This is a genomic window from Microbacterium terrae, assembly GCF_017831975.1.
In the GTDB taxonomy this organism is placed as follows: Bacteria; Actinomycetota; Actinomycetes; order Actinomycetales; family Microbacteriaceae; genus Microbacterium; species Microbacterium terrae.
In genome coordinates, this window is record NZ_JAFDSS010000001.1 from 339,570 (window position 1) to 454,912 (window position 115,343).

The window sequence follows — 115,343 nt, forward strand, 5'->3', positions numbered from 1 at the left end:
ACGTGGGCAGAGACCGTCCGCGGACTCGCTGAGCTGTCGGCCCTGCGCGGAGCGGAGTCCGGCAATGGTGTCTTCCGACCCGACCCGCTCACAGTCAACATGGCGAAGTACCACTTCGCCCACGGGTTCAGCGCCGCCACGTCTCACCTGATCGACCTCGCCGGCGGCCTGCTCATCACCGGGCCGGGAGCGGGAGACTGGGCGAAGCCCGAGGTGCGGGCAGTTCTCGAGAAGTACTACGCCGGCGCCGTTCCCGGCGAGGCCCGGCTGCGCATCGCAAACTTCGTGTCCGATCTCACTGCGCGCGGCTACGGCGGATATCAGCGCGTGCTCGCCACGCACGCCGAAGGCTCGTTCGAGGCCGAGAAGCTGCAGATCCTGCGGGCCTACGACTCCGAGCGTGCGGTCGACTACGTGCGGGGGCTGGCCCGCGTGCCGCGATGACGGAGTGCGTCAACGGCCTATTCTGTACGCTATGCCGGTCGTGAACTCCAGTGCCCAGAGCGATCCGGCCGCGGAGGCCGCCGTGGGATGGCGCGAGTACTCGCCCATCGACCTGCCGATCATCCTCGCGGTATCGCTGGAGCAGTTCATCGCGAAGGGGTATCACGCGACATCGGTGCGGGAGATCGCGCGCGCAGTCGGGGTGACGGTCCCTGCGATCTACTACCACTTCGAGAACAAGCAGGCGCTGCTGGTGTCGCTCCTCGAGAAGGCGCTGGAGGCGCTGACGTCGAAGATCGAGGGCGCCCTGGCAGAGGCCGACGACGACCCCGTGTCGCAGCTGTCTGCGCTGGTGCAGGGGATCGCCATGTACATGGCGCACTACAGCGAGATCGCGTTCCTCGACAACGAGCGACGCGCACTCACGCCCGAGAACCTCGCGTGGTACATCCACGCTCGCGACGACATCGAGACTCCCCTGCAGCGCGCGGTGGATGCCGGTGTCGAGAGCGGTCTGTTCCAGACGACCGAACCGCACGAGTGCTGTCGGGCGATCCTGGCGATGTGTCAGGGCATCGCGGGCTGGTACCGAATGGGCGGGCCGATCTCGCCGAGCGAGCTCGCCGAACGCTACTCCCACATCGCGCTCGCCGTGGTCGAGCACCGCACCGCCGACTGATTCGCGCGTCCGACACGACGAGAATCCGCGGGGGAGCACGTTGCTGCCCCGCGGATCCTCGTTGTGTGCGAAAGTGTCAGCTCGTCAGTGACCGGGCGATCACCAGGCGCTGGATCTGGTTGGTGCCCTCGAAGATCTGCATCACCTTCGCCTCGCGCATGTAGCGCTCGACGGGGAACTCCTTGGTGTATCCGGCACCGCCGAACACCTGGACGGAGTCCGTGGTCACCTTCATCGCGGCATCCGTCGCCACGAGCTTGGAAACCGAGGCGTGCCGCGTGAAGGGAAGTCCACGGTCGCGGCGACGCGCAGCATCCACGTATGTCGCTCGGGCAGTGTCGACAGCTGCCGCCATGTCGGCGAGCAGGAATCCGAGGCCCTGATGCGCGATGATCGGCTTGCCGAACGCCTCGCGCTCGGAGGAGTAGCCCACTGCAGCATCGAGGGCCGCCTGTGCCAGGCCGGTCGCGACGGCGGCGATTCCCAGGCGGCCGCTATCGAGAGCGCCGAGCGCGATCGGCAAGCCCTGACCTTCGACGCCCAGCCGCGCGGATGCCGGGATCGGCGCGTTGCTGAGGAAGGCCGAGGCCGTCGGGATCGCGGTCAGGCCCATCTTCTCGAGTGGGTTGCTGAAGGAGAGTCCTGGTACATCACCCGGAACCGCGAAGGCTGTCACGCCACCCTGCCCGAGACGGGTACGGGCGAAGGTGACATAGACGTCGGCTGCGCCGCCGTGGGTGATCCACGCCTTTTCGCCCGTGAGACGGTAGCCGCCGCTGTCGACGCTCTCGGCACGACAGGTGAGCGCTGAGACGTCCGAGCCCGCATGGGGCTCAGACAGGCTGTACGCCGCCACCCGTGTTCCTGCGATGAGCCGCGGAACCAATTCGGTTCGCAGGGTGTCGTCACCGTAGCGGATCACCGCGGCCGTCGCCATGGAGTGCACGCTGACCGCGACGGCGACCGACGCCCAGTGTCGAGCGACTTCCTCGAGCGCCTGCAGATAGACCTCGTACGGCTGCTCGGCACCACCCCAGCGCTCCTCGAACGGGAGCCCGAGCAGCCCCAGTTCACCGAGGCGCGCGAAGAGTCCCGTCGGATATCGACCCTCCCGTTCGTGTTCGTCCACGATCGGGGCGAGTTCCTTCGTGCAGAAATCGTGGATGAGGTCGAGGAGGTCGTGCGCCTCATCGGTCGGGAGAAGCCGTTCTATCCGTGGGGCTCGGCCTCGGGGGAGTGCAGGCGCGCTCACCGTCCTCTCCACACCGGATCGCGCTTCTCGGCGAAGGCCCGCGCTCCCTCGGCGGCGTCGTCGGTGTCGAAGACCGGCATGACAAGGCGATCCTGAGCGTCCCAGATATCGGCGTCCCATTCGGACGCGTAGCGCTCGCTCTCGCGGAGGAAGCCCTTGGTCGCCTGGACGGCCAGGGGAGCGTTGCGCGAGATCGTCCCGGCGAGGTCGAGTGCGGCATCCAGTACCTGGTCGTCCTCAACGACCTTGTTCACGAGACCGTGCTGCAGAGCGCGGTCGGCGCTCATCGGCGCACCCGTGAACAGGAGTTCGGATGCGACGCGGCGGGGCAGGATGCGCTGCAGGCGCACGACGCCGCCGGCAGCGGCGACCAGGCCACGAGCGACCTCGGGGAAGCCAATCCGAGTGGAGTCACCCGCGACCGCGATGTCGGCGGCCAGGGCGATCTCGGCGCCGCCGCCGAATGCGAAGCCGTTCACGGCGGCGATCACCGGCTTGTCGATCACGTGGCGCACGATCCCGGCGAACCCCCATTCGGGGTGCTCGGGGTGCTCGGCGTCCTCCCCGCGCGCGAACGCCTTGAGGTCGTAGCCGGCGCTGAAACCACGGCCCGCGCCCGTGATGACGATGCACCGAACACGGTCGTCGTCCGACGCCGACGCGATCGCGTCGCCGAGCGCGGTCGCCATCGCGGCATCGACGGCATTTAGGGCGTGGGGTCGATTGAGGGTGATGAGCGCGATCGCACCGCGCAATTCAGTGAGGACCGTTGGCGCGTCGACTGCTTCTTCCCGGCCCACGGTCAGATCCGCTCGATGATGGTCGCGTTCGCCATGCCGGCACCCTCGCACATGGTTTGCAGTCCGTAGCGCCCGCCGGTGTGCTCGAGGTGGTTCACGAGGGTGGCGAGCAGACGCGTGCCCGAGGCGCCCAGAGGGTGACCGAGAGCGATCGCCCCACCCCGCGGGTTGAGCTTGGCGAGGTCGGCACCCAGATCGGCCGCCCACGCGAGCGGCACCGGGGCGAACGCCTCGTTGACCTCGTAGGCGTCGATGTCGTCGATCGCAAGACCCGTGCGCTGCAGCACCTTTCGGGTTGCGGGGATCGGAGCGGTGAGCATCTCGATCGGGTCGGCACCGACTACCGCGAATCCGGTGAAGCGGGCACGGGGCGTCAGTCCCAATTCGGCCGCCTTCGCGGCCGAGCAGATGAGCGCCGCCGACGCGCCGTCGGTGTACGGCGAGGAGTTTCCGGCGGTGATCTTCCAGTCGATCTGCGGAAAGCGGTGGGCGTACTTCTCTTCGGCGAATGCGGGCTGAAGGCTCGAGAGCGCTTCCGCAGTCGTGGTGGGGCGCACCGTCTCATCGATGACGTGGTCGACGGATTCGCCGTCCGCGTTCCGCACACGCACCGGGATGATCTCCCGGTCGAAGAGTCCGCCGTCTGCCGCATCGGCAGCGAGCCGGTGGGAGCGCGCCGAGTACTCGTCGAGGTCGGCGCGGCTGAAGCCCCACTTGCTGGCGATGATCTCGGCCGAGATGCCCTGATGGACCAGACCCTCGGGGTAGCGGGCGCGCAGGCGCTCGCCGAGCGGGTCGCGACCGAGGGCGGACGACCCCATCGGCACGCGGCTCATCGACTCGACGCCGGCGGCGATCACGATGTCGTGTGTTCCCGACATGATCGCCTGCGCCGCGAACATCACCGCCTGCTGGCTCGATCCGCACTGGCGATCGATGGTCGTGCCGGGGACGTGCTCGGGGAGTCCCGCGGCCAGCAGACCGTGACGGGCGATGTTGAGCGACTGGTCGCCCACCTGATTGACGCAACCCGCGATCACATCGTCGACGAGTCCGGCGTCGATCCCCGTGCGGCCGACGAGGGATTCGAGCACGGTGGCAAGCAGGTCGACCGGATGTGTGCCGTGCAGCGCCCCGCCGGGCTTGCCGCGTCCTGAGGCGGTGCGGATGACATCGACGATGACGGCTTCGATCATGAGAGGACTCCTGAAGATGAGCGGACTGAAGTGGGATCATCGGCGGCGAGGTCGACGCCCAGCCAGTCCCGGAGGATCCCCGCGCGATCGGCGTCGGGGATCGGCGGCGGGGTGGGTGAGGGAAGGTCGAGGTGGAGAGAGAAGCGCGGGGCGGCGGACGCCTGGGCCGCGCCATCCTGCACTCGAATCGTGCCGCGTGCCTGAAGGTGGCGGTCTGCGGCGGCTTCGGCGAGGGTCAGCACCGGCGTCACGCAGGCGTCGGTGTCGCCGAAGGCCTCGGCCCATTCGTCGCGCGTGCGCGTGGCGAACCTCGCGGCGAGGACCTCTCGAAGTGCGGGCCAGTTGTCACGGTCATCGCGGTCGGGGACGTCCGCGGAGTCCAGTCCCAGCCCGTCCAGCATCGCCGCGTAGAACGGCTCTTCAAGCGCGCCGACAGCGACATGCCCTCCGTCGGCGCAGGCATAGGTGTCGTAGAACGGGGCGCCACCATCGAGGAGGTTGCTGCCGCGGCGGTCGACCCACGCTCCGGCTGCGAGCATCGACCGGGTCATCTGGAGGAGCAGGCTCGCGCCGTCGACCATCGCCGCGTCGACCGTCTGTCCGAGCCCGGTGCGTCCGCGCTCCCAGAGCGCCGCGAGGATGCCGACCAGCAGCAGCATCGATCCTCCGCCGTAGTCGGCGACGAGATTGAGCGGCGGCACGGGGCGATCGTCGCTGCGGCCGATGGCGTGAAGACCTCCGGTCAGCGCGAGGTAGTTGATGTCATGACCCGCCGTGCGGGCACGAGGCCCGGTCTGACCCCAGCCGGTGATCCGGCCGTAGACCAGCCGCGGATTTCGCGCGCGAACGTCGTCGGGACCGAGCCCGAGTCGCTCCACGACCCCGGGCCGGTAGCCCTCGATGAGCACATCGGCCTTCTCGCACAGCTGCAGAAGAAGCTCGCGCTGGTCCGGATCCTTGAGATCGGCCGCGAGGGAGCGACGCCCGCGCACCAGCCAATCGGAGGAGCCTGCCGTGAGGTCGAGTCCAGGGGTGGGCCGGTCGACGCGCACCACGTCGGCACCCAGGTCGGCGAGCACCATCGCCGCGTGGGGACCCGGGCCGATTCCGGCGAGTTCGATCACGCGGATGCCGGAGAGGGGGCCGGCGCTCATCGGTGACGCCGTTCGATCTCGCGTCCGATGATCTCCTTCATGATCTCGGTCGTCCCGCCGTAGATGGACTGCACGCGGGAGTCGCGGAACGCCCGGCCGATCGGGAACTCCTCGGTGAAGCCGTATCCGCCGAACAGCTGGAGTCCGCGTGTGACGATGCGTTCCTGAAGCTCGGTCGTCCACCACTTCGCCTTCGAGGCGTCGCCGGTGGTGAGCGAGCCCTCATTCTGGGCGAGCACGGCCGCGTGGACGTAGGCGCGCGTGACGTCGAGCTCGGTCTCCATCTCGGCCAGCATGAACCGGGTATTCTGGAAGTCGCCCACACGGGTGCCGAATGCGGTGCGCTGGAACACGTAGTCCTCGGTCCAGCGCAGCGCCGCCGCCGATCCTGCCAGCGCGGCGACCGCGATCGACAGTCGCTCGCGTGGGAGCCCGGCCATGAGGTATCCGAACGCCGCGCCGACTTCGCCGAGGACGTTCTCGGCCGGGACGCGCACCTGGTCGAAGAAGAGCTCGGCGGTGTCCTGCGCGTGCAGCCCGATCTTGTCGATCTTGCGCCCGCGCTCGAAGCCCGGCGCCTCGCGTTCCACGACGAAGAGCGTGTGACGCGGTCCTGACCCGGTGTCGGTGCGGGCGACGACGATCACGAGGTCGGCATGGATGCCGTTCGTGATGAACGTCTTCTGTCCCGACAGCACCCAGTCCGAGCCATCCCGCACCGCCGATGTGGTGATGCCGCGCAGATCGCTGCCGGTGCCGGGCTCCGTCATCGCGATCGCCGAGATCGTCTCACCCGACACGAGCGAGGGCATCCAGCGCTCGAGCTGATCCTTCGTGGCGTGTTCGAGCAGGTAGGGGATCACGATGTCGTCCTGGAGGGCGAACCCGGAGGCGAGCGAGGTGGCTCCGGCGAAGGCGAGCTCTTCGGCGATGACGCAGCGGAAGCGGTAGTCGTCGACGTCAGCGCCTCCGAACGCTTCCTGTGCGGCCATCCCGAGAAGCCCCGCCGCGCCCGCGTCCGTCCAGGCCGCACGGTCGATGAGGCGATCCGCTTCCCACTGGGGGTAGGACGGGGCGACTGAGTGGGCGATGTAGGTCGCGACGACCTCGCGGAACGCCTCGTGGTCGTCGTCGTAGAACGTCTGCCTCATCGCGCGGCTCCGGCGGGGACGGGGAGGATGCTGTCGGCCAGGCGTCCGCGGATGATGGCCTCGGCCTCGTCGACCATGCGGGAGAGGAGCTCCGCCACTGTGGGGATGTCCTCGATGAGTCCCTGGGTGGTGCCGACGGTCCAGATACCCGCCTCGACGTCGCCGGTCTCCCAGACCTGTCGGCCCCGCGCTCCCGCCACCAGTGCGCGCACGTCGGCGAACTCGCCGCCGCCCTGGAGGATCTGCACGACCTCCCGGCTGACGGCGTTCGATGCGACGCGCGAGGTGTTGCGAAGGGGACGCAGGATGAGCTCGGTGTCGAGTTCGGTGGATGCGACGATGTGTTCCTTCACTGAGCGGTGCACCGGCGCTTCCTCGGTCGCGACGAAGCGGGTGCCCATGTTCACGCCGTCGGCGCCCAGCGCGAGCGCGGCGACGAGTCCCCGCGCATCCGCGATGCCGCCCGAGGCGATCATGGGGATCTCGATCTCGCGGGCCGCGGCCGGGATCAGCACGAGTCCGGCGACGTCGTCCTCTCCCGGGTGACCCGCGCACTCGAATCCGTCGATCGAGATCACGTCGACCCCCAGCGACTGCGCCTTCACCGCGTGGCGGACGCTGGTGCACTTGTGGATCACGGTGATTCCCGCGTCGTGGAACGCGGGGAGATGCGGAGCGGGGTTCGAGCCCGCAGTCTCGACGATCTTCACGCCGGAATCGATGATCGCCTGGCGGTACTCCTCGTAGGGCGGCGGGGTGATCGACGGCAGGATCGTGAGGTTCACCGCGAACGGCTTGTCGGTGAGGTCGCGCGCACGGGCGATCTCTTCCCGCAGATCCTGCGGTGTCGGCTGGGTGAGGGCGGTGATCGTGCCGAGGCCGCCGGCATTCGAGACGGCGGCGGCCAGGCCCGCCCGACCGACGAACATCATGCCGCCCTGGACGATGGGGGCCTCGATGCCGAGCAGCTCGGTGAGGCGGGTGCGGATCGTCATGTGTGTGCTCGTTCCTCTGGGGCTCAGCGTGCGGTCATGCGGATCGCGCCGTCGACGCGGATCGTCTCGCCGTTGATCATGGGGTTGGACACGATGTGCGCGACGAGGGCGGCGTACTCGGCCGGGTTGCCCAGCCTGCTGGGGTGCGGCACCTGCTGGCCGAGAGACTGGCGGGCGGCCTCCGGCAGCGACGCGAGCAGCGGGGTGTCGAACAGGCCCGGCGCGATCGTGTTGACGCGGATCTGCGTCGAGGCGAGTTCACGGGCGACTGGGAGCGTGAGTCCGACGATGCCGCTCTTGGAAGCGGAGTAGGCGGCTTGACCGATCTGGCCGTCGTACGCGGCGACCGAGGCGGTGTTGATGATGACGCCGCGCTCCTCGCCCAGGAGCGGCTGCTGCTGCATGCGCTCGGCGGCGAGGCGGATGACGTTGAACGAGCCGACCAGATTGATGTCGATGACACGCTGGAAGTCGGCCAGGGGGTGGGGCCCGGTCTTCGAAACCACGCGGATGCCTGCTCCGGTGCCCGCGCAGTTGACGGCGACGCGGAGCGGACCGAGCTCCGCGGCGATGTCGAGGGCGGCCGAGACCTGCTCCTCTTTGCGCACGTCGGCGGGTGCGAAGCGGATGTTGGCGGGGTCCTCGTCCTCAAGGCGCTGACCGTCCGAACGGGGGAGATCGAGGATGACGACCTTGGCTCCCGCGGCGCGTAGCGCCTGTGTGGTCGCGAGGCCGAGCCCGGATGCCCCGCCCGTCACCACTGCGACCTGACCACTGAGCTCCATGACATTCCTCCATCGGGTTCTCGCGCGTCGATGCGCGATGAGTTAGCGCTCGATAAGCTACCTTCAACACGTCGAGCACGCAACCTTGCAAGGAGAGATCAGGATGCCGAAGTCACAGGATCCCCGACTGATCGTCGAGCGCAGCGACGGTGCGCTCACCGTCACGCTCGCCGCCGCCGAGCGACGCAACGCTGTCGACGAGCCGCTTCTGCGGGCACTCGGCGACCTCATCGCCGGGGCGGGGGAGCGCGTAGCGGACGGCGAACGGGTCATCGTGCTGCGCGGAGCCGGCGGGGCGTTCTCGTCCGGGGTCGACCTCGGGGCCGCCGAGGAACTCGCCCAGCCCGCGAACGCTGGACGGACCATCGATGCGGCGAACGATCTGGTGCGCGGGATCCTCGAGGCTCCCGTCCCGGTCGTGTCGGTGGTCGCAGGCCCCTGTGCGGGCGTCGGGGTCCCAATCGCGCTGGCGGCTGACGTCGTGCTGGCGACCAGCGCCGCGTACTTCCAGCTCGCCTTCACGCGGGTGGGACTCATGCCCGACGGCGGCGCGACCGCGTTGATCGCGGCATCCGTCGGTCGGACCGCCGCCATGCGCATGGCGCTTCTGGCCGAGCGCATCGGCGCGCCCGAGGCTGCTGTCCACGGCCTCGTGAGCCGCGTGGTCGATGCCGGAGACCTCGAATCGGCGCTCGATGGAATCGTCGGGACGTTCCGCTCCGGCCCGGCGGCGGCGATCGCACAGACCAAGGCTGCCGTCAACGCCGCGACCCTGGTGGAGCTGTCGGCCGCGTTCGCGCGCGAGCGCGCAGGCCAGGTCGGGCTTCTCACCGCTCACGACTTCGCCGAGGGCGCTCTCGCCTTCCGCGAGAAGCGCGCCCCGGCGTTCACGGATCTGCCGGGATAGGACGACCCTGAGCCGCCCCGGCCCGGTCTCAGACTGCGCTGCGGGCGGCTTCGACCGTGTAGCGCCTCACCAGGTCGGCCTTGACGAGCTTGCCGGTGGGGGTTCGCGGCATGTCCTGAGTGAACAGCACCTGCCGCGGGACCTTGAACCGGGCGAGGGTGCCGCGCAGGAACTCGGTGATCTCGTCGGCGAGCGCCGACCCCGGCTCGGCACCGGCGGCCGGCTGGATGACCGCGGTGACGCATTCGCCCCACTCGTCATCAGGCAGGCCGATCACCGCGGCATCGAGCACCGCCGGGTGCAGTGCGAGGGCGTTCTCGATCTCCTGCGGGTAGATGTTGACCCCGCCCGAGATGATCGTGAAGGCCTTCCGATCGGTCAGGAACAGGTAGCCCTGTTCGTCTACTCGCCCCACGTCGCCGGTCGTCGTCCAGAGCGGGTGGGCCGGATGCTGCGCGGCGGCCGTCTTGGCGGGGTCGTGGTGGTACTCGAACGGCAGGTGGTCGCGCTCGAAGAAGACGACCCCGGTCTCGCCGGCGGCGAGTTCGCGTCCGTCGTCATCGCACACGTGGATAACGCCGACGATGGCCTGGCCGACCGAACCGGCGTGCTCGCGCCAAACCTGCGGCGAGATCGCCGTGATGCCGTTCATCTCGGTCGACGAGTAGTACTCGTAGACCACGTCGCCCCACCAGTCGAGCATCCGGTTCTTCACCTCGACGGGGCATGCCGCCGCCGCGTGGATCGCGGTGCGGATGCTCGACGTGTCGTAGCGAGAGCGGACGTCGTCGGGAAGCTTGAGCATGCGGATGAACATGGTGGGCACGAACTGCCCGGCGGTGATGCGGTAGGTCTCGATGTCGCGCAGGGTCTGTTCTGCGTCGAATCGGGTGCGGATCACGGCGGTGCCGCCGAGCGCGGTCGCTGCTCCCACCCACCTCAGCGGTGCGGCGTGGTAGGCAGGCGCCGGGGAGTAGTACACCGTGTCGGCGGCGAAGCCGTACAGCGACGACGCCATCCCGGCGACGGTCTCGCCGGGCTCATCGACCGTTCTGGTGGGAAGCGGGGGCCGGATGCCCTTCGGTCGCCCGGTGGTACCCGATGAATAGAGCATCGTCGCCCCGCTGGGCTGGCTGTCGAGAGGTGATGCGTCGGCGCCGAGCGCGAGTGCGTCCTCGTAGGACTCCAAGTCGGAGGGAATGTCCGTCCCCCAGGCGAGCAAATGCTCGACACCGGGCGTCACCTCTCGCGCTGCACGCGCGAGGTCTGCTTTCGTGGAGGACGAGATGAGGATCTTGGCGCCGCTGTCACCCAAGATGAAGGCGATCTCCCCGGCGGTGAGGTGATGGTTGATGCCTGTGACGTACAGCCCCGAGCGCTGTGCCGCCCAGAACACCTCGAAGATCTCGATGGTGTTCTCGGAGAGGAACGCCACGGTGTCGCCCGCGGTCAATCCCGCATCGCGCAGGTACCGCGCCAGCGCATCCGAGCGATCGTCCAGGTCGCCGAAGAGCAGTTCGCGACCGCTGTCGGCGTGGATGATCGCCACCTTCTCGCGAGGATGTGCACCCGGGTAGGTCAAGGCGTCGGTCCTTTCGTGATCTGCATCGATCGTCGTGTCGCGATCTGCATCGATCGACTGCGAAAGTGAGCTTAGCGCTCGCTAACTCCCAGAAAGCCTGCCCTCGGGTGAGGAAGTTGTCAACCTGCGCCCCGATTTGACCGATCGCCGTTCTAGCGAACGTACGCTAAATGCCGTAAACTGCCACTCGTGAGCATCTCCCTCGCGAGTTCCCCGACGTCGGAACGCGTATCGCTCGATCAGCACGGGGCCGTGCTGATCATCCGCATGCTGCGTCATGACAAGCGCAACGCGATCGACGCGCAGATGACCGCAGCGCTCAGCGCCGCGTTCGATCGCCTCGATGACGATCCCACGCTGCGCTGCGGCATCCTGACCGGAGGTGAGACGGTCTTCTGCGCCGGGACCGACCTGTCGCAGGGCGCCGGTGAGCCCACGCAGCGCGGCGGCGCCTATGGACTGATCCATCGTCAAAGGGCCAAACCGTTGATCGCCGCCGTGGAAGGGCCGGCGCTGGGTGGAGGATTCGAACTCGTGCTCGCATGCGACCTCGTCGTCGCCGGTCAATCGGCGGCATTCGGGCTTCCGGAGGTCGGCCACGGCGTCATCCCGACTTGCGGAGGTCTGTTCCGAGGAAGTGCGTCGCTTCCGCTCGCTCTCATGAAGCGCATGGCGCTCACCGGGCTTCCGGTGCCCGCGGCCGCCCTGGAGCGCCACGGACTCATCGCCGAAGTCGTCGCCGACGGCACCGCGCTCGCAGCGGCACTCGCGCTCGCTCTCGAGATCTGCGCGAACTCGCCCCTCGCCGTCGCGGCGGTGCTCCGAGCGATGAACGACGTTGCGGGCGCCGACGACGAGGCCGGATGGGCGGCCACCGATGCTGCGCTTCAGTCCATCCTCGGATCACCGGATCATAGAGAAGGGATCACCGCGTTCCTCGAGAAGCGGCGCCCTCGATGGGACCGCCGTCCGGGATTGCCCGCACACGCCCCAGAAGGAAGGGAGACGCGATGACGGCGACTCTGCTGCAGAAGGTCATCAGCCCGACGATCGGCGACTACGACGCGATCGCCATCACTTCGGGGCCCCTCCCCGCCATCGGCAGCACCGATGTGCTCATCGAGGTGGCGGCAGCCGGAGTCAGCTTCGTCGACAGCCTCGTCGTGCGCGGTGGGTACCAGGTCAAGCCGGAACTGCCCTTCACCCCCGGAAACTGTCTCGTCGGTCGGGTGGTCGCCCGCGGTGAGGACGTCGACATCGACCTGGTCGGCGCGAGTGTCGCCGCAGTGCTCGACGGTGTCGGCGGTGCGTACAGCACCCACGTCGCCCTCCCCGCCGATTCGGTGGCCATCGTCCCGGACGCAGTCGACCCGGCGCGGGCGGCCGCGGCGATCGAGAGCTACCTGACCGTTCTGTTCGCGACCATACATCGCGCGCCGATCTCTGCCGGGGACGAGGTCGTCGTGCTCGGTGCCGGCGGCGGCATCGGCACGGCCGCGATCGACGTGGCGCGAGCCGCCGGCGCGCACGTGATCGCCGTCGCGTCCTCGGACGAGAAGCGCGCCGCAGCCCTCGCGAACGGTGCCGATGTCGCGATCTCGTACACCGAACTGAAGGCCGAGATCCGTCGCGCCAGCGGGGGAGGTGCCGACATCGTCTTCGATCCCGTGGGTGGCGCCGCCTCCGAGGAGTCGCTGCGAGCCCTCGCGCCCGGTGGGCGTCTGCTGATCGTCGGCTTCGCGGGCGGCGAGATCCCACGGCTCCCCACCAACCAGATGCTGTTGAGCAACCGCAGCGTGATCGGCGTCGACTGGGGCGACTGGTCGCGTCGGTCCGGCGGACAGGCCCGCAACGCCGCGTTGCTCACACGGCTGTTCACGATGATCGCCGACGGCGAGCTGAACCCACCCGCCCCGACCCGTGCTCCGCTCGAGGATGCCGGCCGCATCCTGAAGCTGATCGCGGACCGTGCGGCGGTCGGCAAGTACGTCCTGGTGCCGTCCGCACGCGCCCCGAAGGAACCGTCATGACCTCCCCCCGTCCCGCCACCGCTCCCGACCGCGCCGAAGCGGTAGGGCAGTTCGATCGCCTTCTCGCCGAGCGGTGGAGTTGCCGAGCCTTCCTCCCCGACGCCGTGCCGGCTGCGACCATCGACAGGATGCTGGAGCTCGCGCAGCGTACGCCGTCGTGGTGCAACACCCAGCCGTGGCACCTGTATCTGCTCTCGGGCGATGCCACCCGGAGGTTGTCTGATCGCCTCGTCACCGCAGCCCAGACCGTTCGCACGGTATCGGACTTTCCGCCGCCCGCGGAGTATCGCGGCGTCTTCCAGGAGCGTCGCCGAGAGGCCGGGTACGCCCTGTACGAGAGTGTCGGCATCGACCGAGCCGATCGCCGGGGGCGGGCCGAGCAGATGCTGCGGAACTTCCAGTTCTTCGGCGCCCCGCACGTCGTGATCATCACGAGCGATCGCGATCAGGGCGTCTACGGCGCGGTGGACTGCGGCGGCTACGTCGCCAACCTCGTGAACGCGGCGACCGCCCTCGGCGTCGCCACCATTGCGCAGGCGGCCATCGCCATGCACTCCGACATCGTGCGGCAAGAACTGGCGATCCCTGACGACCGCCAGATCGTGTGCGCGGTGTCGTTCGGGTACGCCGATCTCGAGCATCCGATCAACGGATTCCGTACCTCGCGCGCCGCACTCGACGCAGCCGTCACCCGCGTCGTCGGGTGACGGCGGGTCGGGTGCGCGTCTGCTGCTGGGCACGTGGCACTGCAGATCATGAGCCGACGAGGTGCACCTCGAAGGGTGGAGGCACGTCCACGCTGATCACCGGAACCTCGGGGAGCAGTGCGGACAGCCAGGTCGCGAGCGGCCCGCTCGCGGGGTTCTCCAGTGCTCGGTGCGAGGTCACGACGAGGTTCCGTGGGATGCCCAGGGTCTGCGCATCCCGGAAGTATTCGTAGGCATCCCACTCGCGGATCTCGCCGGTGAGCACCACATCGTTCACGCGAATCGCGTCCAGGCATCCCGCCAGTGAATGATCTCCGAAGCCGACCGTCGAGACCGGTGCGTCCGGGTCTCCCACTGTGCGGACGGCTTCTTCGCCGACGCTGTCGGCGACGTGGGAGGCGAGGTCTCTCACGGTCATCGTGCCCACGTCGATCTGTGACGCGAACGAGGTGCCCACCGTCCGATCGCGCCACGCGAGATCGTCGATGAGGGCCTCCATCACAGGATCGGCGTCGAACATCGAGTGGTGATGATCGTGGAAGCGCATGACGGTCATGCCGCGAGCACGCAGCCACGCCGTCTTGCTCTCGTACAGCGCCGATTCCGCGCCCGTGGGTATCTCGTCGAGGTGGTGCCAGAATGTCGGCTCGTGCGACATGACGAGATTGCACCCGTGCGATGCCGCCGACTCCAGCGCAGGCATCGTCGCCATCCAGGTCGTGGCGATCCCGGTGACCAGACTGTCAGAGTCGCCCCAGACGATGCGATCGACGGTGGGTGACACCCACGGATATCCGCGTCGGCGAGCGTCCGCTTCGATGCGCGCAACCACCTCGCCCGCTGTCAGCGTGAGCTGCGTGTCGGCGTCCATGAGGCGTCCTCCAATGCGTAAGTGGTGACGGTGTCGATCCCGAGCGTCGCGCGCACGCGGTCGGCGACGAGCGGGTTCACCGTCTGCTCGCTGATCGCGTTGCCGACGGTGGCGAGGCCGACCCGGCGTCCCAGGGCGTTCGTGTCCTGCAAGAACGGTCCGCCCTCCCATTCGACGACTTCGCCGCAGACGATCAGGTCGACGAGCGACACCTCGAGGATCCGCGCGATGTCGGTCGGAGAGGCTACGCCCGGGTGCAACGCGATCGTTCCGACCGCGTCGGGCGGGTTCCCCATGAGGAGCGCGCGGCTGGCGCCCCAGCGCGGCAGGAGGAGGTCGAGGATGCCGCTGGCCCCGACACCCGGTACGTCGGCGATCGCGATGCCGTGCTCCACGAGGGGTTCCAGGCCTGCGGCCCCGGCGAACGCACAGCCCGCTGCGTCGGGACCGACGTCCCAGAGATGAGGAGCCCAGACGATTGCGCTGCTCGCGTCGCGCAGGAGCGCGCGCTTGCGTACGAGCACCTCGTCGCCGATGGAGCGGAACGCCCAGGTCGCGGCGGCCGCGGGGCCCAGCATGGCGCCTGGCGTCCGCCAGTGGGTGGGGGAGGCGAAGAATGGGTGCGCTCGGCACACGAACAGCGTCCCGGGCGCGGCCTCACCCAGCATTGCGGCGGTCGTGGCCCACGTCACCACGGCGCGACTGACGGGAACGTCGTCTGCGCCCCACACCGATGACGCAGCGACGTCCAGTGCGGAAAGGGGCAGGCCCCGAATGCCGCGCGAGGCGGCGTTCGGGGCCTGCATGTCGGTCGAGCTCACGAGGCCGGCGAGAACCCGAAGATCGACGGGTAGGCGCCGCTCACCCACGTGCTGGCGTCGTAGTCGGTCTCGGCGTCGGTGGTGTAGTTCCCGTTGACGCGGTAGAACGGCGCGAACCAAGCTTCCTCGACGAGGTAGGCCTTGAGGTCGGTCATGGAGGCGTCGGCCTCATCGGTCGCGTTCTGGATCTCGTAGAGCCAATCGTCGACCTGGTCCTGCTGCGTGCGGAACGGGTTGAATACGGCAGCCGGAGACACCATGTAGCCGATGGCGTCCCAGTCGCCGATGCCCGCCATGTTCATCCAGGCTGCCGGATGCTTCGGGGTGAGGATCGAGGCGATGTACTGGCCCTGGCCGGGGTCGACGTACTCGACAGTGATCCCCACATCGGCGAGCTGCTGCTTGAGCAGATCGAGTGACGTCTGGAACGCGGCGATGAGGGGCATCGTCATGGTGAACCCGTCGGGGTATCCCGCCTCCGTGAGGAGCTCCTTCGCTCCCTCGGGGTCGTAGGCGTACATCTTGTCGAGCTCCGGGTCGTAGGTGCTCGTGTTCGGCATGAAGATCTGCGTCGTGACCGTGCCGTGGCCGCCCTGGACCGCTTCAAGCAGCGACTCGCGATCGAATGCCATGTTGATGGCCTGGCGTACGCGCACGTCGGCGAGCGCGGGCGCCATCGCCCCATCACGGTCGTACAGCATGAGACCTTCCCAGGCACCTTCACTCTCGGTGAAGTCCCACCCGGCACCCTCGATCTCTTCGAGAGCGTTGTTGTCGGCGACGGCCCCGTTGGTCTCGCCGGCGAGGATGGCGTTGAGGGTCGCCGTCGGGTCGGCGATCGTGTTGATCGTCAGGTGGTCATACCTGATCGACTCGGGGTCCCAGTAGTCAGGATTGGCCGTGTAGTTGTACGTCGTGCCGATGACTGTCGACTCGGTGTCGAGGATGAAGGGCCCTGACCCGACCGGGTTGGTGTCGACATCGTCGTTGTCGAACGAACTGGGTGCGGCGATCAGACCGCTCGTCACTGCGAGCGAGCCGAGGTAGGACGGATTCGGGGCGGGGAGCGTGATCTTGACTGTGTAGTCGTCGACGGCCTCATAGGTCTGCCCGACCGCTGCTCCCGCGGCCTGCGAGCTGCCGTCGCGGGTGTGCTCCAGCGAGGCGACCACTGCTGCGGCATCGAGAGCAGTGCCGTCGCTGAAGGTCACATCCTCGCGCAGGGTCAGCGTCAACTCCGTGAGCGTGTCGTCATACGACCAGTCGGTGGCCAGCCGGGGCGAGATCTCGCCTGCGGAGTCCGCCCGCAGCAGAGTGTCGAAGACGGCTTCGAAGAACTGACTGCGGGTGCCGGCCTCGGCACCCACACCCAGGTCGTAGTTCGTCGGGGAAGAGATCGAGATCAGCGTGAGTCGGTCCCCGCGGGCCGCCTCATCATCGGTCGGTTCGGGGTTTCCTCCTGCTGAGCACGAGGCGAGCACGAGGGCTGTGGCTGCCGCTGTGACGGCGATCAGGCTTCTGCGGAACATCTTTGTCCTCCGGAAGGGGTATCAACGCCGACGACCATAGCACCGCTAGTGAGTGATCGTTAAGTAGTTTCCGCCACGGCTGCGAGGCGGCTTCGGGAGCGATGAGGTCTCCAGAAAATGAATTAGCGCTCGATCAGTTTGTCGAACTACACTGGGCACGATTTCGGGCATGGATGTCCCGGACCGGACGAGGAGGACGCGATGGCGCCTATCGCAACCGGCCGCGTCGTCGGTGGACGTGAGGAGTCACGATGACGAGCGCTCAGCGCCCTGATCGCCGTCACTTCCCGTTCGCCGGCCGCCTGCGGATCCCCGCCATCGTCGCCCCGATGCTGGGCGTGTCGACGCCTGAACTCGTCGAGGCCGCCTGCCGCCACGGGGTTGTCGGAGCCTTCCCGACAGCGAACGCGCGATCGACGGAACAGCTGGATGCCTGGCTTCGCAGGTGGAGCGACAAGCGCCGGGCGGCGCTCGATTCGGGGAGCAGGGACTGGGCCCCCTGGTGCCCGAACCTCATCATCCGGCAGCCGAGGTTGGCCGAGGATCTCGAGGTGCTCACCCGGCGCGAGGTCGAGATGGTCATCACGAGCGTCGGGTCGCCGGCGGCCGTGATCCCGCAGCTGCATGACGCGGGAGTCCAGGTGTGGGCCGACGTGGCGTCGCTGCGGCACGCCGAGCGCGCGATCGCCGCCGGCGTCGACGGACTCGTGCTTCTCTCCGCCGGGGCGGGCGGTCAGACCGGGTGGATGAATCCGTTCGCGTTCGTGCGCGAGATCCGCCGCCACTACGACGGCACCGTCGTGCTGGCGGGCGGCGTGTCCGACGGGATCGCCCTCCGCGCTGCGACAACGCTCGGGGCCGACCTCGCCTACGTGGGGACGCGGTTCATCGCGACTTCCGAGAGCGGCGCGGACCCGCGCTACAAAGCGATGCTCGTCGACAGCACCATGGACGACATCGTGCTGACGCGCGCTTTCACCGGACTGCCGAGCAGCATGCTTCGCGCGTCGATCGAAGCCGCAGGCCTGCACCCCGACCGGCTCGACGAGGCAGTGGATGTAGAGACCGCGTCCGCGCTCTACGGGTCGGGCGGCGAGGGGCCGCGGAGGTGGTCCGAGATCTGGAGTGCCGGACACTCGGTGTCGGGTGTACGCGGCATCCAGTCGGTCGAGCAGGTCGTCGACGAGTTCGCTGCCGCGTACGAGAGTGCGTAGCGCGAGCGCCGAACACGCAGAGGAACAAAGGGGTTCACAGACATGAAGCACCAAGCGACCACCGTCGGAGAGACGGCACTCGCTGCGTTGCGGCGCCATCCCGATCGCACCGCCTTCTCCTGGAGCGACGGCACAGGGCTTTCGAACACCGCGACCTACGCCCAGTGCCTCGATGCGATCGGACGCACGCAGGCGGTGTTCGCATCCGCAGGACTCGTTCGGGGAGACGGGATCGCGGTGCTCGCAGGCAACACCGTCGACACCTGGCTCAGCGCGATGGCGGCGTGGTGCAGCGGCTTGCGTCTCACATACCTGCATCCGCGCGGATCGCTGGCGGACCACCTCCATCAGCTCGGCGATGCGCGAGCGCGCGCGCTCGTCGTCGACGTCGCGGCATTTGCGGACCGCGCCGCGGAGATACGTGCAGCCACGGCGGTGGAGCACATGCTGGCTCTCGGCAACGCGGACCTCGACGGCCCGACCATCGACCTCAGAGCTGCCCGTAAGAGCGCCGGTGCTCACAGCGCGGCGGATCTCGGCCGGGTCGATGACGTGCTGTGGCTCAACTACACAGGCGGAACGACGGGACGGCCCAAGGGCGTCGCCTACCGTCATGCGAGCGTGCTCAACCAGACGCGGTCGATCCTCGCCGACTTCGAACTACCGGCGACCCCGCGCTACCTCGCGGTCGCGCCGATCACCCACGTCGCGGGGACCAAGATCCTCCCCGTCCTCCATCGCGGGGGAACGGTTCATCTGATGGATCGCTTCACGCCCGGTGGCGTCCTGAGTGCGATCGAACGCGAGCGGATCAACATGACGCTGCTGGTTCCGACGATGGTCTACGACCTCCTCGACAGCCCGGAACTGGAAGGCGCGGATCTGAGTTCGCTGGAGCTCGCGCTATATGGTGCGGCGCCGATGGCACCCCGCCGACTCGCAGAGGCTCACGAGCGGATCGGCCGCGTGTTCGCCCAACTCTACGGGCAGAGCGAGTGCTACCCGATCAGCTACCTGGCGCGAGCCGAGCACGTGGGGGAGGATCCGGACGTGCTCGCCTCGTGCGGCTTTCCCGTCCACGCCGCTCAGGTGCGGCTGCTCGACGAGTCCGGCGCTGACGTACCGGCCGATGAGCCGGGCGAGATCTGCGTCCGGTCCGCCTCGGTGATGTCGGAGTACTGGGAGCAGCCGGAGCAGACCGAGGCGGCCTTGGCAGGCGGATGGCTCCACACCGGCGACATCGGACGCGTCGACGACCGGGGGTTGATCCGGATCGTCGATCGGAAGAAGGACCTCGTCGTGACGGGCGGCTTCAACGTGTTCCCGCGGGAGGTTGAAGACGTGTTGGCGAGTCATCCCGATGTCGGCGCAGTGGCGGTCTACGGACTGCCCGATGAGCACTGGGGCGAGGCCGTCACCGCGACGGTCGTGCTGCGCGCGGGCGCCACCGCCACTGCGGACGACCTTCGCAGCTGGGTGCGAGGGCGCAAGGGCGGCCTCCACACGCCCAAGCAGGTGTTCGTGGTCGATGGACTGCCGATGACAGCTGTCGGAAAGATCGACAAGAAATCTCTGCGCGACGGGCCCGTCGATCGCGGTGCGTCGCGCGCCCGTCACCAGTTCTGACAAGGAGCACCACCATGCCATTCATCCACACCACCGTCGAACAGGGTGAGCTGCGCGGGATCAGCACCGCCGGCGTCGTGAGCTTCCTCGGGGTTCCCTACGGCGCGTCGACAGGCGGCGCGAATCGATTCCGTGCGCCCCAGCCCACTCCGCACTGGGAGGGCGTCCGGGATGCGCGCGAGTTCGGCCCTTCCGCCCCGCAACATGATCTGCGGGTCGCGCCCGCCGGGGCACTCGGCGACGTGCTCTCGATGCTCATGCCGCGAGGGGGGTCTCCGGTCGAGGCCGCGCCGACCGACGAGGACTGCCTGCGGGTCAACATCTGGGCACCCGAGGGGTGTGAGGGTGCGCAGCTGCCCGTGCTCGTCTGGTTGCACGGTGGCGGGTTCGCTGCAGGTTCGGGCAATGAGATGTCGTTCAACGGCGATGTGCTCGCGAAGGCAGGGGAGCTCGTCGTCGTCAGCGTGACGCATCGACTGGGGCTGCTCGGGTTCCTGGACCTTCGCGAGCTGGGTGAGCCCGAGTCGGCCAACGCGGGGATGCTCGACATCGTGGCTGCGCTCGAGTGGATCCGGCGCAACATCCACGCGTTCGGCGGAGACCCACGCCGCGTGACGATCTGCGGGCAGTCCGGCGGCAGCGGCAAGGTGGCGACGCTCAACGCGATGCCCAGCGCCAGGGCGCTCTTCGCCAGATCGATCATGATGAGCGGCCCATTCGGCCGCCCGCTGCCTGCCGAGGACGCCGCCGCGATGCGCGCCCAGGTTCTCGATGCGGTCGGGAACCCGTCGGTCGCCGATCTGCGGGAGGCGCCGCTCCCGAGACTTCTCGAGGTGCAGGCGGCGCTGCGCTCCGCCTCGTTCCTCCCGAAGCGCAACGAAAAGGGCCTCGCGATGACCCCGGGGTTCGGGCCGAGCATCGACGCCGTCCAGCTTCCTGAAGACGCCTTCGGGCAGGAGCCGACCGACGGAGTGCGGGGCAAGGAGCTGCTCATCGGCTGGACGACGCACGAGGCGACCTTCCTTCTCGCGGCGGAGGCGGACTTCTCGACGACGATGACTGCGCAGGATGCCGCGCAGCGCGTCGATGCGCTGAAGGATCTTGACGGCGTGGGGTACGCGGAGCTCGTCGAGCGTCACCCCGGGGAGGCACCGCATCTGCTGCTCGGCCGTCGCCTGAGCTGGCTCGCCTTCGAGGGGCCGTCGCGAGTGATCGCAGATCAGGCGAGCGAGAAGGCTGCAGGCGTATGGGCCTACGAGTTCCGCCAGCCCACTGAGGTCCTCGACGGGTTGCTGGGGGCGACGCATTCGCTCGAGCTCGCCTACGTCTTCGGCACGGTCGATCGGATTCCGCTGACGGGCCGCAGCCTCGATCGCATGGCGGTGTCGCGCGAGATGATGACCGCGTGGGCGCGCTTCGCTCATGGCGGCGACCCGGGCTGGGAACGCTGGGGCGAGGCTCGACACGTCCACGGGTTCGGCGCGAGCGACGCTGCGCTCCCGGGCTGGGTCGACCTGCGAGCGCCCCTCGCGCTCGGCGCTGCCGAGTAATCGTTCAGTTGCATTCACACGAAATGGAGGAGCACATGCTCGCATCCCCCGCGACTCTCGGCTCGTTGCCGCAGAAGGGGCACTACACGCCGCGCGCGTCAGCGCGCGTCGGGGTCGACGACTTCGACTACGTCGAGGAGGAGTGGCGCGTCACCGGCGTGACGGATGACGGCGACTATGAGACGGTCGCGCTGGTGCGGTTGCCGCGTGACAGGTCGAAGTTCTCGGGCACCGTGTTCGTCGAGCCGCTGCACATGCTCGGGTTCGCGCCGGTTTGGATCTACAGCGCGCCGTATTTCATGCGCGAGGGGCACGGGCACGTGACCGTCGCGAGCCAGCCCGAGACGCTGGACACGCACCTGCGCCCGCATGACGGCGAGAGATATGCGAGCCTCCACATCCCCGCACCCGACGTACCGCCGCTTCACGAGGCGGGGCTTCCGCCGGATGCGGAGGCGCTCGCGCTGGTGTGGGCGTCGATCGCGCGCCGCAATACGTGGTGCAGCACGGTGCTCGCGCAGGCGGGAGCAGCCATCCGTGCGAACGAGGGGCCCTTCGAGGGGGTCCGCCACGTGATCCTGGCAGGGCACTCCGAGACCGGTTTCGTGGTGACGACCTACATTCGCGAGGCACACGACACTCACCGGGCGCCGGACGGCTCTGCAGTGTACGACGGCTACTTCCCGTCGGGGTACCCCTCCTCGCCCTTCCGCGGGATCGACGTTCCGCTGGTTCAGACCATCAGCGACGCGGATGTCTCGCATCCCGTCATCACCTTCACGACGGGATACGACGATCGCGCGTACCGTCGCGACGACAGCGACGACGCGGGAGACCTCTTCCGGCTGTATGAGCTCGCGGGAGCTCCGCATTCCGGCACGCGCTACCTCCCGTACAACTCGAATGCGCTGTGGGGGGCAGCCACCAAGGGTGCGGTGACCGATACGACGCTCATGAGCACGTTCCCGCACAACGAGCTGTTCAACGCGACGCTCGAACACCTCGTCCGTTGGGTCGTCGACGGCGTCGCGCCGCCGCGTGCTCCCCGACTGGAGCTCGCCGAGGACGGCCGCGTCGCCCTCGATAGGCACGGCAACACCCGGGGAGGGGTGCGGTGCGCCCAGATGGACGTCCCGACCCGTCGCTACTTCGCGAGAGCGCCTCTGCCGAGTGAGGACTACTTCTCGGTCGGTATCGAGGTTCCGTTCGCCGCGGACGAGCTGCTGGCACTGTACGGCGACGAGTCCGGCTATCGCGATGCGTTCCTCGCTCGGATCGATCAGCAACAGGTCGACGGATGGCTGCTCGCGGACGACGTCGATCAAATGCTCACAGACCTGCACGTAGAGATGGGACGTCGATGATGAATGAAGCCGATGTGACGCCGTGGGCCGGTCAGGAAGTGATCGACTGCCACTTCCACGAGCGGGCCACGGACGAAGGGCTGATCGCCCACTTGGACGGTGCGGGGGTCTCCGGTGCGCTGGTGCTCGCGTTCGGTGACTTCACCGCACGCCATGCGAGCCTCGCGCAGACGCACCCCGGGCGCATTCTCGGCTGGGCGCGCGGCGCTAAAATCGTGCCCAGCGATGTGGATCCCGAAGGGGATGGCACGTCTGCGGCATTCGACATGACCAGCGAGACCACGCCCGATGCCGTCACGCAGCTGCGTCAGCTGAAGCTCGGCGGCTGGAAGGGGTTCGCCGAGACCGGTGGCCCACTGGAGGTCGACTCACCCGAGCTGCAGCGGGCCTACGCGCTCGCGGGCGAGCTCGACGTGCCCGTGATGATGCACTTCCAGGCGACAGCGGCGCCGGGTCAGCCGGCGTATGGGATCCGCGGTTTCAGCCGGATCGAAGACATGCTGAAGAAGTACCCGCGCACGCGGTTCGTCGCTCACGCTCCGGACTTCTGGGGCGGCATCGATGCGCGCTACCGTGACGGCGGAATGTATCTGTTGGATGCCGTCGTACCGGGCGGGCTCTCGGATCGATTGCTCGCCGACTACGACAACCTGTACGGAGACCTCGGCGCCCCCTCCGCGCTGCTCCAGCTGCGGCGCGACCTCGACTTCACCACGGCGTTCCTCGAGCGTCACCGCTCGAAGCTGATGTTCGGCAGCGACTGCGGGTGTGCGGACGGTCAGGGAACCCCGCCTGATGCGCCGGCGTGGCCCGTGGCAACCGGCGCCGCGCCGGCGGATGCCGGCGCCGGCCGCCCGGCCGCAGCCGGCTCGGCCGCAGGGGACGCGGATCGACCGGCCCCCGAGCCGAAGTTCGACGCCCAGATGGCGGCGGCGATGCAGACCGCGATGATGGCGCTCGGCGGTCTCGCCGGCAAGTGCATCGCTCGGGAGCTTCTCGACGTTGTGTGGCGTACCACCTCGCCAGAGACGTTCCACGACCTCGTGTCGGCCAACGCCCGCCGCGTCTACGCCCTCGACAGCTGACGTGTCATGGCCGCTGACCGCTCGATTGAGGCGGTCAGCGGCCGATGACCGCCTCGACGATCGAGGGGACCTGCTCGACGAGCTGGGCCAGAGGCGTGCGGAAAGCGAGCGCGCTCACGCTGACCGCCCCCGGCAGCAGAAGCCGGGAGTCCGTGGGCATCGCCACCGCGACGCAGTTCACCCCGGCTTCGTTCTCCTGGTCGTCGACGGCGAAGCCGCGCTCGCGCGCTTCCTCGAGTGCGCCCCAGAGTGCAGCGATGTCGGTGATCGTGTGCTCGGTACGGCGGGGCAGTGGCCCCGGCCCGAGCAGTTCCACCAGGTCGGCGCGGTTCGCGACGACGTTGCTGAGCAGAAGCTTGCCCACTGCCGTGCAGTATGCGGGGTTGCGGCCGCCGATCACCGAGGTGAGTCGAACTGCACCGCTGGGCGGGTCCGCCTTCGCCCGGTACACCACATCGGTGCCCTCGAGGATGGCGTAGTGGGTGGTCTCCCCGAACTGCTCGGCGAGGCGATCGAGAACCGGGCCGACGATTGCGGAGTCCGGACGCTCGGCGATGGTGTGCAGTGCCAGTCGAAGGAACTCGTCGCCCAGGATGTACCGTCCGCGGCTGACTTGCGTGGCGAATCCGGCCCGCCGCAACGAGCCCAGTGCGCGATGGATCGTCGGCTTCGGGCTGTCGAGGCTCGACGCGATCGCATCGAGCGTCAGTCCCTGCGGGTGCTCGCCGAGTTCGCGCAGTACGGCCAGCACCCGGTCCGAGCCGACGAGTCGGGTCGGGCTGTCGGAGGAGGAGTTGTTCACCGGTCTGTCCTTCCTGTACCGCGCATCGGCTGGCCGTCGCGCCCGGACACCGCTTCAGTAGGTGGCGCGTCCGCCGCTGATGTCGTACACCGCGCCCGTGGAGAACGACACCTTGTCGGAGGCGAGCCAGGCGACCAGCTCGGCGACTTCGGATGCTTCGCCCACCCGCTTCATAGGGATGAGGCTCGTGATGTGTGCGAGCACATCGGGTGCGGTCGAGTCGTTCATGGGTGTGGCGATCACGGCGGGCGCGATCGCATTCACGATAACGCCCGTGGTGGCCAACTCCTTGCCGGCCGACTTTGTCAGCGCGATGACAGCGGCCTTGGTGGCCGAGTAGATGCTGAGATTCGGATTGCCGTCCTTGCCGGCCATGCTGGCGAAATTCACGATGCGTCCCCAGCCGCGCTCGACCATCCCGGGGATGAAGGCACGCATCATGCCGACCGTGCCGACGACGTTGACCTCGAACGTGCGGCGCCACTGGTCGGAGTCGGTCTCGACGAGCGACACGTTGGGGCCGACGATGCCGGCGGAGTTGATGACGATGTCGACCGGACCGATTCGATCGGCGAGAGCGGCGATCGCGGACTCATCGGTGATGTCGAGCACCTCGTCTGCGGTATCGGAGAGATCGACGGTGATGACCTCGATGCCTTCGGAACGCAGGCGAGCGGCGGTCGCCGCTCCCAGGCCGCTGGCTCCGCCTGTCACGATCGCGCGACGCATGTAGTCCTCCTGTGCTCGGGGTCCGGTGCGACCCGCTGGTGGTTCGAGTGCGGAGAAGACTGCGCTTCAGGCATCCTCCGTCTGCGCTAGGCTAACCGGTATTCCAATGATGTGAGTACTTTTCCGAAAGTTGGAAATTATGACTGAGTTGCGCAGCTCCGAGTGGTACGCGGGCGACGACCGCAATGCCTACATCCATCGGGCATGGATGCGCCGCGGCGTGCCGTCGAGCGCGTTCGAGGGGCGCCCGCAGATCGCGATCGCGAACACCGCGTCCGACCTCACCCCGTGCAACTCGCACCTCGACGAGGTTGCGGCCGCAGTGAAGAACGGGGTCTACGAGGCCGGCGGCATCCCGCTCGAGCTTCCCGTCGTCTCGCTGGGGGAGACGCAGGTGCGTCCGACGGCGATGCTGTGGCGCAACATGGCCGCGATGGCGACCGAGGAGATGCTTCGCGCCAACCCGATCGACGGCGTCGTGCTGCTGGGTGGCTGCGACAAGACGATCCCGTCGCTGCTGATGGCCGCGGCATCCGTCGACCTTCCCGCAGTCGTGGTTCCGGGCGGTCCGATGCTGACCGGTCACTTCCGGGGCGAGGCGCTCGGCTGCGGTACGGATGTGTGGCGGCTGTCCGAGGAGGTGCGTGCGGGCACGCTCAGCGAAGAGCAGTTCCTGAAGAGCGAGTCGTCGATGATCCGCTCCAAGGGTCACTGCAACACGATGGGTACCGCCTCGACGATGGCGCTCGTGGCTGAGGCCCTCGGCACGATCGTCCCCGGACTCGCCGGCACGCCTGCGCCCGACGCCCGCCTGCTCGAGGCCGCGCACGAGACCGGACGTCTCGCGGTGCAGCTCGTCGCCGACGACCGCCGCCCGTCGTCATTCCTCACGAAGGCGAACTTCCACAACGCGATTGTCGCGCTCGCCGCGATCGGGGGATCGACCAACGCCGTCGTGCACCTGCTCGCGATCGCGGGGCGCCTGGGGATCGACCTCTCGATCGACGACTTCGACCGCATCGGCGCGCAGGTGCCGCTGCTGGTGAACCTGCAGCCCGCCGGACGCTACCTCATGGACGACCTGTACCGGGCGGGCGGGTTCCTCGCGGTGATGCGCGAGGTGCGCGACCTCCTCGACCCGGAGGCGCTGACAGTCACCGGCAAGCCGTTCGTCGACTATCTGGAGGACGCGAAGATCTGGGACGCCGACGTCATCACCCTGCGCGGCAACCCGCTGCAGCCGGCCGCGGGCATCACGGTGCTGCGGGGGTCGCTCGCGCCCGGTGGGGCGATCATCAAGCCCGCGGCCGCGTCGCCGCACCTGCTGAAGCACCGCGGCCAGGCGGTCGTGTTCGACTCGATCGAGGACTTCCATGCCCGCATCGACGACCCCGACCTCGACATCGACGCCGACAGCGTGATGGTGCTGCGCGGCTGCGGTCCGAAGGGCTACCCGGGCATGCCGGAGGTGTCGAACATGCCGCTGCCGCAGAAGCTGCTCGCCCAGGGTGTGCGCGACATGGTGCGCATCTGCGACGGCCGAATGTCGGGCACCGCGTACGGCACCGTCGTTCTGCACGTCACCCCTGAATCGGCCGCGGGCGGCCCTCTGTCGATCGTGCAGACGGGCGACTGGATCGAACTCGATGTCCGCGCTGGGCGCCTCGACCTCGACGTGGCCGCCGACGAGCTGGCGGCGCGTAGGCCGAACCAGGCGACGCTCGAAGGGTACGCCGCACCGCGCCGCGGGTGGGAGCGCCTCTACGTCGACCACGTGCTGCAGGCCGACCAGGGCGCCGACCTCGACTTCCTCGTCGGGGCATCGGGTTCTCAGGTGTCACGTGAGTCGCACTGATCATCGAGATGTCGGCATCGCCGGCACCACCACGCTCGCCCCTGTCGACCCGGAGCTGGTCGCGGCGATCGAGGCCGTCGGCGCTGCAGTGGGCGTCCGGGCGACGGACCGGCTCGCAGGTGCTCACGACGCGTCGCACTACCTGCTGGCACCGCAGGTGGTCGTGACGCCCGTCGACGTCGATGAGGTCGCGCGGGTGATGGCGGCGGCGCGCGCGGGCGGCGCGCCCGTGACCTTCCGCTCCGGGGGCACGAGCCTCTCCGGACAGGCCGGCACCGACAGCGTGCTGATCGACACCCGCCATCACTTCCGTCGCATCGACGTCCTCGACGGGGGCGAGCGGGTGCGGGTGCAGCCGGGCGCCACCGTACGCGCCGTGAACACGAGGCTGGCACGTCACGGCCGCAAGCTCGGGCCCGATCCCGCGAGCGAGATCGCCTGCACGATCGGCGGGGTGATCGCCAACAACTCGTCGGGCATGTCGTGCGGCACCCATGCCAACGCGTACCGCACGCTCGAGTCGGCGGTGCTGGCGCTCGCCTCGGGCACGGTCATCGACACGGGCGCGCCCGATGCCGCCGATCGGCTGCGGCAGGAGGAGCCCGAGATCCACGCGGGGCTCGCCGCGCTGCGCGACCGCATCCGGAGCAATCCCGACTCGGTCGAGACGCTGCAGACGCTCCACGCGATCAAGAACACGATGGGCTACGGCCTCAACTCGTTCCTCGACCACACCGAGCCGCTCGACATCCTCGCCCACCTCGTCGTGGGATCGGAGGGCACCCTCGCGTTCGTGGCCGAGGCGACGTTCCGCACGGTCCGGGTGAAGCCGAGCCTTGCGACCGGGCTGCTGATCTTCGCGGATCTGGCCGACGCGACTTCTGCGCTTCCGGCGCTGGTCGCGGCCGGCTTCGCGACGATCGAACTGCTGGATGCGGCATCCCTGCGCGTCGCGCAGCACGATCCCGAGGCGACCGCCGATCTGACCGGCCTCGTCGTCGTCGACCACGCCGCCCTGCTGGTGGAGTTCCAGGAGGAATCGGCCGACGCTCTCGAGGTGCGCCAGGATGCAAGCGTCGCGGTGCTCGACGCGCTGCCGCTGGTGCAGCCCGCGGCTCTCACGACGGACGCCACGACCCGGGCTCAGCTCTGGCACATCCGCAAGGGCCTGTTCACCGCCGTGGCCGGCGCCCGCCCATCCGGGACGACCGCTCTGCTCGAAGACATCGCCGTGCCGGTGGAGCGTCTCGGCGAGACCTGCGAGCAGCTGATCGCGCTGTTCGACGAGCACGGGTACGAGGGGAGTGTGATCTTCGGTCACGCGAAGGACGGCAACATTCACTTCCTCGTGAATGAGCGCTTCGACGATCCGGCCCTGCTCGCACGCTACGAGTCGTTCACCGAAGACATGGTCGCCCTGGTGCTGCGCCAGGGAGGAACGCTCAAGGCCGAGCACGGCACGGGGCGCATCATGGCCCCGTTCGTGCACCGCCAGTACGGTGACGAACTCTACGAGGTGATGTGGGAGGTCAAGCACCTCATCGATCCCGGCATGACGCTCAACCCGGGGGTGCTTCTGACGGAGGACCCCCGTGCCCACACCCGGAATCTCAAGACGGCGCCGACGGTCGAGTCGGAGGTGGACCGCTGTGTGGAGTGCGGCTACTGCGAACCGGTGTGCCCATCTCGGGACGTCACACTCACGCCGCGGGAGCGGATCGTGCTCCGTCGCGAGATGCAGCGCGCCCGCGACGACGGAGACGAAGAACTGGCCCGCACCCTCGAGAAGGAGTACGGGTACGACGGTGTGCAGACCTGCGCGGTCGACGGCATGTGTCAGACAGCGTGCCCGGTGCTCATCAACACCGGTGACCTCGTGCGCCGCCTGCGCAACGAGAACCAGAACGCCGTCGCGCAGGCGGGCTGGAACCTCGCGGCGAAGCACTGGGATGCCGTCAGCGCGGGCGGCGGCGTGGCGCTGAGCGTCGCGGACGCGGTGCCCACAGTCCTTCCGGCGCTGGCGACGAGAGTCGGCCGGGGCCTCCTGGGAGAGGACACCGTGCCCCTCTACACCGACGATCTTCCCGGCGGCGGCAAGCGTCGTCGTGTGATCGACGCCGAGGAGCCCGTTGCCGTCTTCTTCTCGTCGTGCACGAACACGATGTTCGCCCCGGTCGGCGGCGACGGTGTGGCGGAGTCGTTCCTGCGGCTGTGCGAACGCGCCGGCGTGCAGGTGACGACCCCCGTCGATCTGCCGTCGCTGTGCTGCGGCACGCCGTGGAAGTCGAAGGGTCTCAGCGACGGGTACGCCACGATGACGGCGAAGGTCGCCGCGTCGCTCGCCCGCGCGACTGCCGGCGGACGCCTCCCCGTCGTGTGCGATGCGTCGTCGTGCACCGAGGGGCTGCAGGTGCTGCTCGCAGCGGCCGGTCAGGCAGACGTCCGGGTCGTCGATGCCGTGGCGTTCGTGGATGAGCACGTCCTCCCGAACCTGCCCGAAGGTCGCAAGGTCGCATCCGCCACCGTTCACCCCACGTGCTCGTCCACCCATCTGGGGCTGAACGCCGCCCTCGCCCGAGTGGCCGGAGCTGCCGCCGAGACCGTGGTCGTCCCGGACGAATGGGGGTGCTGCGGCTTCGCCGGAGACCGCGGGATGCTGCACCCCGAACTCACCCGGGCCGCGACGCGATCCGAGGCCGCCGCGGTCGCCGCTGCCGCGTCGGACGTCCGAGCATCACTCAACCGCACCTGCGAGCTCGGCATGAGCCGCGCCACAGGACAGCCGTACCGGCACATCCTGCAGGTGCTCGACGACACGCAGGCGGCAGCGAGGGGGACCGGGTGAACAATCGACGCGAGATCGCGGTCGAGGACTCGGATGACGAGCGCTCACTCGCGGTCCTCCTGGGCATCGCCTCCGCGAAGCTCGACATCGTGGAGCGGCTCGTTCGCGGACCCGCGACGATCTCTGAGCTGGCGGTCGCCTGCGGGTACACGCGTCACGGGGTCGAGCCCCACCTCGTCGCGCTCGAGAACATCGGGCTCGTTTCATCGGAGATCGTCCGAGTGCCGGGAGTGTGTCGTCCGACCCGTCGCTACGTGATCGACGCGACGAGGCTGGAGGAGATCCGTTGGGCGCTTCACGATGTGCTCGACTTCACCGATCAACATTCGCAAAGGCAGACAGCGTGAACGCACCAGACTCAGCTCGCTCCCTCGGAACACCGCGAGTCGCCACCGGGATCGCCCACTTCCTCGCGGAGGGGCCGGTCTGGGACCCGATCCGCGGCCGCATCCTGTGGGTCGACATCATGGCGGGCGCCGTGTACGCCGGTCGGTTCGCACACGGCGGTGCGATCGATGTCGAGGAGAAGGTGGACTTCCCCGACACGGCCGGAGCGGTCGCGGTGTCTGCCGAGGGGGAGTGGCTGGTCGCCGGCGCCCACCGCCTGTACACGCGCGACGTCGATGGCGCGATCATCGCTGGTCCCGCGCTGATCGACGGGGAGGACCGGCGGTTCAACGACGGAAAGCCGGATCCCGCCGGCCGCTTCGTCGTCGGCACCAAGGGGCCCGGCGATGAGCTCCTGCTGCAGGTCGGGGCCGACGGCGCCGTGGCCGTGCTCGACGACGACCTCACCCTCGCGAACGGCCTGGCCTGGACGGCGGACGGGCGCGTGCTGTACTCGGTCGACACCCTGAGCCGCCGCATCCATGTGCGTGACTACGATCCGGCGACCGGCGCGGTGGGGGAGCGGCGCGTGTTCCTCGAGATCACCCAGGGCTACCCCGACGGCATGACGCTCGACAGCGATGGCCACCTGTGGGTGGCGCTGTGGGGCGAGGGATGCGTCGTCCGCGTCTCGCCGGCAGGCGACATCGTCGGCCGTGTCGACGTGCCCGCTCCGCACACGTCGTGCCCGGTGTTCGCGGGCCCCGACCTAGACACGCTCGTCATCACCACCGCGACCGAAGGCATGACCGCGGAAGACCTGGCCGCGCATCCGCTGTCCGGCCGGCTGTTCACGGTCCGCACCGGGCACCGCGGCATCCACCCGAACCTGTGGGTCGGAACTCCCCGGCCCACCCCCACCCCATCTCTGGAGGAATCAGCATGAAGCTCCTGCGCATCGGCGCCCCCGGCGCCGAGAAGCCCGCCGCCCTCGTAGGCGACGCTCACTACGTCGACCTGTCCGACGTCGTCACCGACTTCGACGAGGCTTTCTTCGGCGGGGGTGGACTCGACCGCATCGCCCCGATCGTCGCCGAGCGCGCGGCATCCGACGCGCTGCCGATCGGCGACCAGCGTCTCGGCTCACCCATCGCGCGCCCGCACCAGATCATCTGCGTCGGCCTCAACTACTCGGACCACGCCGCCGAGACCGGGCAGGCCGTGCCGAGCGAGCCGATCCTGTTCACCAAGTCTCCCAATACCCTCGTCGGCCCGAACGACGACGTGCGCATCCCCCGCGGAGCCACCAAGCCCGATTGGGAGGTCGAGCTCGGCATCGTGATCGGAAAGCGCACCAGCTATCTGGACTCGGTCGAAGACGCCCGCGATCACATCGCCGGGTGGGTTCTCGTCAACGACGTCTCCGAGCGGGCCTTCCAGATGGAGCGCGGCGGCCAGTGGCTCAAGGGAAAGTCGGCTGAGACGTTCAACCCGGCCGGTCCGTGGCTGGTGACCCAGGACGAGGTCCCGAACGTCACCGACCTCGGCATGTGGCTCGACGTCAACGACGTGCGCCGCCAGACCGGGTCGACCTCGACGATGATCTTCGACCCGTACTTCATCGTCCACTACATCAGTCAGTTCATGGTTCTCGAGCCCGGCGACCTCATCAATACGGGGACCCCTCCCGGTGTCGGCATGGGCTTCTCGCCGCAGATCTGGCTCCAGGCCGGCGATGTCATGACGCTCGGCATCGACGAACTCGGTGCGCAGCGCCAGACGGTTCTCGCGCCCCGATGAAAGCCCTTGTCATCACCGGCCCGCACCAGGCCGAGGTGCAAGACGTCGAGGCGCCTGTCGCAGCCCCCGGCGAGGTCGTCGTCGACGTCAAGCGCGCGGGGATCTGCGGCACCGACATGGAGCTGTTCACCGGCGAGATGGCGTACTACGAAACACGCCACACCTCGTTCCCGGTGCGCATCGGGCACGAATGGATGGGAGTCGTCTCGCAGATCGGCGACGGGGTGGATGCCGCCTGGCTCGGCGCGCGCGTCACCGGCGACACCATGCTCGGCTGCGGCGAATGCCGCCGGTGTCTGCAGGGACTGCAGCACGTGTGCGAGTTCCGCGGTGAGCTCGGCATCCGCGACGGACGCCCCGGCGCCCTCGCCGAACAGGTCGCCGTTCCGGTGACGTCGCTGCATCGCCTGCCCGACACCGTCGACGACGCGACGGGCGCGATGGTCGAGCCGGGCGGCAACGCCTTTCGCTCGGTCGAGGCCGCGGGTCTGAAGCCGGGGGATCGGTGCCTCGTTCTCGGTCCGGGAACGATCGGCCTGCTGTGCGGTCTATTCGCGAAGGCCGCCGGCGCCGAGGTGCATCTCCTCGGTCGGAGCGAACGATCCCTCGCCTTCGCGCGCACGATCGGCTTCGAGCACGTGTGGACGGAGGAGACGCTCCCCGACCTGCCGTGGGACGCCGTGATCGAAGCGTCCAATGCTCAGCACCTCCCGGCGAAGGCCGTCGACCTCGTAGAGCCCGGCAAGCGCGTCGTCTACGTCGGCCTCGCAGGTACGCCGAGCCTCGTCGACACGCGTGACCTCGCGCTCAAGGACGTCAGCGCCGTCGGCATCCTCAGCGCATCGCCGGGCCTCGCCGGCACCATCACGTCATACGCGTCGGGCGCCGTCGACCCGCGGCCGCTCATCGCCGACACGCTGACGCTCGCCGACCTTCCCGCGATCCTCGCGGGTGAGCGCCCGGCAGGGTCGGGCGCCGGCCCCAAGTTCCACGTCTCGATCGGAGAATGATCCATGGATGAATTCGCTGGGCTCGTCGCCGTCGTCACTGGCGGTGCGAGTGGCATCGGTGCGGCGACCGCCGCAGAACTCGCCCGCCGAGGGGCGACGGTCGCCGTGATCGATCGAGTGCTTCCTTCTGAGGTCGCACGTGTGCATGGCGAGGTCGCCGACATCACCGACGACGTTCAAGTTCGTGCCGCGATCGCGGCAATCGGCGAGAGGCTCGGCGGAATCGACATCCTCGTCAACAACGCCGGTATCGGCGCGGCCGGCGATGTCTCCGCCAACGACGATGCAGAGTGGCATCGTGTCTACGACGTGAACGTCGTGGGCCCGACGCGGGTGACCCGCGCGGCGTTGCCGTGGCTGAAACGGTCAGATGCAGCATCCGTCGTCAACACCGCATCGATCGTGGCGCTCGCCGGATTGCCCAACCGTGCGCTCTACAGCGCCACCAAGGGTGCCGTCGTCGCTCTGACCTATGCCATGGCGGCGGATCACCTCGCCGATGGCATCCGCGTCAACGCGGTCGCGCCGGGTACTGCCGACACCCCGTGGGTGCAGCGGCTGCTCTCCGAGGCCGATGACCCTGCGGCGATGGCCGAGAACCTCCGCCGTCGTCAGCCCCTCGGCCGCCTCGTCACGGCCGACGAGATCGCGTTCGCGATTGCGAACCTCGCCTCGCCGCGGGCGGCGGCGACAACGGGAACGGTGGCCGTCGTCGACGGCGGGCTCACCTCGCTGCGGGTCTGACCCACGACGACAAGCGGCCGGTCTGTGCATACGCACCGACCGGCCTCTTGTCACGCACTGGCGCGGGCTGATCGCTCAAGGGCCGTTGGACATCCTCGCGCCCACCAACCCCACCTTGTGGTAACGCTGAGGCTCAGCGCACCGTGCGGATCATGAAGATCGGGATGGCCCCGAGGATCGCCAACGCTGCGGCCAGAGGGAAGATCCCGTGGTAGCCCACGAATCCGATTGCCGCGGCCGCGAGGATCGGACCCAGCACCTGACCACCGGTGTTCGCGAGGTTCAGGATGCCGAGGTCCTTCGCCGCGGTGTCGGGGTTCGGCAGCACCTCGATGTTGAGGGCCTGGTCGACAGAATTGAACGCCCCCATGCCGATGCCGGCGATCGCGCCGTAGACCAGGAGAGCCCACGGCTCCGCCGCGAAGAACGGGAACATCGCGCCAACCGCGATGAGCACCGCCGCGGTGATCACCGGCAGACGCCTGCGCTTCAGCTTGTCGGAGACCGGGCCCGCGATCGCACCCATGCCGAATGCGGTCAGCATCAGCAGGAGCGAGACCAGCGAAAGGACCTGGGCCGTCTGATCTTCGGCGAGCAGCATGTAGTCGGTGAGGATGTAGAGCATGTAGCCCGAGATCGCGAACTTCGCCGCCACAATCGTGAGCTTGCCGAACAGCGCGAGGTAGTAGTCCCGCGAACCCGTGGTCGGCAGCGTGAAGTTCTCGCGTACGGCCGACCAGGTGAAGGCGCGCGGCGGCATGTCCAGGCTCGACTGCTCGCGCATGAGCACGACGCACAGCGGACCCGCGATCGCCAAGAGGCCTGCCAGCGCGAAGAACCCGGTCGTGACATCTCCCAGGAACTGAGCGCCGAGGATCTGACCGCCGTAGATGCCGCCCGAGAAGCCGAGCGAGTAGATCGACGAGATCGTTCCACGATGGCGGGGCGCCACCCGGTCGGCGATCACGGCAATGATCGGAGCGATGGCGGAGTTGAGGAACAGCTGCATCACCGCCCAGACGACCATCAGCATCGGCAGCGATCCGACGAACGGGATCACGGCCAGCATCACTGCCGTGCCGATCGAGCCGACGATCATCCACGGCGACCGACGACCCCAGCGTGAGCGGGTGCCGTCCGACAGCGCGCCGACGACGATGTTGGCCAGCGTCGCGACGACCATCGACACGGTCGAGATCACCGCGAGCGCGGTGGCCTTTCCCTCAGGGTCGATCTCGGCGACGCGGGCGGGAAGCAGCACGGCGTTGACGCCCATGTACGGACCGGTCACGAGGAGGATGCCCAGCGCGACGGCCACTCCCACGCGCAGCGGCGGCTTGGGCTGGTCGACGTCGGTCGTCGACCCCGACCACGGGACGACCCTGGCCGTCGTGGTGTCGACCACGGTCACAGGACCACCTCCGCGCGAACCGCAGCGCTGTCACCCCAGTACGCGGACGCTTCGACGACGATCGGGCCTTCGGCGACGACGATGGTGCGGGATGCCGCATCCCACCGTCCGAGCGGCGTGAGGTCGAGCGCGACCGGCACATCCTGGACCTGGTGCGTCGAGAGGTGGGTCACCGTGAAGCCCAGCAGCTCGCGCTCGCCGGCGCGTTCACCGTCGACGCGCGAGCCGTAGACCTGCACGACATGGTGCACGTCACGCGCGCCGGTGTTGCGGACGGTCACGGTCGCCGCCGCCCTGCCCGACGCGGCGTCTACGGCATCCACCGCAAGCGCCTCGGTGTCGACGGTCGTATACGACAAGCCGAATCCGAGGGGGAACAGTGCGTCGACACCGCGTCGCTGCAGGAGGCGCTGGCCGTACCAGCGGTCGTAGGTGAAGGTCTTCGCGTCCTTGTCGAACGCGGGCAGGTCCTCGTCCGAGGCCGGGATGGCATAGGGGAGGCGGCCTGACGGAGTACGGGCGCCCAGCAGCACGTCGGCGAGGGCGTTTCCGCCCTCCGTGCCGGCGTACCAGCCGATGACGACCGAGGGGACGAGATCGATCCACTCGTGCATGAGCACGGCTCCGGCGCCGACGATGACGACGACCGTGCGCGGATTGGCGGCCGCCACCGCGCGGATGGTCTCGACGTCCTCCGGGCGGAGGTGCAGTTGACGCCGATCGCCGCCCTTGCCCTCGGTGCCGACGACACTGCGGCCCGCGCCGAGGTTGCGGATGACCACCTCCTGGTCGGCGCGTTCCTGATCGTCGCGAGGCTCGGGGTAGAGGGCCGTCAGTTCCTCGCGTGTGGCGAGCGAGCCGTCGATGAACTCCCCTTCGTCTTCGGCCGTGTAACCGACCACGACGATCGCGGCGTCGGCCATCTGCGCAGCCTCTGCCGCGCCGGAGGCCCCCGCTGCGGCGTCGGCGGTGACCACATCGGCGTCGGGGAGGGCCGCGCGCAGCCCCTGCAGCGGGGTCACGACGTACGGGGTGAGCACGGACGAGGAACCGCGGTCGCCGGTGACCTCGACATCGGCGAGGCGTCCGACGACCGCGAGGGTGCGCAGACCCGCACCGTCGAACGGCAGGACGGGCGCGGCATCGTCCGCGATGGTGTCGTTCTTCAACAGGACCATGGCGCGGGTGGCCGCTTCGCGCGCGAGGGCGGTGTGCTCCGGGCAGGCGAGCGTGCCGTGCGGCTCCTCGGCCAGGCGCCGGGCGTAGTGGGTGAGTTGCATGCCGATGATCCGCACGCCGGAGCGTTCGACGTCGTCCCACGACGACTCGCCCGATTCGAGCGAAGATTCCAAGGTGGACGCGCGCTGCTGGCGGTAGGGCGCTTCGACATCCAAACCTGCCGAGAGAGAAGCTGCGGCATCCCGCAGCCCCCACACGAAGTCGGTGATGACGGCGCCCTCGAAACCCCAGTCATCGCGCAGCACCTGGGTCAGCAGATACGGGTTCTGCCCGTTCCACTCGCCGTTGGAGGCGTTGTAGCTGCTCATCACCGACGCGACGCCGGCCTCGACGACGTGCTTGAAGTGCGGCAGGTACACCTCGTGGAGGGTTGCTTCGTCGACCTTCACGTCAACCTCGAATCGGGCGTTCTCCATCGAGTTGAGTGCGAAATGCTTCATGCACGCCATCACGTTGCGCTGCGCGCCACGGGTGACGGCGGCGCCCATCGCGCCCAGCAGCAGCGGCTGGTCGGAGTACACCTCTTGGACGCGACCCCATGCGGGGTGCCGTGGCAGATTGATGCAGACACCGCCGAAGTAGTTGGCGCCATGCTCCCGAGCCTCGGTTCCGATCGCCACGCCTACGCGCTCCTCGAGTTCGACATCCCACGTCGCCCCACGCGCCATCGCGACCGGGAACGCCGTGGATCCCTCGCGAACGGCCCCTCGTGGGCCGTCGGAGAAGCGGATGCCCGGAAGGCCGACGCGCTCGATAGCTCCCATGACATACGGGGTGTCGCGGTGGTAGCCGCCCGTTGCGAGCGAACGCATCCCCGGCCAGAAGTCGACGTCCCCGTCGAGCAGCCACAAGCGCTCCGCGGGGGTGAGCTCGAGCCAGAGATCCGCAGCCGCTGCGAGCGGGTGTTCCCCCTCGCGCACCCGATCGACGGCCGCATCGAACGCGCGTGCGGCAGAAGTTTCGGCAGCAATGGTGCCGGGGAAGTCGAACTGAGTCATCGCATTACCTCTCAACGGTGAGATCTTCTACGTACTGAATGCTTGTTAAGTAGTAAGTAGATCAAATCATCGCAGGGAACGGCAAGCTAGAGTGGGGCGCGATCCGAGGAGCAGTGCATGACGACTCACGTATCGGCGCAGCCGAAGCCGCGCCGCGTGCGAATGGCGACATCCGCACGCCGGGAGCAGATCATCGCGGTGGCCACCACACTCATCGCGGATCGGGGATTCTGGGGTGTCACGCTCCGGGAGGTCGCCATCGCGTGCGGCATCTCCGAACCCGGCATCCTCCACCACGTCGGTTCGAAGGATGGGCTGCTGGTTGCCGTGCTCGAACACCGGGACCACTGCGATCGCAAAGCACTCGCTGGTCGCCTCGGCGTTGCTGTGTCTGACCTCGATGCCGACCCCGCACCCTTCGGGCTGCGGGAGATGTGCACGGCCGCCGTGGAGCGGAACGCGACTCAGCCCGAGATCGTGCGGCTCTATACCGTCCTGCAGGCGGAGTCCCTGTCGGAGACGCACCCTGCATTCAGCTACTTCGGCCGCAGGGAACAGCTTGCGCTCGACCTCTTCTCGCGGGCGGCGCGCACGTCAGGCGTACCTGCGGCCAAGATCTCCGCGGTCGCGCGCGAGACGCTCTCGGCGATGAACGGGCTGCAACTCGCCTGGCTGCGCTCCGACCAGGAGTTCGACTTCGTCGACGCGTGGGAGGCGTTCGCTGATCGCTTCCTCCCCGCAGACTGAGTCAGGAGATCGCGGAGTTCTGCGGGTCTCGGGATGCGGCAAGCAGGTCGGTCACCGTGACCAGTGGAACGCGGGGTGCCGCGCGCCGTTGCGCGCCTCCTTCTCTTCGATCCTCATCCACCCCTCGAGCGTCACGAGATCCGGATTTCGCCGCCGCACAAGGTCTGCGAGTTCTGATTGGTGCGCCCTCGGCGAGGGCAGGCGCGACGACGAATGATCCTCGAGAATCGCGGATATGGTTTCGCTCGCGTCGATCCGATTCGTGCCGATCACGCCAGAAGGTCCTCGTTTGATCCAGCCGGCACAGTAGACGCCGACGAGCCAACGACCCGGCGATCCGCGAAGCACCCGGCCGTCGCGCTGCGGGATGGTGCCGCTTGCACCGTCGAACGGGAGGCCCGCGATGGGAGTTCCACGGAAGCCGATGGCGCGGATGACCAGCGAAGCATCGATGTGCTCCGTTGAGCCGTCTGCCCGCGCGAACAGCACGCCGTCGACATGCTCGGATCCCGAAATTACCGTCGGTGTGAGTCCGAACCTCAGCGTGATTCTCGTGCCGAGGGGCTCGCGCTTCGTGGCGTCCGCGACGATCTGCGCCCTCCGGGCTCTGTCTGCCATCGTCCGGGAGCTGCGGTCTTCGCTGCGCCTGGAGTGGTCGGCGCCGACCTCGGCGGCATGAGCGAGGAGTGACACTCCATCGAGCTGTGCAATGGACGCGAGCTCGGCGGTGCCGTATGCGGCAGCGTCGGGGCCCCGGCGGCCGACAACGGATTTCTCTTCGAAGCGACGAGTACGGAGAGCGTCGAGTGCGTCGTCCGCCATGTCGGTGCCGTGGAATGCCTCCACGGGGCGAGCCAGTACACGGGCGACATCGAGCGCGACGTTCCCATCGCCGATCACAACGGCGCGTCTGCCCTGAAGGTCGAAGCGCCGGTCTGCGAAGTCGGGATGGCCGTTGCACCACGCCACGAACTCATGCGCGCCGTGCGAGCCGGGGAGATCCTCGCCCGGAACGCTGAGCCTGCGGTCCTGCGATGCGCCCGACGTCACGAGCACTGCGTTGTGCGTTTGCAGGAGCTCCGCGAGTGCAATGTGTTTTCCGACCTCGGTGTTGAACCAACAGTGGACGTTTCGGCGCCGGAGCAGTCGTGCGAATGTGTGTGCGATCCGCTTCGTCTGCGGATGATCGGGAGCCACTCCCGCACGCACGAGGCCGTACGGCGTCGGCAGTCGTTCGAACACGTTGACTTCCACGCCCGGTAGCGCGCTCAGCTCTTCGGTCGCATACAGGCCCGCGGGCCCGGCGCCGATGACGGCTACGCGAAGTCCACCGTGGCGCCGTGGGTTGCGTCGTGGAATGGGCGACGGTCTCGGGTCACGGATCGGGCGTTCGGTGAAGTACTCCGAGTTGACGCCCGTGTGGTGATCCGCCGCCGGCGCCGACTCGTGGACGATGGCGTCTACGGGGCATGCGTCCGCGCAGGCCCCGCAGTCGATGCATACGGTCGGGTCGATGTACAACTGCTCGGTGGTGCCGAAGTCATCGTCCCCCGGGCGCGGGCGAATGCACTGAACGGGGCAGACAGCGATGCACGAAGTGTCGGCGCAACACGATCCGCGGGGCGCACTCTCGACGCATCGCAGGTCGCCGGGATCCCCGGCACGGACGGACCTCTCACGGCTGAACTCGTCTACGTCGGATACGGGACTGCGCCGGAATACGACGGGCGCGACGTGAGGGGCAAGCTGGTCCTCGTCGACTGGCACGAGGAGAGCTACTTCTACATGCCTGGCCTGGAGGCGCAGCACCGAGGCGCTGTCGGAGTGGTTCTCACCAAGCAGATCAACCCGGACATCGTGGCAGATCCGGACCGTCTCGGGACAACCGACGGGCGGTGGCGTTTGGACGGCATCCCCCTGTGACGATCTCGGTCAACAGCGGTCAATGGATCAAGAGCATGCTCGACGGCGATGAGCCGATCATCGCGACGATGACAAGCGACGTCGATATCGACATGCACGACTTCGAGAACGTAGAGTCCGGCGGCGTCGCCTTCAACGTGGTGGCTGAGATCCCGGGTACCGACCCCGACGCGCAGGCGATGCTGATAGCTGCCCACTACGACGCCTTCTACCGCTCGGCGCTGGACAACACGGGTGCTGCGGCGCAACTCATGACAATCGCCAAGGCGATGATGCGCAGCGGTACCCGCTTCGAGCGGTCCGTCATCTTCCTCGCCTCATGCGGGGAGGAATACGGCTACGCCGATACCGAGTACTCCTACCTCGCCGGCGCGTGGTGGGCAGCGACGGTCACGCACGCGAGCACCGCCGCGGATCCGCACGAGCGCTGGACCGGGCCGGACGGCCGTCTGGGGCTCTTCCTCAATCTGGAGGAGTCTCCGCAGATCGGAGCGCCGCTCACCGCGGCGGCCACTCCTGATCTGATGCCGTGGATAGTCTCGCTGGGACAGGAATGGGACGGTGCGCTGCTGCCGAACGGGTTCGTCAAGCACGAGCCGTACTCGGTCTGGCAGGACGGCGCGACGTTCACCTTCGCCGGGATCTCGACGGTCGTCACGGTCGCCGAGCAGGAGGACTATCAAGCGAATCAGAATCACACGACCGCCGATGACGTCGCGCTGATCGACTACGCGTACCTCGACAACCTGGTGAAGTTCTACGGACGCGTCTTGGTCTCGGCTTCCACTGGTATCGCTCCACACGACCTCTCACCAGGCCGAGCAGCTGGTCTCCCTCGTGCGCGATCTGCCGCTGGCAGAGCTCGGAGCCGACCCTTCGATCGTGACGATGCTGACGGATGCCTCGGATCGCTATCGGGAAGCGACAGCGGCGTACGCGCGGCGAAAGGCCGACATCCCCCAGGAGCGCTGGTCCGAGGTGAATCGCCAATTGAGCGCGATCCAGTCGCACTGGCATCGGAACCTCTCCGGGATCGATGCGTATGACGAGCATGTGACCGTTTCGTTCGAGCAGACGGCACGGGACGTCGCTCACCTTCGCGCCGCGATTGCGCATCTCGGGAGCGGAGACGCCACAGCGGCGGCTGGCGAGCTGTCGGAAGTCGGGCGCGCCGGTCTCGACATGTACTTCAGTCCCGAAGTGCATCGCTACAGTGCTCAGCGCTATCTGCAGGACCACCCGACGATCGGCTGGGGTGGTCAGATCGTCCAGCCGTGGAGGCTCGATATCACCCCACAGATTCGACAGCTCGAGGATGGCGAGCTCGTCGCCGCCGCCGACGGGTTGCGAGAAATCGCGGACAAGGTGATCCGTGGGGTGGACCTTCCGGGTGCACGCACGGAGACTCTCCACATCGACGGCCTGGATGAGCGCCTCGCCGATGCGGAACGAACGCTTCGTGAGCTGACCGCGATGGTCGGCCTTCTTCGATAGGCGTACCGCTTCGGCAGTGGTGACCCCGCCGCCGAGCCGCGTGTCAGCGGGTGATTCGAACGCTCGTCGAGAGAGCGGCCAGGGAGTCTCCGCCGACCCAGATGTCGAGGGTCGTGGCATCCAGCACCCAGTCGCGGGGGACCGCGCTCCAGTGACGGAGCTCGCGCGGGCTGAGGATGAACGTCACTCTCCGGGTCTCGCCGGGACGGAGCGCGATCCGCTCGAACCCTTTGAGCTCGCGCACCGGGCGGGTGGAGGTGCCGTGGCGCTGGTGGATGTAGAGCTGCGCGACCTCGTCCGCCGCCATCGTGCCGGTGTTCGTGACATCGGCAGACACGGTGATCGTCTCGCCCACAGTGGCGACGGGCGGGTGCGCGCTCAGATTCTCGTAAGAGAACGACGCGTACGACAGCCCGTAGCCGAACGGATAGAGCGGCGTCGAGGGTTCGTTCGCGTAGCGCTTGTCCTGCTCGTCGGGTTGGAATGTCCGGTTGTGGGCATAGACCATCGGCACCTGGCCTACGTGACGCGGCCAGCTGAACGGCAAGCGGCCGGCGGGCGACACATCGCCGAGGAGCGCGGCGACGACGGCATCGCCGCCGCGGGAGCCGGGGTACCAGGCCTGCATGATCGCGGGCACATTGGCGTCGGGCCATCGCAGGTCGAGCGGTCGTCCCGTCATCGCGATCAGCACCACGGAGGTGCCGGTGCCGACGATCCGCTGAAGCTGCTCCAGCTGTCGGCCGGGCAGCTCGAGGGTGGATCGCGAAGCCTTCTCACCGATGTGGTTCTGGCGCTCACCGACGACGACGATCGCGACGTCCGCTGATGCGGCGAGTGCGACAGCCCGCTCGATCTCGTCGTCGTCCTCGTGGTCGTCAGACGTGGTCTCCACCGTCGGATCCATGCGATCGAACGGACTGGGATGCAGTCGGTTAGGGATGCCGGCGCCCGGGGCGTGCTCGATCTGCACGGCATCACCGAGCCGGACGCGCAGAGCTTCGAGGATCGACACCGTATCAGCGGTGACGTGATCGAACACCCACGGCCCCAGGGTGTCCCGCTTGCTCGCCGCGAGCTGGCCGATCACGGCGACTGATCCCAACTCGTCCGCCCGCAGGGGCAACGCGGCGCCGGAATTCTTCAGCAGTACGATGGACTGCTCCGCCACCCACCGGGCCGTCTCGGAGTCGTCCTCGCGACCACCTACCCCGGGGGCGCCATCCGGATCGACGTACGGGCTCTCGAAGAGGCCGAGGCGGAACTTCGCGGTGAGCACACGGCGCACAGCCTCGTCGACAGCGGCCTCGGTGAGTCGCCCATCAGCGATAGCCTGCGGGATGCGGGCGTACGCGGGGTCGAACATCGCCATCTCCATGTCGAGCCCGGCGTCGACGGCCCGCGCGGCGGCGTCTGTGAGGTCTGCGGCGAAGTGCTGGATCTCCATCGACCGCACGGCGTTCGCGTCCGACACGGTGAAGCCGTCGAACCCGAGCTCCCCGCGGAGCAGGTCGGTGAGCAGCCATCGATTGCCTGAGGCGGGGACGCCGTTGAGGTCCATGTACGCACTCATCACGTTCGCCGCGCCCGCCTCGATCGCGGCGCGGAAAGGTGGCAGGTACACGTTGTGCAGCTCCGAGTCCGACACTTCCGCGTCGTCGTAGTCGCGCCCTCCGCGCGATGCGCCGTAACCGGCGAAGTGCTTCGGCCCCGAGATCACATTCCGTGCGCCGAGGTCGCCCTGGAATCCGCGCACCTGGGCGGCGGCGATCGCTGCGCCGAGGACAGGATCCTCGCCGGGGCCCTCGACGATGCGCCCCCAGCGTGGATCGCGTGCGATGTCGATCATCGGCGCGAACGTCCAGTTGATTCCCACCGCGCGCGCCTCCGACGCCGCGATCGCCTGCGCTGCTTCCACCGCTGCTGGGTTCCACGTCGCCGCTTGAGCGATCGGCACGGGGAAGATCGTTCGCAGGCCGTGGACCACGTCGTAGCCGACGAGAAGCGGGATTCCGTGCGGTCCTTCTTCGACGGCGATCTGCTGCAGCTCATTGATGAGCGCGGGGTCTTTGACGAACAGCACCGCGCCGGCAGTGCCCTGACGGATGGCGGCGCGGACCATGAGCGGTTGCTGCAGGAATGCGCGGTGTTCTTCGGGCACGGAGGTGATGTCGAAGTCCGCCGGGATGTTCATCGCGACGCCCATGTAGAAGTACTGGGTGAGCTGCCCGGCCTTCTGCTCGAGGTTGAGGAGGCCTAGAAGGTCGGCGACCCGATCGGTGACCGGGAGGCTCGCATCCTGGTAGGGGTGGGCGTGGGTGAGGTTTGCGCCGTTCATTGCTTCTCGTCGTTCGGGTCAGAACCGCTCGTCGCCGCGCAGGCGATCGGGAACGGTGAACGTGCTCGTGATGGTCTGGTGCCGCCCGGAGGCGCTGCTGGCGACCACACCGTCGAGCACGTCGATGATGTGGCAGGACAGCTCGGCCGATGCCCGGTGTGGACGGTCTTCGTGAATCGCCGCCGCCATCTCGGCGGCACCGAGACCCCGCGACTCGTCACGGTAGCCGTGATGTACGGGCAGGGTCTCCTCGGCGGCGGTAGCGCCGGCGAGCTGCCGCGGATGCGTCAGGCCGCGCACGACCTTCACCTCGCCGCCGAACTCGTTCGGATTCGGGAGGAGGATCAGCCCTTCGGTGCCCTGGATGCACAGGTAGTGGTGCTCCGGGAACACGGCGTCGCCGTTGAACATCACCGTTCCGAGCACGCCGCTCTCCAAGCGCAGCACAGCCGACATGATGTTCTCGTTGCGGATCTCGTACTCGGTCGGCGCTGTGTCTCCGCGATCCAGGATGCTGTGTCGAAGCGGCCGATTCGTCTGCACGAAGCCCGACACCTCGGCGACCGGACCGAGAATCGAGAGGACCGCCGTCAGCGCATAGACGCCGAAGTCGTACCCCATCCCTGCGCCCGGGCGCAGGAGGAAAGGCAGGAACTCGTAGAGCAGGTCCAGTCCCCGGTTGAGCATGACCGTGAACCCGGTCGGCTGCCCGATCAGACCCTCAGCGATCGCTTCCGCCGCGGTCTGGACACCCGCGCCGAGAAAGGTGTCGGGGGCGCAGCCGAGGCGCAATCCCCGTGCCTCGGCCAGATCGGCCAGTCGCCGTGCGGACGTGTGATCAGCGGTGAGGGTCTTCTCCGAGAACACGTGCTTGCCGGCGTGCAGTGCACGTTCGATCACTTCGGCGTGCGCCTCGACCGGGGTAAGGTTCAGAATGAGGTCGATCGAACGATCATCCAGCATCTGCTCCAGGGTGTGCCCTGCGATGCCGAACTGCGCCGCCTTGGCGGCGATGCGGTCAGCGTCACGCGCACTGACGGCCACCAGCTCGAGGTTGCTGAACAGGCCCTGCGTGTTCCGCAGAAACGTGTCACTGATCATGCCGGTGCCGACGACACCCACCCGCATCGGTTCCATGCGTCGTTCCCTCCGTGTGCTCACCGACCGTGGTCGAGTGAGCTCGTGTATCGGGCTTCGGCCACCGCGACCGCCCCGTCGAGCACTTCGATACCCCACACGCGGCCGGTGAACCCGCCCGCGACCTCGGTCGAGAGGTAGCGTCCGTCGACGTCGCCGAGGCTCACGAACGAGCCGTCGGCCGTCTTCACCGCGAAGCCGACGCGGTCGGGCTCGGGGTGCGCGCCCCAGGGTTGCGGCGGCGGCCGGCGGAAGACGCGGATCTGCACCGTGACCCGTCCGGCGCCATCCAGCGGCAGGCTGTTGGCCGTCGACTCGATGGGGCCGGCCGACAACTGCAGCTCGGCGAGGTCGGGGGTGAGCTTCAGGCCGTACCAGTGCGCGTCGTCATGGCGCAGGATCGCCCGCGCCGACCCCGCGCTCACGTCAAGGTCGAGCTCGGCTTCCCACTCGATGTCGCGTGCTCGTGTCGCAAGGATCGACGGAGAGAGTCGGGATGCCTCATACTCGAGAACCGCACCGTCGGTGCCGGTGCGCGCGAAGTTCGATGGTGAAGCGCCGGGAGAGATCCAGCGCGGGTGAAATGCAGCATCCTCGAATCTGTCAATGAAGGTGTGGTCGACGACCGGTGCGTCGAACCGCGTTTCGTCGACGCGCGGCCAGCCGTCCACCCAGTCGATGCCCGCAAGGAAGGTCTCGCGGCCGTTGACATGGAACGCGGGGGTCATACCCCGCGGTCGCACGCCGAGGTACACCATCGCCCATGAGCCGTCGGGGCATTGCACGAAGTCGCCGTGGCCGGTGTTCTGCACCTCGTGGTCGGTGCTGCGGTGCGACATGATCGGGTTCGACGGCGTGCCCTCGAAAGGTCCGTCGATGTCGCGTGAGCGCGCCACCGAGATCACGTGCCCACGCTCGGTACCGCCCTCGGCGACGAGAAGATACCACCAGTCGCCGATGCGGTATCGGTGCGCTCCCTCGGTATGGGGGAGGCCCGTGCCGGCCCACAGCAGCCTCGGCTCCGACAGTGCTCGCCCGGTGGTGAGATCGACGGCGATCCCCGCCACGCCGTTGAGATCGGGGTGGAAGGACTTCCAGCTGAGGTGGGCGACACCATCCTCGTCCCACACCAGGTCGGGGTCGATTCCGACGGCGGCCGGGACGAACACCGGCTCGGACCACGGGCCTTCCGCCGACTCGGCGTGGACGATCAGCTGGCCGTCGAACGGCCGAGAGGTGTCGGTGGTCGCCAGCCAGAACCTGCCGCCGTGATGGCGCAGCGTCGGGGCGTAGATGCCGCTGTCCTTCGCGCCGACCGATGGCCGCAGCTGCGAGTCGCGATCCAGTGCGTTGCCGATCAGCTCCCAGTGGAGGAGGTTGGTGCTGCGATGGATGGGCACGCCGGGCGAGTACTCGAAGCTCGACGTCGCCAGGTAGTAGGTGTCGCCGACGCGGCAGATCGACGGGTCGGGATGGAATCCCGAGAGGATCGGCTCGGTCACGCCGTCACCGCCACGGTCGCGTCCGCCGGCGCCAGGCCCTCGGCGCTCGCCGCGATGCGCACCGATCCCTCACCGGTGGGTCGGAGGACGGCGAGCAAGCGACCCTCGAACGTCGTGTGCCGGGTCTGGCCATATGTCTCGACGTTGTCCGGGCGTGCGCTCCCGTAGCCGACGAGCTCGGCGGGGCCCGAGATCTCGATCGACACGGGACGGTCGACGGAGGTGACGAGCGTGCCCGCGGTGTCCGTCAGCTCGATCGGCACATAGATGAGCGATCCTGTCGCCAGGCGTGCCGCCTGGCTCTCGGGCGTCACCGTCAGCGACGGCTCTCCCACGGCCGGGTGCAGCGTAAACCGACCCGCCTCGACGCCGTCGCGGTAGCTCACCGCCGTCAGGTCGGACGCCGCATACGCAACGTCGAACCTCGCGAGGTAGCCCGCGTCGACCCCCGCCTGCTGACGGCCGAGCGATGTGTCGCCCAGGAGCAGCTCGACCTCGTCGCCGTCGGCGTACACTTCGACAGTCATCGGAGAGCCGGGCTCGAGGTCCCACGCCCAGGATCCGACGGTGTCGCTCCACGACCAGGTGCCGGTGAGCTGGCGGAGGTGACGGTTCTGCGGGCGACGCACGGCGATGTACGGCTCGGCGCGAAGTCCGAACACGATCTCGCGGAAGAACGAAGCGGGGCGGCGGAAGCCGGTGATGTCGAGGTCGCCGGTCCACGCCGTCAGCCACGGGTACTCGGCCTCGAGGGCGAGATCCTCGCCCTCCCATCGCGGGCGACCGATCCCCACCTCGCCGAGGTAGTCCCAGCCCACCCACGTGAAATCGCCCAGAACGTGGGAGTGCTCGAGCACGAGCGGCCAGTTCGTCGCAATACGGCCCGGATAGGTCTCGCTGCCGACGATGATGCGGTTCGGGAAAAGGTCGGCATCCAACGCATAGCGCGCGTCCCCGTAGTTCAGGCCGGCGACATCGAGCGTCGCGAATGCCTCCTCGGTGCGGCGGGTGACGAGGTCCGAGCGGTTCAGCTGGTTCATTCCGTCGGCCGACGAGGCCATGACATCGTTGACGCCACCGGAGGGAGCGCTGTCCTCGCCACCGCCCATGACGCCCATCGCCATCATCTTGAGGACGTCGTCGAGCACCGAGACGAATCCGTTGACACCGTTGGTCGTGTAGCGGTGCGGGTCGAGTGCGCGGATCCTGTCGACCATCGCGCGGCTGATCCCGGCACCGTGGCGGTTGCCGGTCTCGGGGATCTCGTTGCCGATGGAATAGAGGATCACACTCGGATGGTTGCGGTCACGGCGCACCATCGCGTCGATGTCCTTCACCCATGATTCGGCGAAGCTGATCGTGCTGTCGAACGAGGACTTCTGCACAGTCCAGACGTCGTACACCTCGTCCATGACGAGCATGCCGACTTCATCACACGCGTCCAGCATCGCGGTGCTCATGATGTTGTGGGCGCTGCGGATCGCGTTGAACCCGGCTTCTTTGAGCTTGCGGATCTTGCGCAGCTCGGCATCGGCGTACACGGCCGTGCCGAGCACGCCGTTGTCGTGGTGGATGCACGCGCCTCGCAGTTTGACGCTCTCGCCGTTGATGCTCAGACCCCGCTTCGGGTCGAGCTGAAGCGCGCGGATGCCGAGGCTCACGCGCTCTTCGTCGAACGCGACCGCGTCGCCCTCGCGCAGTTCGATCGCGGCCGCGTACAGATACGGGTCGTCGACGCTCCAGAGGTTCGGGACGGCGACGTAGGCGCGCAGGCGGACGATAGCCTCACCGCCGGCCGGAATCGTGATCGGGGCATCGTCACTCGCGACGACCCCACCTGAGGCATCCCGGATCGTCAGCCGGGCGCGCACGGTGCGGGTCTCGTTGGTGCGGTTGGCGACGGGGGCAACCGCCTCGACGACGGCGCGCTCGGCGTCGATGTCCGGAGTTGTGACGTGGATCGCGCCCGGGACGATGTGCAGCAGTTCGCGCACGTCGAGCACGACGTCGCGGTAGATGCCGGCGCCGGCATACCATCGCGAGTCGTCGTGAGTGCGCGCTTCCACGCGAATCGAGTTGGACTGTCCGTAGACCAGGAATGGGGATGCCAGGACATCGAACGGTGCGTATCCGTTCGCCTGGTGCGCGGCGAAGCCGTCGTTGATGAACACCATCGCGTCGCGGTAGACGCCGTCGAAGCGCAACCACACCGACTTCGATCGCCATTCCTCGGGAACATCGAACGTCTTGTTGTATGCGTACCCTCCGCTGGGGAAGAACGCGCCCTTGCCGGGGTTGTCGGCGGAGCGGGGCTCAGAGATGAGAGCATCGTGCGGAAGTGTGATCTGCTTCGGCTTCGTGGTCTGCGTGAGCCGAGCGAACGGGCTCACCTGTGGGCCGACAGTCCAGTCGTGGTTGAAGTCGTACGAGGTCACGCGTTCTCCTTGGTGTGTGCGACCGAGGTCGCAGGCTCTGAGGTCGGGCTGGGGATCCGGAGGTGATGCCGCAGCGGAACGATGGTGATGAGGCTCAGCAGAACCAGGCCCGCCGCCGTGAAGTACATGGCGGCGTAGTCGCGGCCGAACACAGCAAGCACGCCCGCTGCCACGAACGGGCCGATTGCCTGCGGCAGCTGATTGGACAGCCCGAGGACGGCGAGGTAGCGGCCGTTGCGGCGCTCGCCGGGGATGACGTCGAACTGCAGGGCCTGGCCGACCGCGCTGTAGACGCCGATGGCGAACGAGTTGATGCCGTTGCCGACGAGATACTGCGGAACGCTGGACGCGGTGGCGATGACGACGAGCCCGAGGGCGAGCAGAACCGTGCTCGCGACGATGAAAGGCAGTCGGGACGAGCTCCGATCGGAGAGGGTGCCGCACGTCACGCCGCCGAGCGTCGAGACGGCGACGCCGATGACCCCGCCGAGTGACATCGTCGCGGCGATCTGCGCAGAGTCGAGCGCGATGTTCGTCGACAGGAAGTAGACCGAGTACAGCGTCATGAACGCCACGCCGAGGAAGAAGATCGCGCGATTCCACCAGACCCACGCGAATCGCGGGCTCCGTCGTGGGTGCACCCAGTAGCCCTCGAGCATCTCGACCACGCGAAGCGGGGTCGTCGAGGGCTCAACCGGCGGGTCGTGCATCACCAGAATGAGGACACCGCCGCCCAGGAGCGCCGCGATGCTCGGAATCGCGAACATGAGCGGGGGAGTCGTGGCGACCGCGCCCGCCAGGAGGACGCCGACGACCGGGCCGAGATAGATGACGGCGGTGCTGACGCCCAGCACTTTGCCTCGCTGGCGCTGCGGGAGCCGATCGCTGAGGTAGACCATCACCATGCTGTTGGCGGCGCCGTAGCCGATGGCGGCGATGCACCACCCGAGGACGAGTGCGACCGGCGACGGGATGCCGATCATGATGATGCTTCCGATGGATCCGGCGACCAGACCGGAGACGAGCCATGTCCGGCGGGGGCCGAGGCGCACAGTCGTTCGATCGCTGAGTGCGCCGATGAGCGGCCCGACGAGCAGCGACGCGACGCTCGACCCTCCGATCGCGGCGGCCAGGAGAGCATCGCGCGACGCCGACGCGGTGTCTTGCAGCCAGATGGCGAGCGAGTACGTGGTCGGCGTGATGAGGGCGACGGAGATCGTGAGCTGTGCGAGCAGCACCGCGAGGACCTGCAGGACCGGCATGCGCTCGCGGGTGGAGCGTGTCGACATGCCCTCCGCCACAGGTGCCGCGGGCACGCTCGGAGTCATCTGCATCGCATCTGGTTCCATCGCCGCCTCCGCGCGTCGTTCGTCCGCCGTTCGACAAACAGTACAGCGGTCTGTTTCTTCGAGCAAGCGGATGTCGCGATCTCGGCTGGTGGGTTCAGGCGGTGGGGTCCGGAGTCGGCTTCAGCCCGAGCTGCGCGAGGAAGTACTGCACCTCATCGACCATGTCGATCGACTCCGGGTCATACAGCCATTGGAGCTGGATGCCGTCGAGGAGCGCGACGAGCGCGGTCGCTGCGCGGGCCGGATCGACGGACTCCGGAAGTCGACCGTCCGCGCGGAACCCCTCGAGCACCTCCTGTGAGCGACGGCGAGCCCGCTCATACCGGTCGCGGAAGAAGGCGTGGGCCGAGTGCTCGGGGTCGCTCGCTTCAGCCGAGAAGCGGGTGTAGAGCTGCACGAGTCCTGGTACTGACGCGCTGATCCGGGGGAGATCGGCCAGTTGCGGCGCGCTGCCCTCGGTGACGCCGCTCTGCATCTGAGCCTCGTCTGATTGATCTCGTCGGCGGAGGATCTCGGCGAAGAGTTCCTCTTTCGAGCCGAAGTGATGCAGGAGGCCCGTCTTGCTGAGGCCGGCCGCCTCCGCAAGCTCACGTATGGTCGCGCGGTTGTAGCCCTTTTCGGCGACGACTCTCAGTGCAACGGTCAGGATCTCTTCGGTCTTCGCGATGCCCTTGGGGTATTTGGTCACGACCATCAGCGCATCGTAGCGCCAAGATCACGCTTGACAAGAAAACAGACCGGTGTACTGTTTGTGTGAATCGCCGCCGACTCACCGGTCAGGGGCTCCGTCGAGCAAAGGAATCCATGCCCAGCCTGCCTGTCATCCCGTCCCCCGCCGTCGTCGTCCTCGGGGAGGGTGCGCTGCGCATCTCAGACCTGACGACGATCACCGTGAGTGACGAGCGCGCGCTGACGCTCGCGACACGATTCCGGGAAGATCTCGCACGCTGGGGTGGCCCCATGCTCGGCGATGTCTCGGTGACGCGTGAGCGCGTGGGCGCCTCCGTGCGTTTCGTGCTGACGAGCACCGACACCGACCCCCGGTGGCCCGGGACCCCCGGTGTCGATGACGCGCACACCGTGGTGGTCGATGAACAGGGCGTCGTGGTCGAGTCGGCGCATCTCTCGGGGCTCGTCCGAGGTGCGGCGTCCGTCATCCAGCTTCTCGCGCGAAGCGAGGGCGACCTCGGGCTCGTGCGTTTCGAGGATCGCGCTCGCTGGAGCTGGCGCGGACTCTCCGTCGACGTCGTGCGGTGGTTCGTGCCCTATGAGCAGCTCAAGCGCATCGTGGACCTGCTGGCGCTCTACAAGTTCAACGTGCTGCATCTGCACCTGAGCGACAACGAGGGCTGGCGGCTCGAGATCCCGGGCTGGCCGATGCTCACCACCGGCGAGGGCGACACACGCGAGTACCTCACGCTCGACGAGTACGACGACCTCGTGGCGTACGCCGCCGATCGTTTCATCACGGTGGTTCCTGAGATCGACATGCCCGGCCATGTCGCTGCCGCGCTGCGCGCCTATCCCGAGCTCAACCCGATCGATGCCGCGGGGCTGGAAGGGCCGTTCCCCATCGCCAACCTTTCTCCGGACTCTGACGCCGCGTGGCGATTCCTCGACGACGTCTTGCGCACACTCGCTGCCCACACGCCCGGTCCTTTCATCCATGTCGGTGGTGACGAGGCGTTCGGAATGGACGCCGATGCTCACGCCGCCTTCGTCAATCGCGCCATCGCGACGGTGAAGCAGCTGGGGAAGCAGTCGATCGGCTGGCAGGAGACGAGCCGGGCCGACGTCGGTCCAGACCACATCGCGCAATACTGGGTCGACTTCAAGGTCGAGGGCGACAAGGCCCCCGAGTCGGGATCGAAGTCGCTCGACGACGTGTCGGAGTCGAGCATGGCGGCGCTGGCCGCCCACTTCGCCGAGGCGATGCTCGACGGCGAGCGGATCAACAGCAAGGGCTCTCGCCTGCTGGTGTCGCCATTGTCCCGGGCATATCTCGATCGACCCCACGGAGAGCGCTCCTGGAGCGACGCCCAGGAGGCCCTGCGGGCGCGCCTCGGGTTGCAGTACTACCCGGGGACCGCCGTGCGTGACTACCTCGAGTGGAATCCGGCCGAGATCCTCCCGGCGATCGACGAGAGCCGGATCGTCGGCGTCGAGACTGCGATCTGGTGTGAGAGCGTCAAGGACCTCGCCGACCTCGAGGCGCTCTTGCTGCCGCGTCTTCCTGCGATCGCCGAGGTGGGTTGGTCGGCGAAGCCGACGTCGTGGGATGAGTATCGTGAACGCCTCGCGCAGCACGCCCCGCTGTGGACCGCCCAGGACTGGCGCTGGTTCGAAGTCGAAACCGTCGACTGGATACGGCGGTGACCTTCGCCGGAAGGATCCCGCGTGTGACCGGAGGTGAGATCGCGGTCGGTCTCGATGTCGGAGGCACCAAGGTCTTCGGCGTCGCGATCGACGATGCCGGCGTGGTCGTCGCCAGCACGATGCTGGCGACGCAGCGAGGCGAGGCAGGCGTGCTCGCCGGTGTCTGTGAGGCGGTCGACGACCTCGTCGCACAAACCGGAGGCGCAGCGGTCGGGAGCATCGGCATCGGGATCCCCGGCGTCGTGGATGTCGACAGCGGCATGGTCGAGCATTCGATCAACCTGGGCCTCCACCACATGGCGCTCGCAGCTCGTGTCATGGAGACGCTCGGTGTCCCCACGGCCGTCGACAACGATGTGATCCTCGCCGCCGTCGGCGAAGCAGCTCGCCGGCCCGGCATCGGATCGCTCTCGCTGCTGAGCATCGGGACTGGCTTCGCCGCGGGATCCGTCATCGACGGAGAGCCGGTGCGCGGGTCGCGGGGGGTTGCCGGGGAGATCGGACACCTTCCGGTCGATCCACATGGGCCGGTGTGCGGGTGCGGGCAGCGAGGATGCCTCGAGCTGTTCGTGTCCGGATCGGGGATCGCGCGAATGTGGCCGGTCTCGGAGGGCCACGCGGCACTCGACCTGGCCTCTCGTGCTGCGGCGGGTGAGCCCGACGCCGTCACGGTGTTCGGTCTCGTGATCGATCGGCTCGCCTGGGCGATACAGCAGGTCGCGCTGAGCACCGACCCCGAGTGCATCGTCGTCGGCGGTGGAGTCGCCGCCCTCGGCGGCCTGGTGTTCGAACCGCTCGAAGAGCGTCTGCGCCGCGCCGAGGAGTGCTCGGCCTTTGTTGCTTCCCTGCAGCTGATCCGCAGGGTCGAGCCGGGCTCCGGCCCGGAGACAGCAGCCGCCGGAGCTGCCCGATACGGCCGCCGTGTCGCTGTCGGGCGGCGAGCGGCCGGACGAGTGACCGGGTGACCCAGAAATGTGTTACCCACTCGAAACAATAAAAATCTCGCTGTAACGAAAATTTGGATACAGTTCCAGGAACGCCTAGATAACGTTCTACGTATTCTGAGGCGGGCGGCGCGGCGAGATGCCAACCGATGCACCACCAAGGCACCAACAAAGGAGTTCACACCACGATGAATGCAATGACCAGAAGAGGAGCGCGGATCGCCGCACTCCTGACCGGCGCCGCGCTGGCCGTCTCGCTGACGGCGTGCGCGGCGGATGACTCCGTCACCGGCGAAGAGGGCTCCGAGACCCACGACCTCATCGTGGGCGCGATGGGCGGCCCCGCGAGTCTCGACCCGGCCATGCTCTACGAAGGGCAGTCGGCCTACGTGTGGAGCGCCGTGTACGACACGCTCCTGGCCAAGAACCCTGAGACCGGAGAGATCGAGGGGAACGCGGCTGAGAGCTGGGAGTACTCCGAGGACGGCCTCACCCTCACACTCAAGATCCGCGAGGGGATGACCTTCAGTTCGGGCGATCCGGTCGACGCGGAGGCCGTCGCCGCCTCGATGAACCGTACGCGCACCACACCCGGAACCCAGCAGTCGCGATTCGCGATGGTTTCGGACGTCGTGGCAGTCGACGACTCCACTGTCGAGGTGCAGTTCACGGAGTTCGACCCTGCCTTCCTGGAGACGCTCTTCAACGCGACCGGCGTCATCGGTGACCCGGCCACGGTCGAGGACGAGGCGACTGCGACTGACCCGGTCGGCTCCGGCCCGTACACGCTGAGCGACGAGACCGTCGCGGGCACGGCGTACGTGCTCGAGAAGCGCGACGAGTACTGGAACGCCGACGCGTTCCCGTTCGACACGATCACCGTCAAGGTCTTCGCCGACCCCACTGCGCAGATCAACGCGCTGCAGGCCGGCGAGATCTACGCGGCAACCGTGAACCCGCAGATGATCGCCCCGTTCGAGGCGGACGCCGAGACGTTCTCCTTCCAGACGGTGACAGGCGCCACGATCGCTGAGCTCGTCATCCTCGACCGCACCGGTGAGCGCATCCCCGCTCTGGGCGACGAACGCGTGCGCCAGGCCATCAACATGGCCATCGATCGCGAGGGCATGGTCTCCTCCTTGATGCCCGACACCGGCGCTGCCACGAACCAGCTGTTCGGCCCGACCGGCAACGCGTACATCGAGGAGCTCGACAGCTACTTCGATTACGACGTCGAGGCTGCCAAGGAGCTCATGGCAGACGCAGGGTACGCCGACGGCTTCACCCTGCCGATCCCGAGCACCTACCTTTCGACCCGCTTCGAGCCGCTCCTCTCCGACCAGCTGAGCGAGATCGGCATCACGGTCGAGTGGGTCCCGACACCTCCCAACGAGATGGACGGCATCAACTTCTCCGGCAAGTACGGCGCGACCATCGCGTTCGGCTCGTTCACCGGTGGTGACCCCGGCATTCTGGAGCAGAACTTCGGATCCGGGCAGAACAACCCGTCGGGCTACACCGACGATGTCATCGACGCTGCGATGGAGGAGATCCACGGCTCGATCGACCAGGACGCGGCTGCCGAGGCGTATCGGACCCTGAACCAGCACGTCGTGGAGATCGGGCTCACCGCACCGTTCGCCCGCATCGACACGATCTGGGTTCTGCGAGACGGCGTGGCCTACCTCGACAGCGGTGCAAGCACCATGAACGAGATTCGCGTGTTCGGACTCGCCGAGTCCGACTGATCCGGAGCGCGGCCGGGCGACATCAGCGCCCGGCCGCGCAACCCGAGGAGCTTCCCTTGATCGGCTACATCCTGCGACGCGTGGGCACGACGCTCATCCTCGTGCTCGTCGTCACCTTCATCACCTTCCTCCTGCTGAGCACTTCCTTCGAGAGCGTCGCGCAGCGTCTCCTGGGCGACTCTGCCAACCCCGAGACCACCGCGGCCATGATGGCCGAACTCGGCCTGGATCGTCCCGTACCGGTTCAGTACGGCGAATGGCTCGTCACTGCAGTCCAGGGCGATTTCGGCAACTCGATCTACAACGGACTCGACGTCGGAACCACGGTCTTCCAGCGGCTGGCTGTGACGCTGTCGCTCATCATTCCGGCACTCGTCATCACCGCACTGATCAGTGTGAGCCTCGGAGTCTGGGCGGCTTCGCGCGGGGGGTTCCCCGATCGGTTCGCCCAGGGGGTCTCACTCGTGGGGTACATCGTCCCCGGTCTGCTTCTGGCGATCGTGCTGGTGCTCGTGTTCGCGGTGAACCTGAAGTGGCTCCCCGCCACCGGCTACGTGCCGATCACGACGAATGTCGTCGGATGGGCGCGCAGCATCACCCTTCCCATCATCGTTCTCGTCGTCGCCAGCGTCGCCAGCCTCACGTCACAGGTGCGCGGCACCATGATCGACGAACTCCGCAAGGACTACGTCCGCACCCTCCGCACCCGCGGAGTCTCGACGGGCCGGATCATCTACAAACACGCGCTGCGCAATGCCGCCGGCCCCGCGTTGACGGTCCTCTCGCTCGAATTCGTCGCGATGTTCGGCGCTGCGCTCATCATCGAGAACGTGTTCGGGCTTCCCGGTATCGGATCGTTCAGCTTCGACGCAGCCCTCCAGGCTGACATTCCCATGCTCCTCGGTCTCACGGTGGTCTCGGTGCTGATGGTCGCGACCGTCAACCTCGTCACCGACCTCGTGAACACCTGGCTCAACCCGAAAGTGAAGCTGTCGTGACAGATAACAAGACTGCACCGCTTGCGATGCCGCCTACCACCGAGGCGATCGCGCTCGCGAGGACTGCCGCGCCCGAGAAGCGCATGGGGCCGTTCCGCCGCCTGATGCGCGATCCTCAAGCGATCATCACTGCGAGCATCCTCACAGTGATCGTCCTGGCCGGCATCCTCGCGCCGATCCTGGCGCCACATGGCCCCAACGACGCCGACGTCTATGCGGTGAACGCGCCGATCGGAACGCCCGGCCACCCCCTCGGCGGTGACGGTGAAGGCCGCGACATCCTCTCGCGTCTTCTCTACTCGATCAACACGAGCACGGTCTCGGCGATCATCGGGACCGGCGTCGCGGTGCTCGTGGGTGTGACGTTCGGTCTGGTCGGCGGCTATTTCGGCTCGCGCACTCGCGCGACCACCGAATGGATCTTCAACCTGCTGATGACGTTCCCCGGGATGCTGCTGCTGATCATGCTGATGCCCGTCACCGGTGGTGACTACCGCGTCACGATGCTGATCTTCGGTGTACTGCTCTCGCCCGGGATCTACCGCATCGTCCGCAACGCGGTGCTCGGAGTGAAAGAGGAACTCTACGTCGACGCGGCGCGAGTCTCCGGCCTCACGACATCTCGCATCCTGTTCCGCCACGTCCTGGTGGTCGTGCGCGGGCCGGTGATCATCGCGGCGGCCTTCATGGCCGGGGCGGCGATCGGCCTCCAGTCGGGCCTCGCCTTCCTCGGCGTGGGTTCGAAGGACATCCCGAGCTTCGGCGCGATGATCGCGTCGGGGTTCCAGAACCTCTATCTCGCCCCGATGCAGTTCGTCTGGCCCAGCATTCTGCTCGGACTCATGACCGCCTCGCTGGTGCTCCTGGGCAATTCCCTCCGCGATGCGTTCGAGGGTTCGCGTCCTGTCGCATCCAAGATGGGAGCGGGCCAGCGGGTCGCGACGACGACGACGCCGTCCGCGGTCGTCGGAGGCGACGGACCCGTGCTGCGCGTGAGCGATCTGGGCATCGCCTATCCCCAACCCGACGGCAGCGTCGTGGAGGTCGTCAAGGGCGTGACGTTCGACCTCGAGCGCGGGGAGACGCTCGGTCTTGTCGGTGAGTCCGGCTCGGGGAAGACTCAGACAGCTTTCGCGGTGCTGGGCGTCTTGCCCAACGAGGCGATCATCACCAGCGGATCGATCCTCTTCGAGGGTCGGGAACTGCTCGGCCTGGATGACAGGCAGATGTCGGCGTTGCGCGGGCGAGCGATCGCCTATGTGCCCCAGGAGCCGATGTCGAATCTCGATCCGTCCTACACGATCGGCTCTCAGCTCATCGAGAGCCTGCGGGCGACTCAGCGGGTGTCGCGGGCCGAGGCGAAGGAGCGCATACTCGCACTGCTCGATCGCTGCGGTATCGCCGACCCGCACCGTGCCTTCGGATCTTATCCGCACGAGATCTCGGGCGGCATGGCGCAGCGTGTGCTGATCGCCGGTGCCGTCGCGAGCCGTCCGAAACTGCTCATCGCGGACGAGCCGACAACGGCGCTCGATGTCACGGTGCAGGCCGAGATCCTCGACCTGCTCAGGGAGCTGCAGGGCGAGCTCGGCATGGCCGTGCTTCTGGTCACGCACAACTTCGGCGTTGTCGCCGACAGCTGCACAAGCCTGGCGGTGATGCGATCGGGAGAGATCGTCGAAACAGGCAAGACGATCGATGTCTTCCGGGCACCGACGCACGAGTACACGGTCGGGCTGCTCGACAGCATCCTCGATGAGGACAAGGTCCGAGAAGAACTGACGCCGACCGCGGAGGAGATGGTGCGATGACCCAGACGCTTCTCGAGGTCGACGACCTCCGCGTCAGCTTCCCTGGCAAAGGCTTCCGGGCGAAGCCTGTCGAGGTGGTCCACGGCGTCTCGCTGGAGATCGCACGGGGCGAAACGCTGGGCATCGTCGGAGAGTCGGGATCCGGCAAGACCACGATCGGTCGTGCTGTGCTCGGGCTCGTGCCGCCCAGCGCCGGGAGGATCTCATTCGACGGGCATGACATCACGCATGCAGGCAAGCGCACCCGCCGCGCCCTGGCGCGGGACATCCAGGTGATCTTCCAGGATCCGTACACGTCATTGAACCCTGCGATGACGGTCGGAGACATCCTGACCGAGCCGCTTGTCGCGCAGGGCAGAACGCAGCGCGACGCGAGGGAACGCGTGAAGTCGCTGCTCGACCACGTCGGCCTTCCCTTCAACGCCTCCGAGCGACTGCCACGCGAGTTCTCTGGAGGACAGCGTCAGCGTGTGGCCATCGCTCGCGCGCTCGCACCGGATCCGCGCCTCATCGTGTGCGATGAGCCGGTATCGGCGCTCGACCTGTCGACGCAGGCTCGCGTGCTCGACCTGCTCATCGATATCCAGCGGGAGACAGGGGTGGCTTACCTGTTCGTGTCGCATGATCTTGCCGTCGTGCGACACATCAGTCACCGGGTGGCTGTCGTCTATCGTGGCGACATCGTCGAGACCGGGCCGGCCGCAATGGTCACCCGCTCGCCTGAGCACACCTACACCCAGAGGCTGTTGCTTGCGGCGCCGATCGCCGACCCCGAGCGACAGGCCGAGCGTCGCGCCGAGCGCCGTGCGGCCCTGGATTCCGAACTCGTCTAAAGCTCCGTGGCACGCTGATGCGGGCGCGCGTGCACCGGCCTGCTGTGCTCGACGTGCGGCGGCCGGTGCACGCGTGCGCATGTCACTCTTTCAGGGCGGGGATGTACTGGCTCAGATAGGCACCGAGCGCCACCGACGGGCGAGTAGTGGTGCGATCGTAGATGTGCTGAAGGTGAAGCCCGTCACTGAGCGCCATGAACGACCCGGCGAGCTCGGCGTCGGACATCGCCGCATCGACCTCGCCGCGAGCGCGGAGCTCGCCGAACACCGCGGCGAGGAAGCCGCGCCACTCGGTGTAATTGCTCATGTAGTGTTCGTGCGCGGGATGGCGAGGGTCGGTCGCCTCAGCTTGCAGCACCGTGCGCATCTCGACGAGATTCGGCGCTTCCTCCAGCGCTGCCTCCTGAGCCAGCACCGCGCGGAGCAACGTGATCGGATCGTCGCCGGTGATCGCATCGGATGACCGGTGTTCGTGTCGCTCGAGGACGGCGATCAGGAGGTCTTCGCGCGTCGGGAAATGATGCACGAGTCCTCGGTCGGTGATGCCCGCCAACTCTGCGATGTCCTTGATCGTGGTGGCGCGGAATCCGTTCGCTGCATACAGCACCTCGCACGCGTCGACGATCCGCTCTCGGGTTCGAGCCGTCTTCGCGTACGGGCCTCGGCGACGACCGTTCCCCGCGGATGCGACCGCCGAGTCATCCACTGTGGTCGCGTCTTCCATCGGCCCCCGTCGTCCTGTCACTGTGATTTCAGTCTACGTCCGAATATCTCGTTGAAATGGAGTATTCGGCCAACATTCTTCTACGCTGACACCATGCCATCTGTGCGCCCCTACCGAGTTGAAGACGCCGCCGACCTCGCCCGCATCTGCCTTGCCACCGCCGACAACGGCGGAGATGCGACCGGCCAGCTCGATGATGACGACATCCTCCCCGAGTTGTTCGTGCTCCCGTACGTCACCCGGCATCCCGACCTCGCGTTCATTCTGTGCTCCGACGACGACCGACCGATCGGTTATATCGTCGGCACGGATGACACGTCCGCGTTCGAAGCCTGGTTCGGCGCCGAGTGGTGGCCGCGTAACGCCCAGCGCTGGCCGATGCCGGCGTCGTTCACGACCCGAACTGCGGGGATGATCGCGTACGGCTACTCTCGCGGGCATGCGTCCGCGGCCGAGTTCGCGAAGTTCCCGGCCGAGCTGCACATCGATCTTCTGCCCGAAGGTCAGGGAGCGGGCTGGGGTCGGGTGCTGATCGGTCACCTCGCGGCCGCGCTGCGAGAGCGCGGCGTCGCCGGAGTTCGCGCCGGTGTGTCGAAGGAGAATCCGGGCGCCCTCGCGTTCTACCCCCGTGTGGGGTTCGAGAACATCGCGTCGGACGAGCGCAGTCAGACGTTCGGTCTGCCCCTCGACTGACTAGCCGGGAGGTGAGGGTCGAGCGGCAGCATCCAGCTCCGCGAACGCACGATCGAGGATCGTGCGCAGCGAATGGCTGTCGGTTCGGATCCAGCGTGCCCAACAGCGATCCAGCGCGGCGACGGCGGCCGTCGAGAGCACCTCGGCTGCGAAGGGTTCGGTTCCTCGCTCGGCTAGGACCTCGGCGAGCGCCTCGATCTGCGGTCCGCGTGCGCCCTGCAAGCGGGCGCCGACTGCGGGAATCGACTGGATGAGCCGCATCCGCTTGCGCTGGAGGTCGGGGGCGGCTTCGGCGGCGGTCACGGAGGGTTCGAAGGCCGCGCGCAGTTGTCGCCACGTCGATTCGCCCGAATCGCGTGGTGCGTCGCGCAGGGCATCGGCGAACTGCGCTGTGGGGCCGAGCATTACGGAGACGATCACGTCGTCCTTGGACCCGAGGTGACGGAAGAAGGACGCGCGAGAGATGCCCAGGCTTCGGGCGAGTTCGTCGGCGGTGAGGTCGTCGTATCCGTGCTCGAGGATCACGGCGAAAGCCGCCGCGAGAAGCTCCGTGCGCATCGCCTCGTGGGCGCGAGCTCTGATCTCGGTTCTCACGCGTGATAGCTTATCTGATACTGCGTCTCAAACTAGACACTTAGTCGCCACATATGGAGGTGCGCCATGGTCGAGTCCGTCGTCGACACCGTCTACAGCAGAACACGTCAGAACCTGGTGGTCGCAGTGCTCGCGTTCGCCGGGATGGGGGCGTCGTTCATGCAGACGATCCTGATCCCCATCCAGGGCAGACTGCCGGAGCTGCTCGACGCTCCTGCCGCAGACACAGCGTGGGTCATCACGGCAACCCTGCTCGCATCGGCGATCGCGGTGCCGATCGCCGGAAAGCTCGGCGACATGTTCGGCAAGCGTCGGATCGCGTTGGTCCTGCTGGCGATACTGACGGTCGGATCGATCGTTTGTGCACTGTCGCCCGACCTGATCTGGATGATCGTCGGGCGCGCGCTCCAGGGGATGGGCATGGGCGTCATCCCACTCGGGATCGCCCTCCTGCGTGATGTCGTGGACGCCTCCCGTCTCGGTACTTCGATCGCGCTGGTCAGCGCGACGCTCGGTGTCGGCGGAGCGCTCGGGCTGCCGATCAGCGCATTGGTGACGGATCGCTTCGACTGGCACGTCCTCTTCGTCTTCGCAGCGGTCATCGCCTCGATCTCCCTGATCCTCGTCGTCGTGGCGGTCCCCGTCGCCGGCACCCCGGTCGGAGGACGCGTCGACCTGATCGGCGCGTTCGGGTTGAGCGTCGGCCTCGTCGGGCTGCTGCTGGCCGTCTCGCAGGGCAATACGTGGGGTTGGCTGTCGACGCCGACCTTGCTGAGTGCCGGCATCGGCCTCCTCGCGCTGATGCTGCTGGTCTGGTACGAGCTGTCCACAGCCAATCCGCTCATCGATGTGCGCGTGAGCCTACGGCCCGCTGTGCTCACAACGAATATCTCGTCAGTCGCGATGGGGTTCGCACTGTTCTCATCGAGCATCGCCTTTCCGCAGTTGCTTCAGGTGCCTGAATCCGCCGGAGGCCTGGGTATGGAACTGCTCCCCGCGAGTCTGCTGCTCGTGCCGTCGGGACTCGCGATGCTCGCGATGTCGCCAATCGCGGGTCGCATCCAACGGATCGCCGGGCCGAAGCCGCTTCTGGTCGCGGGAGCGCTGGTGCTCGTCGTCGCCTACGCGGTCAGCGCGTTCGTCCCGCTGCATGCGTGGACGATCGCGGTCATCAATGCTGTGATCGGCGCAGGCGTGGGGCTGGGTTACGCCGCGATGCCGGCACTCATCATGGGTGCGGTTCCCGTGAGCGAGACCGGGGCGGCGAATGGTCTCAACACGCTCATGCGATCGTTCGGAACCACGGTCGCGGCGGCCGTCGTCGGAGCGATCCTGGCCGGGGCATCGGGCAGTGATGTCGCCGGATCGTTCCAGGTCGTCTTCATCCTCGGGCTCGTCGCAGCAGCAGTCAGCGCCGGGGTGGCGCTGCTGATCCCGAGAGCACGCCTGGTTCGAGGAACGCCGGCGGGTGATGTGCCTGCCGACACTGCGGTCAGGGCTGCCGTCGAAACCGTGTCCGCGAGATAACCTGAGCCTCCCCGCCAAGTGCACCGCCAGTTCAGCCGGTGCCCGTGTCACGCTGCTCAGAAGGAGTACACCACGCATCGGCTGATGCCCGAACTCTCGTCCTCCGCAGCGATCGGCAACCAGCCGGTCGCAGCGTGACCTCGAGTTGGATGCATCCACGCCGACCCCGCGAGCGACTCGTCACCGTTGAGGCGTCGACACGGCCTCAGGTCCCCGTTCTCGACACTCAACTCGTCGACGGTGGGGATCCCGATGCGTGCGCCGTCGCCCGCGATGGGTTCGAGGGAGAAGCCGCGCCCGACCGCGAGACACTCGTCGGCGCCCGTGCGCACGACCACGCCGCATCAGTGATGGCGCCACCGCTCCGACCGGGCCGGAGTCCACGCCGAACGGCGAGGCGCCGAAGGCTCCGTGCGCGTCGACTTCCAGCATGACGCGCGCGGCGCCCGTGTCGTCGCGGCGCATCTCAGGAATCAGCAGGGCGTCGTCGTTGGCAGCCGACCAGCGTCGGCACGGGAGCTCAGCCGACGGTGACGACGCTGAGGAACGAGCGCTCGCCGCTCTTCAGGGGCAGCCGTGCACCGGTCACTTCGATCTCGGTCGCGAGTGCTGGGGTCTCGGAATCGAATCCCATCCACAGCTTCAGGGGGCCGGGATCGACGGTGAAGGCGCCGTCGAGTGCTGTGTAGCCGAACTGGCGTGCCTGCACCTCGAATGACACGCGGACCGAGGCCGAGGCATCCAGCTCGACCCGCTGGAAGCCCGCCAGCTGCTGCGCGGGGCGGGTGACGCCGAGGCCGAAGGCGCCCGCGTACAGCTGTACCACCGTCGCGCCGGCGCGCCCGCCGGTGTTCCGGACCGTCGCGCTGATCCGCACGGACCCGTCGGTCGTCATCGTGCGGTCGGCCTCGAGATCGATCAGCTCGAATGACGTGAAGCTCTCGCCGCGGGCGAACCCGTAGAGCGGGGTGGCCTCCGTGTCGAGGTAGTGGTGCGTGACGTCCGGCGGAAGCGGCTTGCGGTAGCCGGTGCCGCTGCGCTGATGGTGATAGACCGGGATCTGACCAGGGGAGCGCGGGATGCTGTACGCGAGCTTTCCGCTGGGATTCACCTCGCCGAACAGCACGTCCGCGACGGCATCCGGTCCGAACGGACCGCCGAAGGGCGCGACGACGAGTGCGCGCGACGCGCGCACGGACTCGGGCAGGACATAGGCCCGACCCTGCGTGAGCACGGTGACCACGGGTGTCCCGGTCGCAGCGACCGCGTCGGCGAGTCGCGTCTGGGCCGCGGGCAGCGAGATGTCGGCCGAGTCGCTGCCTTCACCCTCCGTCCGCTCACCGTTGAACCAGAGACTCGCGCCACCCAGCGCCAGGATCACGATGTCGGCGCCGTCGGCAGTGGCGACCGCGCGGTCGAACTCTGCGTCCGTGAGGTCCGCGGTCAGTGAGGCTCCGCGCTCGACGACGACCGACGCAGCCCGCTCGGCCAGGACCTCGCCAAGCGACCGGGCGCCGAGGCGGTCGCGCACGTAGTGCTCTCCCGGGCCGCCGGCGAACACGGTATTGTTCCACTCGACCATGGCCGGGTCGACGCCGATCATGTTTCCCATGCCGCCCGACGACATGTGCACCATCATGTCTCGGAACGCGGGGTAGGAGTACGTCGCGAACTGGTTCACGACGTTGTCGGCGTGGGGCCCGATGACCGCGATCTTCGCGCTGGGGGACAGCGGAAGGATGCCGTCGTTCTCGAGCATGACCACCGACCTGCGGGCGAGTTCGCGCGAGACGTCGACGCCCTCGGCGGCGACGGAGGCGACATCGATGCGCTCGTGCGGATAGGGATTCTCGAAGAGGCCGATGCGGAACTTTGCAGTGAGCACCCGGTGCACGGCGGTGTCGAGATCCGCCACATCGGCGCGACCGGCTTCCACCTCGGCGGCGAGCGCCTCACCGAAGCCGAACGGCACGGGGAACTCGGTGTCGAGTCCCGCGTGGATCGCGAGCCGGCCCGCTTCCCCGGGGGTGAGAGCCGCGCGCTGTCGATCGACGAACTGCTCGATCGTGCCGTAGTCGGCTGAGACGAACCCGTCGAAGCCGAACGTCTCGCGCAGCAGGTCGGTGAGAACGGCGCGGGATGCCCCGGCGGGGACGGCATCGACATCGCTGTACGAGTTCATGACCGACTGCAGATTCGCCAGGTGGATCGCGGCTTCGAAAGCGAAGCCGTGGAGGTCGCGGGTGCGACGAGACCCTCCCTCGTAGGCGGCGAGGTTGCTGCCGCCCTCGGGAGCGCCGTATCCGATGAAGTGCTTGGCGGTGGCGATGACACCCTGCGTGAGGTCGTCGGACTGGAGCCCTCGGACGAACGCCACACCCATCGCGGCCGTGAGGTAGGGATCCTCGCCGAAGGTCTCGTGCACCCGGCCCCAGCGGGGATCCAGGCCGAGGTCGAGGTTGGGCGACAGGGCATGACGCACGCCCACCCTGGTCATCTGACGACGGATGACGTCGGTCATGGCCTCGACGAGATCGGGGCTCCAGGTGGCGGCGAGGCCTGTGGGTGTCGGGAAGACCATGTGCCCGCCCGAGAGGAATCCGCTCAGCGCCTCCGCCTGCACGAGCATGGGGATGCCCAGGCGGGTCTCCTCGATCGCCACACGCTGCAGTCCGCCCACCGTGGCCGCCATCGACTGCGGGTCGTCGACGCCGAAGTTGCAGATGAATCCGGCGCCCCGCTGCACGTACGAGTCGGCCGCCGCGACGCGCTGTCCGGCCGAATCGACATAGTTCCACGGCGCGATCGAGGTGATCTGGAATGCCTTCTCGCGCAGCGTCATCGCGCCCAGCAGGGCGGTGGCGCGCTTCTCGGGGCTCAGCGATGCGTCCAGATGGGTGTGCATGGTGCTCACGGGGGTCCTTGCCTGCGGTGCGGGGTGGATGTGGGAGGTCGGTTCGCGTGAAGGTGCTCCGTGTGCACCTGCGCGGTTTCGTGCCGGTGTTGCCTCCAGCTTTGGAGAACGTTATACAGAATAGCGGGCGCGGCTGCCACTGCGGTATCCGCTAACGTTTTGGACGGAGGATCACGTGGTTTCAGCTCAGCCGATAGATGGCGCGAAGCGCAAGCGTGCGACCATCGTCGATGTCGCGAAGCATGCGGGCGTGTCGACTGCGTCCGCCTCCAAGGTGCTGCGCAACGCGTATGGTGTGAGCGACTCGATGCGCGAACGCGTCCAGCGGTCGATGGACGAACTCGGATACCGGCCGCACAAGCTCGCGCGCGGGATGCGGGGGAGCACGTACACCATCGGCATGATGGTGTCGGACATCGACAACCCGTTCTTCAGCGTCATCGCAGACGGGCTGCGAGGAGTGGTGCATCCTCAGAGCTACGAGGTGCTCATCTCGACCGCCGGGTACGATGCCGCATCTCAGAACCAGGCCATCGAGGCGCTGGTCGATCACCAGATGGACGGGCTGATCCTCGTCGCCCCGCTCGTGTCGAACGATGACCTCGAGCGAGTTGCGCGCGAACTCCCCGTGGTGGTCGTCGGTCGCCATACGAGTGCCGCTGGCCTGGATTCCGTATCCGGCGATGACCGGGTCGGCGCGGCACTCGCGGTCGAGCATCTCGTCGAGATCGGACACCGACGCATCGCCTTCGTCGCGAATCATCAGACCGATCCCGAGTCGGATCGACCGGAGAGCTATCGCCTCGAGGGCTTCCTCGACGCGATGGGGCGGCACGGTCTCGCGGCGGCGGCCACGATCATCGACTCAACCTGGACTCTCGAGGGGGGCAGAGAGGCAGTGCATCGTATCGACGCTCAGGATGAGCCGCCGACTGCCGTCTTCGCCGGGGCCGACATCACTGCTCTCGGCATTCTGAGCGAACTCTGGGACAATCACCGGCAGGTCCCCGCCGCGTTCTCGCTCGTCGGCTACGACAACTCTCGGATCTCCGCGATCGGGCCCATTGCGCTGACGACGGTCGATCAGTCGGGCGACATCATGGGGCGAGAGGCCGGCCGTCTGCTGCTCGAGCGCATCGCAGGTCGGGTGGAGAGCGAGCATCTCCTTCTCGAGCCGCGATTGGTTGCGCGGTCGACGACTGCGCCGCCCGCCGTGTAAGGCCTTCCGTCGGATGGCGACGGGAGGCTTCGCTCCGCACCGACGTTCCCGGCACTGGTGACAAAATCGTTATAGAGAACGTTCTATTCTCACTTGCCATGAGTCGACGCGATGCGTACGATCATTCTCGTGTAGAACGTTCTCTAACGTTTCAGCATGACGTTGGAGTCCCGACGGTCTGCACAACCCCGGCTCTAGGGAGAGCTGGCATTGCACCACCTACAAAGGAGTACACATGAACCACCTGCATGGTCGTCGTGCAGCGGGCGTCGTGTCGGTTGCAATCGTGGGGGCGCTCGCCCTCGCGGGTTGCTCCGGCGGTGGGTCGGCAGACCCGAGCGCCTCGGCTGACAAAGAGACCCTGACGCTCGCGATGAGCCAGGACATCGAAGGCTTCGACCCCCGAATCCAGCCCGCCTACCAGAACTGGCCGGCAGACGCCGTCTGGGACCGCCTCGTCAAGTGCGATGCGTCTGCGCAGCTCGAGGAGGACATCGCCGAGTCGTGGGAGATGCTCCCCGACAACACCGGTATCACCGCTCACCTTCGCGACGGACTCACGTTCTCGGACGGCTCCGTGCTGGATGCTGAGGACATCAAAGCTGCCTACGAGTACATGGGCCAGCCCGAGAGTTCGCGTGCTGCGGACTACGAGGACCTCATCATCACCATCGATGACCCTCTGACGATCACGCTCGAGTGGCCCGAGCCGCAGGCGACCGTTCGCACTCTCATCTGCGACATCCCGGTCACGAGCGCCGACTACCTCGCTTCGGGCGAGTACCTCGACGAGCCGCTCGGATCGGGCCCCTACGTCATCGACATGGACAAGACGACGGTCGGCTCCGAGTACGTCTACACCAAGAACGCAGACCACTGGAACGCGGATCACTACCCCTACGAGAACCTCGTCGTGAAGGTGCTCGAGGACGAGTCGGCCATGGTGTCAGCGCTCAAGACCGGCCAGGTCGCCGGTGGCCTCGTGACCGATCAGGCCCGTGCGGAGGCTGAGGCCTCCGGACTGGAGATCAAGGACTTCCAGGGGCAGACCGTTCGCATCCTGCTCACCGACCACAACGGCGAGGTCTACCCGGCTCTCGCCGACGTGCGAGTTCGCCAGGCGATGAACATGGTCTTCGACAAGGAAGCCATTGCCGAGTCGATCTACCTCGGCAACGCTGAGCCGACCGCTCAGTACTTCCGCCAGGGAACCGAGGCGTACATCGAGGACCTCGAAGACCCGTACCCGTACGACGTCGAGGCGGCAAAGGCCCTGATGGCGGAGGCGGGCTACGCCGACGGGTTCGACATCGAGCTTCCGTCGCTGGACAGCAACCTCGCGCACATCATGCCGTACGTGATCGAGCAGCTCGGTCAGATCAACATCCGCGCGACGGAGAAGGTTCTGACCGGTGCGACCGCGATCGACGACCTGCTCTCGGGGACCTACCCCGTGATCCTCTTCGAGCTGGGCAACCTCGGTGACTCGACGTTCCAGATCTACATCGAGGACTACAACGAGGGCTGGTGGAACGTCTCGCACCAGCCGGACGAGTTCGTCGACTCGAGCTACGAGAAGCTCGCGACTGCTTCCGCGGAGGAGAGCGCGACCATCCAGCAGGAGATCAACCAGTACACGATCGACAACGCCTGGCAGGTGCCGCTGGTCTACAAGGGCACGCACTTCGCATACGACGCCGATCTGGTCTCGGTTCCCACCGACTCCGACATCGAGGCGCTCGCGCCGAAGCTGCGCGACTTCCAGTAAGACGCCGACGGGAAAGGCCGAGCTGTGCTGCTCAACGTTCTGAAACAACTGGGAAGATCCATCGCGGTCTTCCTGGTGGTGACCTTCGTCACATTCGCCCTGATGTACGGGAACGGATGGGGTATCGCCTCGTCCGCGCTGGGCATCGGTGCGACCGACGAGAGCATCCAGGCGAAGATGGTGCAGCTCGGCCTCGACCGTCCACTGCTCGTGCAGTACGGCGAGTGGCTGTTCAACGTACTTACCGGCGACCTCGGTCGTTCGTTCTACAGCGGCCAGGAGGTGACCGCGGCGCTCGCGACGCGCGTCCCGGTCACCCTCTCCGTCGTCATCCCCGCGCTCATCCTGACCGCTCTCATCAGCGTTCTCCTGGGCGTGACCGCCGCAGTCAAGGGTGGGACGACTGACCGATTCGTCCAGGTGCTCTCGGTCGCGGGCACAGCGATCCCGAGCTTCATCATCGCCATCGCCCTCGTGTTCGCCTTCGCGATCAACTGGCGGATCTTCCCGGCGACCGGCTATGTGCCGTTCGACGTCGACCCGACTCTGTGGGTGCTCTCCATCGCGCTCCCGATGCTGTCCCTTCTCATCGGCGCCGTCGCCGGCGGTGCGCAGCAGTTCCGGACCGCGATGCTCGACACGCTCGGCAACGACTACGTGCGGACGCTGAGAGCACGCGGTATGAAGGAGGGGCCGATCATCTTCCAGCACGCCCTTCGCAACGCTGCCGCTCCAGGCCTCACCGTCGTGAGCCTCACCACGTTGAGCCTCCTGGGCGGTGCGGTTTTCGTCGAACAGGTGTTCGCCCTCCCCGGGCTCGGAAAGCTGTCCGTCGAGTCGGCCAAGAGCAGTGATGTGCCGATGGTGATGGGCACCGTCCTGGTGTTCACCCTCATCGTGCTCATCGTCAACTTCGCATCGGATCTCGCGATCCAGGCTCTCAACCCGAAGGCGCGCGCACGATGACCATCGAAGAAGTCGTCCCGACCGTCGACCCGCACGGGGTCGTGCCCGACCACAGCCGGCGGTTCGCAGCACTGCGAAAGCTTCTGCGCAATCCGATGGCGGTCCTCGCCATCGTCTGGTTCGCGATCGTCCTCCTCGCCGCAGTGCTCGCGCCCTGGATCACGTCCGGTCCTGCGACGAAGGTGGATCTGGCGATCGCCAATCTTCCGCCATTCAGCCCTGGGCACCCCCTGGGCGGAGACGCCGCGGGCCGAGACATCCTCGACCGGCTGATCTGGGGCGCGCAGACCACCGTCGTCGGCATCGCCATCGTGACGATCGTGTCGCTCGTCGTCGGCGTCACCACCGGCCTGGTCGCGGGCTTCTACCGTGGCAGGTTCGAGTCGACCTCCAACTTCGTCATCGACATCATCATGTCGCTGCCGGGCATCGTCCTGATGATCGCGCTCTACTCGCTCACGGGGCCGAACATCAACCTCGCGCTGGCGGTGTTCGGGTTCATCATCGCCCCCACCTACTACCGGCTCGTCCGCTCGATCGTCGTGACCGTCCGCAACGAACTCTACGTCGACGCAGCACGGGTCGTCGGGCTGTCCGACATCCGGATCGTCGGACGCCACGTGCTGTGGGCGGTCCGCGCTCCCATCATCATCCAGACCGCGTTCACAATGGCCGCGGCAGTGGGATTCGAAGCCGGATTGACGTTCATCGGTCTCGGCGACCCGACGAGCTCGTCCTGGGGCGTCATGCTCCAGCAGTCGTTCACCTCTATCTACAACAACCCCGTCGCAGTCGTCTGGCCGGCCCTGACGATCAGCATCACGGTGCTCGCTCTGATCCTCTTCGGCAACGCGCTGAGCGACGTCCTCCAGTCGTCGGCGCGGAGCAAGGCGCTCTCGCGGCGCAAGCGTGAGGCTGCCATCGCCGCATCGGTCGCGACTCTGAGGGAAGCCGACACACGCAAGGTCGGACACACCGAGCTGAGCAGCTCGGATGACGTGATATTGGCGATCCGAGATCTGCGTATCGGCTATCCCAAGCCGGATGGCACGGTGACGGAGGTCGTGCACGGTGCCGATCTCGATATTCGACGGGGCGAGATCCACGGACTCGTGGGCGAGTCCGGCTCGGGCAAGTCTCAGATGGCGTTCTCGACTCTGGGCATTCTGCCGCGCGAGGCGATCATCCTCGGCGGCAGCGTGTATCTCGACGGTGATGACCTGCTCGCCGACCCGAAGAAGCAGCGCGCTGCGCGCGGCACCCGCATCGGATACGTCCCGCAGGAGCCGATGTCGAACCTCGACGGAACCTTCACGATCGGGCGCCAGCTGATCAAGGGCCTGCGCGCATCGCGGCCGATGTCGAAGGCGGAGGCGGAGAAGAAGATCCTCGGGCTCCTCGAACGCGTCGGTATCCGTGATGCCAAACGGGTGATGGCCATGTACCCCCACGAGATCTCGGGAGGCATGGCGCAGCGCGTCCTCATCTGCGGTGCGATCGCCTCCGATCCTGACATCATCGTCGCCGACGAGCCCACGACAGCTCTCGACGTCACCATTCAGGCCGAGGTGCTCGAGATCCTGCGCGGTCTCAGCGAGGAGCGTGGTCTGGCGGTCCTCATCGTGACCCACAACCTCGGCGTGGTGGCCGATCTCTGCGACACGGTCAGCGTCATGAAGGACGGGCAGATCGTCGAGAAGGCTGACGTGGAAGACATCTTCGAGAAGCCCGAGCAGGAGTACACCAGGCGGCTGCTGTCCTCTTCGCGCAGCGTCGAGCTGATGGAGGATGGCGCATGAACGAACCGATTCTCAAGGTCGAAGACCTGGTCGTCCGTTTCCCCGGCAAGAGCCGGAGGGCCCCCGTCGAGGTGATCCACGGTGTGTCGCTCGATCTGCATGCCGGCGAGACGCTGAGCCTCGTCGGCGAGTCCGGGTCAGGCAAGACCACGATCGGGCGGGCGATCCTGGGTCTCGCTCCCGTCAGCGAGGGACGCGTCGAGTTCCGCGGTGAAACGATCAGCAACGTACCGCGGGCGAGGCGTCGGAAGATCGCCTCCGACATCCAGGTCGTCTTCCAAGACCCGTATACCTCGCTCAACCCCTCCATGACGATCGAGAGCATCCTCGTCGAGCCGCTCGCGGCAGCAGGCATCACGGGCGGTGCCGGCCGAGTCCGCACGTTGCTCGATGCCGTGGGCCTGCCCTCCGACGCCGGGCGCCGCTACCCGCGAGAGTTCTCCGGGGGCCAGCGTCAGCGCATCGCGATCGCGCGCGCCCTGGCTCTCGACCCCGCGGTGATCATCTGCGATGAGCCGACCAGTGCCCTCGACGTGACCACGCAGGCGACGGTCCTCGGTCTGTTCAAGGAGCTTCAGGAGCGGACCGGAGTCGCTTACCTGTTCATCAGTCACGACCTCGGAGTCGTGAACTCGATCAGCGACCGAATCGCCGTGCTGTACCAGGGCGACATCGTCGAACTGGGGCCGGCGCATCAGGTCGCGACCGCCCCGACTCACCCGTATACGCGCCGACTTCAGATGGCCGCGCCGGTGGCCGATCCGAAGAAGCAGCGCGCGCGCCGCGCAGAACGGCTTCGCGTGCTCAGCGAGACGGGCGACCTCGCGGTCTGATCACCGTCGAGCCGCATCCACACTTCCCCCCACCGAGTGCCTCGCCGGCGGCGCTGCCCCCTCAGGAGAACGAAATGACCCAGACCGCCACGCCGAGCGCCCCCCGATTCGAACACTTCCCCCGTGCGCCCCGCGTTCTCGGGGTCGGCACGCCCGCGCCGCGGCTGACATGGTCGATCACCGGCGCCAGCAGCGGATTCGCGCAGGCGGCGTACGAGATCGAGGTCACCATCGGGAACCGGGTGTCGTCCGCAGTGGTGGAGGGCGACGAGCAGGTTCTGGTGCCATGGCCCGTCCTACCCTTGACCTCTCGCGCGACGGCAGCTGTCCGCGTGCGTGTGCGCGACGCCGCCGACTGGGGGCCGTGGAGCGATTCGTCGACCGTCGAGGTCGGGCTCCTCGACGCCGCGGACTGGGAGGCTCAGTTCGTCAGCCCGGTCGGCATCGCCGGACTCGATGAGCCTGCGCCCATCGTCTCGCGTACATTCGAGATCCCGGGGGAGGTCCGATCCGCCCGTCTGTACGCGACAGCGCACGGCATCTATCAGGCATCTGTCAACGGCACGCCCGTCGACGACACGGTCCTCGCTCCGGGGTGGACGTCGTACGACGACCGTCTCCGATACCACACCTATGACGTCACGCAGTTGGTGCGTGAAGGAGCGAACGATTTCTCCGCCCTTCTCGGCAACGGCTGGTACCGCGGCTATCTCAGCTACATGGGGGAGCGAGCTCTCTACGGCGAGCGCGTGGCGTTGTGCGCGCAGCTCGAAGTGGTCACTGAAGACGGCGCGATCCACGTGATCGCCACCGACACGACCTGGACGGCGCACGAGAGCCAGATCATCTCCGACGACCTGTACAACGGGCAGACCGCCGACCTTCGGCGCGATCCGACGCAGGCGCCGCGCGTGCCGGTGGAGATCGTGCCTGCCGGGACGGACGCGCTCGTTGCGCCCGACGGTCCGCCGGTGCGCCCGACGGGGTACATCGCCGCCCAGAAGGTGTGGATCTCGCCCGCAGGTCGCACCCTGATCGACTTCGGTCAGAACGCGGTCGGCTGGGTGCGCGTGCGCACACGCGGGCTCCCTGCAGGCACCGAGGTCGTGGTCCGCCACGCGGAGGTGCTCGAGAACGACGAACTCGGAACCCGCCCGCTGCGCAGCGCCAAGGCGACCGACGTCTACACCCTCGCCGGCACGGGTGAGGAGGTGCTCGAGCCCGTGCTGACCCTGCACGGCTTCCGCTACGCCGATGTGACCGGTATCCCAGATCTCACGTCCGAAGACGTCACGATGGTGCTCATCGGCACCGATCTCGAACGCACCGGCTGGTTCGACTCGTCGCACGAACTGCTCAACCAGCTTCATGAGAACGTCGTGTGGTCCACCCGCGGGAACTTCGTGGACATCCCCACCGACTGCCCCCAGCGCAACGAGCGGCTCGGTTGGACAGGCGATCTGCAGGTGTTCGGACCGACTGCACAGTACCTCTACGACGTCTCAGGGCTCGTGACATCGTGGCTCGCTGATCTGGCGGCCGAGCAGTACCCGACCGGTGCCGTGCCGCACGTCATCCCGAACACGGTCCGCGATCGCGTCGACGACCCTGCGACGGCCGCGTGGGGCGACGCCGCGACCCTCGTGCCGTGGAACCTCTTCCTGCGCACGGGTGATGCCGGCATCCTGCGTCGTCAGCTGCACAGCATGCGCGCCTGGGTCGACCACGTCGAGGAGCTCGCCGGCGAGGATCTGCTGTGGAACAGCGGGTTCCAGTTCGGCGACTGGCTCGACCCCTCGGCGTCGCCGCACGACCCGGCTGACGCGAAGGCGGCGGCCGAGGTAGTCGCCACCGCTCATTTCGCCCGCTCGGCAGAGGTCGTCTCCGAGGCGGCCGAGGTGATCGGCGAGCGCGAAGTCGCCGCACGCTATGCCGAGCTCGCAGAACGGGTGCGCGCCGCCTTCGTCGCCGCGTACGTCACACCGAGTGGTCGCCTCATGTCGGAGGCGCAGACGACGTACGCGCTGGCGCTCGAGTGGGGCCTGCTGCCCACCGAGGCGCAGCGATCCGTGGCGGGCGGTCGGCTCGCGGACCTCGTGCGCAAGAGCGGCTTCCGCATCGCCACCGGCTTCGTGGGCACGCCGCTGGTCTGCGATGCATTGATCGGTGCCGGACATGCGGACGTGGCCTACCGGCTCCTCTTCCAGACGGCATGCCCGTCATGGCTGTACCCCGTCACCATGGGTGCGACCACGATCTGGGAGCGCTGGGACAGTATGCTGCCCGACGGGTCGATCAACCCGGGCGAGATGACCTCGTTCAATCACTACGCGCTCGGCGCGGTCGCCGACACTCTGCACCGATCCATCGCCGGTCTGGAGCCCGCCGCACCCGGGTACCGCCGCGTGCGGATCGCCCCGCTTCCCCCGAAGCAGCTCTCGCGGGCATCCGCGCGTCACGTGAGCCCCTACGGGGATATCTCGGTCGGATGGGAGCGCGTCGACGGCGCGATCGTCGTGACGGCATCCCTCCCCGTCGGCGTAGGAGGCGACGTCGTGCTTCCGGGATCGGGTGAGACGTTCGCAATCGGCCACGGCACGCACACGTGGACCGTGGCGATCTCCGAGCAGCCTGCACACCGAGACTTCACCGGCGCGACGATCCGCGACCTCCTGGACGAGGGCGAAGCATGGCAGCGCACCGTCGAGGCTCTCATGCGCGTCGGTCTGGTTCCCGAAGGGGAGCTGCAGGCGCTGCGGCTGGTGGCGACGGCGATGGATGCCCCGGCGGCGGAGGTGTCGTACATCATCGCCGAGCACATCGAAGGCGGCCGAGGGTACATCGACCGCAGCCACGAGGTGCACGCCAAGGTCGCAGCGATCTTGGGCGCTGCCGCCCCCGTCCCCGCCTGACATCGACTCTGAGGACTGGATCCACATGCTGAACCCCATTGCCGTCACGCCGGGCAACTCATCGATCACTCCCATCGTGCCGGGCTTCCACCCGGACCCGACCGTCTGCAGGGTCGGCGACGACTACTACCTCGCGACGTCGAGTTTCGAGTACTTCCCCGCGGTGCCGGTCTTCCACAGCACCGATCTCCTGACATGGACCCAGATCGGGAACATCCTCACCACACGCGAGCAGTTCGTCGAGGGAGAGGGACGTCCGTCGCTCGGCGTCTGGGCGGGAACGCTGCGTCACCGCGACGGCAGGTTCTACTACATCACCACAAACGTCTCCGACATCGACAGCGGTCAGATCATCGTGACCGCCACTGATCCGGCGGGGCCGTGGAGCGAGCCTGTCCACGTCCGTGACGCGATCGGCATCGATCCCGACATTTGCTGGGATGATGACGGCACGTGCCTCGTGACGTGGCATCGGTTCAACTTCGACGTAGGTGGCATCGACGTCCACCAGGCACCGGTCGACCCTTCGACAGGCGAGATGCTGAAGCCGTCGTACGAGGTCTGGTCTGGCAGTGGTCTTCCATCGGCCGAGGGCCCGCACCTCTACCGCATCGGCGAGTGGTGGTATCTCCTCTACGCAGAAGGGGGCACGGAGCGCGGTCACTGCGCGACCGTCGCGCGCGCCCGACGACCCGAGGGCCCGTACGAGGGATGCCCCGCCAATCCCGTCCTCACACGACGCAGCACCAACACTCCCGTCCACAACACCGGGCACGCCGATCTCGTGCAGACGGCATCCGGCGACTGGGCCGCGGTGTATCTCGGGGTGCGGCCGCGAGGCGGCACCCCGGGCTTCCACATGCTCGGACGTGAGACCTTCCTGTCGGGTATCGACTGGGAAGACGGCTGGCCGGTGTTCGTCACTGACCGGTACACCGTTCCGGAGGGCCTCACCGGGTTCGTCGAAGACTTCGTCGACGCGGATCTTCAACCACGGTGGGTCGTCCCTTCCGGAACGCTCGACGATATCGAGCGCGACCCGGCGACCGGGGTTACGGTCCCGCCGACCCGACGACTCTGCGTTCGCGTGCGTGACCTGTCGTGGGAAGCGATCGCCGACCTCGTCGGCGACGGCTCGTTCGAGGTCCGCATCGATCCGCTCCACAACTACCGTGTCGATGTGGTCGACGGTGAGGCCGTCGCGGTCGCGACGATCGGCGGTCGCGAGCAGACGGTCGGAGTCGCGGCGCTGTCTGGGGGCGAGGCGACGCGAGTGCGCCTGCGTGCCGAGGCGCCGCCGCGCCAGGAGGTTCCGCTCGGGGTCCCCGCCCCCGACCTGATCGTGCTCGAGTTCGAGCGGGCCGACGGCTGGGTCGAGCTCGCTCGCCTGGACGGTCGTTACCTCAGCACCGAGGTCGCGAGCGGATTCACCGGTCGTGTCCTCGCGGTCGGCAGCGATGCCCGCGCCACCACGGCGCGTCGCATCGAGTACCGTCCGCTCTGATGGACGGGCGCGCACACGCCCGCGGCAACGACGAAAGGGGCCGCTGTGGCGCGCTTCACCGTGCCGCTGTGGTAGCTCGGGCCCTATCCACCTGATGTGCTCGAGCCCGCGGACTTCGCCTGTTCTGGAAGGTGGTCATGTACACCCGCGGGCGGGGGAGCGGGTTGAGCCTGGGCGTCACCCCCGGATCCGTATGGCGCTGGGCCCGCCGAGCGGCCGGGGGCCTGGTCCTAGACCATTGACGAAGAGGCGAGCCGACGGGATGCCGCGGCCTCGAGGGAATCCCACAGCACCGCTGCCAAGCAGGTGACGACCGCCGCAGCCGCGGCGAGCAATGGCAGCACCGCCACACCCGGGCCCACGACCACCAGGCCTCCGATCACCGCGCCACCGCCGATCGCGACGTTGAAGACGGTCGTCTGCACTGCGCCTGCAAGTCGCCGCAGCTGCGGCGACGCCGTGTGCATCATGCGTGTCTGGAGCATCATGGGGAGGCCGGCGAATCCCATGCTCGAACAGATGGCGACGGCGAGCAGTGCTCCCGAGAATCCGGTTGATGCGACGACCGGGAGGAGGACCATCGACAGCGTCAGCACCGTGCCCGACAGCGCGAAAGTCGCGCGCGGGTAGCGGTCGTAGAGGTTGCCCGCGACGACGGCGCCGACCGCGCCGGCGACTCCGGTGATCATCAGGTAGAGCGGGATCATGCTGCGTTCGAAGCCGGCGACGTCCTCGAGCCAGAGCGTGGTGTACGGACCGAACGCGGTCTGTCCGAGCACGAGAACGAGGATGAGGAAGCACACCGCCGCGATCCCGATCGCGGAGCGGTCCCAGCTCGATTTCGTGGACGTCACGTTCGCGCCAGAAGTCTTCGTGCCGATGGCGGGCAGCCAGCGAACGAGCACCGCCGCGGTGGCGACGCCGGCGAGCGCCACGACGGCGAACGCGATGCGCCACCCGAACCACTCTCCGAGCATGTTGCCGATGGGAATGCCGAGAATGCCGGCGAGCGAGCCGCCGACGGCGGTGTACGCCGTAGCTCGACCGAGCTTCTCGCGCGGAACGATCTCGACCGCGTAGGTCGCCACCACGGCCCAGAAGAGCCCATGGGCCATGGCGCCCACAACCCGGGCGCCCATGATCCATTCGAGACCCGGGGCGAGTGCGACGCCGAGGTTGCCGAGGCTCACGATCGCAAGGGAGGCGATCACCAGAGGCTTTCGCGGAGCCTTCGCGAAGGCGAGCGACAACGGCGCTGTGGTGAGCACGACGGTGAAGGCGAACACAGAGATCATCTGTCCGACGAGAGCCGCCTCAACGCCGAGATCATCGGAAATGTGTGGGACGAGCCCGCCAGGAAGGAACTCGGCGGTCTGCGCGATGAAGATCGCCGCGGCGAGCGCGAGCAGGCCGACGACGGGCAGGTCGCGAGGGCGACGGTGGGCGCGTGCGTGCGGAATCGCACGTACCCGTGTGAAAGGAGGGGAGAGTCGACGCTGCTGCTGCATGAGGCAGGACCAAGCGGTACCCGTGCTCGCACCGGTGACCGGGGACGCGACACCGCTGTCGCGGCGGGGATCTCAATTCTACAACGGATCCTTGAGATCGAGAACGTTCTACATATAACGTTCTCGACGAACCCTGATTTCCTGAGACGAAGGAGTCCCCATGAGTGACAAGTTCGATGCCGGATCCGGCATCCACCGCCGCAGACGCACGCCAGCCCTCGTGGCGATGGGCGTTTCTGCGCTACTGGTCGCGACCATGGCGCCCAGCGCTGCCGTGGCGGCGCCGCCGACGGACGAGATCCCCGATTCGGCCACCGTCCGACCGCTGGGGGAGATCGGGCCCACCGCGTCGAGCTTCCTCTGCCAGATCTACCCCGAGTACTGCGCCTTCTTCCCGTCGCCTACGGCAGGAATGGGCATTCCGCTCGGCGGCATCGGCGCGGGCAACTTCATGATCAATCAGTCGGGAACCTTCGGCCCGTGGTGGTTCGGTGGGAGCCAAGGCGCCGATCACGCTTACGAGGTCCGGGCGCTCCCGCAGGCAGCTTTCCACGTCTACGAGAAGGTGGGCGCAAGCGCGCCGACCGTGACGACCCTCGCCACGGACGGCCCCGAGAGCACCAATCCGGCGCAGACCTGGGAGTCGCCGCTGCCTGGCTGGAACACCCTGGACGCCGGTGACGCCTCCTACTCGGCCCTGTACCCGTTCGGCTGGATGGACTACGGCACCGAGAAGCTGTCCACCGATGTGCAGCTGAAGTTCTACTCGCCCATCGTCGCGGGCGAGGACAAGCGGTCGTCGCTGCCTGTCGCGTACTTCGACGTGACGATCACGAATCCGAGCACCACCGACCCCGCCGATGTCTCGGCGATGTTCACGATGCCCAATGTCGCGGGCCACGAGGGGATCGAGCCGGCGACGGTACGCGAAGGACTCACGAGCCAGCACCGCAAGGCGAAGGGCATCGAAGCGGTGACGCTCTCGTCCGACTCCGACGCGAACACCCCCGACGCCTACAAGTCGGAATGGACGATCGCCGCCAAGACCGCCCCCGGCCAAACGGTGTCGTATGTGACGTCGTGGGATGCCGACGGCGACGGCTCGGACATCTACGCCGAGTTCGCCGACGGCACCCTCGGCAACAACGCATTGGATGACTCCGCATCTGCCGGAGCGATCGCGGTCTCCGCGCACCTGGCGCCGGGCGCGACCACCACCATCCCGCTCGTCATGACGTGGGACTTCCCACAGGTCGCCTTCCAGGACAACTCGACCGTTTGGATGCGGCGCTACACCGAGTACTACGGTGCAAGGACGAACGCGCAGAACGAGTACGTGTCGGGTTCCTACGCGTTCCACCAGTCGTTCAACATCGCCAAGGACGCTCTCGCCAAGAAGGACGAGAACCTCGCGGACGTCCTCAAGTGGTGGCAGCCGGTCGTCGATGACGACGAATACCCTGACTGGTTGAAGGAGGCATCACTCAACCAACTCGCCAATCTTCCCTTCCACACGGCGCTGTGGGAGAACGGCCTGGTTTCGAACGACTACGACGTCACCGGGCTGGGCGAGCGCACGCCCTCGGACCGCGCCGGCAATGACGTCCCCGGCACGCACAACTACCTGGGCGTCGACGCGAACTCCGGTGGTGCGTCCACCAACGGAATGGGCGGCGAGATCGCGATCTTCAGCCAGGTCGTCTACTCGGAGATGTTCCCGAACATCGAACGCGATCGGCTGATCGCCAAGGCGGAAGCCATCATGGACCCCAACTCCCAGGGAGACCCGTGGGATTTCTCCGTGACGGAGCGTGACGGCGACAACCCGTTCATCGCGTGGCATCAAGGCTACGGCGCTGAGCCCGGTCGGTCGTCATTCATCGATCGCCCGTCCAACAACCTCTACCGCATGTACGACTACGCGAAGCGGTATGACAGAGACGGGTCGTTCCTCGAGTTCGTGTACCCGTCGATGCTTCGCACCATCGGGTTCCTGCAGGACCTCGTCCCTGCGGATTACGCGCTCCCCGAGGCTCCTGGCAAGAACACATTCAATCCGGCTATGGGTGGCATGGCGAGCGCGTTCAACGACACCGAGGCTACGGCTCGTTTCGATTCCTACACGTCGTCGCTGTACATCCTCGCCCTCGAAGCGATGATCGAGGCGGGGAAGATGACGGGTGAGGATGCCGCGGTGATCGGCAGTTGGGAGGCTGCGTTGTCCGCCGCGCGCGCCGACTTCGACGAGCTCTTCTGGATAGAGGGCGAGGGTTACTACCAGTACCGAGCACTTGTCCTCAACGACAACGGCACGCCCGACGACCCCGCTGACGACTTCCGAGGCGATTCCAACATCGCGCACGTCGCGACGTTCCTCTCGCAGACGCTCGCAGAGCGGGCGGGGCTGGACAACATCGTCGACTACGCGAAGTACGAGACCCACCTGCTCACCTCTGCGACGAAGCTCGCGAAGAGCGGGACTCCGATGGCCGACTACTCCTTCGCGGCATACCAGGTCAGCGCGGGCAAGATCCTCGGAAACGAGACGCTCGTACAGCAGGGGCTGGCCATGGGAGCGTCCGTCGCAACGGATCTGTGGAATGACCCGGCGAACAACATCCAGTTCAACGGACCGATCACGTACGGTGGGCTCTTCGGCAACCTCTACCCGGGCTGGGAGGGCAACCTCGCCGTGTGGCAGATCGTCGAGGCCATCGACACCGATGTGAGCAAGGCTGCGCTGCGCGCCACGATCGACTCGGCGAATCCCCTCGTCGAGACGGAGTACACGTCGAACAGTTGGTCGAAGTTCGTCAAGGCCAAGGATGCCGCGGTTGCGGCTATGTGGTCGAACGCGAACGAGCAGGCGAAGATCGACCGCACCGAGCGGAAGCTGGCCGACGCGATCTCCGGGCTGAAGAGCACGGACAAGTCCGCTCCGACGATCACAATCAAGCCGGAGTCGAAGGGCAGGGACGGGATCTTCAGAAGCGTCAGCTTCAAGCTGGCGGATGCCGGAAAGATCGACAAGCTCACCCTGAACGGCGTCGAGAAGGACCTCGCCAACGACCCCTACAGTGACCTGAACGCGGTCACGCCAGGAGTCTTCGGCGCGAAGGCGGGGAGCAACGAGCTGAAGGTCTACGACGTCGTCGGCAACGCCGCGAAGCTGACCTTTGTTCTCGATGCGACGCCACCGACGATCGAGGTGAAGACCGGTGCGAAGGACACCGTCGGCGACGCGACCAGCGGATACCAGCTCGTTTCATTCAAGCTGTTCGACGAGTTCAAGGTTGATCGCCTGACGCTCAACGGGGTGGCGAAGGATCTGACCGATAACAAGTGGTCGGACCTGAACAAGGTGAAGCCGGACACGTTCGGCGCTGTCGCCGGGGTGAACGAGCTGACGGTGTACGACGTCGCGGGCAACGCCACGACGCTCACCTTCACTCTGCTCGCCGGTTGACCGGACGACGGGGAGGGTCGATGCGGCGGATCGGCCCTCCCCGTCGTGAATTCCTGACTAGCCCGAGACCGCGATGGCTGGCGCCAACTCCAATATCTCGTCGCCGCGGCGCGCGGCTCAGCTGGACCGCCGTCTGGCCACATCGCTCAGTACGTGTGCAACGAAATCTGCACCGCGATCCGAGATGACCTCTTCTGCGGCGTCGACACGGACGGAGTCACCCGGCCACACCGACAGCCGCGTCGGGCGATCTCTGTCTAGCTTTGTCCCGGAGACTGAGACCCACTCGCGCAGCCGCTGCCGTGCGTCGGCAAAGTCTCGGTGCCAGCCGAGCGGTGCGGATGCATGCTGGTCAGGATCGTACGCGCCGAGCCAGTGGGTGTGGAGCGCGGACAGCTCCCAGACGAGTTCCCAATGGCGATGCCAGAGCGGAGGAACTATCGATGCTGGAAGCCCGTAGGTCCGGCGGAGCCAGTTCACCCAGTGGTTGAGTTCGAGCCATTCGGTCTCGGCTTCCTCGGCCGTCAGCAGGTTCCAATTGATCGACCGTGGCGGGTCTGCGGTCGCTCCGGGCGCGTAGTCGTCCTCGGACAGTGATTCTGGTTCGCTTTCATCGCGTGTGTCGCCCACAGTTGTTCACCGACCGAGTGCAGTAACGTCGGCCCTTTCGCGTTCTGTCCGCCGTTCGGGAGCCGCGCAGGCCGCGTCTCCGAGTTCTCGCGCTGCCCGTCTAGTGCGATCCACTCTGTAGTTAGTGCGCGCGGTGTCGTGCCCGATGTGTTTCGCGACGAACTCCTCCGCCTCCGTCACCTGGCCGGCGCGCTCGACGGTGAACGTTCGGATGTAGCCCTCGGCGACGAAGCTGTCCCCCTTCTGGAATCGGTCCAGCGCTCGCTCGGCTGTCGCGCGATAGGCGACGAGGTCGTGGAAGCTCGGGTCGAGTTCGGTGAAGCTGCCGTCGTCGTTGCGTCGGAAGTGCGGCTGGCCGATGCGGACGTAGAGACGTGCGTCTCCGCTCTCCGTAACCGTGCGCTGCGGCTCCGAGGCGATGAAGCCGGACAAGGACTGCTGGGTGTGGATCGTCATGGCGTCCTCCTGCATCGGGCGGGAACGCGAAAGCCCCGCGCTGACCAGTAGGTGCGCTGCGTGGCCCAACTCAGTCGCCGGGATCCACCGCCGCGGGCGAACCGCGGCGCAGCCGCTCCTCGACCTCCGCGCGATCTGATCGGAGCGCCGCTGCATCGGTCCGTGATGTCCACGGCCTCAACCGGGTCACGATCGGTGGCGCCGACCGGAGCATCACGAGTCCGGTGCCGAACGGCAGGCGTCGGATCGTGTCCGGCGGGAGGATCGCGACTCGCCGGACCGACCGCTGCGAAGACCTAGAGCCACGGTCCCCGACCGTGGTGGAGTCGGTCGCCTCGTCGCGGTCTCCGATGAGCGTGGACAGATCCTGGAGGTCGCGGGAGTTGGATGCGCCGCCGAGGATGATCTTCACGATCGAGGCATCCCAGATCGCACCGGCCCCGTTGTCGTTCCACTTCGCCCGCGCCTGAGCGAGAGATTGCAGCACCGGCATGGTCGTCATCCCGGTGCCTCCGCCTTCGGCCATGAGTGTCGGAAGGGAGGGGAGCGGCGCGAGGTTGCCGATCTCGTCGAGTGCGAGCAGCAGGGGCGGGTCGAGCCGAGCACCGGGACTACGTGCCGCCATTCTTCGGGCACATTCGACGAGGTCTTCAACGAAAGCGGCGACCAGCGCGGCCGAGTTGTTCGCCCCCGCGCCAGTCGCCAGCAAGTAGAGAGTGCCGTTGCCGCGGAGGAATGCCTCGGGGTCGAACTCCTCCCCCTCTGGCGGCGAGACGGCGCGCAGCACTCGGGGGTCTGCGAGAGCCCCGAGCGCAAGAGAGACGCCCTGCCAGATCGAGTCGCGCGTGCGGGGGTCGGAATCGAGCATCGCTCGCAGCGAATCCGCCCACCCGGTTGCGGCTCGTGCGTCGTTGACGAGGATGGCGACTGCGTCAGCTGCTTCGGAGGGGTCGAGCGTCCAGCGGAACAGGTCACTGGGGCTCCGGTTGCCGATCGCAGCCGCATGGAGAAGTGTCTGAAGCGCGGTTCGTGTCTTTGCCTCCCAGAAGCCACCAGATTCGACCCCGCCTGCGCCGAGCCCTGTCCCCGACGCGAGTCCCGCAGCGCGGATCATCGCGGTGAGGGGATCGTCGCAGCCGCGAATGGTGGACCATCGCAGCCCTGCAGCAAGACCGCCGGCGAGTTCCTGTGGGTCGAAGACCGCGACCGGTCCGACGCGCGACCGCGCCTGCATCGTGGCGGTGAGGTTGTCGGGTCGGGTGGATGTCGTAACGACGGCTCCGGGGGCGTCGAGGATTGCGTTGATCACGACGTGCAGGCCCTTGCCAGATCGGGGAGGGCCGATCACGAGGACGGAGTCCTCGACACTCGCCCAGACCGGAGTCGAATGCGCGTGCCCGAGCAGGTACCCGGCATCGATGGCCTTCGGCCGCTCCAGTGACGGGCGCAGGTGACGGGCTCTCCTTAGCAGCGCTTTGCGCGATGCGAACGCGACGACATCGGCGCGCGTCGCGATGCCCGGTGTTCGCTCGACCGCCGCGTCCGTTCTGCCTCCGATGTGTCGGATGGCGAACCAGATCCCCGCGCCGATGGCACTGGCCCCGCCGAGCAGCAGGCAGGCACAGATCCAGTACGCCACAGTGCTGAGGGTCGGGCTCCCGACTATGGCACCCGGGGTGCCCGGGCTCGTCAAGATTCCGAAGCCCGATTCGATCGCACCCGTCGGTGGTGGTGCTCCGGTTATCCACGCGGCGACGGATGCTGCACCCCGAAGGATCAGGAGGACCACGACCCCGACGACGAGGATGATCAGCCCGAGATTCGTGAGTTCATCGCCCATCGGCCGCGGGCTGTGCGGCGAACTCATTCCACGGCTCCCGATGCGATCACAACGCAACTCCCGAAGCCGTGCGGGTCACTGCCTTCGGGGGGCGTGTGAGCCTCATCTCCGATATCCCTTGCCGCTCGAGCATCTTGACTACGTCATCGGCGCCGACGATCACGGAGGCGCCCTCCTTGAGCAGTCGATGGCACCCGGCGCTCGCCGCGCTCGTCACGGGGCCTGGTACTGCCCCGACTGGTCGATCGAGTTCCCGCGCTCGTTGCGCGATGTCGAGGGACCCGGATCGGTATCCGGCCTCGACCACCACTGTTGCGCCGGAGAGACCTGCGAGGACGCGGTTCCGCTGCATGAAGCGCCACCGCGTCGGAACGGCGCCCGGAGGAAGCTCACTCAGCACCAGCCCGCCATCGTCGACGATCCGGCCGAAGAGATCGTGGTGCCCCGCGGGATACGGTCGATCGACGCCCGCCGCCATGACTGCGACCGTTGCGCCCGGGCGCGCTGCGATCGCCGCTCGATGTGCCGCGCCGTCGATGCCGTAGGCGCCGCCTGAGACGACGATATGCCCGCCGCCGGTGAGCTCCGACGCCAAATCCGATGCGATGTGCTCGCCGTAGCGGGTGGCCGCCCGCGCCCCGACGATGGCCACGCGTGACCTCACAGACCCACTCGCCAGGCGTGCGGTGTTCCCTCTTGCCCATAGTGCGAGCGGTGTGAGATCGCCGAGTTGGTCGAGGTCGCGAGGCCAGTCCGAACTCTCCGGGGTGAGAATGAGTAGGCCCAGCCGTGCGGAGGCTTCCTCGAGGCGCGGCCCCGCGTCGTCCTCGATTCTTGGCACGAGTCGTCGCCGCCACAGTTCGAGTTCCACAGGGTCGATCCCTATGATGTCCTGCTCGTCGTTGAGCACGAGGTCGAGCGTCGCCGCTGCCCCTCGTTGGCGCACGATTGCGCCGGTGGTGCGGTCACCCGGTTCGCACGTTGCGCCGAGCACGATGCGGGCGAGCCGGTCGGATTCTGTCATGTCGTTCTCCCTTGTCGCGCTACTCGTGTTGTCAGCCCAGCGACATCCGCGTCGTCGTGTCGAAGAGGTCCAGCTCGTCGGGATGGAGCTGGTGCTGTACGACGAAGCTGCGGTCCTTGATCCGCCAGAGACCCTGGCCGAGCCCGAGGGTCGGAAGGAGCGCCTCCTCGGTGCGGGTCAGCCCGAGTGCGGTCGACGTGGCGCTGAGCTGGTCCGGCTCCTGGCGATAGACGATGCGGGTCTCCGCGTTTGCGAGAAGCGAGGAAGCGAGAGCGCGCATTGCCGACCCGGCGTCGCCGACATTGTCGAGGTCGGACAGCTTATGGAAGACGATCATGTTCGCGATTCCGTAATGGCGAGCGAGTCGCCATTGCGCATCCATTCGCCGGAGGAGCGCGGGGTGCGCCATGAGGCGCCAGGCCTCGTCGTAGATCACCCATCTCTGCCCGCCGGCCGGGTCGGTGAGCGCCGACTCCATCCATGCCGAGCAGCACGTCATCAGCATCGACACCAGCGTCGAGTTCTCGGCCACGCGCGAGAGATCGAGCGTCATCATCGGCAAGCTCGGGTCGAACCTGACCGTCGAGGGCCCATCGAAGAGGCCCGCGAGGTCTCCGGAGACGAGGCGGCGAAGGGCATGGCCCACGAGCCTGCCGTCATCGGGACGGCCCGCAGGGGTGCCGTTCGCTCCTGGGAAAAGGATGCGGTCCACCACCATCGGCAGCGTCGGGATGCTCGCCTCTCGAACAGCTTCCGTGAGAGCGAGGTCGATCGAGGTGTGCTCGAGGGGCGAGAGCGGGCGGTCGAGCACAGTCTCAGCGAGTGCCCCGACGAGATCCCGCCGTCGGGCCGTCACCTGAGCCGCCCATTCGGCATCCGATGCCGTGGCGGGCCGGTGTCCTTCGTCGAGCGGGTTGAGACGGTTGGGCAGCCCGTGGCCGAGCGCGATCGCCCGACCGCCAACCGCCTCGGCGACGGCGGTGTGCTCGCCCTTCGGGTCCCCGGGCACATAGACGCGTCGACCGAAAGGGAGCGACCGCGTGTACAGCGCCTTGGCGAGCGCGGACTTGCCGGCCCCGACGATGCCCGCGAGAACGACGTTCGGGGCGGTGATGACGCCCTGCTGGTAGAGCACCCAGGGGTCGTAGACGAACGAGCCGCCCGAGAAGAGGTCCTGTCCGACGAACACTCCAGAGGCCCCGAGGCCACCCTCAGCAAGGAACGGGTAGTGCCCTGCGAGCGTTGCGGAGGTGTCCTGGTGCTTCGGTAGGCGCAGTCGGCCGGCGGTCCTGAGCGCGCCTGGCCCGTCCTCGCCGCCGGAGGGCAGGTACTCCTTCGCTTTGGTCTCCGCGCGTTCGCGCTCCCCGACGGTTTGACGCTCCAGCGCGCGAGCTCGCTTGGCTTCTCCCACCAGTCGCTTGATCGAGCGCAACCGCTCGCGGCGCGCTCGGGCAGAGTCCTCGGCGGGAAAGACCAGCCCTGCTGTGTGAGTCCGTTCGATGTCGCTCATCGAGTCATGGCTCCGGGCCCAGGGGTACCGAGACGAATGGATGCCGAAAACCACGGTTCGGCCAACGCCCGAGCGGGTGCCACCAGCGCGGGCTCCGGCTCCGCGGCGAATCGGCGGAGAAGCGACACGTACCCGAACGGTCGGTTGTACGTCAGTGCGTATCCCGCGCGGTCATCGAGTTCGACGCGGTCGGTCGTGGTCCAGGGCACCTCGTCGTAGACGTAACCGTTCACCAGCGCAGCATCCGTCGTCTCGTCGCCGTCGTCCCACGCCGACAGGTGAGTGATCGCCGCTGCGCTCCCCTCCAGTTCGATCAGGTCGAGCACCTCGTCGGCGTCGTCGCCTTGCAGGAAGACCACACTGATCCAGCGCTGTTCCGCCTCATCTGATGGCGTATCGGTGCCTGCGCGTGCACGCATGTCGTGTTCCTTCCGTTCACCAGAGAGGTGCGCCTCCCGCTACACGCTGCGACACAGCGGGAGGGCCGCGGCGGTGAATGCCTGCGACTGCTGGCCGACGAGCCTGCGGGTCTCGCACGAGGCCTGCACGGCCGCCTGCTCGACGGCGGCGACGGCGGACTCGAGTTCGTCTCGTGTGCGGGCCGTCACGCTGATCAGGCCAATGGTGCGCAGCATTCCGTGTCCTGCGGTCAGTTCTGACTCCTGCTGCATGATGTCGGCGTACTCAGCGGTGGATGCTGCATTCTCGACCTGCCCCATCCGGGAGCGCTGGTGCGCATCGCTGACGAGCTCCGTCTTCTTGCGCCGCAGATCCCGCGCGGCACGGTCGGTCGCGACCGGCACGTAGTGGAGCGACACGGTGCGAAGGATGCCGTCGGAGAGGATGAGGGGCCCAAGAAAGCCGGGGAAGACCTGCGATCGCGGCCATTCGCTGATCCACAGAACGGCGTGGAAGCCGCTGTCTGAGCGGAGGCAGTCCCATCGCTCGGTGATCGCGATAGGCCCTGCGTCGGCGAGGGATCGACCGACTGCGGGGTGTCGCTCGAGACGTGTGGCGGCGGCTGGGTCGTACGCTGTGCGCAACACTCCCGCGAGCTCGTCAGCGCCGAGCCAGTGACCGACCGTGATGTCCGCTGCGCGAAGAGCGGAGACGAGCATCGACATCTCCTGGCGCAGGACGCCAGCGGCGCCTTGGATTCCGCCGCCATTCGTGCGCACCTGTCGGGCGCTCGCCGCCAGGTCGACCGAAAGACTGATCGTGGTCGTATGGCGTGCGCCGGCAGGACCCGCGCTCTCAATGAGGTCGCGGTACGTGGTTGCCGCCCACCCGCCGTCATCCGTGCCGCGCTGCCCCCACCAGTCGGCGAGCCCGGTGCCTGCGTCGGGAAGGGTCCGTTCCGACACCTGCACACGAGCAACCCGGCCTGATCTGCAGGTCGCCGCGAGGGCCCGACCCCACCCGTTCACTCGGCGCTGCTGCTCGGCCGGGTCGAGCAGCGTGAACGCGGGATGGGTCACCTCGACCACGGCCGTGAGCGTGCGCGCGTGCGGGTCATGGATCATCGCGGCGCCGGTCTCGGCATCCTCCCACTCGCGTGCGGATGCTGCGTCCCCCGGCAGAGCGAGCGTTCCGACCGGTCGCGGACGCTCGATGCGCTTGCGGTATTCGAGCTGACCCGTGCTCGCCCGACGTGCCCAGCGCATGACGATCGGCATCCATTCGACGATCGTTCGACCGCTGATCCGTATGAACCCGGTGGCCATTGATGATCCCCAGAGCGGCGCAGTCCACGCCACCCCCGAGCCGCCGGCCGAGTACAGCGCAACGACCACGGTGACGAGGGCGAGAGCAACCGCGATGAGCTGGGGTAGTGACAGACCGAGAAGGATGCCGCGCCGCGAGAGGCGCGAGAACCGCATCGGGGCGAGTGCGTATTCGGCGGGGCTTGTTCGTGTGGTCATCGCGGACTGTCCTTAGTCGGCAGGGCGGGCGGGGGAGTGGGACGTGCGGAACGTGCGGAGTCCCCGCCGCTCGGTCCCTGCGGCGGCTCCGGAATGCTGGCCTCGGTGCCGTGTACTTCCGCTGCACGCCCAACAGCGGCGCCCGTCTTCGACCCTGCGGTCGCGGTGCCATGGAGGATCGCCGCGCCCGCGACCACCCCAGCGCCGACGCCTGTTGCCGCGCCGAGCCCGGCAGCGCCTGTCGCCGCGCCCGCGGTCGATGCGCTGGGTGTGTTGACGGCTGCTGTGCGCGACGCGCCTGTGGGACTCGCGGTGGCACCGCCCCCGGCCCCGGCGGCACCGCCCCCGGCCCCGGCGGCACCTAGGGGGGTGCTCGAGCCGGATCCTGTCGATGTCCCCAGCACCTGACGCGCGCCGCCGGCGATGGCACTCGCCGGCACAGGCACCGGTCGATTCAGCGCCGACTTCGCCTCCTGTTCGCTCGACATCGCGTGGTACATGTCGAACCCCACGAAGCTGAGGAACTTGTATGTGATGTAGGGCGCGAAGGCGGCGATGAACATCAGCACTATGCCGGCGACGGGGTCGCTCACCGATGCGAGGTCCGAGTCGATCGGGGCCGCGACCTGGGCGATCGCCACGAGGAAGATCACAACCAGCACCAGCTTCGACAGGATCAGCGCGAGCACGAACGCCGCCCACTTGCCGAACCATCCCTTCGTGGCGTCCCACGCCATCCCGGCGAGCGCGATCGGCCCGAAGACGATCGCGACCAGCAGCAGCGCCTTGCGGATGAGGAGCGAGAACCACACGATCGCGGCAGAGCTGATCGCGAGGCCCGCGAGGAAGATCGTCAGGATTGCGCCGACACCGGGCGCGGCGATGTTGATGGTCGCGAGGCCGGCGACGAGAAGGGCGATGCGGTCGCCGATGCTCTCCATAGTGTTGCCCGTCGCTTGCACAATGCCGATGGTGAGCTGGTCGGTGATCTCGAGCAACAGTCCCGTCACGGTCAGGATGATGAACGATCCGAGGATCGACTTCGCGAGCCCCGTTCCGGCACGGCCCAGCGCGGACGGATCCCGCCGAATCAGCGCGGTGATGAGCTGCAGGCAGAACAGCACGAGCGTGACGAAGATGGCGATGCCGAACAGGACGTTGTAGACCCCGACGTACCCCGGTGCGCTGAGGTCGACGAGCGTGGTGGTGTCGAAGACATCCCACACAGCCGTGAACAGCCATCCGGCGGTCGCACCCATCGCGGAGGCGAGCCAGTCGAACGGTGCAGCGATGAGGGATGCCGTGTTCTCGCCCACGGCTGTGCAGACCGGGGCGATGACGGGGATATCGCAGACGCTCATGTGCGCGAGTTCCGATGCGGTATCAGACGGTCTGCCCGACACCCCAGAAGAAATTGACCAGTGTCACCGCGGCGCCGCAGATGATCGCGGCGCCACACGCGACGAGCACGCCGAGCTTGCCTCGCGACGCCAAGTGCGGGTTCGATGAGTTGGCGCCGAAGCCCCAGACGATCGCGGCGATGATGAGCGCGAGGACGCTCAGGATCAGTCCGACGGTCATGACCGCGCCGACGATGACGCGCAGCTGCTCGATGCCCGGCAGTCCGGTTCCGTTCGGGGTGATGTCGATCACGGCGCTACTCCTTCACTCGTGGGCCGGTGTCAACGAGGAGGTGCGCCGTGCCCGCCAAAACGGGTGGGTCAGATCGTCGCGCCCACCTGCAGGAGGAAGTTCACGATCGCGCTGCCCGCGCCGGCGAGCAGCGCCGTACCGCACGCGACCACCATGCCGAGCCGCGCACGGGTCGCCACCCGATAGTTCCCGGTTCCTGACGCGATCGCCCATGTCGCCGCGCACGCGACAACGACGAGAACCGCGACGACGAGGGAGGTCATCAGTAGGGCGCCGACAATCTCGCGCAATTGGGCTGCGCTCGCCACGGCTCCGAGGTCGGGATACACCACGGTGGTCATCGAGAGCCTCCTGGCGAGCAGGATGCCGGCGCGACGGTCGCGGCATCGACACCTGTGGCCCCGTGCTCGGTGAGCCACGCGAGCGGATTCACGACCCGCGACTCAATGCCGATGTGGACCTCGAAGTGCAGGTGCGGACCCTCCGATCGCCCCGAAGAGCCGACGTCACCGATGTGCTGGCCCGCCGCAACAGTCTCACCAACGACGACGTGCACCCCGCTGGACCACATGTGCGCGTAGTACGTATCCACACGCTCGCCGTCGACCGTATGGCGGACCACGATGAGGTTGCCGAACCCACCACTGGCGCCAGCGAAGGTGACCACGCCGTCGGCGGTGGCGAGTATCGGCGTGTCGTCGGTGGCGGCGAGGTCGGCACCCGCGTGGAAGCGAGGCCTCCCGGTGAACGGGTCCGTCCTCCAGCCGAACGACGACACCCACGTGTAGGTTCCGTCGACCATCGGAACGACGATTCGGGATGCCTCGGCCGGCGCCCCTTCGGACGGCAGCGGTGCGCTCCCCGCGGTCTTAGTGAGCGCCCCGAGAATCGCTTCGGCGACCGGTTGAACGTTGTCGTACCGGTCGGGGAACGCGCTCACCTCAACGGACTGCGCCGCTTGGCCAGGAGTCAGCGATCGCCAACCGGGGATGTCGAGCAGTCCCCGCGGGCTCCCGCTGTTCGGGCCGTCCGAGCCGCCGTAGAACGCGCGCGCTTGGTAATCCGGATCCATCAGGTCGGCGACGGTGCCCCAGCCGCTGCTGGGTCGCATCTGGAACATCCCGAGCGAATCGTGGTCGCCGCCCTCCCCGTCGTTCGGGTATTCGGCCGAATGCGGATACGCCGTCGAGTTCGCCAGCATCCGCAGATTCGACTCGGTGAGAGCCGCCATGAGCGCGATCACGATGCCCACTCGGCCGACCTCACGCGTGGCCGCACCGATCGAGATGACGGTAGCGGCATGCGTCAACTGCTGGCGGCCCAGAGTGACCGTCGAGCCATCGCGAGTGGCCGCGGTCAGTGAGTCAGGGATCGGCCCGACGACGAGCGATGTCGTCGCACACGAGGCCAACGCGGGGTTCACCAACAGTGCGACGGACACCGTGCCGGCGACCGGCAGGGTGAACAGCAGCATCACGAGCAACGCGAGAAGTTTGCGCACGGCGCCTCATCTCAAGGGTGCGTCGACGCGGGACAGCCGGAGCAGGCGGCAGTGCTCGGCGGGAGGACACGCAAGAAAGACGGTGAAGGCCACGGGCCGCGCGGAGGTGACGTGCTCGGTCTCCCAGATGCCGTCGCGGTGGCGCGTGCCGGTGACCGTCAGGGCAACCGCACCGGGTGGGAGTTGGCCAGGCGCTGCCTGCTCGAGGGCGGTAGCCCAGGCATCAGGCACGGCAAGCGCGTCGATCGTGAGCCACTGGCGCGTCCCGTACATCTGGAGGCTGTGCCACTGTTCGGTGGTCGGCAGATACCCGCGCACGTCCGCGGCGACAGCCGTCGCGTCCTCGGCGTCGGCGAGGTCGACGAGTGGCTGTGCCCAGTCCAACGGATCGGCGGGACCACGGGTGTCCCACGTCAGAACCGCCATCGCGACCGCGCGGGCTGACGCTTCGGGGTCAGAGGAGAGTCGCACGCGCTGAGGAGTGAGCACGCCGGGCGCTGAAGCCGCTTCAGGCGACTGGGCGGCGACGCTGGCGGGATCAGGGTCCGTCTCCAGCGCCGGCATTGTGAGGCCGATGACCCCGACGACGGCCACGATCACAAGCGCGACGCACAGAGTGATCGCTCCGACGAGGGCGGCGCGGCGACGAGAGGAGGTGGGAAGCATGGTGGTCCGATCGAGGAGGAATGTTCTCGAACGACAGGTGCGCTACGTCTTCCCGCGCCGGCGTCTGATGTCCTCAGCGAAGGCGAGGCTGCCCTCGAGGGTCGCCTCGAACGCCGCCCAATCCTCGGCCGAAGTGCCTTCGGCGAGTACGGCGGGGTCGTAGCCCGACCACCACTCACGCAGGTCGTTCCAGGTGAAGGCGAATCGGCGCACTTGGGCGGCAGCGTCCCGTGCTTTGTTGTCGGCGTCGGAGCGGGCTCGCGCGAGCGCCTTGCGCGCCACAAGCTCGGGCTTCTCTCCGGTCGGGACGTCGCCGCCGGAACGGAGCTGCGCCGCGGCAGTCTGCGCCGCCTCGCGGTTCTCAGACGTGTGATCAGGCGAGCGCGCCATCCGCTCGAGCTCGGCCGCGGCGAGTTCGCCCGTGATCTGCTGGAAGGCAGGCCACACGCCGGCGCCCGCATCTACGGCTGCGATCGCGGCCTCTGCATGCGCCCGCACTTCCGGGGCGGCAGTCTCGTCCGCTGCGACTCGTTGGAGCGAAGCGATGCGCTCGAGGGTCGTGAACGACTTGTTGCCGGTAGCCATCGCCGCGGCCTGCGCGCGGCTGTCGCCCACCCTCTCCGACGGTGCCGTTAACTTAACGGCACCGTCCTGACCGGGTGGAGCCGTCGCACCGAAACGCGTCGCAACCTGCCGATGCGTCGCGTCCTCGGCGAGGAGCCGCTTGCACTCTGTGTAGAGAGTGGCGGCTTCGGACGGCGTGAGGTCTTTGCGGAGGGTGTTCTCGTCCTTCTCGGCGAGGACCTGGGTGAGGCGGTCCGAGATCCCCGCACGTACCCACACGTTCACCTTGCGGAGTCCGAGGAGGTGAAGCGCGGCCAAGCGCCGAGCGCCGCAGACCAGCACGCCCTCGGGCGTCACGGTGATCGGCTGTAGCAGCCCGTACTTTTGGATCGAGTCAGCGAGCGACCGCACATCGCCGAGGTCGGTGCGGTGTCGGGCGCCGACCCGGATGGAGTCGATCGATCGCTCGAGTTCGATACCCGGGGCGGAACTCATTGTTGCACCGCCGGGAGATTCTTTTGAATGCGGGTGACGAGCCGGTCGTCGTCCAGAAGTGAGTCGATCGTCTCGCCGATGAGAAGGCGAACCAGGATGCCGCGGCCGGCGGCCGTCTGTCGCTGCGCGGGATTCGGCACTCCCAGAAGGACGGTGAGCATCGTTCGCCACGCATAGCCCGGGAGGTCGAGGACGACGCGCGCGGCCTTGTCGCGACGCAGCAGGTCATACGCGGCCGGCCGGGACGCGGCATCCCCGAGCCGTGTGCAGACGTAGTCGACGCTCGATCGCGCGTGATCCGCCGGCCACCCGAGGAGTTCGAAGACGGCCACCGCGTCATCGACGGCAGCGGTGACGTTCGGAAGCTCGGCGGATCGCGGGTCTGAGTCCGACGATGTCGAGAGCGCCGCGTGGTACTCGGTGAGCGGGTTCTCGCGGTCACTGAATCGCTCGACATCGTGGAAGCCGGCGTAGCGAGTACGGCGTGCTTGATGCACCGAGCAGAGCAGACCGCGCGCACGCTCTTCGGCGATGCAGGTCACCTGGACTGCTCGGGTCACGACCGCCCAGGGGTCTTCCGCGCGCCGGACCCACGGTGCCCGCATCGCATCGAAGGCAGCCGCGGCTGCCTCCCACGGGTCGAGGCCGTGCTTGCGGGCGAGGGCGGCAAACCGAGTGGCGGCGTACCGCATGAGGTCAGCCGCCTCGGGATCGCTGGACCACGCGCGGCCGTCGGCGCGGTGCATCCGTTCCAGTAGCGCTCGCAGCCCCTCCGAAGCGCGAAAGTCGAGAGTGGAGGTCGCTGTAGTCATCGTCATCAGCCCCGTTCGATCGTCGGTGCGGTGGTCGGGGCTGTGCGGCCGCCGAAGGCGCTGAGCGGCGCGAGTCGTCGGCGCTCACCCGGCCGCTGGGGTGAAGTGGACAGTCGGCGCCTCAGTTCGGACTGGAGGTCGAGTCCACGCCCGATGAGACGCCCGCTCGACGAGTTGACGAGATCCGAGATGCGGACCCACGCGACTCGATGGCGTTCGGCCGCGTCGACCGGAGTGCGGGGGTTGATCGTGGCGGACGCGTCGGATCGTGTGCTGGTGCTCGCGGGGTGGGGTCGGGGCGGTGTCGTTTCGATATCCGGTTCAGTCAGGGGTTCGAGGTCATCACGCATTGCTCTGGCCTCCTTGTTCGAGTGCGTGTGGGAGAGCGGAATCGGTGGTCCGCAGCCAGCGGCCGACCGTGGAGGGGTGGACCCCGAGACGTCTACTGATCGCTCTGTTGGACAGGCCGGACGCGCGGAGGATCTGCGCGTCGTGGTGCCGCGCCGATGCGGCAGTCAGGAGCGAGACTTCTTCGTCGACGGATGCCGAGTCGATCGTGGGGCCGGGGCGCCGCATGAGGATCGACGTCAGGTGCGTGATCGCGAGGAGCACGAGGGGTGGGACTGCCGCGACCGACGCGGCGAGGGCAGCTGGGACGTCGCTGTCGGCGGCGAGAATCGCGTGAATCGCGTTGGCGACGACCGAGACCGACGCGCCGGCGAAGAGCAGGACCCATGGGTACCAGACGCCTCGCGATCCGGTGAGGACGACGGCCGCGACGGTGGCGACGACGATGATGCCGTCGACGATGAGCGGCCAGGCCCAGGCCTGTTCGGGGCTGAGTCCGGAGCGTTCCGCAAGGTCCGCAAGCGAGGTGAACGAGAGCCAGAAGGCGCCGGCGGCGATGAAGAATGTTCCGGCGATCGCTGTGAGGGTCGCGAGCCGGATGCCATCGACCGGCCGGGGCATCACGACAGGCTCCTGCAACGTCCCGGTTGCTGACGGGGGAGCGGAGGAAGCGGCGGGGGGAGCTGCGGCGCGTACTTGCGGATCGTGGCGTCGTAGCCGCTGCGTCGCCACGCGGACTTGACCGTGGCGTTGATCTCGCGCCTGTCGAGACCGATCTCCTCGGCGACCGGCGCGAGCGCGCTCATCGCCTCGGGGAACTCGACGCCGGCGTCGAACAGCCGACATGCTGCCCAGAAGAGCCCGCGATTGCGTTCCCCCTCTCGCAGGTGCGAGACCCAGACCGCCAGCGCATCGGCGTTCCCGCGGTCCGCCTGCGCTGTGTAGTAGCGCGTGGCGGGGCGCGGATCGACGAAACCCCGCAGGGCGGTCGAGTCGAGACGCTCGAAGCGGGCGGTCGACAGGGAGAAGGTTCGATAGCTCGAGACCCCGTCGTCTGTCGCCACCGCAGACGGGGGGATGAGGACGTAGCCCCCTTCGCCCCTGAAGTCGATGTGCGCCCGGGCAGACACCCAGCAGGGGCTCTCGATACCGCTGTTGACGTAGTAGACGTGCATCCCGCCCGACGGCGTGCGCACGCGAGCGAACTCGCCGGCGGCGACGCCGTCATCGATCGCACGTTGGAAGGTCGCGTAACCAGAACCGGACGCCTTCGTGTCGACGTCCACGACGTCGACACCCGACTGGCGGCCGGTCGGCATGCCGATGTTCGCCTCGGGCCAGCGCCGCCACCAGCCGTGCACGACGTGGCCGAGAATCGACGCGTCGTGGAACCCGTTGCGCGTGAGCGGACGCTTGCCGCCGGGAACACACGGGAACACCGGGACGTCGGCCAGCGCGAACGCGAGTGCGGCCTCGGGCCGAGACATCCGTGCCGTCGTGAACAGGAGGTCCGCTACCGCGAGCATGTCGGCCTCCCAGCGACTTCGCGGCCGACAGGGCGGTCCGCGGGGCGACTGAAGTGCGCGTCCGGTGCACCGCGCTCGAGCTGCACGGATGTGTGGCCCCGATGTGCCTTCGTCGTGAGAGCGTCGAGGATCTCGACTGATGCTCGTCGCACGCGCTCACCTGTGTCCTGCACGACTTCGGCGACGGTCTTGCCGTTCACGGTTGACGCCCACGAGGCGACGTACGGGATCGTGTAGATGCTCGTGTCCATCCCGTGCGCGGCTCCGACCATGAGGGCGACAGATTCCGCTTCGACCTCGCCGATGCCGCGATGGCTGATGGCTTCGTGGTCGGGGCCATGCAGTCGGATGTGGGCGAGCTCATGCGTCAGGGTCTTCACCCGGGCCGCGGCATCCATGTCGGCGCGAACGACGACGGTGCGGGCAAGGAAGTCCGTGCGACCGTTCGCGCCGCCGATGTCTGTCGAATCGGGAACGCTCGAGAGCGAGAAGTCGTCAGCCTCGACGAGCCGTGCGAGTTCATTCCACAAGTCGGCGGGAGCTTCACCCCGCAGCAGTTCCGGACGTTGCTGCCCGGGGATCGGCGGACCTGAGGTCTGCGAGACATCCCACACGTACGCGGGCCTCACGCCGATGAGCCGCGAACGTACGACTTCGCCCGCCTGCGGGCGCTCGCCGCGGCGAAGTCGCCGCCATGACATCGAGTCGTTCGGCGTCTGGGTAGCGAAGTTGCCGGTGACCGGAGCGAGGATCGCGTAGCCGCGCTGTCCCTTGAGGACCTGGTGTCCGAGCTGCTGCCACTGGCGGAAGCCGGCGACGAAGGTGGGCACAGGCTCCGGGACGAGTCCGTGCTCGAACGCCGATGCGTGCTGCACCCAGATCAGCAGCGTGTTGTTGAACGACCGCGTCCGGAAGCGGGCGGCGAACTCCAGCGCGCGCCTCCACTCATCGCCCGACGTCAGCTCCTCGACGGCGCGCGCCAAGCGCTCGTGCACCTCACGCAACTTCTCCTCCGCGCTGGAGCTGGCTCGCTGCTCGTCGGTCATATCGTCACCTCGTTCGCTGTCTGCCCTCGCGGATCAGGTGCACCGCCGCATCCGAAACCGGTGGCGAGATCTGCGAAGCCGATGAACACGTCACCGAGTCGACAGGGCCAAATCCGCCAGAAACAGGCCAGATGCGGGTCAGAATGAGTCAGAGTGGGATGACGAGATCTGACGCGAGGGTGCCGATGAGTGCAGCGCAACGACCGACCGGAACCGAAAGTGGCAGGCGCCTTGCCGAGTTGATGCAGCTGCGCCACATCAACATCCGCGATCTGGCTGCGCGCGCCGGCTGCGACGAACGCACCATCCAACGAGCCCTCAACGGCGAGACGACGCCGCAGTTGCGCGTCGCCGAGAGCATTGCCGAAGTGCTGGAGTGCGAGCCGGATGACCTCTGGCCGCGCCCCGGCTCCGGAGCATCATCGAACGGCGCGCTGACGGTCAGGCTGTTCCCGTCACGCGCACAGGTCCCGGTCGACGTCTGGCGCGACGCGCTCGCGGCCGCAGCATCCCGAATCGATATCTGCGTCTACGGTGGAACGTTCCTGTTCGACAACGTCCACGGCTTCCTGCGTTTGGTTCGGGATGCTGCATCCCGCGGTGTTCAAGTCCGTATCGCCGTGGGTGACCCGGGTTCATCCGCTGTGCACCAGCGCGGCATCGAAGAGGGGATAGGCGACGCGCTCGCCGGCCGTTGCCGGCTCACGCTGTCGCGGCTCTCACCGATCCACGATCTCGACGGCGTGGAGGTCCGCACCCACTCGACCCCGCTCTATGTCTCGATGTTCCTTATCGACGACATGCTCTACGCAAACCACCACATCCTCGGCTCGCCCGCCGGAGACAACCCGGTGATCGAGATCCCGCGTGACCTCGACCCTGAAGTGTGGGAGAGCTACACGAACTCGTTCGAACAGATCTGGGCCGGTGCGCACCCCGCGCACTACCCGGCCCGCTGATCGCGAAAGGCTACTCATGGCACGCATCGACTACTACAACGACCCCGACGCGCCGTTCCCGAACAGCGTCGTTCCGTCGACGACGAGCGTCGTGCTCGACGACGAGGGTCGCATCGCGCTGGTGCATCGGAAAGACAATGGCCTCTGGGCGCTGCCCGGGGGCGGGATGGAGCTGGGGGAGTCGATCGAGGACTGCGCCGTTCGGGAGGTCAAGGAAGAGACCGGCCTGGATGTCGAGATCACCGGCCTCATCGGCGTCTATACGAACCCGCACCACGTGATGAAGTACGACGACGGCGAAGTGCGCCAGCAGTTCTCGCTTTGCTATCGCACCCGGCTGCTCGGCGGCGAGCTGACCTTCGACAGCGAGTCCACCGACATCGCATGGGTCTCACCCGATGCGATCGGGGAGTTGCCGATGCATCCTTCGATGAAGCTGCGGATCGACCACTTCCTCGAGGGACGGAGCGAGCCCTATCTGGGGTGATCGCCGATTCGGGAGAGTCGTTTGTTGACACGGTCAACGGCGGCGAGAAGATCCGGCGCAGATGCCGACACCGCGTCGTGGACGGGAGTGTTCGGCTCGTAACGCGTGAGGATCTCGGCGACGCGGTCGGCGGCGGCGATAGGTTCGCCGGTCGGTGACGTCGTCATGTCGGCAAAGGTGACGATATCGAGAACGTCTGCTGGTGGGGGAGCGAACTCCTCGAGGTCGGCGAGAAGACCGCGCTGCCGCGCTTCGAACTCCGCGCCGGTATGGAACGCTATGAGCCGCACGACAAGGTCGGGCATGCCGGCGTCGCGTGCGAACCGTGCACCGTCGACGGGGTGGAAGCCGCTCGTCCCGAGAGCGGGCGCATAGCCGACGTCGTGCAGCCATGCGGCGGCGACGATCTCGTCTGCATGCTCGAGGTCGAGAGTCGGTGCGATGTCTGCCGCCGTCGCGGCGACGCCTTGGACATGCGCCCAGCGTCGAGGCACGTCGGCGAGATGACGTTCCGCCAGTGCTTGAGCTTGGGTCGCGAGGTCGCTGTGCATCGTGTCCAGAGTAGAGCTGACGTGGGTCGAGCGAGCGTCTACTACGACACCCATGCGATGACATCGGGGACGAGCGAGATCACGACCCCAATGAATGCCAGAGTTCCCATCGGCACAAACATCCGTGATGTCTCGGACGAAAGTTGGCGAATGACTCGATCCCTCCGCTCGTAGGTGTCGAGCCGTGGCATGAGGCCATCGTCGTCTCCGTCAAGCCACATGCGCGTCCGGAGCGGCATCGACGCGCGTGCTCGTCCGGAGGTGATGCCGCGAAGTGCTGCGCGTTGCAGCGCAGCTGGGCTCGCCCGCCAGTAGCTCAAGGCTGAAGCGCCAAGAAGCCCGATCGCGCCTGCCGTCGCAACGCTGGCCAACACGATCCCGCGGAAGCGGTAGAAGTACTCGTTCGCAGAGGCTGCGGTGTTCACCCGCTCGAGGTCAAGAGCGACCAGCGTCGCCATGTACGCGCCGAGCGCGAACGTGAATCCGGTCCAGACCAGCCGACCAGCCCAGAGTCCGAGCCGCGGAAGGACCGTTCGAGGAGGCTCGACGCGGGCAGGTAGGTGCGCGACCACCACAAGGCCGGCGACGACAAGAGGAAGAACGCCGCCGGCGATCGCAATGCGATCACTCTGGACTTGAGCGGTCCTGGCAGTCCGGACACGGCAACGAGAACGACCAGCAGGCAAACAGTGACTGCGAGCAATCCGTACCACGCAGTCGGCTGACGCAGCCGCTGACGAACGCCGATCGATGATGTCTGCCTGCTTGCTCCCGTCATGCCTTGAGCATGGCGCACGCCCGCGACATCGCACGCCGCACCACAAGGTGGCCACGCCTCTTGCAGTTGAGGCGCACCTCCTTCCTGAACGGAGGAGGTGCGGCGGTGACGGTGTCGATGCGGGTGATGAGCGCGGGCGACGGCTACAAGTACCTTCTTCGCACTGTCGCCGCGGGTGACGGCGATCGCTCGCTCTCGACACCGCTGACCCGGTACTACTCCGCCGAAGGAACCCCGCCCGGACGCTGGATGGGAGGTGGTCTCGCAAGCCTGGGCCGCAGCATCCACACGGGTGCGGAAGTCAGCGAGCGCCAGCTGCAGCTTCTCATCGGGATGGGACGTCACCCGATCAGCGGCGAACCGCTTGGCCGCGCATACCCGCAGTACGCACCGACTGACGATGCGGCATCCCGTCGTCGTGCGGTCGCGGGATACGACTTCACATTCTCGATCCCGAAGTCGGCGAGCGTGCTCTGGGGCGTTGCAGGCGCAAGCATTCAAGAGCGCATCGTCGGCGCCCACCATGCGGCCGTCGCTCAGACCGTTGCGTATCTCGAACGCGAGGTTGCCGCGACGCGTATCGGGGCAACGGCGCGCGACGGGGCCGTTGCGCAGGTCGGCGTCGCGGGAATCATCGCAACGGCATTCGATCACTTCGACAGTCGCGCGGGCGATCCTCACCTGCACACGCATGTCGTGATCAGCAACAAGGTGCAGACGCTGCTCGACGGCAAGTGGCGCTCACTCGACGGGCGCCCACTCCACGCGGCGGTTGTTGCGCTGTCGGAATTGCACGAGGCGCTCTTCGCGGATGAGCTGACCCGTCGACTCGGCGTGGCATGGGAGCCGCGTCAACGCGGCCGCGATCGCAACATCGCGTGGGCGATCAGCGGCGTGCCCGAGAATCTGGTGCGCGAATTCTCATCGAGAGCGCGTGACATCGATGTCGCCACGGATGCGCTCATCGCGGAGTTCCTCGAGCGCCACGGCCGTCGTCCCGAGCCGGCGACGATCATGAAGCTGCGTGCCCAGGCGACACTCTCGACTCGGCCCGAGAAGACGGTCCGGTCGCTCGCAGAGCTCACCGCGGCGTGGAGGGACCGCGCCGGCCAGATTCTCGACCGGGATGCTGCATCCTGGGCTCGTTCAGTCGCCCAGGGTGCTCCGCCAACGGTCGTGCGCGCCGAGGACGTCCCCCTCGAGGTTGTGGAGTCACTCGGACGATCGGTGGTCGACGCCGTCGCGGAGAAGCGCACCACCTGGCGTCGATGGAATCTCCTTGCCGAGGCGGCGCGTCAGACCATGAAGTACCGCTTCGCCGCGGCATCCGATCGCGAAGTCATCACCGAGATGGTTGCCGACGCGGCCGAGCGGGCATCTCTGCGTCTGACCGCGCCGGAACTTGCGAGCAGCCCCGTCGAGTTCCAGCGGGCCGACGGTAGCTCCGTCTTTCGGCCGCGCGCTGGTGCCCTGTTCACCGCGCACACGCTGATGGATGCTGAGGCGCGCCTGCTCGCACGATCGCGCAATCTGCTCGCACCGCGCGTGGATCCCCACATTCTTCGCCGCCGCACAGCGGTAGTCACGCTGAGCAATGCTCAGGTGACCGCGCTCGCAGCGGTGCTCGGGTCTGGCCGCGCGCTCGACGTGCTCGTCGGGCCAGCGGGCGCCGGCAAGACGACCGCTATGCTCGCACTCCGCAAGGCGTGGGAGGCGACGCACGGGGCGGGTTCGGTTGTCGGACTTGCGCCGTCGGCCGCGGCAGCGCACGTGCTCGCGGCCGACATCGGCATTGCGACCGAGAACACGGCGAAGTGGTGGCAGAACCACCTGATGCGCGGCGAGACCCTCCGAGCAGGACAGCTCGTGATCATTGACGAAGCCTCGCTCGCCGGCACGCTGTCGCTCGATCGCATCACAGAACTTGCGACGGATGCCGGTGCCAAGGTGCTCCTCGTCGGAGACCACGCTCAACTCCAGGCAGTCGACGCGGGTGGCGCATTCGCGCTCCTTGTCCATGACAGGGACGACGTGGCGCACCTTTCGGATGTCCACCGCTTCCGTCACGACTGGGAGAAGCGCGCGAGCATCCAGCTGCGTGACGGTGACGTTGACGTCGTCGAGACGTACGCGGAGAACGACCGAATCCGAGAAGGAACGGTCGAGGCGATGATCGACGAAGCCTACTCGGCTTGGCGCAAGGACATGGGGGCCGGAAAGTCCAGCATCCTTGTCAGCGACTCGAACGACGCGATCGCGACGCTCAACGCTCGCGCTCGAGCCGACCGCATCCTCGCCGGCGAGGTGACCGGCGCGCACGAAGTCGAACTGCGGGACGGATCTCGCGCCGCACGCGGCGACATCGTGATCACCCGCCTGAACGACCGGCGACTCCGCACGGGCAGATCCTGGGTGCGCAACGGCGACCGTTGGGTGGTCGACGAGGTGCTCGCGGGTGGAGAGCTTCGTGTGCGACGCGCAGACGCGAAACGGAGCTGGTCGGTCGCCCTGCCCGCGGACTACGTCGCGGAGAACCTCGACCTGGGCTATGCAATCACCGCTCACCGCGCGCAGGGAATCACTACCGACACCGCGCACACGCTCGTGCAGTCGGGCATGACTCGCGAGAACCTCTATGTCTCGATGACGCGCGGACGCGAGGCCAACACGGCCTATGTCTCGACGGACCGGCCGGATCTCGAGCACGTCGAGCCGCATCCTGGCGATGACGCCCGCGCCACTGCGCGCACCGTGCTTCGAGGAGTCATGCAGCACGTCGGCGCTGCGCTTTCGGCGCACGAGCGCATGGGTGCGGAACAGGACAACTGGGGATCGATCGCGCAGCTCGCAGCCGAGTACGAGACGATCGCCGCCGCAGCACAACGTCCGCGATGGGTGGCGCTGATCGAAGCCTCCGGTCTGACACGCGAGCAGGCGGCTGCCGCGATCGAGTCGGACGCGTTCGGGCATCTGAGCGCCGAACTCCGGCGGGCCGAGGCCGGGGGAGCGAACGTCGACGCGCTGCTCCCCGCGGTCGTGCGTTCGCGAGGCTTCGACGACGCTCAGGATACTGCGGCGGTCCTCGCGGCCCGGGTTGCTCGGGCGTCCGAAGGCCGGCGGCAGAGTCTCGGGCGGCGGGTGCCTCGCCACATCGTTGGTCTCCTGGCTGAGGCGCTGGGGCCCATGCCTGACGAGATGCGCCATTCGCTCGACGAGCGCCGCGGTCTCATGGATGCCCGCGCCATGGCGCTTGTCGATCGGGCACGCGAGCGTGGGGACCAATGGCTCCATGAGCTCGGCGCGGCACCGGTTGCATCGACACAAGCTGTCTGGCGTCGCGCTGCGACTGTCGTCGCCGCATACCGCGATCGGTACGACGTCCGCAGTCGCGATGCGATCGGCCCAGAACCTGAGACCGACGCCCAGAGACGGGATGCCGCAGCCGCTCGTGCAGCGATCGACGCAGCCCGTCGAGCTGAACGCGCGGCGCAGCAGGCTCCGGTGGGGCGTCCGACGCATCGGCGAGGAGCCACGCTCTCCCGATGAGGCCCCTACCGAGTGTCCGCGGACCGTTCTAGCATGAGCCGTAGCAACCTCATCTGCGCCACCGCTCGGTGCGGCGGCACGACATCGGCTCCGGCCAGTCCCTTCACGTTCTCGTTGCTGAACCTACGGAGGGAAGCCGCATGTTCGGACTCATCTGGAGCCTCAGCGCTCACATCCATTCGTTCCTACGTCGCGCGATGCCGACGAACCTCTTGATCGCCGCGATCATGACCCGCCGCGGGCTCAAGTGGGGCGCGCCTGCGATGCTCCTCGCCCCCGTGTACCTGCTTGGCGCCGTCGTCTCTGTCGGACTCATCGGTCAAGGGGCGCCGAAGTGGCTGTACCTGCTCGCGTTCATCTGCCTGTGGAATGCGATCAAGTTTGTGGTTGTCGGCCCGGTGACCCTGATCCGCCTCGCCTACCTTCGGATGCTTGAGGCTCGCGCGCGTCACGTAGCCGCGTTGCCCGTCGCGAGCGACGGCACCGAGGTGGCTCGGGTTGAAGCGGAGCGCGCCGGCGCGACCGTCTGACGCTGGCGGACCCACCGCTCGCTTTCGATCCGTATCCGGGCACTGCACGCAAAAGGGGGTTGCTCGCGCTTAGGAGCCCGTTGTCGAATCGATCGCTGTTGTCGGAGCCTGTCGGTACGCTCTGAGCATGAGTCTGATTGACCGGGCCGAACCGCGACGCGAGTCCGCCATCGCGGCCATGGATCCAGCTGATCAAGCCGCGCGGGGGCCGTACTTCGCGCTGTATCAGTCAGCCTTCACCAACGCGAGGCTGGTCTGCGTCTCCTACTTCCCTGACCGGGCCATCGTGCGGAAGTTCCTGACTGACCTCGCGTGCGAGACGAAGGCGTGGTGCGCGCCCGCCCCGACGCACATGATCCATCGCGACGGGGCTAAGTTCGCCGGCCCGCTCGCCGTGGAGACGTCGTGAGCACCGATATCTATCCGCTATTCCTAGACGAGCCGACCGACGTCGACCTGCTGTCGTTCGACGCTGTCGCCGGCACGGTCGTCGATGCCCTGCTCGACCCCCGTCTTGACCCCATTGCGCTTGGACTCTCGGGCTCATGGGGGAGCGGCAAGACCTCAGTGCTGCGCATCATCGCAAAGCAGTTGAAGCCGAAGCCGGGCGAGCCGGTGTCGTGTCTCATCATCGAGACTGACCCGTGGCGATACGACCCACAGCTCGGAATCAAAGAGTCGCTGATTGGCGAGATCCTCTCAGCCATCGAGGAGGCTCTCCCCGAGGAGGGCGTCGGCGCGCAGTCGAAGGCGCTCGTCAAGCGTCTCTTGAAGCGGATCGACTGGACCAAGGCGATGAAGCTCGCTGCCCAGTCTGCGGTCACAGTGTCCCTGCCCTCGCTCGATAGCGTGCTGAGCCTCGTCAAGCCGAAGGAAGGCGGAGACGAGAACGGCCCTGAGCCGATCACAGACATGGTGCAGTTCCGTGCCGAGTTCCGCGCTCTCCTCGAGTCGGAGGGTATGGAGACGATCAAGAACGTCGTCGTACTTGTCGACGACCTGGACCGCTGCCTTCCCGAGACCGTCGTCGAGACGCTCGAGACCATCAGACTCTTCCTATCGGTGCCGAAGATGTCGTTCGTCATCGCTGCTGACGAAGAGCGCGTTGCAGACGCAATCGCTACTCGCTATCCCGCTGCTCCTGAAGCGAAGCCGGGCGAAGAGACCCCGGCCCAGCTCTATCTGCACAAGATCGTTCAGACCTCGGTGCCCGTACCCGCGCTCTCGGACTTCGACACTGAGGCCTACCTTGTCCTCCTTCAGATCCGCGCGCTGGTCGAACCAGCCGAGTACGCGCAGATCGTGAGCGATGTCTCTGTCGCACGGCGTGGTGCGATCGCGTTGGAAACAGTCGCCTCGCTCCAGAAGGACGAGTTCCTCGAGCAGCGCAACAACGCGGCCCGAATTCGCCCGATCGTTCATGAGAAGACGAAGGGCAACCCTCGACGCATCAAGCGATTCCTGAACGACCTGTCGGTGCGATTGAGCATCGCGGCTCGCCGCGGAATCACACTGGACGCGGCCACGATCGCGAAGCTCATGGTGCTCGAGCAGTACTTCCCTGACGAGTTTAAGGAGGTCACCGGCTGGCTGCGCGAGCAGACGCTCCGGCAAAATCTCGCTGCCCTCGAAGCGCAGGCCGGCACGCCTCAGGCTGACGACGAAGCGGAACAACCCGAACCAACGGACGACGCCGAAACCGAAGAGGACGGCGGTGCTGCTGTCGAAGCGGGAGCAGGAAGCGAGGCTTCTAAGCCACGGTTTGGCGACGGACTGATCCGTTGGGCGCGGCTTTCTCCGCCGCTCGCCAAGAAGGACATCGCGCCGTATCTCGTCTTCGCAGCAAGCTTCAAGAGCGTCTTCCTGGCTTCCGAAGGACTGCCGGAATCGATCCGCGACATCGCGACGCAGATCCTGTCGCGATCGGTTGGTGAAGCCCGTCGCGTGACCGAGGACATGCTTCGCAACCTGCAGAGCAGCGAAGCGGACAAGCTGATCCACCACATCGGTGGCGTGATCGCTGATGAGCCACAGAAGCAGTCGGCCGGCATCGTCGCGATACTTCGCATTGTTCGTGTTCAGCCATCGTCTGTGGCGACGGCTATCGCGGCACTGAAGCGGTTGCGGCCTGCGGATCTCAAGGTGGGCGGTTTCATTCAGCTTCGTGCGGACGACCCTGAGCCGATTGTCGAGCAGATGACGCAGATGGCGAACGTCAGCGGACGTAAGGAACTCATTGAAGCTGTTGCTGCTGCCAAGGAGGGCATCTAGTCATGGGGACGAGCTCGTCGTATAAGGGGTCGACGGGCAAGGTCGGTCGTGCCCTCCGCGATGGCGTCGGCCAGTGGGCGGATGGTCAGTCGGCCGGCCAGAAGTCGCGCATTCCTGAGGGTGTCGTCGCTCAGGCGCTGAAGATCCCCGTGTTCTCGCGCCGCTCGTCAGGTGGCGGTGGCGGTGGGGCCGGCGGTGGCACTGGCCGCAAGCAGAGCGCCCCGCGTCGTGACGCGCGCGCGTATGCCGCGACCGCGAGCCGTGCTGCCAATCTCGCCCGGGCTTTCCGCGAAGGTGATCGCGAGGCCCTCACAAAAGCCGGTCTCGACTTCGATTCGCTATCCGCCCTGCCTACCCGAGCCGAAATGGTTCGAGCCATTCTCGACGTCGTCTGCGAGGCGCAGACTTCCAGCGACATCCCCGCCGAAGAGCAGCGAGACATCGCACATCACCTTCTCGAGTGGATGCTCGACACGGATGTGAATCCATCGACGCCGGACGCCGCCGCTACCGCTGAACACGCTATCGGCGTGATGATCGCCGAGATCTTCATCTCCGAATCAGACGAGTTCACCTCGACCGGCTCGGTGTCGCGCGAGGACTTCATCGATGAGGTCTACGACGCGAGCCATCAGTTGGCCGCACGCGCCAATCTGTCTGAGGCGGGTGCAAGTCCGGATGCTATCGACTCGGCTATCGAGCGTGGCCTTCATAGTCTCCGCCGCATCTTCAAAGACGGAGCCGAGTAATGGTGTTCTCCTATGAGCTGACTGTCACGCCCGTCCCATCCACGCCGACCTCCGATGCGGATCGAACCTTCTATTGGCATGACGCCCATTCCCACCGGTACTTCCGGGCAAACTACGGACCGCTGCTGGGTGGCCTTGGCGCAGTCAACGACCGCAACATCGATCTGGTCCGCATCGCTATTGCCGTGCTCGCAGCGGACCGCTCGTCGCTGCGCTCGGGTCGGCTGTCCAACTGGAATCAGCGGGACATCTCCGTCGCTGTGGAAGTGCTCGCGGCAAGTCCGTGGCGGACCGTTCAGCCTGAGCTCGAGAAGCTCCTCGGCTTCCTCACCGGCGATATCTGGCGGTTCACGTTTCGGGAAGACGCCGGAGGTCCGGAACAGATCGCTACTGTCGGTCTCGGCGCAACGCGCGTAGTGCTCCTCAGCGGCGGAGCGGACTCAGCGACGGGTGCTCTGCTCTCCGCGGTCGACCTCGCTTCGCGCGGTGAACAACAGGTCCTGGTCTCGCACTGGGCATCCTCCAATCTGACCCCGGTTCAGTCGAGAGTCGCAGCCGCGATTGAGGAGATCGCGCCCGGAACCACTGCCGATCATGTGAAGGTGTTGCTGGCGCGGGGTCGTCATTCACCGACTGGCAAGGCCTACGGCAAGGAGAACTCGACGCGGTCACGTTCGTTCCTCTTCATTGCTTTGGGGCTCGCGGTGGCTTCGGTTCACAAAGTGCCGCTCTGGCTGCCCGAGAACGGTTATGCATCGATCAACCCGCCGCTCTCTCGAAGTCGTCGGGGGAGCCTCTCAACGAAGACAACGCATCCGAAGTTCCTCGGCGACCTGATCTCCCTGCTCGCATCGGTGGGAGCGCACCACGATCTGGTCAACCCGCACGCGGCCGAAACGAAGGGCGAGATGTTCCAGCGTGTCCGAGAGCTGCTCGGAAACGAGCGCGCGAGCAAGTTCCTGAGCGATACGTGGTCGTGCTCGCACACTGGCCAGAAGTCGTACGGGATCCCGGCTTCGGTGGCGTGCGGAGTGTGCTTCGGGTGTGTGCTTCGACGGGCCTCGTTTCACGCGTCCGGATTGGACGACAGCACGCCCTATCTCGTACCCGCGGACGACCAGCAGACGGCCTGGGTGAAGGAGAAATCCGTGGTGCCGGCCATGAGTGATTTCCTGCGCGATTCATTCGGTGAATCGGATCTTGCGAAGCTCCAGCTCCCGTCGAGCATCGCTCTAGCCGACGCTCTCGAACTGTGCCGACGAGGACGCGAGGAACTGCAAGGGCTCGACCTATGAGGGTCCCCCCACCGCTCGACACCCATGCGCACGTGGACCCAGGCATCGATGGTGCCGAGCTGCGAAAACTCGGCGCCTTCATTTTTGCGATGACTCGGTCCCTCGACGAGTTCGAAACAGTGCGATCCCGCTCTGATCTCAGGACGCTCTGGGGTGTCGGGGTTCACCCGGGACTCGTCCGAGCGCAGACAGCATTCACGGTCGAGCGTTTCCGACAGCACATTCAAGACACGCCACTCGTGGGTGAGGTCGGCCTAGACGGCTCGAGTCGAGTGCCGATCGAGCTGCAGACGGCAACATTCCGACACGTTCTAGAGGAGCTCCAGCGTCACCCTCGGATAGTGAGCGTGCATAGTTCCGGCGCGCACCTGCGCGTGCTGCGAGAGCTGCATCGCACTCCGGTCGAAGGCGTCATCCTGCATTGGTGGACCGGGGGAGCTGAGGCCACCGAAGAGGCTGTCCGGCTCGGGTGCTACTTCTCCCTGCCGCCAGCCATGATGTCCGCGGATGAGACACTCAGCGTGATCCCGCCCGACCGCATCCTTTCGGAGACTGACCACCCTTACGGGGATCGCCGCGTACCCGGACGAAGGCAGCCAGGTGGCACTAGCGAAGTCGAGCAGTGCACAGCACAACGTTTCGGCGTCGACAAGCTCAGTCAGCGTTTCTCGTTCTGGGACAACTTCGCTCGCCTCGTGCAGCAGGCCGGGGTTAGAGATCGCCTTGGCAGTGAGTGGCGAGATGTTCTCGATAGACACAGCCGCTGAAGTTGCGGCCCCGCTCTTTGAAACCACCCCATAGCTCGCCCGAGGAGTTCACCGATGAGCGCACCGTACGTCTCGATCAAACGGTTGGTCGATAACTCGCTCGCTGCGATGCTCGCGGCCGTCGAGGTCTACAACAAGCCGCAGATGACGTACCGCGATGAGGTGACGGTCATGCTGATCGTCAACGCGTGGGAGCTGGCGCTGAAGGCCACCCTGCGGCAGAAGAACCGATCGATTTTCTACCCAAAGAAGCGCGGCGAACGCTACCGGTCAATCGCGATTGACGACGCGCTCGGACGCGTCACTGCCAGCAAGCTCTGGCCGGCGGACATCGATGGCCCCGCCGTTGTGGCAAATGTCAAAGCGCTCACCGGGTACCGGGATCGGGCAATCCACCTGTACAACGCGCAGGGCCTCGGCGCGGTCATCTACCCCTTCTTGCAGCAGAACATCCTGAACTATCGGGACTTCATGGTTGCCAAGTTCAAGAAGGACCTGGCCGACTCGATGACCTGGCAGCTGCTCCCGCTTGGTGCGACGGCGCCCGCGGATGCAGTGCAGTTCATGAAGGTCGACAAGAACGCCACGATGGTTGCCGAGGTCGAGGACTTCATCACCGAGCTTCGGCATCTGATGGACGTCGCTCAGGCGGCAGGCGGCGACATGGGACGGGTGGCCACGGTCTACGACATCCACATGCAATCGCAGAAGAAGATGAGCAGCGCAGATCTCGTGGTCGCAGTCTCGCCTACCGCTGACGGCCAGATTGCGATCCGCAAGACCGACCCGAACCAGACACACCCGTACAGTGCGACCAAGTTACTCGAGAAGGTCAACGAGAAGCGCACAGGACGCAAGCTGACGAGCCGTGATCACCAGGCGCTGTGCTGGCAGGATCAGCTTCGCGAGAATCCGAAATACGCGTGGAAGCACACCATCGGCGCTTCACATTCATGGTCTGGGGAGACTGTCGCATACATGGTCTCGCTGAGTGACGAGCAGTACGACAGTGCCCGAAAGGGCTACAGCGCAAGCCTTCGCGGAGTTGCGAAGTGACCAGCCTTACCCTCGAACCGATCCTGCGCCATCCCGGGATTGACCTCGCGGATGCGCTCGTGATTCGTCACGCCTACGTCGAAGAGCACGAAGACAGCGGCCTCCGAGGCATCCATGCGGAGCCGACCGACGCAGAAATCCTCGCGTACACGAACAATCAGTCGGCGAGCAGCCGGAACTTCCTGCCACGATGGCGGCGCGCGTTCACGGTGTTTTGCGCCGGCCAGACCTCGTGCGATTGCCGGTCGTGGTGCGGGCCACTCCGGCGCGTTCTGGTGCACAGCGGTCAGCGCCGCGGCGATGCACGTATAGCCCGTTCTCCGGATGCTCGACTGACGTGCCCTAAACGAACGCACGGGGAAGCCACTCGATGCGCCACCGCTTATTCATCGAGAACTCAGCCGAAGTCACTCCAGATTGTCCGAGCGGAGGCGTAGTATCGATCTCGTCAACGACAAGAAACGCCAGGTCAGACCTAGGTATGTCGAGATCACTCGAGGCGTGCAGCACTCTCAGAGAACTCGAATCGAAATCGTGAGGTCGCGGGTTCAAGCCCCGCTCCTGCTACGAAGAAAGACCGCCCTCGGGCGGTCTTTCTTCGTTTTTCGTCGCCAATACGACTGTGGTGTTCTCGCCTCGACGCTGGCAGGATGAGGTGTTGCTCACGCTCGTGGAGACCCGAGGTCACGGCTCGGATCATGGGTAGCGAGTCTGCGACGCCGGCGGAGAAGACGGTGACTCGCGAGTTGGCACAGGCGAACATCGCGTTCGGCCTCAGCGGGCTGCTCGCTCTCATTCCACACTGGTGGCCGATCGCGGGCTTTGCTGGAGCGGCCTACCTGTGCTTCGCGTTCCTGGGTCATCTTCGCAACCCCGGGAAGAACGCTCAGGAGCAGTTCGCGCTCTGGACTGACGCAATCGTCGCGGTCGTCGTCCTCGTCACCAGCGTCTACGCCGTCGTCGCGCACGCCGCGCTATGAAGGACCGGTCTGCGGGCAGGGACTACCGTGGCGAACCGTTCCGGAGAGTGCACACGGCGAGCTATGCGGCGCCGCCGTTGACGTAGAGGATCTGGCCGTTGACCCAGCGCGCGGGTCCGGCGAGGAACGCGACGGCTTCGGCGATGTCGCCTGGCGTCCCGAGGCGGCCCATCGGGTTGGACGCGGCGATGCCATCGATCTGCTCCTGGCTCTTCCCCTCGAAGAACAACGGGGTGGCCGTGGGGCCCGGGGCGAGAGCATTGACGGTGATGTCTCGTCCGCGCAGCTCACGCGCGAGGATCAGTGTGATCGCCTCGACGGCACCCTTGGACGCCGCGTACGCGCCGTAACCGGGGATCTGCAGTCGAGTGACCGAGGTGGAGAAGTTCACGATCGCGCCGCCTGCGCGCATTCGCTGCGCGGCAAGCTGGTCGACAACGAACGTGCCCCGGACGTTGGTGCGCTGGACGCGATCGAAAGTGTCGAGTTCGACCTCCGCGATCGGTGCCAGAGGCATCACACCCGCCGTGTGCACGAGCACATCCACTCCACCGAATGCGCGCTGGCCTGCGTCGAACAGCTCGGCCATGTCGCGTTCGTCGGCGACATCGCCCCCGACGGCGATTGCGCGGCCACCTGTTGCCTCGATGTCGCGGACCGTTTGCTGGGCGCGGTCCTGATTGGCTGAGTAGTGGACTACGACGGCGATCCCGTCCGCGGCAAGTCGCAGGGAGCAGTCGCGGCCGATCCCCCCGGAACCGCCTGTGACGATGGCAACCCGATCAGCAGTAGTGCTCATATGAATCTCCTTCAACCCGATATGAACGTATCGTTCATAAAGAACGGTACCGCAATAATGGACCAATCGTTCACAAAGGAGCCGAGCATGACAGCACCGACACCGCGGTCCGGGAGAGGGCGCCGCCCCGCCGCCGAGGTTCGCACCGCTGTGGTGTCGACCTCGAGTCGGCTGCTCTTCGCTGAAGGGATCCGTGCGATCACGTTCGAACGGGTGGCCAAGGAGGCGGGAGTGAGCAAGACCACTCTGTACAAGTGGTGGGTGTCGCCAGGTGCACTCGCAGCCGAGGCGTACGTCGCACGTAGCGAGCCGCTGCTGAAGTTCCCTGACACCGGCGACCTCCACGCCGACCTCGTCGCACAGGTCACCGCATTCGCCGAACTGTTGACACAAGGCGGCGCCGGTGGTGTGATCCCACAGCTCATCGGATCCGCCCAGACGGATCCCGCTCTGGCCGAGGCGTGGACGCGCACCTACGCGCTTCCCCGCCGCGACCTCGCGCGCGAGCGACTCCGAGCAGCGCAGCACGTCGGGCAATTGAGCGAGCACGCAGACATCGACATCGTCATCGACCAGATCTGGGGCGCGTTCTACCACCGACTGCTCGTATTGCGAACCTCCATCCTCGATCTCGACATCGAGCGCCTCGTCACGACTGCGATCCGAGGCGCCGGATAGCGGATAGTCCGCAAGGCGGGAGCGCATCCTCCGTCAATCGAGCATTGGCGGTTATCGGACGATCGCTGACGCACCGAACTGGGGCGTCGTCTCTCGGGGGTCAGCAGGATGTATGTATGCGCATTGCAGACTTCCCGGTGCCCGATACTCCTGCTGCCCGCGGTGCTCTCGAGCTCGCCACGCAGTACCAGTCCGCAGCGATCACCGCTCACGCGCTGCGCTCCTGGCTCTGGGCAGAGGCCTTCGCGCACGTCGATGGCATCACGGACATCGACCACGAGCTGCTGTACGTGTCCGCCGTCCTGCACGACATCGGCACCGTGGCGGAGTTCGACAACCACAGGATCTCCTACGAACACGCCGGCGGGCACGTCGGTGTCGCGCTCACCGTGGGAGCAGGCTGGCCACGACGCCGGCGCGATCGGGTGCTGGAGGTGATCGTGCGTCACAACTGGCCGAGTGTCGACCGCGCGTTGGACGCCGAGGGCTACCTGCTCGAGATCGCCACGGGTCTGGACATCTCAGGCGCGAGGCCGAATGATCTTCCGGAGGACTTCCGGCGCGAGGTCCTCACCACCCACCCACGTGGGATGCTCGCCGCGGAGTTCGGCTCATGCGTGAGCGACCAGGCAGCGCGCAAACCCGATACGGCCGCGAGACGGCTCGTCGATGGCGGCATCATCGGCAAGCTTGCGGCCAACCCCCTCGAACGTCTCGGCTGACTCCGACTGGAGGGCGACTGCGCGGAATCTTCTCGCCTCGGGATCGCCCGTGATGTGCGCGGGTGAAGGATGCTGCTCGGCTACAGTTTCGGCAGAACAGGACGAGCTCCAGCCGAGCGAGAGGACACGGCGAGATGCCGGAGTCGGACAGTGAGCTTGAGGCGCCGGCACGCAGAGACCTTCTCGCGCAGCCATGGTGGCCCCCGCCGCTCCTCGAACGGTCTCGTCGCGGTGTCGTCTGATCGCGGTCATCTCCTCGACCGCCGCGCGTCGCCATCACGCGGGGGCGAGACAGTGACGCGTACCCGATATGCGGGTCTGGACGGCATCCGCGCTCTCGCGGTCGCGCTGGTGGTCGTGTACCACGCTGCGCCGCCGCTGGGCGTGCAGTCCGGATTCGTCGGCGTCGACGTGTTCTTCGTGCTGTCGGGATTCCTGATCACCTCTCTCCTGCTGGCTGAACGCGAAAGCACCGGCCGAATCGGACTGCGTGCGTTCTGGGCACGCCGGGCACGGCGTCTGCTGCCGGCACTCGTGGTGATGCTCACCGTCTGCGCGACGGCGGCGTGGGCGATCGACGACGAGCTGCTGTGGCGTGTGGGCGCACAACTGGCGAGTGCGCTGACGTTCTCATACAACTGGGTCGCCATCGCGTCGAGTGCGAACTACTTCGATGAAGCAGCGTCGCCCCTCTTCCAGAACGTATGGTCGCTCGCCGTGGAGGAGCAGTTCTACCTCGTCTGGCCGGTGCTCGTCGGCCTGCTCGCAGCCGTCTTCGCGACACGACCCGCACGGGTCGGGTTCGCGCTGATCCTCGCGGGAACGAGCGCGGCGTGGGCGACGCTCCTGATTCTGACGCGGGGCGACATCACGCGTGTCTACTTCGGCACCGATACGCACGGATTCGGCCTCCTGTTGGGGTGCGCACTCGCCTTCGGGCTTCAGGCGGTCTTCGAGCGACCCCCGTTGCCGTCGCCGTCGGCGTACCTGCTCGACGGGGGATGGCGTGTCCTTCCCTACCCGGTTGCGGTGTCGCCGAGGGCCCATCGTCCCGCGGTCGGCAACGCGATGGGCGTGGTCGGTCTCTTCGCACTGATCGGGGTGGTCGCGATCGCGATGTCGCCGCCGACCGACACGGCACTCACGTACCCCGGTCTGCTCCTGGTGACCTCGATCCTGACCGTCGCCGCGATAGCCGGAAGCGTATGGCCGGGTTCCTGGCTGGGGCGGATCCTCGAGGTTCGCCCCGTGCGCTGGGTCGGGCAGCGGTCCTACGGCATCTACCTCTGGCATTGGCCCGTGCTGCTGCTCGTCGGTGCGGTGATCGGCGATGAATCCGGGTCGCCCACGGTGGCCGCCGCGGCCGTCGTGATCACGATCGGTGCCGCCGCGGCATCCTATCGATGGATCGAGACGCCCATCCGACGCGACGGATTCCGTCTCACGATGCGCCGGACCGCACAAGCGCTCGCCTCGGGCGCGCCCGTGCGCCGATGGCGGGCCGTCGGGGTGGTCGCCGCGGCGGCGCTCGTCGTCGCCGGCACCACTGCCGCTGTCGCGCAGGCTCCCGAACGAACGGATGCGGAGCGGTACGTTCAGGCGGGACAGGATGCCGTTG

99 protein-coding genes (2 of these 99 cut by a window edge) are annotated in these 115,343 nt (G+C 67.3%); 52 read left to right on the forward strand and 47 right to left on the reverse strand.

The genetic code is table 11. The features are described 5' to 3' along the window. On the forward strand, positions 1–444 hold the 3' end of the coding sequence (locus JOD63_RS01515) for a 4-hydroxyphenylacetate 3-hydroxylase N-terminal domain-containing protein (protein WP_045277152.1). The gene continues 960 nt to the left of window position 1, outside the view; 444 of the gene's 1,404 nt are visible here — the last part of the coding sequence; the start codon falls outside the window, past its left edge; it ends in the stop codon at positions 442–444. 40 nt (positions 445–484) lie between these two features. Continuing rightward, positions 485–1,123 carry a TetR/AcrR family transcriptional regulator gene (locus tag JOD63_RS01520; protein ID WP_211088023.1) on the forward strand — a complete coding sequence of 213 codons (639 nt, stop codon included), beginning with the start codon at positions 485–487 and terminating at the stop codon, positions 1,121–1,123. Between the two features lie 76 nt (positions 1,124–1,199). Here JOD63_RS01520 and JOD63_RS01525 read toward each other — a convergent pair whose 3' ends face one another. From JOD63_RS01525 to JOD63_RS01555, 7 genes are read right to left on the reverse strand one after another with little or no spacing between them, the layout of a single operon-like run. Next, on the reverse strand, positions 1,200–2,375 hold the full coding sequence (locus JOD63_RS01525) for an acyl-CoA dehydrogenase family protein (protein WP_169748420.1): 1,176 nt from the start codon (positions 2,373–2,375) through the stop codon (positions 1,200–1,202). Further along, a complete protein-coding gene (locus JOD63_RS01530) occupies positions 2,372–3,175 on the reverse strand; it encodes a crotonase/enoyl-CoA hydratase family protein (protein WP_211088024.1) in 804 nt (267 codons plus the stop codon). Before JOD63_RS01530 ends, JOD63_RS01525 begins: the two co-directional genes overlap by 4 nt. Before the next feature lie 2 nt (positions 3,176–3,177). After that, on the reverse strand, positions 3,178–4,371 hold the full coding sequence (locus JOD63_RS01535; protein ID WP_045277154.1) for a thiolase family protein: 1,194 nt from the start codon (positions 4,369–4,371) through the stop codon (positions 3,178–3,180). Further along, complete coding sequence (locus JOD63_RS01540) at positions 4,368–5,525, reverse strand: CaiB/BaiF CoA transferase family protein (RefSeq protein WP_045277155.1); 1,158 nt, start codon at positions 5,523–5,525, stop codon at positions 4,368–4,370. Before JOD63_RS01540 ends, JOD63_RS01535 begins: the two co-directional genes overlap by 4 nt. Further along, on the reverse strand, positions 5,522–6,676 hold the full coding sequence (locus tag JOD63_RS01545; RefSeq protein ID WP_045277156.1) for an acyl-CoA dehydrogenase family protein: 1,155 nt from the start codon (positions 6,674–6,676) through the stop codon (positions 5,522–5,524). Before JOD63_RS01545 ends, JOD63_RS01540 begins: the two co-directional genes overlap by 4 nt. After that, positions 6,673–7,671 (reverse strand): NAD(P)H-dependent flavin oxidoreductase, encoded by a 999-nt coding sequence (locus JOD63_RS01550; RefSeq protein ID WP_045277157.1) that lies wholly within the window; start codon positions 7,669–7,671, stop codon positions 6,673–6,675. Before JOD63_RS01550 ends, JOD63_RS01545 begins: the two co-directional genes overlap by 4 nt. A 23-nt stretch (positions 7,672–7,694) precedes the next feature. After that, complete coding sequence (locus tag JOD63_RS01555) at positions 7,695–8,456, reverse strand: 3-hydroxyacyl-CoA dehydrogenase (protein WP_045277158.1); 762 nt, start codon at positions 8,454–8,456, stop codon at positions 7,695–7,697. Between the two features lie 103 nt (positions 8,457–8,559). Between JOD63_RS01555 and JOD63_RS01560 the strand changes: the two genes are divergently transcribed. Continuing rightward, entirely contained in the window at positions 8,560–9,363 is an 804-nt protein-coding gene (locus JOD63_RS01560; RefSeq protein ID WP_045277159.1) for an enoyl-CoA hydratase-related protein, read from the forward strand. 28 nt (positions 9,364–9,391) lie between these two features. Here the strand turns inward: JOD63_RS01560 and JOD63_RS01565 are convergent, their stop codons facing one another. Then, positions 9,392–10,945 (reverse strand): acyl-CoA synthetase, encoded by a 1,554-nt coding sequence (locus tag JOD63_RS01565; protein WP_045277160.1) that lies wholly within the window; start codon positions 10,943–10,945, stop codon positions 9,392–9,394. 189 nt (positions 10,946–11,134) lie between these two features. Here JOD63_RS01565 and JOD63_RS01570 point away from each other — a divergent pair, with 189 nt between their 5' ends. From JOD63_RS01570 to JOD63_RS01580, 3 genes are read left to right on the forward strand one after another with little or no spacing between them, the layout of a single operon-like run. Further along, positions 11,135–11,959 carry an enoyl-CoA hydratase-related protein gene (locus JOD63_RS01570; protein ID WP_245618066.1) on the forward strand — a complete coding sequence of 275 codons (825 nt, stop codon included), beginning with the start codon at positions 11,135–11,137 and terminating at the stop codon, positions 11,957–11,959. Next, a complete protein-coding gene (locus JOD63_RS01575) occupies positions 11,956–12,975 on the forward strand; it encodes an NADPH:quinone oxidoreductase family protein (RefSeq protein ID WP_052682630.1) in 1,020 nt (339 codons plus the stop codon). The genes JOD63_RS01570 and JOD63_RS01575 overlap by 4 nt, the downstream gene beginning before the upstream one ends. Then, positions 12,972–13,682: a nitroreductase gene (locus JOD63_RS01580; protein ID WP_045277161.1), complete on the forward strand. Its 711-nt coding sequence runs from the start codon at positions 12,972–12,974 to the stop codon at positions 13,680–13,682. The genes JOD63_RS01575 and JOD63_RS01580 overlap by 4 nt, the downstream gene beginning before the upstream one ends. 46 nt (positions 13,683–13,728) lie before the next feature. Here the strand turns inward: JOD63_RS01580 and JOD63_RS01585 are convergent, their stop codons facing one another. From JOD63_RS01585 to JOD63_RS01595, 3 genes are all read right to left on the reverse strand, one after another. Further along, entirely contained in the window at positions 13,729–14,553 is an 825-nt protein-coding gene (locus tag JOD63_RS01585) for a Nif3-like dinuclear metal center hexameric protein (protein ID WP_045277162.1), read from the reverse strand. Then, complete coding sequence (locus JOD63_RS01590) at positions 14,526–15,131, reverse strand: hypothetical protein (protein ID WP_169748425.1); 606 nt, start codon at positions 15,129–15,131, stop codon at positions 14,526–14,528. The genes JOD63_RS01585 and JOD63_RS01590 overlap by 28 nt, the downstream gene beginning before the upstream one ends. Before the next feature lie 239 nt (positions 15,132–15,370). Further along, the gene (locus tag JOD63_RS01595) at positions 15,371–16,903 is read right to left on the reverse strand and encodes an ABC transporter substrate-binding protein (RefSeq protein WP_045277164.1); all 1,533 of its coding nucleotides are present in this window, start codon (positions 16,901–16,903) and stop codon (positions 15,371–15,373) included. 251 nt (positions 16,904–17,154) lie between these two features. On the opposite strand from JOD63_RS01595, the gene JOD63_RS01600 reads away from it, so the two are divergent. From JOD63_RS01600 to JOD63_RS01620, 5 genes are read left to right on the forward strand one after another with little or no spacing between them, the layout of a single operon-like run. Then, positions 17,155–18,117, forward strand: a complete 963-nt coding sequence (locus JOD63_RS01600; RefSeq protein ID WP_045277165.1) for an NAD(P)H-dependent flavin oxidoreductase — start codon at positions 17,155–17,157, stop codon at positions 18,115–18,117. 42 nt (positions 18,118–18,159) lie between these two features. Beyond that, positions 18,160–19,743: an AMP-binding protein gene (locus JOD63_RS01605; protein ID WP_045277166.1), complete on the forward strand. Its 1,584-nt coding sequence runs from the start codon at positions 18,160–18,162 to the stop codon at positions 19,741–19,743. A gap of 14 nt (positions 19,744–19,757) precedes the next feature. Continuing rightward, on the forward strand, positions 19,758–21,293 hold the full coding sequence (locus JOD63_RS01610; RefSeq protein WP_045277167.1) for a carboxylesterase/lipase family protein: 1,536 nt from the start codon (positions 19,758–19,760) through the stop codon (positions 21,291–21,293). A 35-nt stretch (positions 21,294–21,328) separates the two neighbouring features. Next, entirely contained in the window at positions 21,329–22,657 is a 1,329-nt protein-coding gene (locus tag JOD63_RS01615; protein ID WP_045277168.1) for an alpha/beta hydrolase domain-containing protein, read from the forward strand. After that, positions 22,654–23,742, forward strand: a complete 1,089-nt coding sequence (locus tag JOD63_RS01620; protein WP_157004066.1) for an amidohydrolase family protein — start codon at positions 22,654–22,656, stop codon at positions 23,740–23,742. The genes JOD63_RS01615 and JOD63_RS01620 overlap by 4 nt, the downstream gene beginning before the upstream one ends. Before the next feature lie 34 nt (positions 23,743–23,776). Here JOD63_RS01620 and JOD63_RS01625 read toward each other — a convergent pair whose 3' ends face one another. Both JOD63_RS01625 and JOD63_RS01630 read right to left on the reverse strand, forming a co-directional pair. Then, entirely contained in the window at positions 23,777–24,544 is a 768-nt protein-coding gene (locus tag JOD63_RS01625; protein WP_045277169.1) for an IclR family transcriptional regulator, read from the reverse strand. A 54-nt stretch (positions 24,545–24,598) separates the two neighbouring features. Further along, a complete protein-coding gene (locus tag JOD63_RS01630) occupies positions 24,599–25,273 on the reverse strand; it encodes an SDR family NAD(P)-dependent oxidoreductase (RefSeq protein WP_045277170.1) in 675 nt (224 codons plus the stop codon). 139 nt (positions 25,274–25,412) lie between these two features. Here JOD63_RS01630 and JOD63_RS01635 point away from each other — a divergent pair, with 139 nt between their 5' ends. Genes JOD63_RS01635 through JOD63_RS01665 form a run of 7 tightly spaced genes read left to right on the forward strand, consistent with a single transcriptional unit; the run spans position 25,413 to position 33,854 of the window. Then, positions 25,413–27,128, forward strand: a complete 1,716-nt coding sequence (locus JOD63_RS01635; protein WP_045277171.1) for an IlvD/Edd family dehydratase — start codon at positions 25,413–25,415, stop codon at positions 27,126–27,128. Further along, entirely contained in the window at positions 27,115–29,973 is a 2,859-nt protein-coding gene (locus JOD63_RS01640) for an FAD-binding and (Fe-S)-binding domain-containing protein (protein WP_271180701.1), read from the forward strand. Before JOD63_RS01635 ends, JOD63_RS01640 begins: the two co-directional genes overlap by 14 nt. Continuing rightward, the gene (locus JOD63_RS01645; RefSeq protein ID WP_045277172.1) at positions 29,970–30,320 is read left to right on the forward strand and encodes a helix-turn-helix domain-containing protein; all 351 of its coding nucleotides are present in this window, start codon (positions 29,970–29,972) and stop codon (positions 30,318–30,320) included. The genes JOD63_RS01640 and JOD63_RS01645 overlap by 4 nt, the downstream gene beginning before the upstream one ends. Next, on the forward strand, positions 30,317–31,246 hold the full coding sequence (locus JOD63_RS01650; RefSeq protein ID WP_245618067.1) for an SMP-30/gluconolactonase/LRE family protein: 930 nt from the start codon (positions 30,317–30,319) through the stop codon (positions 31,244–31,246). The genes JOD63_RS01645 and JOD63_RS01650 overlap by 4 nt, the downstream gene beginning before the upstream one ends. Further along, on the forward strand, positions 31,243–32,100 hold the full coding sequence (locus JOD63_RS01655; protein ID WP_045277173.1) for a fumarylacetoacetate hydrolase family protein: 858 nt from the start codon (positions 31,243–31,245) through the stop codon (positions 32,098–32,100). The genes JOD63_RS01650 and JOD63_RS01655 overlap by 4 nt, the downstream gene beginning before the upstream one ends. Next, the gene (locus tag JOD63_RS01660; RefSeq protein WP_045277174.1) at positions 32,097–33,110 is read left to right on the forward strand and encodes a zinc-dependent alcohol dehydrogenase; all 1,014 of its coding nucleotides are present in this window, start codon (positions 32,097–32,099) and stop codon (positions 33,108–33,110) included. Before JOD63_RS01655 ends, JOD63_RS01660 begins: the two co-directional genes overlap by 4 nt. A gap of 3 nt (positions 33,111–33,113) precedes the next feature. After that, positions 33,114–33,854, forward strand: a complete 741-nt coding sequence (locus tag JOD63_RS01665; RefSeq protein ID WP_045277175.1) for an SDR family NAD(P)-dependent oxidoreductase — start codon at positions 33,114–33,116, stop codon at positions 33,852–33,854. A 133-nt stretch (positions 33,855–33,987) separates the two neighbouring features. Here the strand turns inward: JOD63_RS01665 and JOD63_RS01670 are convergent, their stop codons facing one another. Both JOD63_RS01670 and JOD63_RS01675 read right to left on the reverse strand, forming a co-directional pair. Beyond that, entirely contained in the window at positions 33,988–35,265 is a 1,278-nt protein-coding gene (locus JOD63_RS01670) for an MFS transporter (RefSeq protein WP_211088025.1), read from the reverse strand. Continuing rightward, complete coding sequence (locus tag JOD63_RS01675) at positions 35,262–37,502, reverse strand: glycoside hydrolase family 3 protein (protein WP_045277176.1); 2,241 nt, start codon at positions 37,500–37,502, stop codon at positions 35,262–35,264. The genes JOD63_RS01670 and JOD63_RS01675 overlap by 4 nt, the downstream gene beginning before the upstream one ends. Before the next feature lie 117 nt (positions 37,503–37,619). Here JOD63_RS01675 and JOD63_RS01680 point away from each other — a divergent pair, with 117 nt between their 5' ends. Beyond that, positions 37,620–38,249: a TetR/AcrR family transcriptional regulator gene (locus JOD63_RS01680; protein ID WP_045277177.1), complete on the forward strand. Its 630-nt coding sequence runs from the start codon at positions 37,620–37,622 to the stop codon at positions 38,247–38,249. A 51-nt stretch (positions 38,250–38,300) separates the two neighbouring features. On the opposite strand, the gene JOD63_RS01685 is transcribed toward JOD63_RS01680, so the two are convergent. Further along, entirely contained in the window at positions 38,301–39,815 is a 1,515-nt protein-coding gene (locus JOD63_RS01685; protein WP_407665031.1) for an FAD-dependent oxidoreductase, read from the reverse strand. Here JOD63_RS01685 and JOD63_RS17650 point away from each other — a divergent pair. Genes JOD63_RS17650 through JOD63_RS01695 form a run of 3 tightly spaced genes read left to right on the forward strand, consistent with a single transcriptional unit; the run spans position 39,696 to position 41,666 of the window. Then, positions 39,696–40,172 (forward strand): PA domain-containing protein, encoded by a 477-nt coding sequence (locus JOD63_RS17650; RefSeq protein ID WP_245618068.1) that lies wholly within the window; start codon positions 39,696–39,698, stop codon positions 40,170–40,172. The genes JOD63_RS01685 and JOD63_RS17650 overlap by 120 nt on opposite strands. Further along, on the forward strand, positions 40,169–41,218 hold the full coding sequence (locus tag JOD63_RS01690; protein ID WP_045277179.1) for a M28 family metallopeptidase: 1,050 nt from the start codon (positions 40,169–40,171) through the stop codon (positions 41,216–41,218). The genes JOD63_RS17650 and JOD63_RS01690 overlap by 4 nt, the downstream gene beginning before the upstream one ends. Positions 41,219–41,225: 7 nt before the next feature. Beyond that, complete coding sequence (locus JOD63_RS01695; protein ID WP_045277180.1) at positions 41,226–41,666, forward strand: hypothetical protein; 441 nt, start codon at positions 41,226–41,228, stop codon at positions 41,664–41,666. Between the two features lie 43 nt (positions 41,667–41,709). Here the strand turns inward: JOD63_RS01695 and JOD63_RS01700 are convergent, their stop codons facing one another. The 6 genes from JOD63_RS01700 to JOD63_RS01725 all read right to left on the reverse strand — a co-directional run bounded on the left by JOD63_RS01700 (position 41,710) and on the right by JOD63_RS01725 (position 51,121). Next, a complete protein-coding gene (locus JOD63_RS01700) occupies positions 41,710–44,004 on the reverse strand; it encodes a glycoside hydrolase family 3 N-terminal domain-containing protein (protein WP_045277181.1) in 2,295 nt (764 codons plus the stop codon). A gap of 18 nt (positions 44,005–44,022) precedes the next feature. Then, entirely contained in the window at positions 44,023–45,126 is a 1,104-nt protein-coding gene (locus JOD63_RS01705) for a Gfo/Idh/MocA family protein (RefSeq protein WP_169748426.1), read from the reverse strand. A 35-nt stretch (positions 45,127–45,161) separates the two neighbouring features. Continuing rightward, the gene (locus tag JOD63_RS01710) at positions 45,162–46,643 is read right to left on the reverse strand and encodes a glycoside hydrolase family 43 protein (protein ID WP_045277183.1); all 1,482 of its coding nucleotides are present in this window, start codon (positions 46,641–46,643) and stop codon (positions 45,162–45,164) included. Continuing rightward, positions 46,640–49,078 carry a glycoside hydrolase family 2 protein gene (locus JOD63_RS18150; RefSeq protein ID WP_045277184.1) on the reverse strand — a complete coding sequence of 813 codons (2,439 nt, stop codon included), beginning with the start codon at positions 49,076–49,078 and terminating at the stop codon, positions 46,640–46,642. The genes JOD63_RS01710 and JOD63_RS18150 overlap by 4 nt, the downstream gene beginning before the upstream one ends. Continuing rightward, a complete protein-coding gene (locus JOD63_RS01720; protein ID WP_211088026.1) occupies positions 49,075–50,367 on the reverse strand; it encodes an MFS transporter in 1,293 nt (430 codons plus the stop codon). The genes JOD63_RS18150 and JOD63_RS01720 overlap by 4 nt, the downstream gene beginning before the upstream one ends. A 154-nt stretch (positions 50,368–50,521) precedes the next feature. Next, positions 50,522–51,121 carry a TetR/AcrR family transcriptional regulator gene (locus JOD63_RS01725; RefSeq protein WP_052682633.1) on the reverse strand — a complete coding sequence of 200 codons (600 nt, stop codon included), beginning with the start codon at positions 51,119–51,121 and terminating at the stop codon, positions 50,522–50,524. 110 nt (positions 51,122–51,231) lie between these two features. Here JOD63_RS01725 and JOD63_RS01730 point away from each other — a divergent pair, with 110 nt between their 5' ends. From JOD63_RS01730 to JOD63_RS01755, 6 genes are all read left to right on the forward strand, one after another. Further along, the gene (locus JOD63_RS01730) at positions 51,232–52,803 is read left to right on the forward strand and encodes a family 20 glycosylhydrolase (protein WP_052682634.1); all 1,572 of its coding nucleotides are present in this window, start codon (positions 51,232–51,234) and stop codon (positions 52,801–52,803) included. Between the two features lie 23 nt (positions 52,804–52,826). After that, entirely contained in the window at positions 52,827–53,768 is a 942-nt protein-coding gene (locus JOD63_RS01735) for an ROK family protein (RefSeq protein ID WP_052682635.1), read from the forward strand. Positions 53,769–53,944: 176 nt separating this feature from the next. Further along, the gene (locus tag JOD63_RS01740) at positions 53,945–55,495 is read left to right on the forward strand and encodes an ABC transporter substrate-binding protein (protein ID WP_169748428.1); all 1,551 of its coding nucleotides are present in this window, start codon (positions 53,945–53,947) and stop codon (positions 55,493–55,495) included. A gap of 56 nt (positions 55,496–55,551) precedes the next feature. Then, positions 55,552–56,493 (forward strand): ABC transporter permease, encoded by a 942-nt coding sequence (locus JOD63_RS01745; RefSeq protein WP_045277187.1) that lies wholly within the window; start codon positions 55,552–55,554, stop codon positions 56,491–56,493. 26 nt (positions 56,494–56,519) lie between these two features. Next, a complete protein-coding gene (locus tag JOD63_RS01750) occupies positions 56,520–58,304 on the forward strand; it encodes a dipeptide/oligopeptide/nickel ABC transporter permease/ATP-binding protein (RefSeq protein ID WP_045277188.1) in 1,785 nt (594 codons plus the stop codon). Further along, positions 58,301–59,137 (forward strand): ATP-binding cassette domain-containing protein, encoded by an 837-nt coding sequence (locus tag JOD63_RS01755; RefSeq protein ID WP_045277189.1) that lies wholly within the window; start codon positions 58,301–58,303, stop codon positions 59,135–59,137. Before JOD63_RS01750 ends, JOD63_RS01755 begins: the two co-directional genes overlap by 4 nt. Positions 59,138–59,219: 82 nt before the next feature. Here the strand turns inward: JOD63_RS01755 and JOD63_RS01760 are convergent, their stop codons facing one another. Further along, positions 59,220–59,861, reverse strand: a complete 642-nt coding sequence (locus JOD63_RS01760) for a TetR/AcrR family transcriptional regulator (RefSeq protein WP_045277190.1) — start codon at positions 59,859–59,861, stop codon at positions 59,220–59,222. 93 nt (positions 59,862–59,954) lie between these two features. Between JOD63_RS01760 and JOD63_RS01765 the strand changes: the two genes are divergently transcribed. Next, positions 59,955–60,554 carry a GNAT family N-acetyltransferase gene (locus JOD63_RS01765; RefSeq protein WP_045277191.1) on the forward strand — a complete coding sequence of 200 codons (600 nt, stop codon included), beginning with the start codon at positions 59,955–59,957 and terminating at the stop codon, positions 60,552–60,554. Here the strand turns inward: JOD63_RS01765 and JOD63_RS01770 are convergent, their stop codons facing one another. Further along, positions 60,555–61,148: a TetR/AcrR family transcriptional regulator gene (locus JOD63_RS01770; RefSeq protein WP_157004069.1), complete on the reverse strand. Its 594-nt coding sequence runs from the start codon at positions 61,146–61,148 to the stop codon at positions 60,555–60,557. A 66-nt stretch (positions 61,149–61,214) separates the two neighbouring features. On the opposite strand from JOD63_RS01770, the gene JOD63_RS01775 reads away from it, so the two are divergent. Continuing rightward, complete coding sequence (locus JOD63_RS01775) at positions 61,215–62,675, forward strand: MFS transporter (RefSeq protein ID WP_045277193.1); 1,461 nt, start codon at positions 61,215–61,217, stop codon at positions 62,673–62,675. A 56-nt stretch (positions 62,676–62,731) separates the two neighbouring features. On the opposite strand, the gene JOD63_RS18325 is transcribed toward JOD63_RS01775, so the two are convergent. Continuing rightward, on the reverse strand, positions 62,732–63,013 hold the full coding sequence (locus JOD63_RS18325; protein WP_045277194.1) for a DUF5597 domain-containing protein: 282 nt from the start codon (positions 63,011–63,013) through the stop codon (positions 62,732–62,734). 182 nt (positions 63,014–63,195) lie between these two features. Further along, on the reverse strand, positions 63,196–65,580 hold the full coding sequence (locus JOD63_RS01785; RefSeq protein WP_045277408.1) for a glycoside hydrolase family 3 N-terminal domain-containing protein: 2,385 nt from the start codon (positions 65,578–65,580) through the stop codon (positions 63,196–63,198). A 184-nt stretch (positions 65,581–65,764) separates the two neighbouring features. On the opposite strand from JOD63_RS01785, the gene JOD63_RS01790 reads away from it, so the two are divergent. The 7 genes from JOD63_RS01790 (at position 65,765) to JOD63_RS01820 (ending at position 76,590) form a co-directional block, all read left to right on the forward strand. Further along, positions 65,765–66,808 carry a LacI family DNA-binding transcriptional regulator gene (locus JOD63_RS01790; RefSeq protein ID WP_271180702.1) on the forward strand — a complete coding sequence of 348 codons (1,044 nt, stop codon included), beginning with the start codon at positions 65,765–65,767 and terminating at the stop codon, positions 66,806–66,808. A gap of 235 nt (positions 66,809–67,043) precedes the next feature. Further along, positions 67,044–68,576, forward strand: a complete 1,533-nt coding sequence (locus tag JOD63_RS01795) for an ABC transporter substrate-binding protein (RefSeq protein ID WP_045277195.1) — start codon at positions 67,044–67,046, stop codon at positions 68,574–68,576. Between the two features lie 24 nt (positions 68,577–68,600). Next, positions 68,601–69,542 (forward strand): ABC transporter permease, encoded by a 942-nt coding sequence (locus JOD63_RS01800; protein ID WP_045277196.1) that lies wholly within the window; start codon positions 68,601–68,603, stop codon positions 69,540–69,542. Next, positions 69,539–71,341, forward strand: a complete 1,803-nt coding sequence (locus JOD63_RS01805; RefSeq protein ID WP_045277197.1) for a dipeptide/oligopeptide/nickel ABC transporter permease/ATP-binding protein — start codon at positions 69,539–69,541, stop codon at positions 71,339–71,341. Before JOD63_RS01800 ends, JOD63_RS01805 begins: the two co-directional genes overlap by 4 nt. Then, complete coding sequence (locus JOD63_RS01810; RefSeq protein ID WP_045277198.1) at positions 71,338–72,174, forward strand: ATP-binding cassette domain-containing protein; 837 nt, start codon at positions 71,338–71,340, stop codon at positions 72,172–72,174. Before JOD63_RS01805 ends, JOD63_RS01810 begins: the two co-directional genes overlap by 4 nt. A gap of 74 nt (positions 72,175–72,248) precedes the next feature. Further along, positions 72,249–75,086: an alpha-L-rhamnosidase gene (locus JOD63_RS01815; protein ID WP_045277199.1), complete on the forward strand. Its 2,838-nt coding sequence runs from the start codon at positions 72,249–72,251 to the stop codon at positions 75,084–75,086. A 25-nt stretch (positions 75,087–75,111) separates the two neighbouring features. Then, positions 75,112–76,590 carry a glycoside hydrolase family 43 protein gene (locus tag JOD63_RS01820; RefSeq protein WP_045277200.1) on the forward strand — a complete coding sequence of 493 codons (1,479 nt, stop codon included), beginning with the start codon at positions 75,112–75,114 and terminating at the stop codon, positions 76,588–76,590. 230 nt (positions 76,591–76,820) lie between these two features. Here the strand turns inward: JOD63_RS01820 and JOD63_RS01825 are convergent, their stop codons facing one another. Next, a complete protein-coding gene (locus tag JOD63_RS01825; protein ID WP_045277201.1) occupies positions 76,821–78,098 on the reverse strand; it encodes an MFS transporter in 1,278 nt (425 codons plus the stop codon). A gap of 160 nt (positions 78,099–78,258) precedes the next feature. Here JOD63_RS01825 and JOD63_RS01830 point away from each other — a divergent pair, with 160 nt between their 5' ends. Beyond that, positions 78,259–81,564, forward strand: a complete 3,306-nt coding sequence (locus tag JOD63_RS01830; RefSeq protein WP_045277202.1) for a GH116 family glycosyl-hydrolase — start codon at positions 78,259–78,261, stop codon at positions 81,562–81,564. A gap of 117 nt (positions 81,565–81,681) precedes the next feature. Here JOD63_RS01830 and JOD63_RS01835 read toward each other — a convergent pair whose 3' ends face one another. The 17 genes from JOD63_RS01835 to JOD63_RS01915 all read right to left on the reverse strand — a co-directional run bounded on the left by JOD63_RS01835 (position 81,682) and on the right by JOD63_RS01915 (position 97,557). Continuing rightward, positions 81,682–82,194: a hypothetical protein gene (locus JOD63_RS01835; protein ID WP_084613767.1), complete on the reverse strand. Its 513-nt coding sequence runs from the start codon at positions 82,192–82,194 to the stop codon at positions 81,682–81,684. A 6-nt stretch (positions 82,195–82,200) separates the two neighbouring features. Then, a complete protein-coding gene (locus JOD63_RS01840) occupies positions 82,201–82,650 on the reverse strand; it encodes a single-stranded DNA-binding protein (protein WP_045277410.1) in 450 nt (149 codons plus the stop codon). Positions 82,651–82,720: 70 nt separating this feature from the next. Beyond that, on the reverse strand, positions 82,721–84,490 hold the full coding sequence (locus tag JOD63_RS01845; RefSeq protein WP_407664959.1) for a type IV secretory system conjugative DNA transfer family protein: 1,770 nt from the start codon (positions 84,488–84,490) through the stop codon (positions 82,721–82,723). Between the two features lie 46 nt (positions 84,491–84,536). Further along, complete coding sequence (gene dprA / locus JOD63_RS01850) at positions 84,537–85,514, reverse strand: DNA-processing protein DprA (RefSeq protein ID WP_045277204.1); 978 nt, start codon at positions 85,512–85,514, stop codon at positions 84,537–84,539. Between the two features lie 31 nt (positions 85,515–85,545). Next, positions 85,546–87,024 (reverse strand): ATP-binding protein, encoded by a 1,479-nt coding sequence (locus JOD63_RS01855; RefSeq protein ID WP_045277205.1) that lies wholly within the window; start codon positions 87,022–87,024, stop codon positions 85,546–85,548. Further along, on the reverse strand, positions 87,021–87,443 hold the full coding sequence (locus tag JOD63_RS01860; RefSeq protein WP_052682636.1) for a hypothetical protein: 423 nt from the start codon (positions 87,441–87,443) through the stop codon (positions 87,021–87,023). The genes JOD63_RS01855 and JOD63_RS01860 overlap by 4 nt, the downstream gene beginning before the upstream one ends. Positions 87,444–87,482: 39 nt before the next feature. Further along, complete coding sequence (locus tag JOD63_RS01865) at positions 87,483–88,946, reverse strand: SCO6880 family protein (protein WP_045277206.1); 1,464 nt, start codon at positions 88,944–88,946, stop codon at positions 87,483–87,485. Continuing rightward, positions 88,943–90,307: a conjugal transfer protein TrbL gene (locus tag JOD63_RS17665; protein ID WP_045277207.1), complete on the reverse strand. Its 1,365-nt coding sequence runs from the start codon at positions 90,305–90,307 to the stop codon at positions 88,943–88,945. Before JOD63_RS17665 ends, JOD63_RS01865 begins: the two co-directional genes overlap by 4 nt. A gap of 22 nt (positions 90,308–90,329) precedes the next feature. Further along, on the reverse strand, positions 90,330–90,599 hold the full coding sequence (locus JOD63_RS01875) for a DUF6112 family protein (protein ID WP_045277208.1): 270 nt from the start codon (positions 90,597–90,599) through the stop codon (positions 90,330–90,332). 68 nt (positions 90,600–90,667) lie between these two features. Continuing rightward, on the reverse strand, positions 90,668–90,940 hold the full coding sequence (locus JOD63_RS01880; RefSeq protein ID WP_045277209.1) for a DUF6112 family protein: 273 nt from the start codon (positions 90,938–90,940) through the stop codon (positions 90,668–90,670). Then, positions 90,937–92,100, reverse strand: coding sequence for a M23 family metallopeptidase (locus JOD63_RS01885; RefSeq protein WP_245618073.1), 1,164 nt, complete (start codon positions 92,098–92,100; stop codon positions 90,937–90,939). The genes JOD63_RS01880 and JOD63_RS01885 overlap by 4 nt, the downstream gene beginning before the upstream one ends. A gap of 6 nt (positions 92,101–92,106) precedes the next feature. Beyond that, positions 92,107–92,694, reverse strand: a complete 588-nt coding sequence (locus JOD63_RS01890; RefSeq protein ID WP_157004070.1) for a hypothetical protein — start codon at positions 92,692–92,694, stop codon at positions 92,107–92,109. A gap of 114 nt (positions 92,695–92,808) precedes the next feature. Continuing rightward, the gene (locus tag JOD63_RS01895) at positions 92,809–93,825 is read right to left on the reverse strand and encodes a ParB N-terminal domain-containing protein (protein WP_045277211.1); all 1,017 of its coding nucleotides are present in this window, start codon (positions 93,823–93,825) and stop codon (positions 92,809–92,811) included. Next, positions 93,822–94,571, reverse strand: a complete 750-nt coding sequence (locus JOD63_RS01900) for a hypothetical protein (RefSeq protein WP_245243866.1) — start codon at positions 94,569–94,571, stop codon at positions 93,822–93,824. Before JOD63_RS01900 ends, JOD63_RS01895 begins: the two co-directional genes overlap by 4 nt. Positions 94,572–94,979: 408 nt before the next feature. After that, the gene (locus tag JOD63_RS01905; protein WP_045277413.1) at positions 94,980–95,606 is read right to left on the reverse strand and encodes a DUF2637 domain-containing protein; all 627 of its coding nucleotides are present in this window, start codon (positions 95,604–95,606) and stop codon (positions 94,980–94,982) included. Beyond that, positions 95,606–96,511, reverse strand: a complete 906-nt coding sequence (locus JOD63_RS01910) for a bifunctional DNA primase/polymerase (protein ID WP_045277213.1) — start codon at positions 96,509–96,511, stop codon at positions 95,606–95,608. The genes JOD63_RS01905 and JOD63_RS01910 overlap by 1 nt, the downstream gene beginning before the upstream one ends. Further along, positions 96,499–97,557, reverse strand: coding sequence for an ArdC family protein (locus tag JOD63_RS01915; protein WP_045277214.1), 1,059 nt, complete (start codon positions 97,555–97,557; stop codon positions 96,499–96,501). Before JOD63_RS01915 ends, JOD63_RS01910 begins: the two co-directional genes overlap by 13 nt. A gap of 185 nt (positions 97,558–97,742) precedes the next feature. Here JOD63_RS01915 and JOD63_RS01920 point away from each other — a divergent pair, with 185 nt between their 5' ends. Together JOD63_RS01920 and JOD63_RS01925 are read left to right on the forward strand one after the other, a co-directional pair. Further along, entirely contained in the window at positions 97,743–98,516 is a 774-nt protein-coding gene (locus JOD63_RS01920) for a helix-turn-helix domain-containing protein (RefSeq protein ID WP_169748430.1), read from the forward strand. A gap of 16 nt (positions 98,517–98,532) precedes the next feature. Further along, positions 98,533–99,003 (forward strand): NUDIX hydrolase, encoded by a 471-nt coding sequence (locus tag JOD63_RS01925; RefSeq protein ID WP_045277216.1) that lies wholly within the window; start codon positions 98,533–98,535, stop codon positions 99,001–99,003. Here the strand turns inward: JOD63_RS01925 and JOD63_RS01930 are convergent. Together JOD63_RS01930 and JOD63_RS01935 are read right to left on the reverse strand one after the other, a co-directional pair. Beyond that, the gene (locus JOD63_RS01930) at positions 98,991–99,554 is read right to left on the reverse strand and encodes an HD domain-containing protein (RefSeq protein WP_045277217.1); all 564 of its coding nucleotides are present in this window, start codon (positions 99,552–99,554) and stop codon (positions 98,991–98,993) included. The genes JOD63_RS01925 and JOD63_RS01930 overlap by 13 nt on opposite strands. Positions 99,555–99,595: 41 nt before the next feature. Continuing rightward, positions 99,596–100,012: a hypothetical protein gene (locus JOD63_RS01935; RefSeq protein WP_045277218.1), complete on the reverse strand. Its 417-nt coding sequence runs from the start codon at positions 100,010–100,012 to the stop codon at positions 99,596–99,598. Between the two features lie 425 nt (positions 100,013–100,437). On the opposite strand from JOD63_RS01935, the gene mobF reads away from it, so the two are divergent. The 9 genes from mobF to JOD63_RS01980 all read left to right on the forward strand — a co-directional run bounded on the left by mobF (position 100,438) and on the right by JOD63_RS01980 (position 111,526). Beyond that, complete coding sequence (gene mobF, locus JOD63_RS01940; protein ID WP_245618074.1) at positions 100,438–103,878, forward strand: MobF family relaxase; 3,441 nt, start codon at positions 100,438–100,440, stop codon at positions 103,876–103,878. Positions 103,879–104,018: 140 nt separating this feature from the next. After that, positions 104,019–104,408 (forward strand): sulfate permease, encoded by a 390-nt coding sequence (locus tag JOD63_RS01945; RefSeq protein ID WP_211088028.1) that lies wholly within the window; start codon positions 104,019–104,021, stop codon positions 104,406–104,408. A gap of 127 nt (positions 104,409–104,535) precedes the next feature. After that, on the forward strand, positions 104,536–104,817 hold the full coding sequence (locus JOD63_RS01950) for a BsuBI/PstI family type II restriction endonuclease (protein WP_045277219.1): 282 nt from the start codon (positions 104,536–104,538) through the stop codon (positions 104,815–104,817). Further along, entirely contained in the window at positions 104,814–106,679 is a 1,866-nt protein-coding gene (locus tag JOD63_RS01955) for a KAP family P-loop NTPase fold protein (RefSeq protein ID WP_052682639.1), read from the forward strand. Before JOD63_RS01950 ends, JOD63_RS01955 begins: the two co-directional genes overlap by 4 nt. A gap of 2 nt (positions 106,680–106,681) precedes the next feature. Next, a complete protein-coding gene (locus JOD63_RS01960) occupies positions 106,682–107,428 on the forward strand; it encodes a hypothetical protein (protein WP_157004071.1) in 747 nt (248 codons plus the stop codon). After that, positions 107,428–108,723 carry a hypothetical protein gene (locus tag JOD63_RS01965; protein ID WP_052682640.1) on the forward strand — a complete coding sequence of 432 codons (1,296 nt, stop codon included), beginning with the start codon at positions 107,428–107,430 and terminating at the stop codon, positions 108,721–108,723. Before JOD63_RS01960 ends, JOD63_RS01965 begins: the two co-directional genes overlap by 1 nt. Beyond that, positions 108,720–109,490: a TatD family hydrolase gene (locus tag JOD63_RS18330; protein WP_084613771.1), complete on the forward strand. Its 771-nt coding sequence runs from the start codon at positions 108,720–108,722 to the stop codon at positions 109,488–109,490. The genes JOD63_RS01965 and JOD63_RS18330 overlap by 4 nt, the downstream gene beginning before the upstream one ends. Before the next feature lie 54 nt (positions 109,491–109,544). After that, a complete protein-coding gene (locus JOD63_RS01975; protein WP_045277221.1) occupies positions 109,545–110,546 on the forward strand; it encodes a DUF3644 domain-containing protein in 1,002 nt (333 codons plus the stop codon). 734 nt (positions 110,547–111,280) lie between these two features. Next, positions 111,281–111,526 carry a hypothetical protein gene (locus JOD63_RS01980; RefSeq protein WP_157004072.1) on the forward strand — a complete coding sequence of 82 codons (246 nt, stop codon included), beginning with the start codon at positions 111,281–111,283 and terminating at the stop codon, positions 111,524–111,526. Between the two features lie 61 nt (positions 111,527–111,587). On the opposite strand, the gene JOD63_RS01985 is transcribed toward JOD63_RS01980, so the two are convergent. Continuing rightward, a complete protein-coding gene (locus tag JOD63_RS01985; protein ID WP_245243867.1) occupies positions 111,588–112,391 on the reverse strand; it encodes an SDR family oxidoreductase in 804 nt (267 codons plus the stop codon). 21 nt (positions 112,392–112,412) lie between these two features. On the opposite strand from JOD63_RS01985, the gene JOD63_RS01990 reads away from it, so the two are divergent. The 3 genes from JOD63_RS01990 to JOD63_RS02000 form a co-directional block, all read left to right on the forward strand. After that, on the forward strand, positions 112,413–113,003 hold the full coding sequence (locus tag JOD63_RS01990; protein ID WP_045277224.1) for a TetR/AcrR family transcriptional regulator: 591 nt from the start codon (positions 112,413–112,415) through the stop codon (positions 113,001–113,003). A 116-nt stretch (positions 113,004–113,119) separates the two neighbouring features. Further along, the gene (locus tag JOD63_RS01995) at positions 113,120–113,725 is read left to right on the forward strand and encodes an HD domain-containing protein (protein ID WP_045277225.1); all 606 of its coding nucleotides are present in this window, start codon (positions 113,120–113,122) and stop codon (positions 113,723–113,725) included. A gap of 294 nt (positions 113,726–114,019) precedes the next feature. Further along, a protein-coding gene (locus JOD63_RS02000; protein WP_045277226.1) for an acyltransferase family protein crosses the window boundary here: on the forward strand, positions 114,020–115,343 show its 5' portion. 623 nt of this gene lie beyond the right edge of the window; 1,324 of the gene's 1,947 nt are visible here — the first part of the coding sequence; its start codon is at positions 114,020–114,022; its stop codon lies beyond the right edge, outside the window.

Bases quoted from the DNA above. Each gene is read 5' to 3' on its own strand.
- JOD63_RS01535 (WP_045277154.1), bottom strand. From the start codon at position 4,371: ATGATCGAAGCCGTCATCGTCGATGTCATCCGCACCGCCTCAGGACGC.
- JOD63_RS01540 (WP_045277155.1), bottom strand. From the start codon at position 5,525: ATGAGCGCCGGCCCCCTCTCCGGCATCCGCGTGATCGAACTCGCCGGA.
- JOD63_RS01545 (WP_045277156.1), bottom strand. From the start codon at position 6,676: ATGAGGCAGACGTTCTACGACGACGACCACGAGGCGTTCCGCGAGGTC.
- JOD63_RS01550 (WP_045277157.1), bottom strand. From the start codon at position 7,671: ATGACGATCCGCACCCGCCTCACCGAGCTGCTCGGCATCGAGGCCCCC.
- JOD63_RS01555 (WP_045277158.1), bottom strand. From the start codon at position 8,456: ATGGAGCTCAGTGGTCAGGTCGCAGTGGTGACGGGCGGGGCATCCGGG.
- JOD63_RS01560 (WP_045277159.1), top strand. From the start codon at position 8,560: ATGCCGAAGTCACAGGATCCCCGACTGATCGTCGAGCGCAGCGACGGT.
- JOD63_RS01575 (WP_052682630.1), top strand. From the start codon at position 11,956: ATGACGGCGACTCTGCTGCAGAAGGTCATCAGCCCGACGATCGGCGAC.
- JOD63_RS01580 (WP_045277161.1), top strand. From the start codon at position 12,972: ATGACCTCCCCCCGTCCCGCCACCGCTCCCGACCGCGCCGAAGCGGTA.
- JOD63_RS01585 (WP_045277162.1), bottom strand. From the start codon at position 14,553: ATGGACGCCGACACGCAGCTCACGCTGACAGCGGGCGAGGTGGTTGCG.
- JOD63_RS01590 (WP_169748425.1), bottom strand. From the start codon at position 15,131: ATGCTGGGCCCCGCGGCCGCCGCGACCTGGGCGTTCCGCTCCATCGGC.
- JOD63_RS01595 (WP_045277164.1), bottom strand. From the start codon at position 16,903: ATGTTCCGCAGAAGCCTGATCGCCGTCACAGCGGCAGCCACAGCCCTC.
- JOD63_RS01600 (WP_045277165.1), top strand. From the start codon at position 17,155: ATGACGAGCGCTCAGCGCCCTGATCGCCGTCACTTCCCGTTCGCCGGC.
- JOD63_RS01605 (WP_045277166.1), top strand. From the start codon at position 18,160: ATGAAGCACCAAGCGACCACCGTCGGAGAGACGGCACTCGCTGCGTTG.
- JOD63_RS01610 (WP_045277167.1), top strand. From the start codon at position 19,758: ATGCCATTCATCCACACCACCGTCGAACAGGGTGAGCTGCGCGGGATC.
- JOD63_RS01615 (WP_045277168.1), top strand. From the start codon at position 21,329: ATGCTCGCATCCCCCGCGACTCTCGGCTCGTTGCCGCAGAAGGGGCAC.
- JOD63_RS01620 (WP_157004066.1), top strand. From the start codon at position 22,654: ATGATGAATGAAGCCGATGTGACGCCGTGGGCCGGTCAGGAAGTGATC.
- JOD63_RS01630 (WP_045277170.1), bottom strand. From the start codon at position 25,273: ATGCGTCGCGCGATCGTGACAGGCGGAGCCAGCGGCCTGGGAGCGGCG.
- JOD63_RS01635 (WP_045277171.1), top strand. From the start codon at position 25,413: ATGACTGAGTTGCGCAGCTCCGAGTGGTACGCGGGCGACGACCGCAAT.
- JOD63_RS01655 (WP_045277173.1), top strand. From the start codon at position 31,243: ATGAAGCTCCTGCGCATCGGCGCCCCCGGCGCCGAGAAGCCCGCCGCC.
- JOD63_RS01660 (WP_045277174.1), top strand. From the start codon at position 32,097: ATGAAAGCCCTTGTCATCACCGGCCCGCACCAGGCCGAGGTGCAAGAC.
- JOD63_RS01665 (WP_045277175.1), top strand. From the start codon at position 33,114: ATGGATGAATTCGCTGGGCTCGTCGCCGTCGTCACTGGCGGTGCGAGT.
- JOD63_RS01675 (WP_045277176.1), bottom strand. From the start codon at position 37,502: ATGACTCAGTTCGACTTCCCCGGCACCATTGCTGCCGAAACTTCTGCC.
- JOD63_RS01680 (WP_045277177.1), top strand. From the start codon at position 37,620: ATGACGACTCACGTATCGGCGCAGCCGAAGCCGCGCCGCGTGCGAATG.
- JOD63_RS01700 (WP_045277181.1), bottom strand. From the start codon at position 44,004: ATGAACGGCGCAAACCTCACCCACGCCCACCCCTACCAGGATGCGAGC.
- JOD63_RS01720 (WP_211088026.1), bottom strand. From the start codon at position 50,367: ATGTCGACACGCTCCACCCGCGAGCGCATGCCGGTCCTGCAGGTCCTC.
- JOD63_RS01725 (WP_052682633.1), bottom strand. From the start codon at position 51,121: ATGGTCGTGACCAAATACCCCAAGGGCATCGCGAAGACCGAAGAGATC.
- JOD63_RS01730 (WP_052682634.1), top strand. From the start codon at position 51,232: ATGCCCAGCCTGCCTGTCATCCCGTCCCCCGCCGTCGTCGTCCTCGGG.
- JOD63_RS01740 (WP_169748428.1), top strand. From the start codon at position 53,945: ATGACCAGAAGAGGAGCGCGGATCGCCGCACTCCTGACCGGCGCCGCG.
- JOD63_RS01750 (WP_045277188.1), top strand. From the start codon at position 56,520: ATGCCGCCTACCACCGAGGCGATCGCGCTCGCGAGGACTGCCGCGCCC.
- JOD63_RS01755 (WP_045277189.1), top strand. From the start codon at position 58,301: ATGACCCAGACGCTTCTCGAGGTCGACGACCTCCGCGTCAGCTTCCCT.
- JOD63_RS01760 (WP_045277190.1), bottom strand. From the start codon at position 59,861: ATGGAAGACGCGACCACAGTGGATGACTCGGCGGTCGCATCCGCGGGG.
- JOD63_RS01765 (WP_045277191.1), top strand. From the start codon at position 59,955: ATGCCATCTGTGCGCCCCTACCGAGTTGAAGACGCCGCCGACCTCGCC.
- JOD63_RS01775 (WP_045277193.1), top strand. From the start codon at position 61,215: ATGGTCGAGTCCGTCGTCGACACCGTCTACAGCAGAACACGTCAGAAC.
- JOD63_RS01785 (WP_045277408.1), bottom strand. From the start codon at position 65,580: ATGCACACCCATCTGGACGCATCGCTGAGCCCCGAGAAGCGCGCCACC.
- JOD63_RS01795 (WP_045277195.1), top strand. From the start codon at position 67,044: ATGAACCACCTGCATGGTCGTCGTGCAGCGGGCGTCGTGTCGGTTGCA.
- JOD63_RS01805 (WP_045277197.1), top strand. From the start codon at position 69,539: ATGACCATCGAAGAAGTCGTCCCGACCGTCGACCCGCACGGGGTCGTG.
- JOD63_RS01810 (WP_045277198.1), top strand. From the start codon at position 71,338: ATGAACGAACCGATTCTCAAGGTCGAAGACCTGGTCGTCCGTTTCCCC.
- JOD63_RS01815 (WP_045277199.1), top strand. From the start codon at position 72,249: ATGACCCAGACCGCCACGCCGAGCGCCCCCCGATTCGAACACTTCCCC.
- JOD63_RS01820 (WP_045277200.1), top strand. From the start codon at position 75,112: ATGCTGAACCCCATTGCCGTCACGCCGGGCAACTCATCGATCACTCCC.
- JOD63_RS01825 (WP_045277201.1), bottom strand. From the start codon at position 78,098: ATGCAGCAGCAGCGTCGACTCTCCCCTCCTTTCACACGGGTACGTGCG.
- JOD63_RS01830 (WP_045277202.1), top strand. From the start codon at position 78,259: ATGAGTGACAAGTTCGATGCCGGATCCGGCATCCACCGCCGCAGACGC.
- JOD63_RS01840 (WP_045277410.1), bottom strand. From the start codon at position 82,650: ATGACGATCCACACCCAGCAGTCCTTGTCCGGCTTCATCGCCTCGGAG.
- JOD63_RS01845 (WP_407664959.1), bottom strand. From the start codon at position 84,490: ATGGGCGATGAACTCACGAATCTCGGGCTGATCATCCTCGTCGTCGGG.
- dprA (WP_045277204.1), bottom strand. From the start codon at position 85,514: ATGACAGAATCCGACCGGCTCGCCCGCATCGTGCTCGGCGCAACGTGC.
- JOD63_RS01855 (WP_045277205.1), bottom strand. From the start codon at position 87,024: ATGAGCGACATCGAACGGACTCACACAGCAGGGCTGGTCTTTCCCGCC.
- JOD63_RS01860 (WP_052682636.1), bottom strand. From the start codon at position 87,443: ATGCGTGCACGCGCAGGCACCGATACGCCATCAGATGAGGCGGAACAG.
- JOD63_RS01865 (WP_045277206.1), bottom strand. From the start codon at position 88,946: ATGACCACACGAACAAGCCCCGCCGAATACGCACTCGCCCCGATGCGG.
- JOD63_RS17665 (WP_045277207.1), bottom strand. From the start codon at position 90,307: ATGAGCGTCTGCGATATCCCCGTCATCGCCCCGGTCTGCACAGCCGTG.
- JOD63_RS01880 (WP_045277209.1), bottom strand. From the start codon at position 90,940: ATGACCACCGTGGTGTATCCCGACCTCGGAGCCGTGGCGAGCGCAGCC.
- JOD63_RS01895 (WP_045277211.1), bottom strand. From the start codon at position 93,825: ATGAGTTCCGCCCCGGGTATCGAACTCGAGCGATCGATCGACTCCATC.
- JOD63_RS01900 (WP_245243866.1), bottom strand. From the start codon at position 94,571: ATGCACCGCGCCGACGGCCGCGCGTGGTCCAGCGATCCCGAGGCGGCT.
- JOD63_RS01905 (WP_045277413.1), bottom strand. From the start codon at position 95,606: ATGCCCCGGCCGGTCGATGGCATCCGGCTCGCGACCCTCACAGCGATC.
- JOD63_RS01910 (WP_045277213.1), bottom strand. From the start codon at position 96,511: ATGCTCGCGGTAGCGGACCTCCTGTTCACGACGGCACGGATGTCTCGG.
- JOD63_RS01915 (WP_045277214.1), bottom strand. From the start codon at position 97,557: ATGACCGACGAGCAGCGAGCCAGCTCCAGCGCGGAGGAGAAGTTGCGT.
- JOD63_RS01920 (WP_169748430.1), top strand. From the start codon at position 97,743: ATGAGTGCAGCGCAACGACCGACCGGAACCGAAAGTGGCAGGCGCCTT.
- JOD63_RS01925 (WP_045277216.1), top strand. From the start codon at position 98,533: ATGGCACGCATCGACTACTACAACGACCCCGACGCGCCGTTCCCGAAC.
- JOD63_RS01930 (WP_045277217.1), bottom strand. From the start codon at position 99,554: ATGCACAGCGACCTCGCGACCCAAGCTCAAGCACTGGCGGAACGTCAT.
- JOD63_RS01935 (WP_045277218.1), bottom strand. From the start codon at position 100,012: ATGGCGACGCTGGTCGCTCTTGACCTCGAGCGGGTGAACACCGCAGCC.
- JOD63_RS01945 (WP_211088028.1), top strand. From the start codon at position 104,019: ATGTTCGGACTCATCTGGAGCCTCAGCGCTCACATCCATTCGTTCCTA.
- JOD63_RS01950 (WP_045277219.1), top strand. From the start codon at position 104,536: ATGAGTCTGATTGACCGGGCCGAACCGCGACGCGAGTCCGCCATCGCG.
- JOD63_RS01960 (WP_157004071.1), top strand. From the start codon at position 106,682: ATGGGGACGAGCTCGTCGTATAAGGGGTCGACGGGCAAGGTCGGTCGT.
- JOD63_RS01965 (WP_052682640.1), top strand. From the start codon at position 107,428: ATGGTGTTCTCCTATGAGCTGACTGTCACGCCCGTCCCATCCACGCCG.
- JOD63_RS18330 (WP_084613771.1), top strand. From the start codon at position 108,720: ATGAGGGTCCCCCCACCGCTCGACACCCATGCGCACGTGGACCCAGGC.
- JOD63_RS01975 (WP_045277221.1), top strand. From the start codon at position 109,545: ATGAGCGCACCGTACGTCTCGATCAAACGGTTGGTCGATAACTCGCTC.
- JOD63_RS01990 (WP_045277224.1), top strand. From the start codon at position 112,413: ATGACAGCACCGACACCGCGGTCCGGGAGAGGGCGCCGCCCCGCCGCC.
- JOD63_RS01995 (WP_045277225.1), top strand. From the start codon at position 113,120: ATGCGCATTGCAGACTTCCCGGTGCCCGATACTCCTGCTGCCCGCGGT.